The organism is Peribacillus sp. FSL E2-0218 (assembly GCF_037992945.1).
Classification (GTDB): Bacteria; Bacillota; Bacilli; order Bacillales; family DSM-1321; genus Peribacillus; species Peribacillus simplex_B.
In genome coordinates this window covers 2,973,812-3,089,154 of sequence record NZ_CP150304.1, presented here as the reverse complement: position 1 = coordinate 3,089,154, position 115,343 = coordinate 2,973,812, and the positions used below count along the sequence as shown (strand labels likewise).

The window sequence follows — 115,343 nt, the reverse complement described above, 5'->3', positions numbered from 1 at the left end:
GACCAGGCCATTTCGATGGGGTGGCGACAGTCCTAACGAAGTTTTTCAATATCATCCTTCCCGATCGAGCCTACTTCGGCAAGAAGGATGCCCAGCAAGTCGCGGTGATAGATGGTTTGATCAAGGATTTTAATTTCCCGATAGAGCTTGTCGCCGTAGATACCGTTCGTGAAGAAGACGGTTTGGCGAAAAGCTCGAGAAATGTCTATCTTTCAGATGGGGAGCGCATGGAAGCTAAAGAGTTGAATCAAAGCTTATTGAAAGCGGCGGAGGCCATTGATTCAGGTGAAAGGAATGCTGCAGCTGTCACGGCACTGGTAAGGAAGCATATCGAAGCCCACACGCATGGATTGATCGACTATATTGAGATCTATCAATATCCGGCGCTTAAACCGCTTGAAACGCTTTCGGGAAACATCATCCTTGCACTTGCCGTTAAATTCAAGCATGCTCGGCTTATTGATAATATTACGATTAACATTAAATAAATCATGATTTTTCAGGGGGAATTTGAATGTTTCGAACGATGATGAATGGGAAAATCCACCGTGCAAGGGTGACCGAAGCGAATTTGAATTATGTAGGCAGCATTACAATCGATGAAGATATCATTGATGCGGTAGGGATCCTCCCTAATGAAAAGGTTGCCATCGTGAATAATAACAATGGAGCAAGACTTGAAACATACGTAATTGCGGGCGAAAGGGGAAGTGGTGTCGTTTGCTTGAACGGGGCTGCAGCAAGACTTGTCCAGCCGGATGATATCGTGATCATCCTATCTTATGTCCTGGTCGCTGAAGAGAAGCTTAAAGACCACAAGCCAAAGGTAGCGATCATGAATGAAGAAAACAAAATAATCGAATTGATCTCCAACGAACCTGCAGCTACAATCATGTAAGCGAAAGGCTGGTCCATATGTGCATATGGACCGGCCTTTTTCAATGGAAATAAGTCATTCCATAAACGGAATGAACGGCTTGTTTCCTTTATTGTGATTATTATGGTATAAAAAAGATAAGAGAATTCCATCAGGAAGTGGAGAAAGCAAAGTTTGAGGTGTACATTGATGACGCAACGATATGTAGTGGTCGATTTGGAAACAACAGGGAATTCTCCAAAAAAAGGGGATAGAATTATTCAATTTGCTGGGGTGGTCATTGAAAATGACCAAATTGTCGATGAATATTCGACATACATTCACCCTGGACAGGAAATTTCCCTATTCATTGAAGAATTGACCGGGATCAGCAACGAGACGGTAAAACATGCACCTGACTTTGAAGATGTCGCAAATAATATTGCCCAGCTTATAGACGGGGCTTGTTTTGTAGCCCACAATGTTTTATTTGATTTATCTTTTTTACAGGAAGAATTGGTACGCTGCGGCTATGAACCGTTTTACGGGTCCACCCTTGATACGGTCGAATTAGCCAAAATCTTAAAACCAACATCGGATGGATATAAGCTTCACCAGCTGGCTAAAGAAGAAAACCTAGATCATTCGCGGCCGCATCAGGCGGATAGTGATGCATATGCCACTGCCTTACTATTGCTGGAATTGAAGAAAAAGCTGTTGAATCTGCCGGTGATGACGCTGAAACAGTTATATCGATTATCTTATTCCTTACAAAGTGAGATTTCCGAATTGATAGATGCTTGCATTGCAAGCAAATTAGCGAAAGCGGAAGTGCATTCTCCTGACCTTATCACGTATAGGGGCCTTGCCTTTAAAAAGACTGGGGAAGAAAGTGATCGTAACGACAAAGAGTCGGAATTCCCGCTCGACGATGAGGCTAAAATGGCGATGCTCAACCATGCTTTTCCTGCATTTGAAGCAAGGAGCGGCCAGCTTGAAATGATGAATATGATCCACCATTCCTTTGAATCGAACCAAGATGCGATCATTGAAGCGGGGACGGGAATCGGGAAGTCGTTAGGCTACCTGCTTCCAGCCGTTTATTTTGCAAGAAAGCATCAAAAGCCGGTTGTCGTATCGACATATACGCTTCAACTGCAGGATCAGCTTCTGCAAAACGAGGTTCCTAAGCTGAAAAACATCCTGCCGTTTAGTTTTCAAGCAGTCCTGTTAAAAGGGAGAAGCAATTATTTAAGCTTGGCGAAGTTCGAGCGGGCCTTGCGTGAAAAAGAAGACAATTATGAAACGGCCTTAACGAAAATGCAAATATTGGTCTGGCTTACGGAAACGGAAACAGGAGATAAGGATGAATTGAACCTCACCAGCGGCGGTCAGCTATTTTGGAATAGGCTGCAAAGTGACGGTCTTACATATGCGGGCTTAAAACAACCTTGGCAGACGTTGGATTTTTTCGAACGGGCAAAAAAAACGGCGGTCAAAGCAGATATCATCATTACAAACCATTCTTTTTTAATGTCCGATCTTCTGACGGAAGATGCGTTGATTCCAAAGAAAGGCTACCTGATCCTCGATGAAGCACATCATCTGGAGCAGGCGGCTTCTAAACAGCTTGGGAGACGGCTCAATTATATATCAGTGAAAACGATATTGAATCGCTTAGGAACAACGGACCAAAAGCAATTATTGTATAAATTGGACAGATTACTTGTAAATAACGGACTGGCAGATGGAAGGAATGGCCACGAACTAGATCGAAAGCTGAATGATTTCTCATACGAATTCGAGCAGCTTTTCCATTTCCTCTCCAATCAGGCGGAAAAACTTTCACGTTCCATGAGTCCGAAACGGATCTCCTTCAAGGTGGATGATGGAAGATGGGGGAAAGGGATCCTTGTTGCCGAGCGATTGGTTGACTTATTGGGATATATCATCACGGAGCTTTCGCAGAGATTGGCCCATTTATTGAATCATGAATCGCCTTTAGGTAAAAATTCGCTATTTTATTTAAACGATATTGAAGTTCTCCTTGGACATTTGCAGGATACGAGGGAGTCGTTACATGAATTTTTCATGAAGCCGCATGAAGAGAATATTTATTGGCTTGATTATACGAATGCGGCACCGCAGCATGGAGTGACTTTGACGGTCCAGCCAATTGCAGGAAGTAAATGGCTGTGGGATTCCTATTTCGGGCGCCAGAAAAGTGTGGTCATGACATCGGCAACCCTAGTTGTGAAGGATTCCTTTCAATATTTTAAAGAACAACTTGGGCTAGAGAACCAGTCCATGCTAACGGCAAGGTTTCCTTCGCCTTTTCCTTATAAGGAGCTTGTTAAGGTTCTCGTTCCCAATGATATACCCGATATCAATGGATTATCCGTGGAGGAGTTCTCGGAAACGGCAGCAAATCATATCATTGCAGCTGCACAGGCAGCCCAAGGGAGGATGATGGTCTTATTCACTTCACATGAGATGTTGCGTGCCACCTATCATTCCATCAAGGACACCGGGGTTTTGGACGAGTTCACCTTGTTTGCGCAAGGGATTTCGGGCGGAAGCCGAATGAGGCTGCTAAGGAATTTCCAAAACTTCGAGAAAGCCATCCTTTTTGGAACGACCAGCCTTTGGGAGGGCGTCGATATCCCAGGTGAGGATTTATCTTGTTTGGTGATTGTCAGGCTGCCTTTTTCACCACCGGACGAACCGGTAACCGCTGCAAAATGCCAGCTTTTCGAGAAGCAAGGGCGAAATCCCTTTGCTGCGTATTCCTTACCAGAAGCACTGTTAAGATTCCGCCAAGGGTTCGGCAGGCTCATACGTACTCCTAATGATAAAGGCGTTTTGGTCGTTCTGGATCGACGCATCGTCACGGCCAAATACGGTCCCGAATTTCGCAAGGCCATTCCAGCGGTCGAATGGCACCAAGCATCCATCACGGAGATGGCCGAGATGATAGAAGAATGGATATAATGAGTTTTTTGATAATTGCTGGATTCCGCTGAAATTTTACGGAATTATGAAGAAAAAAAACCTTCGAACTGGTATAATGTGAAAGGTGGTAAAGCCTACTAATCCTATTCATATCAGTGGTTGTTGACAATTTTATAATGGAGGGCGTTTTCATGGAAAGCAAAATTGAAGTAATCTCGACAGTCAGGCTGCAGCATTCACCTGATTTGTATAAAATTGTGGATTCTTTGAACCGAACATTGAAAAAGGATGACTTGATGTTCGGGTTGGCATTGGATTCCGAAGATCAAGAAAAAGCGATATTTACAATTTATCGTACATAGAAAGTGGGAAAAGCAGCTTTGAAAAAATGGTTGATTATTGCTTCCATCCTGGTCCTTTGTCTTATCGGTTTTGTCGGCGGAGCATATATTAAAGCATTGCAGCCAAAAAAAGAAGCTGGCAATGCGGCTTTTAAGAAGGCAAGGGAAGAGGCCGGCCTTCGGTCCATGGACGAATTCTACCTTTATAATGGACAGGATTCATATTCCGTCATCATAGGTAAAGGAGAAAAAGGGACTAAAAAAGTAGTCTGGCTTCCCGAGGACAAAAAAAAGAAAATTGTAGTGGAAGATTATAAAGATGGTAAAACGAAAAAAGAAATCTTAAGCATTGCCAAGGAAAAGCTCAATCCAGAAAAAATCATTTCCGTCAAGCTTGGCATGGAAAAGAACGTTCCTCTTTGGGAAGTAACGTATCTTGATGATTACGAGCGGTTTAATTATGATTATTATGATTTTAAAACTGGGGAATGGCTTAAGTACTATCGAAGCATTTAGAATGGGGGATTATTTTTATGAAATTAGCGAACCGAGTTCAGTCATTGACACCATCGACAACATTGGCCATCACGGCAAAAGCAAAAGAACTTAAAGACCAAGGGATTGATATCATTGGTCTGGGGGCCGGTGAACCTGACTACAATACGCCCAAGCATATTATAGAGGCAGCCGTTCAATCGATGAATGAAGGCCAAACCAAATACACGCCTTCTGCTGGCCTGCCGAAGCTTAAAGAAGCGATAGCAGCTAAGTTGAAGCGTGATCAAGGCTTGGATTACAAGACTTCTGAAATCTTGGTAGGCTCCGGGGCCAAGCATGCGCTTTACACATTATTTCAAGCCATCCTGGATGAAGGCGACGAAGTCATCGTCCCGATCCCATATTGGGTAAGTTACCCCGAGCAAATCAAGCTTGCTGACGGAAAGCCGGTTTATATTGTCGGCACCGAGGAAAACCAGTATAAAATAACGAAGGAACAATTAGAACAGGCGATTACCGCGAAAACGAAAGCAGTGATCATTAATTCTCCAAGCAATCCAACGGGCATGCTTTATACGAGGGAAGAACTGGCGGCCATTGGGGAAGTTTGCCTTGCCCATGATATCTTGATCGTTTCCGACGAAATTTATGAAAAATTGGTTTATGGTAATGCAACGCATACATCGATTGCAGAAATCTCACCTGAATTGAAAAAGCAAACGATCATCATCAATGGCGTTTCTAAATCTCATTCAATGACTGGCTGGAGAATCGGGTATGCAGTCGGTGATGAAGCGATCATCAAAGCGATGACGAACCTTGCAAGCCATAGTACCTCCAACCCAACGACGACTGCACAGTATGGAGCGATTGCTGCATACGAAGGGCCGCAGGATGCCGTTGAAGAAATGCGTCAAGCGTTCGAGGGACGTTTGAATAAGATATATGATAAATTAGTCGAAATACCAGGATTTAGCTGCATTAAACCTCAGGGGGCATTTTACCTGTTTCCAAATGTTAAACGCGCCGCAGAATTAACAGGATACAGCAATGTCGAGGCCTTTACGACTGCACTATTGGAAGAAGCGAAAGTCGCAGTCATTCCAGGTTCAGGTTTCGGTGCACCTGATAATATCCGACTTTCATATGCGACTTCTTTGGAATTGCTTGAAACAGCCATTGAAAGAATCCATTCATTTGTTACATCCAAACTGGCATAATACTCCCAAAGCCTGCAGGTGTCCCGCTTAAAGCGGACTGCAGGCTTTTTTTTATGGAAAATATCGAAGCCGTTCTATCGATAAGAAGGAAGAACAGTCATGATGAAACTCCTTTCGCCAGCGAAGCTAAGCGATTGGACAATCGGGGATCTCTCTACCTGTCAAACTCAAGAATTGGAAGGGCTGTGCAAGGCTCTTGGGCGTCATCGGAGTCCGGAACGCCCGATACCGGTGCAGATTACTTAAGAAGATTATCGAGTTAGGGGGGAAAGGCGAAATCGTATATGATTTTCAGTAAAAATCAATTGCAATCATATATGATTTCATATATGATAAAAATATGGAAGAGAAAAACAAAAACACCAATAAAAAGCAAATTGCCTACGAACACCTGCGCCAATTGATTTTGGATGGAACATACGGTTCTGGACAGCGCATCATCATCGATCAAATTGCTAAAGAATTACGTTTAAGTCCAATCCCGGTCAGGGAGGCGATCAGGCAACTCGAATCGGATGGACTTATTCATTACAAGCCCTATAGCGGAGCCGTTGTAACAAGCATCAATGAGAGCGAATACATTGAAACGCTTTCTGTCTTATCGCTGCTTGAAGGCTATGCTGCTGCATTAAGTTCTTTAACGATGAACGATCAGGATTTTGACAATCTAATAAATTTAAACAAAGAAATGGAAAAAGCACTCCATAACTTTGAATTAGAGCTGTTTGGTAAATTAAACGAGTGCTTTCATGCTGAAATTACTGAAAAGTGCGGCAATTCCTTTTTAATGGAGGAAATCAAGCAGTCTCAGCAAAGAATGAATAGAGTCAGAAAGTCGATGTTCACCATGGTACCGCAGCGTGCTGTCCAATCGATCCGTGAACATGAAAGCATTATCAAGCTCCTGCAGGAAAAAGCTTCATTTGAAGATATTGAATCATTGGTAAGAAAGCATAAGCTTAATGCCATCAGTACATTCAAGCAGAGGGCGGATACGAACCACGATCAAGCACTTTAATGACCCAGGCTTCGTTTTTATAATAGTCGACTGATTATCTATTAAAGCAAAGCCTATTTTCTTATGTTCATTATTCGGAATATTAAAAAATGAAAAGGTGGTCAAAAAAAATGTACGAGGAAATCAAACGTCGTTTAAGGGGATCCATTGCGCCAGTCATCACACCGTTTGACAAGAACTTGGAAGTGGACGTAAAGGGAATTGAAAATCTCGTAAACTGGCATATTGAAAGCGGTTCCCATGGCATCTCGGTATGCGGCACGACAGGAGAGCCCAGCTCATTAACGGTGGAAGAACGGGAATTGGTGATGGAGACCGCTATAAAAACGGCAAATGGCCGGGTTCCGGTTGCACCGGGTACAGGGTCTGCCAATCAAAAAGAAACGTTGCATTTGACAAAAAGAGCCCAGGAAATGGGGGCGGATGCTGCAATGGTTATCGTTCCTTATTACAATAAACCAAACCAGCAGGCACTTTATGATCATTTTAAAACGGTTGCGGATTCAGTTGATATTCCGATTGTCGTTTATAACATTCCCGGCAGGACGGCAACAAATTTAGAAGTGAAGACATTGGCGCGACTTGCTGAAGATTGTAAAAATATCATTGGTGTAAAGGAATCCAATAAGGATTTCGAACATGTGAACCGTGTCTTATTGCATTGTGGCAGAGATTTCCTCTTATATTCCGGCATTGAATTATTATGCTACCCGATGCTTGCGATAGGCGGAGCGGGACATATCAGCGCAACAGCCAATATCACCCCTAAAGAAGTGGCCGATCTCTATAACCTTTGGGTGGAAGGGAAGGTAGATAAGGCACTCGAGCTTCATTATAAATTGATGCCTTTGAATGATGTATTGTTTAAAGAAACAAATCCAGGGCCATTGAAAGCGGCAATGGGAATGATGGGGAAAATCAATCCAGCCTTAAGGCCCCCAATGGGTCCGCCTTCTGAACCGTTGGAAAGGGAATTGCGCGAAACCCTCCAATCATACGGATTGGTAGAACAAGTCATCAAATCATGATTACGAGATGGAACGAAAACGGAATCTCATTATCTTCCCCAATTAGATTAAAGGAGGATTCATCATGCCAGCTTTTCCCGTACAGGATATCCAGCACTACATCAATGGGCAATTCATCGATGGTATTTCAGGAAAAACATTCGTCAATCTTAACCCTTTTAATAATCAAGCAATCAACAATGTCGCAGAAGGGTTTAAAGAGGATATCGATCAAGCGGTAGCTTCTGCAAAAGAAGCATTCGATAATGGACCATGGCGATCGATGAAAGTGGAAGAAAGATTGGCATACTTGGTCAGGATTGCTGATTTAATTGAAGAACATGCCGAGGAAATATCCTTTTTGGAATCACTTGATACTGGGCTGCCCATTAGCCAAACAAAAAAACAGGCAGCAAGGGGAGCCGAGAATTTCCGGTTTTATGCGGAGATGGTGAAAAGCAGGCTGATTGGCGAATCGTATCAGGTGGATGACACATTCATTAATTATACGATTCATAAACCAATTGGCGTTGCAGGCTTAATCACGCCGTGGAACGCGCCTTTCATGCTTGAAACCTGGAAGATAGCACCGGCGCTTGCTACAGGTAATACATGTGTACTTAAACCTGCGGAATGGTCCCCCTTGACCGCCAATAAATTAGCTCACATATTTGACCAATCCGGCTTGCCGAAGGGCGTATTGAATATCGTCCATGGTTTTGGGGAAACGGCAGGGGCATCTCTTGTTGCCCATCCTGACGTCCAATTGATTTCCTTTACCGGGGAAACGACGACTGGCGCTCAAATCATAAAAAATGGTGCCGATACCATGAAACGGTTTTCCATGGAGCTCGGAGGGAAGTCACCTGCGATCATTTTTGAAGATGCCGACCTGGAAAAGGCCCTTGATTCGGTTATTTGGGGAATTTATTCTTTCAATGGGGAGCGCTGCACAGCGAATTCGAGGTTATTCGTCCATGAATCGATCATCGGAAAATTCGTCCAAAGATTGAAGCAGCGTGTTCACTCGATCAAAGTTGGCAATCCGATGGATCCGGGAACGGAGATCGGACCGCTTATCCACCGGAACCATTTTGATAATGTCTCCCGTTATCTGGATATAGCCAAAGACGAAGGTGCTGATATTGTAAGCGGCAGCATCCCTGAAGAATTCAAGGAAGGGAATTTCATTGCCCCGACGCTTCTTCTTAATTGTACGAATGATATGACGGTGGCACAGGAGGAAATTTTTGGACCGGTGATGGCCGTCATCCCATTCAAGACGGAAGAAGAAGTCCTGAGAATGGCCAACGATGTAAAGTATGGGCTAGCCGCATATGTATGGACGAATGACATGAGGCGCGGACATAGATTCGCTCAAGCCGTCGATAGCGGGATGGTCTGGGTGAATTCCCAAAATGTCAGGGATTTGCGAATTCCGTTTGGCGGTTCGAAGTACAGCGGGGTTGGTCGTGAGGGAGGCCATTACAGCTTTGAGTTTTATACGGAAACCCAAGTAATCCATGTTGCGATTGGGGAGCATCACATTCCGAAATTCGGAGTGGAAAAACAGAATGCCGTTTCTTCTGCCGAACAATAATCGAGATTAAGAAAGGGAGAACACTATGAACTTTTCCATTATCCGTGTTGCGAGAACGATTCTTAATGTTACCGATTTAGACAAATCGAGGGCATTCTATGTGGACGCCTTAGGTTTTATTGAAACGGAAAGAACGAATGCTCACATTTATTTACGTGGCCTGGAGGAAGCGCACCATCATTCGCTGATCCTGCAAAAGGCAGAAAAGCCTAGCGTGGAAGCGATTGGATACAAGGTTGAAAAAGAAGAAGATCTTATTGAATTGGAAACATTATTCAAATCCAAAGGGATGAAAATGAAGTGGATGGCAGAAGGGACGCAGCATGCACTAGGCAGGGCGCTCCGTGTTCAGGACATTTCAGGCTTGCCAATGGAGTTTTTTTGCAAAATGGATAAAGCGGAGAGACTGCTGCAACGATTCGATTTGCACAAGGGATCAAGGGTCCAGAGAATCGATCATGTGAATTGCAGCGTTGCCAATGTGCAAATGGCCCATGACTTTTATGTGAAAGAATTAGGTTTTGCCTGCTCGGAAGATACAGTAGATGAGGCGGGGCATTTATGGGCCACATGGCTGCATAGGAAACAAACGGTCCATGATCAGGCCTTCATGAATGGTGTTGGTCCTAAGCTTCACCATATCGGCTTTTGGCTGCCGGATCCGCTCGCTCTCATCCATGCCTGTGATGTGCTGGCATCTCTCGGTTATGCCCAATCCATTGAACGCGGACCCGGAAGGCATGGTCTGTCCAACGCATTTTTCCTTTATTTAAGAGATCCGGATGGACATAGAATTGAATTATACAATGGCGATTATTTAACGTCCGATCCAGATAATGAACCGATCCATTGGGATTTGGATGACCCGAGGCGCCAGACCTTCTGGGGTGCCAAGGCTCCTGATTCATGGTTCGATGAGGCTTCCGTTGTCCTTGATATCATCACGCATGAAGAAGTTCCACTTGAAGACCCAATCCTTGAAAAAAAGAAGCCTGAATTCATGATCTAGGGCTGATGCTGTAAGATATCGATTGGTGCGGAAAAGATCTTCAAAAACTTGACGGCAATTTTCAAAGCTGTATTTTGTAAGCGCTTCATTATCACCGGGATAAAAGGAGGATACTAGATGCCAGCGAAAACAGGTGAAGAGTATATTAATAGGGTGGACGAAGCAAAGGCGAATGTTTGGATCAATGGGGAGCAAGTGAAAGGCAAGATCAGTGAACATCCGGCATTCATGGGGGTCATGAAAAGCCAGGCAGAATTATATGACCTTCAGCATGACCCCGATAAACAAGACACCATGACATATATCTCGCCAACCTCGAATGATCGGGTGGGGACATCATTTTTGCAGCCGCGGACGAAGGAAGACCTTGAAACAAGAAGAAATATGATTCAGGAATGGGCCCGTCATAATAATGGCATGATGGGAAGGTCGCCTGATTATATCAATAGCGGGATGATGGCCTATGGCTCGGCTGCTGACATGTTCGGCACACAAGATGCGGCATTTGCAAAAAATATGAAAACGTATTATGAGCTCTGCCGGGAAAAGGATTTGTCCTTGACACATACCCTGATTCAGCCGCAGGTTAATAGGGGTGTAAGTGCGGCAAAGCTTCCCGATCCATACATCGCTGCCAGGATAGCAGGAAAGAATTCAGAAGGGCTTATCATTAAAGGAGCAAGGCTACTCGCTACACAAGGGGGCATAACGGATGAAATCATGGTTTTTCCTTCAACATTGCTTAAGCAATCCGAAGAAGAAAACCCCTATGCATTCGCCTTCTCCATCCCCAATAATACACCGGGTTTAAAGTTCATCTGCCGTGAATCCTTCGATTATGGCAAATCACATTATGACCATCCGCTTGGCTCAAGATTTGAAGAAATGGATACGATCATCGTTTTTGATGATGTGGTCGTTCCTTGGAATCGAGTATTTGCCTACGGAGATGTTGGAATTTGTAACCAGGCATATAATGAAAGTAATGCCGTGGTACATATGACGCATCAAGTGGTAGCGAAAAATATTGCCAAAACGGAGTTCATCCTGGGGATTCTGCAATTGATGGTGGAAACGATCAACATTGGGCAATATCAGCATGTTCAGGAAAAGATTTCGGAAGTCATCATTGCACTGGAAACGGTGAAGGCATTCATTACAGCCTCTGAGGCAAATGCAAAATTGGATAAGTGGGGAATTATGACTCCAGATTTCACCCCGCTGAACATTGCCCGTAATTATTATCCGAAAATTTATCCAAGGTTCAGTGAAATCATGCAGCTTCTTGGAGCGAGCGGCTTAATGGCCATCCCGAATGAGGCCGATTTCAACTCCGAACTCCGGCCTGATTTAGATAAATATCTTCAGGCAGCCAATGGGCCGGCATATGAAAGGGTCAGGTTGTACCGGCTGGCTTGGGATGTGTGCATGAGCTCATTTGGCACAAGACAAACGCTTTATGAACGGTTCTTTTTTGGAGATCCGATCCGGATGGCAAGCGCTTTATATAACGGCTATGATAAACAGGAATATGTGGACCGCGTCAAAGAGTTTTTAAACCGCTCCGAACATCTCGCGGAAATCAACTGATTACATGTCGAGTGAATAATCAAAGGCCTTCCTGATCACCGGGAAGGCCTTTAAGTTTCACTTATATCGATCATGGATATTATTCTTTTTATATGTGCCCGACTCACCGAATTCCACAAGCTCCATGGAAAGGGCGAGATACCTTTTCGAAAAGAGCGGGGCGAAATGGGCTTCCATCATGGCGAAAAGCTTTTCACATACTTTCGTCTTATCAGGCTCATTTCGTCCAGCGCCCATTTTTAACAGGGCGTGAACAAAGGCATCATCCTCAGAGCCATCAGCCACACGATAATGCTTCAATTCAATGGCCCGGGAACGAATGCCCCCAATCGGAAAGATTGTGGGAAAGGAGATCAAAACATCGTTCATTTTCTTTAATAATTCCCCAATCTGGATTTCATCTTTTATATTGTCCGTATATTCTACAATGATATGAGGCATATGATTGATCCTTTCCATCAATTATTGATTTTTATGTGTGACGGTTCCTGTCCTTTCGTAAAGATATCGTCACTGACGATCGTGCTGACGAGCTTTCCGATTCCTTCAATTTCCGTCGTGATTTCGTCGCCTACAGCGGTATTCGCCAAACCTTCGGGTGTTCCTGTCAATATCACATCACCTGGACTCAATGTCATGAAACTGCTGAAGTATTCAATTAACTCGGCAATGCCGAATATCATATCGTTTGTATTGCCTTCCTGGGTCAATTTCCCGTTGATGTATGTCTTAATGGTAAGGTTCATCGGGTCAGGAATATCTCTGGCATCGACGAGCCACGGGCCAATCGGCGTGCAAGTATCACGGTTCTTAACCTTTAAGTTGGGACGGTAGTAGTTCTCGAGGTAATCTCTAATTGCGTAATCATTGGCAATGGTATAACCACATACGTATTCAAACGCTTCTTCCTTTTTCACGGCCTTCGCCGTTTTTCCGATGACGACAGCCAGTTCGCATTCATAATGCATATATGCGGCATCTAGGGGCCGTCTTGTCTGTCCGCGATGGCCGATGAAGGTATTGGGTCCTTTTAAGAAAGCCAGGGGTTCTTCAGGGGCTTTAAACGCAAGTTCCTTTGCATGATCTGCATAATTCAAGCCTAGTGCGAACACAGTACGGGGCTCCAACGGGGGAAGCCAGACAACATCTTGCTCATCAACGATCCGGCCATCTGTTAATTTTAGCCGTCCATTAGATTCGCATGCCTGATGGATGGCACCGGCATAAGCTACACGCGCTTTCTTCATGAAATCCCCTCCATCGCCAGTTTCTCTTCGGTTACAATCGGATTTTCCAAATAACCAATTTCGTCTATTTCGATTCTTACATGATCGTTCGCTTTCGCGAGAGGGGCATTCTCCGGAACTCCGACTAAAAGGACGTCCCCGGCATTCAAGGTCATGAAGTCTGTTACATCTTCAATGAGCCGGGAAATGGGGCGTATTAGATTGGACGTTGTATTTTCTTGCCTTAGCTCTCCGTTAATATACACACGGATCCCTAAACGATCGGGATTTGATATCGAATCTTTGGATACGACCCAAGGGGCGATCGGGCAAAAACCATCACGGGCTTTATATCGGATCGCAGGACGGTAAACGCTTTCGTGAGGGATGCTAATATCATTGACGATCGTAAAACCCTCTATATAATCCATTGCCTGCGCTTTCTTGACTCTTGTGGCTGTCTTGCCGATTACAATTCCAAGTGATGCACCGATTTCCAATTCAGGTTCCCCAGTTGGGAGGGGAACGGGTTTTGCAAAAGCAGAAAACGTGTTTCTAGGTTTAATATAAAGAACTGGCCCTTTAGGCGGTTCATTATAAGGAGGATGGTGGACCTGTTCCATCAGCGCCTCCAATGAACCTTTGTAGTTTAATAGGGTCCCATACAACGTTCCTGTAACCGGAATATCCAGATTCACTTGAGATAACTCCGAGCTTTTTCCGTTCCTTACCATATGATGATCTGAAATCTCCACTTCTTCCGAAAACTCTGAATCCTTAAGCTTCACCTTTGCTTTAATCACGGCACTCACCCCTTGGAAATTTTATAATCATATAGGATATCGTATATGATTTATTGTTTAAGTTCAACATTTTTAGATGATTAAGGATAATTATGAAATAAAAGTAAAATAAGAAATGAAAATGCCCCTGAATATAGGCTGTTGAAACGGTTAGCCGTTCACTGGAATCGATGTGAAAAAGTCAATGATAGGGAAACACAGCTACACCCTGGAATCCTTGCATTCGTAATCACGTAATCTATCAAGCCATACGCGTGCCGGCTTTCTGAAATTTAATGGAGAGAGGGAGATTTTCATTCATGTGATTTATTTGCTTGTAAGGAGGGCTATGGGTATAATAAGTAGAGTAAATTCCTTAGTAAGTTAAGCTATTTTTGGAGGGAAATTCCGTGAAAATTACAATAAAAGATGCTAGCAAGTTCGTCGATCAAGAAGTGACGATTGGAGGCTGGCTTGCCAGCAAGCGTTCCAGTGGGAAAATTGCGTTCCTTCAAATACGTGATGGCTCCGGTTTCATTCAAGGAGTGGTCGTGAAGGCTGACGTGGGTGAAGAGATTTTTGCCCGTGCGAAATCGGTTACACAAGAGACATCCATGTACGTAACAGGTGTCATCCAAAAGGATGAACGCTCGCCGTTCGGCTTCGAATTACAAGTGAAAGATATTGAAATCATCCATGAATCGTTGGATTACCCGATTACGCCTAAAGCGCATGGTCCTGAATTCTTAATGGATAACCGCCATCTGTGGCTGCGTTCAAAGCGCCAGCATGCTGTGATGAAAATCCGCAATGAAATCATCCGTGCTACATATGAATTTTTCAATGAAGAAGGATTCGTCAAGGTCGATCCGCCGATTTTGACTGGAAGCGCACCAGAGGGAACGAGTGAATTGTTTGCGACTAAATATTTTGATGAGGATGCCTATCTTTCACAAAGCGGTCAGCTTTATATGGAAGCGGCAGCCATGGCGTTAGGAAAGGTATTTTCCTTTGGACCTACTTTCCGCGCTGAAAAATCCAAGACAAGACGTCATTTAATCGAGTTTTGGATGATTGAACCAGAAATGGCCTTCATCGAATTTAAAGAAAACCTTGAGGTTCAGGAACAGTTCGTATCTTCCATAGTCCAGTCGGTATTGAAAAATTGCCAGCTTGAACTGAATACCTTAGGTCGTGACACGGCTAAACTTGAACAAATACAAGCTCCTTTCCCGAGGATCACGTATGATGATGCGATCAAATTCCTTCATGAACAAGGATTTGAAGATATCCAATGGGGTGATGATTTTGGAGCGCCGCATGAAACGGCGATTGCTGAAAGTTATGATAAGCCGGTTTTCATCACGCATTATCCAACCAAAATCAAACCATTCTATATGCAGCCAGCCCCTGATAGGGAGGAAGTCGTTCTTTGTGCAGATTTGATCGCCCCAGAAGGATATGGAGAAATAATCGGCGGCTCGGAGCGGATTCATGATCAAAAATTGCTTGAACAGAGAATAAATGAGCATGGCTTGAGCGAAGACGCATACAAATGGTATATGGAATTAAGAAAATACGGCTCCGTACCACATTCAGGCTTCGGCTTGGGATTGGAACGCACCGTTGCCTGGATAAGCGGCGTGGAACATGTCCGTGAGACAATTCCATTCCCGCGTCTACTAAATCGACTATATCCTTGATTTTGTGAAGAAGCGGTTATCTTGTCATTTGTGACAGATAACCGTTTTTTGTTAAAATTATAAACTTATTCGGTGAGCCGTATTCATGTTATACTTAAAATGAGGTGTCCAAAAACATGAATAAAGAACATTTATATGCGTGGTTTAAGGAAGGAACGATAACGATTCCATCCTTTTTGCTGACTAACTATAAGTCAATGGGACTGAATGAACAAGAAATGGTCCTATTAATACAATTGCAAAGCTTCATTGATAAAGGTAACCATTTCCCTGCACCGTCCCAAATATCCGATCGGATGACATTACAGGAAACGGAATGTCTGTACTTGATTCAGCGGTTGGTTCAGAGGGGATTCGTGGAAATGGCGGTTGAAGAGAATCAAGAAATCGGCCAGGAAAAATATTCGCTAGCGCCGCTTTATGAAAAAATGATGGACTGTTTCCTGAAAACGTTGAAGCGGGCAGAGTCTGCTGAAGTGGAAAAAGCGGAGGAGAGCCTATATACGATTTTTGAACAGGAATTTGGCCGTCCTTTATCTCCTTTTGAATGTGAGACATTGGCCATGTGGATGGAGGATGACCACCAACCTGAAATCATCAAATCAGCCCTGAGGGAATCAGTCATTTCCGGAAAGTTGAATTTCCGCTACATTGATCGGATTTTATTCGAGTGGAAAAAGAATGGAATAAAAACCTTGGCACAGGCTAGGGAGCAAGGACAAAAGTTCAGGGCCCATCAAAAGCGGGAACGTAAGACAGAAGCTGCACAACCAATCAAAGATGTGCCCTTTTATAATTGGCTCGAGCAGTAATGCAAAATGAAGGAGAACGAAAATGTTGAACAAAGCTCAAATTCGATTTTGTCTGGATACAATGGGGGAAATGTTTCCGGATGCCCATTGTGAGCTGAATCATTCCAATCCATTTGAATTGGTGATTGCTGTTGCACTGTCAGCTCAATGTACGGATGTATTGGTCAATAAAGTCACGAAGGATTTATTTCAAAAATATAAAACGCCTGAGGATTACATAAGCGTTCCGATAGAAGAGCTGGAAAATGACATCCGCTCGATCGGTTTGTTTCGTAACAAGGCTAAGAATATCCAAAAGCTGTCGCGCATGCTGATCGACGAATACGGCAAGGTGGTACCCCGTGATCGTGATGAGCTAGTTAAGTTACCAGGCGTTGGCAGAAAGACCGCGAATGTGGTCGTTTCCGTTGCTTATGATGTGCCGGCGATAGCTGTAGATACGCATGTAGAGCGTGTTTCCAAGCGCTTGGGAATTTGCCGGTGGAAGGATAACGTCTTGGAGGTTGAAAAAACGTTGATGGCTAAGATTCCCATGGATGAATGGGCCGTTACGCATCACCGCCTGATTTTCTTTGGACGCTATCATTGCAAGGCCCAATCACCACAATGTGAAACCTGTCCGCTGCTTGAATTATGCCGCGAAGGAAAAAAACGAATGAAAAGGAAAGAGGCCATGTGACGCAGATCGTATCGTTAAAAGTGCCCAAGGAATTGGATCATCCTTTCTTTTTCCCTGAAAAGGAAATCACCTTTGATAAAGAACAGTATGCAGGATGGAGCGGGTCAATTCCATTTCAGGACTTTCCATATGAAGTGCTTCATTTTAATGAGGTGGTTTCCTATTCTCCGTGGACAAAAGGGGCTGTGCATGTAAAGGAAGTATTGGAAAAATGGGAGCAACTTGATTCGGAATGCAGGTTGTTATTTTCAGAGCGGAAGGCCGGACAAACCCTAGGACTCATGAAGCGGGGCCTCAGCTTATTTTTAACGGGGGTCTTCTGGTTGCATGGAAGGCCAGTGATGCTGAGTTCCTGGCAGGAGCAAATGAAGTCCTTCCATACAATTCCGGTAAATGTCGCTGAAAGGCTTACTTTCATCCTTTCTCGACCGGCTTTCTTTCCTTCATATAGACAGCTTAGCGAGTTGTTCCAAGAATTCGAAAAACAATATGTCAAATACATGATAAAACAAGCGCATGTCAATAAAAATATCTAAGCGAATTAGACGTTTCATACTGCAGACAAATCCGAAAATAAGGGAGATTTGTCTGCAGTTTTTTTGTTTTGTATTTTGACTGTTTTTATGCACTGCAGGCGCTCTTTTTTAGCGGGGAGGTCCTTTGAGCTTTGCGGGTTTCATGTAGACAGGCATTTCCCGCAGGTGGGTTGCACCTTGCATTCCATTCCACTGTGCGTGAACATGAAGCTGGAATTCCGATCGCCCACAGTTTAGTGGTTGTGTACGTAGAAGGTTGCATGGGTGCCGATATGAAGGGCGAAGGGAGACCGTCATTGTCCACACACTAAAAAACCGCCTAAGCAAAAGCTTAGGCGGTTTTTTTAGTTAACCATTATTATCAGTGTCCTGGTCTTTATCTTTTTCCGGATCAGGATCAGGGGCGGGCGTTTCACCAGGTTTTTCTTCTTCCACCTTACCAGGGTCGGTGCCTGTGTTCCCATCCTCGACATTTTCATCGTCTGTATTGCCTTTTCCATCATCCGGGTTGTTGCCATTTCCATTATTATCAGTGTTGCCATCGCCGTTATTATCGGTGTTTCCATTATCAGTATCGCCATTGTTGTTTTTGTCTTCATCCTGCTTATCTTCATCGCCTTCAGCAGGGGTTTCTTGATCTGGATTTTCACCTTCGGCAGGATCTTCAATCTCCTCATCCGTACCTTCCGGTTCTTCCGCTTCTGCAGGAATTTCAACGGAGGTGCTGGCAGGGTCACTTTGCTGACCATCCGCCAATGCTACCACAGAGAAGGTATATTTACTTCCTGGGGTTGGATTCGGGATCGTCAAACTAGTATCCTTCGATTTCTTCAACACACTCTGAGCACCGCCATCAACGGACATCTTCACCTCGAATTGAGTATCTCCGTCACCTTTAGGATATGCCCATGATAGGTTGATTTGATTACCTTCTTGATCGTATGAAGCACTGATGCTAGGTTTGTCGATTTTTTCATATTCTGTCGTCACTTGTGTCGGCTCATGGCCTTTAACGTAATACTCATAAGTGATTTTACTGCTCGGTGTATACGCATTGGCTTTTACCGCTGGGTTAGAACCTTTTATGACGCCAACCTTCACAACGCTGTCCGGTTGATCAAAGTCCTTCGTTTCCTTGGTCTGTGCCATATGTTCCATCAAATTCTTAAAGATCGCCTTAGGGATCCGCTGGGATGAATCGCCGAGGTATTCCAATTTCTTACCTGAAGCATTATCATAGCCAGCCCAAACCGCGACTGTATAATTGGTTGTATAACCCGCCATCCAGCTATCTTTTACACCGGAAGAGGGGATATTGTTTGCTGCACGCTGTTCAGGCGTGAAATTGGTTGAGCCGGTTTTTCCGGCTACAGGCAGACCAGGTATATTCGCAAGCCTTCCTGTTCCATAAGGTTCATTCAAGACGCTCTTCAGCATATCGGTCACGATGAAAGCAGTGGAGTCTTTCATGACCGGTTTCGATTCGGTCTTGTTTTTGATGGTCGTTTTGTCACGCAAAACAATCTTTTTCACACTATGCGGTTGATTATAGGTCCCGTTGTTTCCGAATGAACTGTAAGCCCCGGCAAGTTCAAGGGTCGATACGTCCTTGCCGCCGCCAAGTGCAGCGGATTCCGTAATTTCCTTGTCGAAGGGAATGCCAAGCTCAACGGCAAAATCACGGCCCCGGTCCAATCCGACTTCCTGAAGTGTTTTCAGGGCTGGGATATTTAATGACCGTGCCAGCGCTTCACGAATCGTTACCGTGCCATAATGGCGTCCTGACGCATTCTTTAGCGGTGTTCCATTGCTATATGAATATTCCTCATCTTTAATCGGTTGGTATGTGGACCAATTCAAATATTCAACTGCCGGACCGTAATCCAAAATCGGCTTGATTGTCGAACCTGGTGAACGCTTGGCATCCGTTGCATAATTCCAGCCACGTTTGACCGTCGTGTTCCTGCCGCCGCCGACTGCTTTGATCTCACCGGATTGCGTATCCAGTAAGGTGATCCCGGCTTGAAGATCTTTGCTTGGATAATTGATGATTTCATCACTGTTCAACATTTTGTATACATATTCCTGGGCATCTTTATCGATCGTCGTTTGGATTTCCAAACCATCGGTGAAGACGTTATAGTCACCCATCTCACCGACTTCTTCAATGACTAAATCGATGAATGCATCGTAAGCGGTCGTATCGATTTGGCTTTTATCGATTTCCTGCAAGCCTTCTTTAATATCGACGCTTTGCGCATCCTTCATTTCCTTTTCGGTGATGTATCCGTGCTTATTCATTAAGTGAAGGACGATATCACGGCGTTCTTTCGCGCGTTCCGGATATTTATATGGATCATAACGGCTAGGGCTTTGCGGTAACCCGACAAGCATCGCCGCTTCGTTCAATTTCAATTCGTCCAGATCTTTGCCATAATAAGTGCGGGAAGCGGTTAGGATCCCATTTGCACGGTTAGCGAAGAAAATTTTATTCACATACATCTCGAAAATTTCTTCTTTTGTGTATTTCCTTTCAAGCTGGATGGATAGCCACATTTCCTGGACTTTCCTCTTTATGGTCTTATCAGGCGTTAAATAAGAACGCTTGATGACCTGCTGGGTCAATGTACTTGCACCCTCAGAGCCGAATCCGTTTTTGACGTTGGCTATTACGGCACTGCCCAATCTCAGGAAGTCCACCCCGTGATGCTTGTAAAAACGGGAATCTTCCGTTGCCAGGAAGGCGTGTTCGACTAGATCGGGTATGTCTTCATAATTGACAAAGTCCCGGTTTTCAGTACCGACTTCAGCTAGTAATTTACCATTCTCATCAAGTATTTTGGATGTAACGGGATCTTTCAATAACTTTTCGTCGAGTTTTGGAGCATCGCTTATGAAATAAGCCAATGCCGCGCCTCCTGTCACCAAGCCGATAATCCCTATCGTAACGAGTATAAGGAAAACGCGCTTAAGCATGTTGGTTGACTTCTGGGGGCCTTTTTTCGGTCCCTTTTTTTGAGACTGCCCCTGCTTTCGGCGCTCTTCCCTAGTATTATATTTTTCAGCCATTACAGCTAACCTGCCTTTCTAAAAAAAACTAAAAATTTTCTGTGATAAGCGAATCTACTACTTTAATATAGTCAATTCTCGGTTGAAAGCCAAGAGTAATCTTCTTTGAACTGTTTTCAACCTCTTTCAGAGTAATGGATTTGCGTCCGCCATCTTTCATTCGCTGCCAGTAAAAACTCAACTGTTCAGAACTCATTAAGTATATGTCATCCATTGAGGAGAATCGGATGATCACAAAGGCAATTCCGTCATGCTGCACGATGTCTTTCATATGTTCAATTTGATGGTCATGAAAGTTCTTGAGGGGGAAGGAACTGCTGTTTTTCGTTTCCTTTGCCTCAAAATCAATGTACCTTCCTTTATAAACTCCATTATAATCAGTGGTCGATGCTTGTTTGAAGTAGGCTTCCTTAATGACTGCCGCGCTTCTCTTCGGGTAGTGGACATCGACGATTTGGATCGGTGTCGGTTTTTTATGAATGACGGCAATGCCGTGTGCCAAGTAATACTGGTTGGTTTCGTTCAAATCGTCTTCCAATGTTTTTCCCCGGTTGCTATAACTGATTTTTTTAAGTGGGCTTTTCTTTTCTTCCATAGCCTGCGGTACAAATCTTCGTCCGTTGGGATAATGAAATGCCACTTTTACCCCTCCTTTTTTTCACTTATCTATATTAGCAAAAAAAGAATCCAAAATGTGAATAAAAAGAATTGTTTCTTAGAACGATAGGGTTTAAGTACAATGAAATGCCACAATTCAAACGATCAGGGAAGGGCTGATTCCATATGATGCATCTGTCAGGGACGGAAAAGCGATTGCTCCATTCGATAAAAGTACGAACAGCAAAGGCGAATAGGGATAATATATCAAGAACCAAGGCATATGAACAATTTTTTAGAGAACACCCTGAAATACAATGGTCTTTTCTGGCAGGGATGGTCTCCAGGAATGCAGGCTGGAATATGTGTGATCTGGAAGGGGTTTGGTTCTCACGGATGCTTGGCCGCAAGTACAGGCGGCATTTGTTCCTGACATATGAAGAAGCGAATTGGAGAATATTTCAAGACGCCTATCCGCAATTACTTCTCTATCATTATTCGACGAGATATCGTCGCCCTTTGTTTCACTTAGGTCGCTTTTTTTTCATCACTCAATTCATGACAAACGCATGGAATGCATTTTGGATAAGCGGAAATCGTGAAAACTTGGTCACGGCACTCATCATAAACGAACAAAATATCATTGAAAAACCGGTCATAAAAAAACAATCATTCGTTTTTCATTCTTTATTATTTTTCCTGCAGGACTGGATGCATTTTAGCACGGTGCTATTTCCCACCTGCACCGGAAAGCTGTATGGTTCATCCGTGTCTCATTTCAGAAATATCGATGAAAGGATCAAATTGGGGAAAAGGTTGGCCGGACTCCTGTTTTCCAAAGAGTTATTTTCGCAATTTCATGAGTTTTCCTGCAGGACTGAGCCGACCGGAGCAAGATATGATTATGAACGATATCGAAAAAAACCTAGGCGCCATGAAACGCCGATGCTGCGGAAGGTATATCCGGTGATTTCCCATCAAATTGAGAAGACAGAGCAGTGGGATATGTATAGAAGGGTGAAAAAAGATTGGTTGATTGAGCCGGAGTGGGAAGAAAATCCGCAATTGAGCGAATGGTATGACCATAAGCAGAAGCAACTTCACACAGCCGTAATGGTGAAGGAGTGGCTAGGCTTTCATTAGAAAGTGAACAGGGAAGGCATCGTTATCAAGCCTTCCCTGTTCGTGGTGCTACTCATCATATGTTACGTAGAGGGGTGGTTTTTCCCGCTTAGTTTCGGATTGCCGGTCCCGGCTTTTTTTGACGGCGGCTTTTGTCGTTTTTCGTACTCTTGCTCTTTGCTGTCATTCGACTGCATGAAATCACCTCCTATCTGTATTTTTGTTTAAAAGTCCAATCTTCATTCTGCCATTGTTGTCGAAGGGCATAATAAATTAAGTGAATTACACTTTCTTTGCCGATTCGCTTCTAGTTTTGTCAGGCATGAAGGGCTTTAAGATAAAAACAAGAATAGTACAGGTAAAGAATGGGAGGGATCAGCATGGTCAATAAAAGTGTAGCAACAGAGGAAATATTGAGGATGATAGCTGAGATCAGTACCAGCCTGGATCGCTTGGAACTTTCATATGGTGAAACGGTAAATACAGTACGGTGCAAATTATGGGCAGAACAATATATATTAGTGAATGACGCCCAGGAGGCCATAGAGAAAGCCGAGGATTATTGGGTGAATACGGCGGAGGACCGCTCCTTTTCTTTCGTTACGGAGAAATCGGTGAATAAACATAATTATTTGGCTGAAGTGCAGGTATGAGTTACAGAATTTCATTTTTTCAGGATCTGGATTATACTTAGGGGAAAATGTACGGAGGAATCCATTGTGGAAAAAGAAAAACTGCAACGATTAACAGATCAATTAATAAAATATACGGAAAATGCGAATGATACCTATGAGGAAGTACGAGAGGCTGGAAAAGAAAAAGATTTTTTTTCGGAAGTTAAGCCATTTGCAGATCAGGTAAGGGAAGCATGCATGGAATGGGAAACTGGAATGAAGGAATGGATGAAGGAAATCGAATTCAGGCACCTGTTCCCCGAGCAAATTGAACAAACGGCCCATAATCTTTCCGATGTAGCCGTCCAGGCATTTTTCCCCAAGACCAGCTATAAGCGCTTCAAAAGCCATGTCCAATCCATCGAATTTATTTTGCATAATGTAAAAGCGGAAATCGCACGGATCTTATCATAAAAAACACCTACACTATATTGCCTCTTTTTTCATATATTATCAGAACCATGTAATGAAAAAAGAGGAGGGCTCATTGAACATGATGAGATCCGGTTTTAACCAAGTCCCCCCCAATCAAGGACAGTACCCCCATTCGCTTCCGGAATATGGGGGTGGATACCAACAGCCCATGCAGTATCCCGTGCAGCATGAACAGAATCATGAAGCCTTCGTTCCTCCATATCCCCAAAATTCGGAGGGATATATGATGCCATATCATGATCCTTATCAACAAGGGGCCTATCATCCGTATCAACAATTGCAGCAGCCGGCAATGCCTGCAAGTGCGCAGCATCCGGGCAACAGTGTCATGCAGCCAATGTCCCCGATGCCGCAAATGCAGCCGACACCGCAAATGCAGCAGCCGACACCGCAAATGCAGCAGCCGACACCGCAAATGCAATACATCCCACAAATGCAATCCAATCAGTTCAATCAGTATCCGCAGCAGCAAACGTTCAGCCCGTTTGCTAACCCGCTATTGCCAGCCAAAAGGCCGCCGCAAGGACAGCAGCAGGCCCATAATCCTTATCCGAAGCAGCAATTCATGCAAAAGCCCCAGCCATCAGGCATCAAATCGGTGATGAACCAATTCAAAACCCAAGACGGCTCCATGGATATAACGAAGATGATGAATACAGCTGGACAAATGATGAATACGGTTTCCCAAGTTTCTTCAATGGTAAAAGGAGTAGGGGGCTTCTTTAAAGTTTAGATGACAAGTAAAGAAAAGGCAGACTTACAAGTGATCCAGCCACTTTCCTAAGTCTGCCTTTAAATTTGCCTAATTGATTTCAATTCGATTTCCTTTAATTTTGGGCAGGTGCAGTGTGAGGATGCCATCACGATGTCGTGCGGTAACCTGTGCATCATCAATCGGTTTTTGAAAGGTAATGGTGCGGGACATGTTTCCTGTGGAGCCTTCCTTTTGAAACAATCCGTGTGTGCCAGGATTTTTATGCTGTTTGTCTGGCTGCCTCGCCGATATGGTGACAGCCTGTGTGAGGACATCAATCGATATATGGCTGCGTGCAATGCCTGGCAGGGTAGCTGTCAGGATATATTCCGAATTCGATTCTTGAATATCAACGGGAAAGCCCCGTTCTTTTGTGGAACCGAAGAATTCATCCAAAGATTGCAGCATGCCTTTGGGAGGTCTTTCGGAAAACAGCCGATCCATTTTATTGATGAAATGAGTGAATGGTTCGATTCGCGTCCTGTTATTATTTTTTTCAGAAGAGGTCATCACGGTGCTCCTTCCTAAAAATTCCTTTGCCTATAGGCTATGTAGGGGCTGAAGTTTTGTGAATGCAAGGATGGGTTTTAGATGGGTAGCTATGGGGAATAACGTTAGGGAATGAATATAATTGGAAATGAGGGATTAATATGGCAGAAAGTAGCAAGCTTTCATACATAGATACGGGGAAGGGAACGAAAACGTTGCTATTTATCCATGGCTTTTGCGGAAGCCGTGAATATTGGAATGATATCGTCTCAAAATTAAAAGATGATTTTCGTATAGTGGCTGTCGATTTACGGGGACATGGTGAAAGTGAGCCGATTGCAGCATCTTTTTCCATAGATGATATGGCGAATGATATCGCATTGGTCTTGGGAAATCTGGAAATCGATCAGGTTTATATGTTTGGACATTCCCTCGGCGGCTATATCACCTTAGCGTTTGCAGAAAGGTTTCCTGGGAAATTGTGTGGGTTTTCATTGGTTCACTCCACAGCTTTGCCAGATGATGCAGCTGGGAAGGAAGGTCGATTAAAATCCATCGAAACCATCGAAGCGAAAGGGGTGCCTGCTTTCATTGATGGTCTTGTGCCGAAGCTGTTCGCCCATTCCGAGGACCCGCGCATTGAACAAACAAAGGAAATCGGATATAAAACCAGTGAAAGCGGAGCGATCGGCTCACTCCATGCGATGAGGAACAGGGTGGACAGGAACCACGTGCTTAAAGAAACGAAGCTGCCTGTCCTTTTGGTTGCAGGCGAGCAGGATAAAGTCATAACTCCAGAAAAAACTTTTTCAGTTAAAGGCAGTCATATTCAGGAAATGACCCTTGAAGGAAGCGGACATATGGGGATGCTTGAAACTCCAAGGAGATTGGCTGAAGAAATCAGGCGGTTTGTGGAATCGAATTAATGTACAATGGACTGAGCAGGAAACGGGATGTTGCCGTTTCCTGCTTTTTTTTTTTGAAAAGGAAATAGTTTCCCTTTTGCATAGAACGTTCATTCGGTAGAATAGGAATATGAGGTGGATATATGAAACTGCGAAAAAATTTACAAGAGATCATCACTGATTTAAAAACAAATGAGGGTTTTAATGAAAATATCGTACATTGGCAAGTGATTGAAGCAAAAGAGGCAAAGCAGGTTCCTTTCCCTGAACGGTTGGACGAGAAAATCAAACAAGCACTGAACAAAAGAGGGATCAATGGGCTGTATACCCACCAGGCAACTGCTTTTGAAAATGCCGTGAACGGCAATAGCCTTGTGGCGGTCACGCCAACGGCATCCGGTAAAACCCTATGCTATAATTTGCCGGTCCTTCAAAAAATACTGGAAGATGAAAAAGCGAGGGCGCTTTATATTTTTCCTACAAAAGCGCTTAGTTACGATCAAAAAAGCGAATTGAACGAAATGATCCACGAAATGGACGCCCACATAAATAGCTATACGTACGATGGGGATACGCCCTCTAATATTAGGCAAAAAATCCGTCAGGCTGGGCATATCGTTATCACCAATCCCGATATGCTTCATTCCGGAATCCTGCCGCACCATACGAAATGGGTCTCCCTTTTTGAAAACCTGAAGTACGTGATCATCGATGAACTTCATATTTACCGGGGTGTTTTCGGGAGTCATACGGCAAATGTCATTCGAAGGCTAAAGAGGATCTGCAGGTTTTATGGAAGCGATCCTGTATTCGTGTGTACGTCCGCAACCATCAATAATCCAAAAGAGTTGGCTGTGGAGCTGACGGAAACACCGATGGTCCTTGTCGATAATAATGGGGCTCCGAGCGGAAAAAAACACTTTGTCTTTTATAATCCGCCAATCGTTAATAAACCGTTGAATATTAGAAGAAGTGCGGTTTTGGAGGTCAGGAGGCTTGCGAATGAGTTTTTGAAGAATAAAATTCAGACGATCGTCTTTGCCCGGAGCAGGGTTCGTGTGGAAATCCTGCTGACGTATTTGCAGGAACTTGTATCGAAGCAGCTTGGGCCGAAAGCAATCAGGGGCTACCGTGGCGGCTACCTTCCCACTCAGCGCAGGGAAATTGAACAAGGCTTGAGGGACGGCTCCATATATGGTGTGATATCAACAAATGCCCTGGAGCTGGGAGTGGATATAGGTCAGCTTCAAGTTTGCATCATGACCGGTTATCCTGGTTCGATATCGAGTGCCTGGCAACAGGCCGGCCGCGCAGGCAGAAGGCATGGTGAAGCGCTGATCATCATGGTCGGAAGCTCCAGTGCCCTTGATCAGTATATCGTACAGCATCCCGATTATTTCTTTAACAGAAATCCGGAAACGGCAAGAATCAATCCGGATAACCTTTTGATCTTGGTGGATCATGTCAAGTGTGCGGCATATGAGCTTCCGTTTAAAAAAGGCGACACGTTCGGAAAGGCAGAAATCATGGAGGTGTTGGAATTTCTTGCCGAAGAAAGGGTATTGCATCAAAATGGAGACAAATGGCATTGGATGAACGATGCATTTCCTGCAAGCAATATCAGCCTTCGTTCCGCTGCCCAGGAAAATGTCGTAATCATCGATCAAACCAATGCCCCGGGCAATAAGGTCATTGGAGAAATGGATACATTCAGTGCAATGACCCTCCTTCACGACGAAGCGATCTATTTGCACCAAGGCACGCAGTTTCAGGTCGAAAAACTGGATTGGGAAGAAAAGAAAGCATTTGTACGAGAAGTCAACGTGGATTATTATACGGATGCTAACCTAGCTGTGCAGCTGTCTGTATTGGAAGTGGATAAACAGCGAACTTTCGCTTCGACCTCTGCGGCCTTTGGTGATGTGGCCATCCGGGCGATGCCGACGATCTTCAAAAAGATCAAATTCGAGACGCATGAAAATATTGGCTCAGGCCCGATCACCCTCCCTGAAATGGAATTACATACCAATTCAGCGATGCTTTCAATGGAGCCGGACATATTTGAATGGGACGAAAACCGGATCGAGCAAGGAATGATAGGTGCTTCCCATGCACTTAATTGCATGATTCCGCTTTATGTTATGTGCGATCCCCATGACATCCATGTGTATCCCCAGGTTAAGGCGGCACACAATGAAAAACCGACGATTTTTATCTATGATAGTTATCCAGGAGGGATTGGCTTGAGTGATAAAGTCTATGAAAATTCTGAGCTCATACTTAAGGAAACGATATCAATGATTGAAAATTGCTCTTGTGATAGCGGCTGTCCTTCCTGTATTGGAACGGAATCTGCAACAAAAACCGCTAAAAGTGATGCCAAAAGGTTATTGGGACAATTTTGTAAGGAAAAACAATCATAGAGTGCTGTGATTGGTGAAAGAAGGTGTTGGTCATGTCTTTAAAAAATAAATTGAACCGGATGAAAAAGCATATGAATATAGAGCCGGTTAAGCATGCTCCCCCTATTGCTGAAAATGCCGAGGCCGTCAAGGACATTCCTTATCTTGAAAAATGGTTGGAGAACGATACCGCTTCCTATCATTTCGATGGGGACTATTGCTTCATTAGGGAGGTCCGCTATCCTTTGGATCATAAACATGGAATATATGCCTTTTCCGAACTGAATAAGATCGTGAGGGAATGGAACCAAGCGCCGCTTTCGCATCCGCTTTCCACCAAGGGAAGAAAAAGTGAAGAGCTCTTCTTCTTCGATACCGAAACGACCGGACTCGGCGGCGGTGCCGGCAATACGATTTTTCTACTCGGTTATGCCTACATTGAAGGGGAAGAGGTAGTCGTGAAGCAACATATCCTGCGGGAGCCAGGCAGTGAAATACCGCTTTATCAAAGCTTCCTTGAGAGCATTAATTATGAAACGCTCGTTACTTATAATGGGAAGTCATTTGACTGGCCTCAGTTAAAAACGAGGCATACCTTGATAAAGGAACATGTTCCGAAACTCCCGGAATTCGGGCATTTCGATTTATACCATGCTTCCAGAAGGCTATGGAAAAATAAATTGGAACGCGTGAAGCTATCTGCAGTGGAAACGGATATTCTAGGTGTGCATCGGCTGGATGATATTCCTGGATACTTGGCCCCGATGATTTATTTTGATTTTGTCGAGAGGAAAGACCCCGAGATCTTATTCGGAATCATGAAGCACAATGAAATGGATGTGCTATCATTGATCACTTTGTATATCCATTTGTCCCGGAAAATTCTCCAAATGGATGGATATACGGAAGAGTCCATGGAAATTGCACGCTGGCTCGATTATCTAGGAAAGAAACAAGAATCGGCGGACGCCTATGAAAAAATCTTGGTCGCAGGAAATGAAGAAGAACGGATTATGGCTGGCCACGCCCTAGCCTTTCAGAAAAAGAAGCAGAAACAATACAATGAAGCGCTGGACATTTGGAAAGAGGTTGCCTTGAAGGGCAATGTCCAATTAAGGGTAGCGGCAAGAATAGAATGTGCAAAACTTTTCGAGCATCAATTCAAGGATATACCTGCCGCACTTGAATGCGCTGTAGCTGCACAACAAGAGATGATGGCGAAAGGGCAGGGCCTCGCTGCCGAAAAAAAACAAATCGAGCTGGAAAAAAGGATCCGCCGCCTGGAACAGAAAGAAAAATCCAAGGATCTTGCCGATGGTGCAAGAAAATCCGCAGTGCCAATTAATGAGTAAAAAAAGAATACAAATATTGTAGCCTTCAACTATTATGTGTAAAATGGGAAGAGCTGAGGGTGGAAGTGCCGAGACATTGATTTCACTCCCTGCATCATTTAAATTTGAAAGCGGAGCGGAGAAATGCATAAAACGACTTTATTCCTATTTTTTGTTGTCCTTTGTTTAACGATTGTTTTGTTTACATCACTAAAAGGCAGTTTCTATTCCTTTTTATAAGAAGAAAAAGCATCACCTTAATGGAAATGATTAAGGGTTAACCATAGTTTAAGATGTGTACGTGGTGTTTGTCACAAAGAGTTTTTTGCCTATTCCCCATAAATAGGTCATTTCATCAGTACACGTCTCCCCTTTTTTTCATAGTCTGTAATGGTAAGACTAAACTTATCAGACGAAAGGGGACGTATTTTAGATGAATTTTCGTAATTGTGGAGGAAATAACTCCAATGTAATGGGCGCATATAACAACAATAACGCCAATGTAATGGGCGCATACAACAACAATAACGCCAATGTAATGGGTGTATCGAACAACAACAACGTCATGGGCGTATCGAACAACAACAACGTCATGGGCGTATCGAACAATAACAACGTCATGGGCGTTTCAAACAATAATAACTCCAACGTAATGGGTGCTTATTCTCAACCGATGCAATATGGCCCAACACAAACACTTCCATCTCAAATGGCTCCGGCCCAAGTCAACCCAACCAAGCAATATGTCAATACGAATGTATCGAACACAGTGATTCCTGTCGTTCATCCATCACATACTACTACGGTCAACAAACATGTGAACACGTATAAGCATTACTTCCCGCATACACAATCCGTGGTGAATGAGTGCTATAACCAGAACTTGATTTGTGGAAAGCCGCACAATCCGTGTTGTCCACCTAGGCATTACGGATACTGATTAATAAGGGCTATTAAGCCCTTATTTTCATACATAATCACTAAAAAGGGAGATTGGCCAAGCAATGAAGGTTTTATATTTAACTGGCTACAAGGCGTTTGAATTCGGAATATTCAAAAATGACCACGAGGCCGTGAAATATATTAAGAAAGCGATTGAACAGCGTCTTTTACCGTTGGTGGAAGATGGACTGGAATGGGTAATCATATCCGGACAGTTAGGAACCGAGCTTTGGGGAGCTGAAGTGGTATTTGACATGCGGAAGCATTATGATCAGCTTAAATTAGGCGTTCTCACTCCCTTCCTGAAACAGGAGGAATCATGGAACGAGACCAATCAAGAGTATTATCGGTCGATATTGGCCCGTGCCGATTTTGTGGAATCGATTTTCAATAAACCATATGAAGGGCCTCAACAATTGAAAATCAAAAATAAATATATGATCCATAAAAGTGATGCGATGCTCATCATTTTTGAAGCCGAAAAAGATGGTTCAGCCAAATACCCATACTATGAGGCGCTGAAAAAAGCGGAAAATCAACCATACCCCATCTATCAGGTGAACTTTGATGACCTGCAAATGGCGGCGGAAGAGGGCAACTGGACCGGAGAATGACGGTGTGAAAATAATTATGGATTAAAAGTTGTTTCTGAAAGCCATTCATATTATGATGAAATTTAGATAGAGATTCATGGGAGTACATAGCGCGCACGCAAACAGCATGCATTTGTTAGTGTGTTTCGTTGACAAACCCAGTCAGATTTGAAAAAATAATAAAAAGTCGATTGTATTGGCGAAAGTATTGAGGTGAGTCTTATGCTATCCGATAAGATAAAATTAACGGCTAAAGATATTCTTGAGAAGGATTTTAAAACAGCCATGCGCGGTTATAAACCTGAAGATGTCGATCAATTCCTGGATCTGATCATTAAAGATTATGAAGTGTTCCATCAGGAAATCGAGGATCTTAAACAAGAAAATCTCAAATTGAAAAAACATGCCGAAGAAAGTACAAAACGTCCGAACCAGCCTGCTCCCAGTGCAACTCCGGGAACCACTAACTTTGACATCCTGAAACGGTTATCCAATCTGGAAAAACACGTTTTTGGAAACAAGCTTTTTGATTAATTCCTTCTACAAAAAGGAAAATGATTTTGGTGTTGTGTTTTGATAAGTAATGGAGTATAATCAATGATGTTATGTTAACGTTTGGGTAATTGCTGCTGCATTCTTTGCAGTAGAGGAAAGTCCATGCTCGCACGGACTGCGATGTCCGTAGTGTTCGTGCCTGGCGAAAAAATAAGCTTGGGCAGCAGTCTTGGACTGTTGACGGCTGGGAAAATGCCTAAGTCCTCTTGGATATGGCATGACTACCTATAAAAGTGCCACAGTGACGGAGCCTTTACAGAAATGTAAAGGGTGGAACGAGGTAAACCCCACGAGCGAGAAACCCAAATTAATGGTAGGGGCGCTTTCTTCCTTGGAATTGAACGAGGAGAAGGACAGGAGCCATGCTTCTGTAGATAGATGATTACCGCCGAAGTACGAGACGCGAGTCGCTTGCAGTACTGAGGAACAAAACATGGCTTACAGAACGTTATCATATTATATCAAAAGCACAACTCTCCTTTTAAAAGGAGAGTTTTTGTTTGTGAAGCACCCCTTTAATAAATTATTTATCGATATCCAAAACTCCTCTGTGTTAAACTAAGTACTTGACGGAAATCACGAATCACGAAGTTCTACCATCATCCATGTAGAAGCAGAAAGACGATGGATTGGTTTCATCCTCTGCCTGTATGCTTAAAAAAAATCTGAGATAGTTACGCTATTCCATGATTCTGGGTATCCTCTATATATAAGGATCCGTCAATCGAGTATAAGGATGGGTGTGAATAGCAGCTGCATGAGTATCGGAATTTCACCAAAAAACGATTGCGGTCATGGCCAGTCGATACATAGAATGTGTGTAAGCTTCAAGCGTTGGATGACTGCATATGGGTAAGCTTTTTAAAAAAGGCAATCTCCGACGAACGCTAAGCGGATTAAAAGGAACGGGAATTTTTGATTAAAATCGACGTCCTGTCAGATACTGCCAAAAGAAGGCAGAGCAGGGCGGTCATGATTTGGATTAATGGGAAGAAGGTGCAATACTAATGAAACAATTCGATATTATCGCGACGTCAGCAATGGGATTGGAATCCATTGTTGCCAAGGAAGTTAGGGATTTAGGTTACGATTGTCAGGTCGAAAATGGAAAGATCATGTACAAAGGTGATCAATCTGCGATTGCCCGCTCCAATTTATGGCTTCGGAGTGCAGATAGAGTCAAAATTAAAGTCGGAGAATTCAAAGCATATTCTTTTGATGAATTGTTTGAAAAAACGAAGGCCTTGAATTGGGAAGATTATTTGTCGGCCGATGTCGAGTTCCCTGTTAGCGGTAAATCCGTTAAATCACAGCTTTACAGCGTGCCTGATTGCCAGGCTATCGTCAAAAAGGCCATCGTTGACAGATTGAAAAGCAAATATAAGCAAGTATCCTGGTTTGCCGAGACTGGCCCTTTGTTTAAAATAGAAGTATCCATCTTGAAGGATGTAGTGACGCTTACGATGGACACCTCAGGTGCAGGCTTGCACAAACGTGGCTATCGGACCGGGCAGGGGGAAGCGCCCCTTAAAGAAACCTTGGCAGCAGCCTTGATCATGCTGACCAATTGGAAACCGGAAAAACCTTTCATCGATCCATTCTGCGGATCCGGGACGATTCCGATCGAGGCAGCCTTGATCGGGCAGAATATAGCTCCTGGCTTCAATCGCGAATTTGTTGCGGAAACGTGGTCGTGGATGGACGGTAAGGTCTGGGATGAAGCGAGGAATGAAGCGGAGGACTTGGCCGATTATGATCAGCATTTGGATATAACCGGCTGTGATATTGACCATCGAATGGTTGATATAGCCAAGGCCAATAGTTTTGAAGCTGGCCTGGGGGATTTGGTTGAATTCAAGCAAATGCAAGTGAGGGATATATCAACGAGGAAAGAGTATGGTGTCATTGTCGGTAACCCTCCGTATGGTGAACGGCTTGGGGAGAAAAAAGCGGTCGAACAAATGTATCGGGAAATGGGACAGGCGTTCAAGAAGCTTGATACCTGGTCCGTATACATGATCACCTCCAACCCTGACTTCGAACAGCATTACGGTAAGCCAGCAACTAAAAAAAGGAAGTTGTTCAACGGCTTCATTCGTGCCGATCTTTATCAATATTGGGGAAAACGCCCGCCGAGACAGCCTCGAGTCGAGGAATAGGTCCAATATAATGGAACATTTTGAATAGTCAGGACGTTTTATTCATAATAGGTTCCAGTCTTGCTTATCATTTCCTTTTCTGTTATTCTAATAATGAATTATTTTTGTTCAGATTTAAGGAATACCTTAATGTGCAATGAGCAAGGATAGTAATATAATGTGTGGAAAACACACTAGGAGGCAACAAAAATGGAACAAGGTAAAGTAAAATGGTTTAACGCAGAAAAAGGTTTTGGCTTCATCGAACGTGAAGGTGGAGACGATGTATTCGTACATTTCTCAGCTATCCAAGGCGAAGGTTTCAAAACACTTGAAGAAGGCCAAGATGTTACATTTGATGTAGAACAAGGTCAACGTGGACCACAAGCATCAAACGTAAACAAAGCTTAATTCAACCCTATATTATTTACAGACAGGCTCTTTTTAGAGCCTGTCTTTTATTTTCCTTGGACCAATTATGAACAGCATGCGCTGAACATTTCATTCCTGGTATATGGCAAATACCTTGACTATTAAAGTGTAATGAAGGATAATATACTTTTGCTTAAGATTATTACGGTGCGGATTTGACTTACTTTATGATAGATAAAAGGGGAGACCAGGATGCTTAAAACACTGCCTTTTTCGGTAACAAAGGAAGATTCTTTTTACGATAAGCTTTCAGAATGGATCGGTGATGTTTTTTACGATATTCTTCCCGAAAAAGGATTTGAGCTGCGTGATGAACAAATCTTCATGGCATTTCAGTTGGAAAAAGCCTTTAAAGAAAAGAATGTAAGTTTTGCTGAAGCTGGTGTAGGGACCGGTAAGACCTTGGTCTATTTACTATATGCGATTTGTTATGCAAGATATACGAACAAGCCGGCAATCATTTCGTGTGCAGATGAAACATTGATTGAACAGCTTGTGAAAGAAGAAGGCGACATTGAAAAAATCAAGAATGCGTTAGGTATTGAAGTGGATGTCCGTCTTGCCAAATACCACGATCAATATGTTTGTCTTAAGAAATTGGAGCATGCGGTCAACCATGAAGATTCTGAAGGCATCGATCAGCTTTATGATGAACTTCCGAAGTTTGTCCATGATAATTCATCCATGAATGCCTATACAGCATACGGGGACCGTAAACAATATCCCTATTTGAATGATGAAGATTGGTCCAAAGTCGGCTGGGATCAGCTTCAAAACTGTTTTACTTGTGATAAACGCCATCGCTGCGGACAAACCCTATCACGGGATCATTATCGAAAATCAAGTGATTTGATCATTTGTTCCCATGACTTTTTCATGGAGCATGTATGGACTAAAGAGAAACGGAAGCGCGAAGGGCAATTACCTTTACTTCCAGAGCATAGCTGCGTCGTCTTTGATGAAGGCCATCTATTGGAATTTGCTGCTCAAAAGGCGTTAACGTACAAAGTCGGCGAACAAACACTCGCTTCTGTTTTGGAATTGCTTACAGGCAATCAGGTTCGTGAAGAAACGCTATACATCATTGAAGACTTAATTGACATCAATGAAGAGTTTTTTGATTTGCTCGATGAAAAAGCGATTCATGTCAGCGGTTCGAATCGCTATGAAATCCCGATGTCCAAACAAATAACGAGCTTCGCCCAAAAGCTTCATAAAAAGGTTGAAGAGTTGGAGGAGAGCCTCGTTTTTGAAGCGGAAATGTACACGATCAATGATTATGACCTAAAGGTTACGGAAGAATATTTAGAACAGCTGGGCTACTCGCTTTCACTATTCGTGAAGGATGAGCAGGCCGTTTCCTGGTTTGAAGAAAATGAAATGACGAAAACATTGGTCATTATGCCAAGGCTGGTACAGGACATCCTGGCTGAACAAGTATTTTCTAAAAAGATCCCGTACATTTTCTCATCGGCGACATTATCGGATAATAAATCTTTCCAATACATTGCTGATAGCTTAGGGATAGAAAAGTATGACAGCTTCTCTGTGGAATCTCCATTCGACTATGATGAAGTTATGAAAATGAACATGCCTGTCTTTGAAAATGGAGACCAAATGGCAAAGCTTCAGTATACATTGAAAACGATTGAGGAAAATGAAGGACGGACGCTGGTGTTATTCCATTCAAAAGAAGAATTGCATTGGTTCAAGGATCATTGTCCTGAATCCGCTTATCCTTTTTATTTTGAAGGGGAAGCGGAAATCAGTGATCTTGTTAAGAAGTTTCAAGAAGATGAGCAATCATCCCTGTTCTCCTATCATTTATGGGAAGGTCTGGATGTTCCGGGGCCATCACTGCAAAATGTCGTGATACACTCCTTGCCATTCCCGCCGCGTGATCCAGTGTTTGAAGCCAAACGGAATTCGGTTGCCGATGCATTCGAGGAAGTGGATCTTCCATATATGCTCCTTCGCCTGCGTCAAGGGATAGGTCGCTTGATCAGGACGAGCGATGACTCTGGAACCGTTCAGATTTTGACGGAAAAGAATCTTTCGGAACAGGTGAAAGATAAGATCGTCTCCGTTCTTCCTGTTACATTGTAAACGCACTTCAGTCTAGAGCCTAAGGGGGCTTGCTCCCTTGGCTCTTTTTTTTTGCCGATAGTTCTGAGGTGAATGATTTTAGTATAATATGGTAAAGTGTAGGTGGAAGGAGCAGTGAAAATGAATAAAAAGGGTATCGAACTGATAGAAAAGGAATTTAAAGAGTATATCAAGAAAATTGCCGCCTATAAGGAGGCACTGGCGCTGATTTTTTGGGATTTGCGCACAGGTGCACCGAAAAAAGGAGTAGAGCAGCGATCAGAAGTTGTTGGGGTTTTATCCTCAGAGGTTTTTAATATGAGCACAAGTAACGAGATGGAGTCGTTCATTACAGAACTTGCAATGGGGGAAGCGAGCCTGAGCCCTACGACCAATAAAATGGTACAAGAATGTAAAAAAGAGTTCGTAAGAAACAAGAAGATCCCTGCAGATGAATTCAAGGAATTCGTAATTCTGCAATCCCGCTCTGAAAGTGCTTGGGAAGAGGCAAGGGAAAAAGCGGATTTTTCGTTATTTCAACCTTACCTAGAGCAAATTGTTGCGTATACGCGTAAGTTCGTAGAGTATTGGGGCTATGAGGGACAGAAATACAACACCCTATTGGATATGTATGAACCAGGGATGACCGTAGACATACTTGACAAGGTATTCAGTGAACTCCGTGCGAGTATCGTGCCTCTTGTAAAGCAAATCGCTGCAAGTGAACATCAACCGGAAACGGCATTCCTTTATAAAAAGTTCCCAAAGGATAAACAGCATCAATTGAACCTTGCCGTTTTAGAACAGCTGGGGTATGATTTCAAGGCTGGCAGGCTGGATGAAACCGTCCATCCTTTTGCGACTGGAATTAATCGGGGGGATGTCCGGGTGACGACCCGCTACGATGAGAATGATTTCAGGGGTGCCATCTTTGGTACGATCCATGAATGCGGACATGCCATTTATGAGCAGAATATCGCGGAGGAGTTAACCGGAACGCTGCTTGATGAAGGGACATCAATGGGGATCCATGAATCGCAATCACTGTTTTTCGAGAATTTCATTGGGCGGAACTATAGCTTCTGGAAGAATAAATATTCCCTTCTAAAAGAATTTGCTCCCGGGCAATTCGATGATGTGACGCTGGATGACTTCTACCGTGGCATTAACGAATCAAAGCCATCTTTGATCCGCATTGAGGCAGATGAACTTACATATCCTTTACACATCATGATCCGGTATGAGCTGGAAAAAGCCCTATTCAACGGAGAACTTGAAGTGAAGGACTTGCCTAAGGTCTGGAATGAAAAATATAAGGAATATTTGGGGATCGTGCCTGAGAATGATGCCATGGGTGTATTGCAAGATGTACATTGGTCAGACGGCAGCTTCGGCTACTTCCCATCTTATGCATTGGGATATATGTATGCAGCCCAAATCAAGCAGTCCATGCTAAAAGACTTGCCTGAATTTGATGCTTTGTTGGAATCCGGCAACATGGAACCAATCAGGAAATGGCTGAATGATCATGTCCATAAATACGGCAAAACAAAAAAACCTCTAGAGATTTTGGAAGAAACGACAGGGGAAGGATTGAATGTCCAGTATTTAATTCAGTATCTTGAAAGTAAATACAAAAAAGTTTATAAAATTCAATAGAATAAAGGGGGACCTTGGTGAAAACGCCAGGGTCTTCCTGTTTTTTGGAGAATTAGGGAAAATAACTGGCTATCAAATTTCATAATATTCCAAATAAACGAATGATCATTATACATTTTAATTGAAAGTTCGGTTTTTATCAAAAATGCCTTTTCAAATTAAAGAAGCGTTGTTATAATTCATATATTAATAAAATTATAAAGTTTCACTCGTATAATCGCAGGGATATGGCCTGCAAGTTTCTACCGAATTGCCGTAAATAATTCGACTATGGGTGAGTAATAGGTTCTGTCGCATACATAATGGGAGGCTTTTGCCGATTCATTATACATAAATGCCCAGGAATATTGCTTCACTCCAACAAAGTGCCGCAATGTTTCCTGGGCTTTTTCATTTTGTCCGGAAACAAGGCACGGTTTATGGGTCAAAAAACATCCAAGACTGGGAGGAACCTTCATGCAACTTTTAAAGGAAAAAATCTTGTCCGAGGGTCAAGCTTTATCTGAAGACATATTAAAAGTGGATTCATTCTTAAATCATCAAATGGATCCTTTGCTGATGAAAGAAATCGGTAAAGAATTCGCCAAGCGTTTTGAACAAAAGGAAATAACGAAAGTGCTGACCATCGAATCTTCAGGCATTGGACCTGGATTGATGGCAGCCTTGGAATTGGAAGTCCCGCTAATCTTTGCACGCAAACGTAAATCGCTTACGTTGACAAAGGATTTAGTGACTGCTTCCGTCCATTCCTTCACAAAGCAAGAAACCAATACAATCACGGTTTCCAATAAATATATTGAAGCGGGCGATAAGGTATTGATCATCGATGACTTCCTTGCGGTCGGTCAAGCAGCTAGAGGCTTGGTGGATATTTGCCGTCAGGTTGGTGCAGAAGTGGCAGGAATCGGCATCGTTATCGAAAAAGCTTTCCAAAGCGGCGGGAAGGACCTTAGGGAACAAGGCTTTCAGGTGGAGTCACTTGCAGAAATCGCGGAATTGAAACTCGGTGAGATAACGTTCGTTGAAGAAAAGGAAGGGGCTCCGATCCATGTCTAATCAATCACCCATTAAAAGTTGCTTCCTTAGGATTACAGCATGTTCTTGCCATGTATGCAGGTGCGATCGTCATCCCATTGATTGTCGGTGGGGCGCTGGGATTGACCGCAGCGCAGTTAACCTATTTAGTATCGATTGATATTTTAATGTGTGGAATAGCAACCTTATTGCAAGTATGGAAAAATAAATTCTTTGGAATTGGGCTTCCTGTGGTACTAGGTTGCACGTTCACAGCAGTTAGCCCGATGATAGCAATTGGTACGCAATATGGAATCAACTCCATTTACGGCTCCATTTTGGTATCGGGATTGATTGTCGTGTTAATCAGTAAATTCTTCGGGAAGTTGGCAAGGTTCTTCCCGCCCATTGTCACTGGATCGGTCGTTTTGATCATTGGCATCACGCTCATTCCTGTCGCGATCAACAATCTCGGCGGAGGTCAGGGGGCTGAAGATTTCGGTGACTTGACGAACGTGGCCCTTGGATTTGGCACTTTATTATTCATCATATTCATGTATAAATTCTCAACGGGATTCGTACGCTCCATTTCCATTTTATTAGGGCTGTTGGTGGGGACCTTGGTTGCATTTTTCCTTGGAAAAGTGGATTTTAGCTCAGTGGTCAATGCCACTTGGCTGCATATGCCACATTTCTTCTACTTCGGCCTTCCGACATTCAACATCACACCGATCATTACCATGACTTTGGTGGCGATCGTCAGCTTGGTGGAGTCGACTGGCGTATATTATGCACTTGGTGAAATTACGGAAAAAGAGATTTCAGAAGACGATCTAGCTCGTGGATACCGTGCCGAGGGGCTAGCCATCATGATTGGCGGTTTGTTCAATGCCTTTCCATATACCGCTTTTTCACAAAATGTCGGATTGATTCAACTGTCAGGCATCAAAACAAGGAATGTCATTTATACTACGGCAGGTATTCTTATTTTCATAGGTTTTGTTCCGAAAATTGGTGCATTCACGACCATTATCCCCTCATCCGTACTTGGCGGCGCAATGGTGGCGATGTTCGGTATGGTGGTAGCTGCCGGGATCAAGATGTTAAGCAAAGTGGACTTTGCCTCCCAAGAAAATTTATTGATCATTGCTTGTTCAGTCGGCATGGGCCTAGGGGTGACGGTCGTTCCTGAGCTATTTGCCCAAATCCCGCAAAGTTTTCAAATCTTGACGGAAAACGGTATTGTTGCCGGTAGTTTGACAGCGATTTTCTTGAATATCGTCTTCAACATCATTCCGACGAAGGGAAAAGTAAAGCAAGCGGGTCTGCAAGGCCAGAAGGCAGCCTAAGTTTTAGTAGATTCAGCCGTTTCATGCCCCGAATTCTCAAATCCGAGAATTCGGGGCAATTTTTTTTCCTGAAAATGCAGCACCATTAAAGATGCATGATGGTTTTATCAGATAAAAGGAAACTATCTTCCGTTATTGAATATATTGATAGTATATGTTCAGGAAAGTAGTGATAGAGATGGAGAAAAAATATTGCATTCATTGTCGGACCATTTTAAGCCAGGAGTTCAGGTGCAGTGTTTGTGGCAAAGAGGAGTTTCAAAGCATAATTATCCAGGTACAAAATCAATCTTCCATAAAAGAGGAAGATTGAAAGCACCCCCTTACTTCATCAGTAAGGGGGCTTTATTGGGTATGGCTATTTTTCGATCATGAGGATGAAATGAATCGTCCCTGCACCATCCAATGAGATGGGGAGATTAATGGCTTCATTAAAGCCATATAATTTCGTCTTGCCGACTATGACGGTGGGAGGTGTTATATCCATCGTTGTATCGGCTGCCAAGGAGGTTGCCATATTTCCTGCGAGCATATTGCCAAGCTCGGCTGCGAAAGATTCAAGCATTTCACCTTCCAATGGCATGCCAAACATGCTTTCACCTATTTTACTCATGCATTCGTTTGTGCCCTCAATGATCAGTCTTCCGCGAATATCGCCTGTCATGCCGATGAGGACGCTGATGGATTCCTGCTCGAAAGGCTGCCTAAAGAAAGAGGGCTTTTGAATATCCAACGAGAAAGGAAGGACCGATTTGACAGCGAGAATGGTTCCATTCAGGACTTTTGTGATAACAGCGTTGCTTTCCATATAATATAATCCTCCGATAGTATGGGTTTATTCTCTATCTTACCAAATAAATAGGTTTTTTTACCTATTTATTTTAATGAATTAAGAAAAAAATATAAGAAATCAACAAAAGCTGTAGTCATTTAGTTAGAAAGCATAAAAATTTTCTTGGTGGGTATATTACCCATATCAAGAATAATAAGGGGTGGGCTCATGCCGTATTTACTATCTGCTTCACATATAAAGCTGCCATATTTACTTTCACAGGATAAAATAATGGAATTTTCACGGGAGATCTTCGGACCTTCCTTTAAAAATATTGAACGGTTACTAAAAGCCTTTAAGAATGGACAAGTAGAGAATCGGTATTTTTCCAATGATCTTGATTGGTTTAAGGAAGAGCATACTTTTGCCGAACGGAATGATTTATATATCAAGCAGGCCATTGAGTTCGGTGTGGAGGCGATTCAAAAATGCTTGGCCAACACGGAATTCTTAAAAGAGGAGCTTCCGGCAAACGAACTGGATGCTTTCTTTTATATTTCGAGCACGGGGATGGCTACTCCGACGATCGATGCCCGGATCATGAATGAACTTCCATTTAATCCGCATGCGAAAAGGATTCCGATTTGGGGGCTAGGCTGTGCTGGGGGGGCGAGCGGCCTATCACGGGCTTTCGAATATTGCAAGGCTTACCCGAAGGCGAAGGTCATTGTCTTAAGCGTGGAATTATGCAGTTTAACATTCCAAAGAAACGATATTTCAAAAAGCAATCTCATTGGAACCTCCTTATTTTCTGATGGAGTAAGCTGTGTATTGGTGTGCGGCGATGAAGTATCTCCTGAACTATCAAGAAAAGAACGTCATTTGTCCTTCCTGGATTCCCAATCCACTCTCATGCCGGATTCCTTGGATGTAATGGGGTGGGATGTTAAGGATCAGGGACTATATGTCGTTTTCTCCAAGGATATTCCCACCATCATCAAGGATTGGCTAAAACCGAATGTACAAGCCTTCTTAGTGGAAAATGAACTGAAGCTCGACGATATTACGGATTTCATTGCTCATCCAGGCGGGAAAAAGGTCATTGATGCCTATCACGAAGCCTTGGGATTCGATGATAGCATGACCAAAGAGTCAATGAATGTATTGAGGGAGTTTGGCAATATGTCATCAGCCACCATTTTGTATGTTTTGGAGAGATTCATGCAGCGCGGCGGAAATAAAGAAGACTTAGGCTTGGCCGCTGCATTGGGGCCGGGATTTTCATCCGAACTGTTATTAATGAGGTGGACATGATGATTTTTGCCATTTTCATTGTCTTGATTGCGACTCAGCGCCTCGCGGAATTATATATTGCCAAACAGAATGAAAAGCAGCTGAAAGGGGCTGGAGCGGTCGAATACGGTGAGTCCCATTACAGATGGATGGTCCTGATGCACGTAAGCTTTTTTATCGTCCTCATTTTTGAAGTAATCGTGTTTGGAAGGGATGTCTCTGCCCTATGGCCTATATGGCTGACTCTTTTCCTGGTTGCTCAGTCAGGAAGGATTTGGGTGATCAGCTCATTAGGGAAGCATTGGAATACAAAAATCATCGTCGTTCCCAATGCCGAAGTAGTCATTAAAGGACCTTATAAATTTTTCAAACATCCAAACTACATTATCGTGGCTACGGAGATTATCGTTATTTCCTTGTTATTCAATGCATATTATACAGCGATCATCTTTACGGTTTTGAACATCTGGATGATGGCGGTTAGAATTCCTCTTGAAGAGAAAGCATTAAAGGAAAATACGGAATACTCGGCGGTTTTCAAAGGAAAATAAAAAACATTTCATTTTCTTATTGAAAATGATTATCGTTCGTGATAATATCTTAATTGAAGATGAAAATTATTCTCAATCAAATAACCAAATGAATTCTTTAAAAAATAAAAAGCAGTTCAATATAAAAGAGGATGGTGTATGTAATGGTCTGGGTATTCATTTTATTGACAATCGCTACATATGGTTTTGTGATGAAATATGTACTGAGTAATATTCAAAAACCGGCAAAGGCGAATAGACCTTATGATGAGTCAACAAAGGAAAACCGGGCATCATTCAACCCCACTCCTACAACCAGGTAAATAGCCTGGTTTTTTTTTGTTTCAAAAAAGGGTTTCGATCAATCAAACTGCGCCTATCCACCAATCGGTGGTTTTTTTTAACATGCCATGTAATGCATCATATAGTAAAACTAAAAGCTGACGGTATGAATAACAATCGAAATCGTTTACAATAAGAGTATTAAAATGACGATAGATTAAGGGGTATGGATTCATGATTCAAGAAACAGTTAAACAACAGTCGAAATTGGGAATTTTGACTGCCATGTATGAGAAATTTCAGTCGGCAGGTGATACAGGCAACGCTGATAAGCTGAAGCAGTTAATCATGAAAGTGAATAATGAGGAATTCATCATCGCTTTTTGCGGGCATTTTTCAGCCGGTAAATCAAGTATGATCAATTTCCTGCTGGATGATCAAGTATTACCCTCTTCACCGATTCCAACGAGTGCCAATACGGTTAAAGTCCAAAAAGGAGAAGACTATGCCAAAGTCTTTTATCATAACCAGCCGCCCGTTTTATTTCCAGCACCATATGACTTTAAAGAAGTTAAGAAATTTGCGAAAGATGGAGATTCTGTATCGGCTATAACCATAAGTTCCAAGCATTTTTCCCTGCCGGATTCATGTGCCATCATGGATACGCCAGGAATCGATTCGACTGATGATGCCCATAGGGTTTCTACGGAATCAGCGCTGCATCTTGCTGATGTCGTTTTCTATGTCATGGACTATAATCACGTTCAATCAGAAGTGAATTTCCTTTTCACCAAAGAATTGCTGGAGGCTGAAAAACCGACCTATTTGATTATCAATATGATCGATAAGCATGATGAGCGTGAGCTTGGCTTTCAAGACTTCAAGCTTTCCGTTTCGGAAGCATTTGCAAATTGGAATGTATACCCTGATGGGATATTTTATACATCCGTTAGAGAACTGAACAATAAAGATAATGAAATCGAAGAGGTTCGCAAGTTTATATATGAAATGGCAGATAGGGGCCAAAATGATGGAAAGGATGCCATCATGCAATCGGCTAAAGCATTAGTCGACAGGCATCTTGCCTGGTTGAAGGAACAGTATGAAGAAGAACACGCGAATCAAATTGAAGTATTATCCGAACTTCCTTTTGAAGAGCGAAAGCACCTGACTCACCAAGTGGACAGCCTAATGAAGGAAAAAAACACATTGGATGGCCGTACAGAGGCTATCAAGGCCCAATATTCCGATGCCCTTGAAACGATTCTGAAGAGCGCATACATCATGCCCGCATCCACACGTGACCTTGGAAAATCCTTTTTGGAGTCGGCACAACCTGATTTTAAAATGGGTCTATTATTTGCCAAGAAAAAAACGGAGGCGGAGCGTGAGGAACGTATCCGGGCATTTTTGGCTGACTTGCAAGAAAAAGTGAAGACCCAGCTCGAATGGCATCTTAAGGAGTTGGCGGTCAAAACGCTGACGAAGGCCGAAGTACATGATTCAGCGCTTGAAAGCAAAGCCCAGACACTGCAAATCGAGGTAACGGAAGCTTACATAAAAGGCTCCCTGAAACCTCAAGTCGATATAACCGGTGAATATGTCTTAAATTATACAAATGACTTGGCCTCTGCCATCAAAAAGAAGGCCCGTGATGTATCGGAAAGCTTTTTGAACCAAATCGCTGCCGTCATGGAAGGAATCGTGGAAGAGCAGTCGCAATCCATCGATAAGGAGCTCGAAGGTTTTGCCGAATTCGCGGAAGCCTTAAAAGCGACGGCGGTTATCAACGCCGAAATCGCTGCCCAATCGGAAAGTTTGAAGGCAATTGCCAATCAAACGGCCACTTTGGCAACGGAGCACGATATCGACAATCTTCTAAGTCAGTGGAATGAAGAGGAAAAAAACATTACCGTCAAAATCATGAAAACCGCTGAAGCAAACCAACCAGAGCATGTCAAAGTGCCAGCTGTGGCAGAGCAAACAGTGCAGGATGCCGAACCTTCCACTGCGGTTCCCATTCAGGGTGCAACGGATCTAAGGGGAAAAGAAAAGTTAATGGAAACGGCCACAAGCCTACAGCAGGCCGCTCAATTGATTCAACCTTTGAGAGGCTTCCAATCACTCTATAAAGAATTGACCGATAAGGCGGTTCGTTTGGAGAAGCAGACCTTTACCGTTGCCCTTTTCGGGGCCTTCAGTGCCGGTAAATCTTCCTTTGCCAATGCGTTAATGGGAGAAAGCGTCCTACCCGTTTCTCCGAACCCGACGACAGCTGCCATCAACAAAATCATGGCTTCCGACGCTGATCATCCTCATGGAACAGCAACGGTCAAATTAAAAACGGAAGCGATGTTGTTGGAAGATGTTAGCCTGGCTTTGGCTGCCTTTGATAAATCGGCAAAGACACTTGATGAAGCCCTTCAACTGGCAGGGCAAATCATCGCCGATGCAGGCGAAGTGGATAAAGGGAAAACACATTTATCATTCCTTCGCGCTTTTCACCAAGGGATGCCCGAGCATAAAGATGATTTAGGCAATGTGGTTACGGTGGATCTGGAAGGGTTCAAACGGTTTGCTGCCGAAGAGTCCAAGTCATGTCTCGTGGATTTGATCGAATTGCGGTATGACTGCGAAATGACAAAGCAAGGGATGGTGCTTGTCGACACTCCTGGAGCGGATTCGATAAATGCCCGACATACAGGAGCTGCTTTCGAATACATCAAGAATTCCGACGCCATTCTTTTCGTGACCTACTATAATCATCCATTTTCCCGGGCAGATAGGGAGTTCCTGATTCAACTTGGCCGTGTGAAAGATTCATTCGCCATGGATAAGATGTTCTTTATCGTCAATGCAGTCGATCTTGCACAAACGTCCGTTGAATTGGACGAAGTGATGGATTATGTCAAGAATCAACTGAATGGATTCGGCATCCGTTTTCCAAAGCTGTTTCCACTCACGAGCAAAGGGGCATTATCGGAAAAGCAAACGCCAGGTTCATTTAAGCACTCGTTCCTGCCGAATAGCGGAATTTCCGAGTTCCAAAAGCAATTCGATTCTTTTATCGAAAATGATCTAACAGGACTTGCCATTGAATCGGCACAAGCAGCTGTAAAAAGGACGGAAGAGCTCCTTCGTGATGTGATTGCAGCTTCAAAGCAGGATGAAAAAACGAAAAGAAAAGCTTTGGAAACCATTTCCAGTGAGGCTCAGGCGATATCTGACATTCTCTCTGTGATGAAAGGCGATGCAGAAAAGCAACGGTTGAAAAAAGAAATAGACGAATTGACTTTTTATAGTAAACAACGGGTCTTTTTCCGGTTTAATGATTTCTTCAAGGAGTCATTCAACCCATCTGTCCTGAAGGATGATGGCGGGGATTTGAAAAGGGTCCTGAAGCAATCACTGAGTAATTTACTGAATGCGTTAGGCTTTGACCTCGCCCAGGAAATGCGGGCAACGGCTTTAAGATCGGAAATGTTCGTCAATAAATTGTTGAACGAAAAACAAAACGGTTTGGTGCAGCAAATGCAGAAAGTAAGAAAAACCCTCTCGGTGCAGCCATATGAACCTAATGAGCGGGAATCGCCAGAATTCACGGGAGCTTTCGTCCAATTGGATACAGCGGAATTCAAGAAGGAATTGGCTTTATTTAAAAACCCTAAGTCTTTCTTTGAAAAAAATGAAAAAGTGAAAATGAGCGAGGGTCTTCAGAAGCGTTTGGATGAACCTGCCCTTACGTATGTAAAAGAGCAGGGGGAGCGGATTTTTGCCATGTATGATCAAGTGCTTGATCAAGAATTGCTTGCCATTCAAAACGAGTTCAAGAAGGAGGTAGCCGATATCTTTGCGGGGCTGCGTGCAGCTTTGGAGGAAAAGGTCGATTTACCATATTATGAAAATGCAGTAACGCAATTGGCAAAAATGCATTCGAAATAAATGTAGTGAGAACCTGGATATCATATGATTGAGAAAAAAATCATAAAACCAAAGAATGGCTGCTGCCGGCAGCCATTCTTTTCATTCATCGAAGGATTTCCAGCTTCCTTTTCATCAGTATATATGATAAGTAATCCGGGAAGTAGTGCTTGAAACCGAAAACAATGAATGGGCAGTTCAATTTTACTGAAAAGCCGAAAAAAATCTTCTCATTAATAGAGGGGAAATCAGCGTACATAAAGAATGAAAGAATGAAGCCTTCTGCATGGAAGTGCACGGGAATGGTCCCAACCATTCTGGACCGTTTTTAATAGGAGGAGATATAGATGAGTTATATAATCGATAAAGAAGAATTGTTGCCGTTGCTGACAACCAATGATATAAGGATCTGTGACTGTCGCTTTCGGCTAGGATCGCCTGACGCAGGGCAAAGGGAATTTGAAGAAGACCATATTCCCGGCGCCGTTTATTTCGATCTTGAAAAAGACTTATCAGGTCAGGTTCAGGAACATGGCGGGAGGCATCCGCTTCCAGACTTAACCGTTTTTAAAGGGAAATTGGAAGCAAACGGAATAACGAATGATACGGTACTCGTGGCTTATGACGGCGGAGAGGGTTCTTATGCGTCCAGATTTGTCTGGCTGCTGAGCTATCTTGGCCATCGGAATGTCCAAGTGCTTGAAGGTGGATATGCTGCCTGGAAGAATGGAGGGTACCCAATAGATGCAGCTCTTTCGTATTATCCATCAACTGAATATCATATGGAATTAAATGAGTCGGTTCATGCCTCTTATCAAGAAGTGAAGCAATTTACAATGAGAAGCGCGGACGATATCGTTTTGGTGGATTCAAGGGAAGCCAAACGGTATCAAGGAATCGAGGAGCCGATCGATAAAAAAGCCGGACATATTCCTGGCGCAGTCAATAAGCTGTGGACGAAGGTGCTCGATAATGGCCATTTCAAAAAGGAGGAAGCACTTCAGGCGAATTTCAGCGACATTGGCAGAGATAAGGAAATCATCGTGTACTGTGGTTCTGGTGTAACGGCAGCTCCCAATTATGTTGCATTGAAAGAAGCTGGTTACAAACATGTTAAGCTATATATTGGCAGCTTTAGTGACTGGATTTCGTATGATGATAATCCGATTGAGTGATTAATTTTCCAAATAAACGCTCCTTAAAAAAGTGCACAGGTATGGTAAAATAAATGTACATCATGATAGAGGTGATAATGTGTTAATGAAAGAAAATGAGCAGCAGCATTCCTTCATGCTTGTTGACGGAATGGCGCTCCTATTCAGGGCTTTTTATGCAACGGCCGTTACGGGGCAGTTCATGATCAATTCAAAAGGAATGCCTACAAATGCCGTTCAAGGCTTTTTGAAGCATATGCTGACAGCCGTGAATCAATTTTCACCCAGTCATGTAGCAGTATGCTGGGATATGGGAAGCAAGACGTTCCGTAATGAAATATTTGATGGGTACAAGGCCAACCGTTCCGAAGCTCCCATCGAAATGATCCCGCAATTCGACTTGGCTAAAAAGGCAGTAGAAGCCTTTGATATTCCAAATATAGGACTTTCTGGTTATGAGGCGGATGACTGTATCGGGACCATTGCAAAAGCATCTGCCCAGCATAGCCAAGTAAGTATATTGACAGGCGACCAGGACATGCTCCAGTTAATAGAAGAAAATATATCCGTTCTATTGCTGAAGAAAGGCTACGGTAATTATGAGGTTCATAATCCCGATAGCTTTTATGAGTGGAAAGGGATCACACCAAGGCAAATGGTTGATTTAAAAGCTTTAATGGGTGATACAGCTGATAACTATCCCGGAGTGAAAGGGATTGGCGAGAAAACAGCGTTAAAATTATTGATACAGTATCAAAGCATCGAAGGCATTCTTGAAAATGTCGCTTCCTTGACTAAAGGGCAGCGGGCTAAGATTGAGTCTGCCGTCGATATGCTCCATTTATCCAGAAAACTTGCTGAAATAAAATGTGACGTTCCGATTTCATGTTCTTTGGATGAAGCCGTGTACCGCTATGACCGTGAGAAAGTGCAAAACCTTGCCAGGGATCATGAATTCAGGGCTTTACTAAGGATGATATAACACAAAACAAAGGGAGCTTCCTAATCGGAGCTCCCTTTTTGAAATTCCCTTCGATTATTACCCTGAATTTCAGAGGTCAGGGGACCAACCAAACGGTTCGATGCACCAGCTGATCTAACGTAATCATATCAGGTTGATTTGGCTGTATAGTATCGTGTTTAGAGAGCATCCTCATCCCCTCAAGTTTTTATTATTCCCTTGTAAAACCATGAAAAGGGTTTTGTCTTTGAGTTAAAACAAAGTTGTTTGGAGCCGGTTCTCGAGGCTCCTGCGGGGGTAGCGCGTCTATGGGACACCAAGTTGGCTCGGGCGAACCGCCTCTGTAGAAGCGATTGCCTGTAGTGGAAAGAAACGGAGAAGTACACCCTTCAGAACCGAGGATAACGGGAAAAACATCCATGAACTCTGTAGATCCATTCGTTTTTAATGGGTTTTATTTATAGGAAAGGGTCTAACCAATAGTAAGCTCTTTTACTTTGTACCGTGAATTTTTTGTCGAAAAATGGATAGTCAAAATCTTTTATTTACGGTAAGATGAAAATAAGGCATGAATTTTGGAGTGGATGAAGAAGTGGCGAAATCGACTGAGGAGTACGTTCGTTTTTTGGAAGGAAAGGGATTCACTTTTGGCAATGATGCCATTGGCTTTATTTATTTTGGCAAGCGCTATACAGACGCCAGTGATATTTTAGTCAATGCTGCAATAGAGCTGACTTTAAAGGTCCAGAAGAATTTTGACGGCAGCTTTTATATCTCATTTTTGGAAAACTTGAAACAAAATGGCATTGAAACCCGTAACGGTGCGATATCGTTCGCAATGGAACAGGGGCTGTTAAAATAAATCGGACTCCCTTTAGGTAGAAGTCCGATTTATTTTATGTAGCGTCAGGAAATTTCCTGCGCGATCTTCGTTTTTTTCCGCCTTGTTGGCAATTCAGCAAGTATCATTCCCAAGAAAATGAGTGCACAGCCGATGAGGGAAGCGGAAGTCAATTTTTCCCCTATCAAAATGTAAGAGGATAACGCTGCAAAAACCGGTTCCATTGAAAAGATCAATGCAACCCTGGTCGGTGTGGTATAAGCCTGGAAGTAAGTTTGGGCAAAAAAAGCGAATGCAGTGGCAAGTGCTGCCGTCACCAATAAAGCAGTCCACACGTCTTTCTGCAGCATGACAGATGGCCTGAACATGACGGAATGATCTTCGTTGAAAATGAAGGCTGACGCAAAGGATAATAATGAAACTGTTGAAAGCTGGATCAGCGTCAACGGTAACGCAGGCATGCTTTTGGCGTACCTGGCTGTAGTGATGATTTGCATCGCAAAACTTATCGCGCATAAAAATACCAGTAAATCACCGATATTCATGGTCGATCGGTCAGCCAAGGTCATGAAGTAAAGCCCGGCAGTAGCGGCACCGACGCCTATAAGGGTACGAAGGGAAAGCTTATGCTTTAAAAGGAGAAGCGAAAAGACGGGGACCATGACGACACTCAATCCCGTTATGAAGCCTGTCTTTGCAGGAGTCGTGTAATTCAGTCCTATCGTTTGGAACCCATACCCTAGAAAAAGCCAAACCCCAATGTGAATTCCTGCTAATAAAAGACCTTTAATGCCTGTTTTTTGCCTTTTGTGAATGGTAAGTAAATAAGGGATGAGCAAGAAACCAACGGCCATCAAAAAACGGACGGCATTAAACGTGAATGGTTCAAGAAACGACAGAGCGTTTTGGACCATGACAAACGTAACTCCCCAGATGAATACAACGAATAATAATGAAAGATCAGCAGTCTTGTTCATGAACTTCCTCATTCTGATTTAAGCGAATGGCCCGTCTAGCCAATTCATCAGCGGATTTATTTTCGATACTAGGTATCCATTTCATGAAAAATAATTCAAGATTGGCCGAGAGCTTAAGCGCCCGTTCAAGCAATATGGCATATTTTTTTTTTGCATATTCCTTTTCAATGGCCTGGTTAATGGCTTGGGAATCCGTTCGAAATGAAACGACATCATATTTATTGGCAACACAAATTTCCAATGCTTTAATTAGTGCATGGTATTCCGCTTCGTGATTCTCCATTACTCCGAGCGGAATGGAATGCCGCTCGATGACACCGTTATTATTTATGAAGACACCAGCGCCGCTTGGCCCAGGATTACCTGCGCTGGCACCATCGATATATACTTCAATCATGATGTACTCCTCCCTCTGTATAAGCTAGCAATGATTTGGTGAATGAAAAATAAGATTGAAACAGAGAATTTCAGGCTAATATGGGGACTATAATAGTAAGGATGCATGAACTCCCTTACATTATAGTATAAATGGTATTCGAAAAACAGGTAGGAAATTGAACGATCGTCCGCATGAATATTGAAATGATAAGGAGCTGGAAACCTTTGAAGGTAATTATGCAATGGACCTATCAAGCCTCCAAAAAGCCATCTGCCGCTTTCGTATCGGATTGGCTTGAAGCCGGTACTGCGCTCGTCATTACGGAAGATCTTGAAAAAGCAGGAAGGCTGAAGGAAGTCGAATTTAAGGATGAATTCGACACAGTATGGACGAAGAAGGAGTTAAAGAGACTTTTGACTGAAGTGGAGGAAGAACCACAAGATGTGTCGGTTTTTTTTGATGGGGGATATCAAAAGCAAGAAGGCCTCGCTGGAATCGGTGTGGCCATTTACTTTCGCCAGGGCAAAAAGTTCTGGCGATTACGCGCCAATTTAAAACTGGAGCAATTGGAATCCAATAATGAAGCGGAATATGCCGCTTTTCATGAAGCCCTCAGGCAACTCGATGAACTAGGGGTCCATCACCAGAGCTGTGTTTTCAAAGGGGATTCGCTTGTTGTCTTGAAGCAACTTTCAGGTGAATGGCCATGTATGGAAGAAAGCCTGAATAAATGGCTGGACCGCATTGAAGCGAAGCTTGATAAGCTAAAGATCATACCGGTTTATAGGCCAATTGCGCGGAAGGACAATCAGGAAGCCGATCGTCTGGCAACCCTTGCTCTTGAGGGAAAAGCCATTTTCAGCAAATCCGAAATTGCAGGGTCAAAGGAGCCATATCCACAATGAATAGGAAAAAAATTTATGAAGAAGTCGAAGATGTTCTGACTTCATTCTGCCAGGATTGCTTTTTGAGAAAACATTTCCGAAAAGAAAAGGGGCGTACTTACGCCCACCAGTTCTGTATTACCGAATGTACCGTTGGAGAAAAGCTAAAGAAGTTAGGCAACGAACTTAAAGGACATTTGTAAAATTAGGCCACATAATATCCTGCAGGATCACCAAGGATATGGTATTATAGGTAAAAAATAGAGAAAAGTGTGAGAGCCTTGAAAAATAGAAAAGGGAAGCTGAATGATAAATCGTTTCCGCCTCTTACCATTCCGGAAATTGACTTCATGATGGCAAAATTGAAAAAAGCCGAAAATTACGGAGCGACCTTGAATGAACATCAAGCACTTTCAAAAGTGGAAATCAATAAAAAAATCAATCAAGCCTCCGTTCAACTGAAAGGTCTTTTTCACGAAATACGCAACAATGGCAATATGCAGCTTGAAACGGTCCAGGCAATTCAAGCGCATATTGCACCTGTCATTTTGGAAGCTGCAAAAAATCCGGATATTCATTACCTTTTCGAACGATTGAAAGCGAGCAGTGAGTACACATACAGCCATAATATCGGTGTTGGGATCATTGCCACTTACATAGGGAGGAAGCTTGGATTTTCCAAAGAAAATCTTTCAACCCTGACTCTGGCCGCCACCTTGCATGATGTTGGAAAAACAAAGATTCCCGAGAGTGTATTGGAAAAACGGGGAAAATTGACTGCTGCAGAGTATGAGGAAATGAAGCGTCATACAATCCATGGGTATGAATTACTTAAAGATATCCCCGGCTTGCCTCCGTCGGTTGCATTATCCGCCCTTCAGCATCATGAACGGGAAGATGGGAATGGCTATCCATTAAGACTGAGGGCAAATGATATTCATCCTCATTCGAAAATCGTGGCGATAGCCGATGTATTCCATGCGATGTCATCCAACCGTGTATATCATCAGGCCATGCCATTCCATAAGGTGATTGAGCAAATGAACCGTGATATGTTCGATAAACTCAACCCGGAATTCCTGCTTGGGTTTATATCTCAACTAATGTCTACCTTGGTAGGAAAAGAAGTGTTGCTGACCAATCAGCAAACCGGGACGATCATCATGATCAATCCATACGACCCACTTAAAGTTTTGTTGAATACGGAAACAGGAATCAAAGACTTGAGAATGGAAGAGGAATGCAGGATCGAACGGATCATTGGTTAGTGAAAAAAGGGACCGATCTTTAAGAATCGGTCCCTTCGTCATGCTGTTTAACAGAATCGAAATAGGCTTTGAGCATCACTTTATTCTCAATGAAGTCTGCAATCGTATATTGATCGAGGACCTGTAGGAAAGCATCCAGAGCATTATTTAGGGCAAATTTCAATGAACAGACAGGAGAAATGATACAGTTGCCGTGATCTTTAAAACATTCCACCAAATAAAAATCCTCTTCGGTTTTCCTTACAATTTCCCCGACGTTTATTTCTGCAGGCGGTTTTGCCAGGCGAAAACCGCCATTTCTACCACGTATCGTCTCGATATAGCCTAATTTACCTAAATTATGGACGATCTTCATCAAATGATTTTTGGATAGTTGATAAACTTCCGAAATCTCTTTTATATTTGATAATTTGCTTTGGTCGTGGGAAGCCAGGTAAATCAACACTCTAAGTGAGTAATCGGAATAACTCGTCAACCTCATGTCTATCGCCTCACATTCTATCCCCATTTGACTATATCATAAATGTGAACAATTTATAAACATCAAACTTTAGCGACTGAAAAGATGTATGAAATATATTGCTTTTCAGTTCGTTCCGTTCTAATATAAACATGTATTCAAAATACTTGTTTATGAGAAGGGGTTTATTTATGCTATCCCAGAAAACCATCGATATTATTAAATCCACAGTGCCGGTATTAGAGGTGCATGGTACAACCATCACAACCGTATTCTACAAAAATCTTTTTGAAGCACATCCGGAATTATTGAATATTTTCAATCATGCCAATCAGAAGAAAGGACGGCAGCAACATGCACTTGCCAACACAGTTTTGGCAGCAGCCAAAAATATCGATCAACTAGAATCGATCTTGCCAGTGGTCAAGCAAATTGCGCAAAAACACAGAAGCCTTGCCGTCAAGCCTGAGCATTATCCCATCGTCGGGGAATATTTATTGGCGGCAATCAAGGAAGTATTACAGGAAGCAGCTACAGAGGAGATCCTCCAAGCCTGGGGGGATGCCTATGGTATCATCGCCGGAGTCTTCACTAGCATCGAAAAGGAAATGTACGATCAAGCTTCGGAACAAGAAGGGGGCTGGGCAGACTTCAAATCATTCACAGTCGTCAAAAAAGTGCCGGAAAGTGATGTAATCACATCCTTTTATTTAAAACCGGCAGATGGTGCTGTAATTCCATCCTTCCTTCCTGGCCAATATGTAACCGTCCGGATCGCGATACCTGGTGAACGCTATCTTTTCAATCGGCAATATAGTTTGTCGAATGCCGCTGGAAAAGACCACTTCCGGATTTCCGTCAAAAAAGAGAGGCAGGGAAGCTCTCCGGATGGCAGAGTCTCGAACTACCTGCACGATTCCATCCAGGTGGGGGACAGTCTTGACTTAACCGTTCCTGCGGGCCATTTCACCATCGACCTGGAAAAAAGGACACCTGTCGTCTTCCTCGCCGGCGGCGTCGGGATAACCCCTTTCATGAGCATGGTGCATGCAGTGGCCGATCAAACACCCGAACGTGATGTACACTTCATTCATGCAGCCGATAACGGAAAAGTGCAGCCGTTTAGAGGCGAACTGACAGACCTAGCACAGAAACTCGTGAGCTATCAATTATCGTTCGTGTATAAAAATCCGGATGAGCAAGATAAGCAGCTGCAAAATTATGTGAAGGATGGGTATATCGATAAGGAATTATTGAGCCTCCATGTAAAGCATGAAGCTGACTATTATATTTGTGGCCCTGTCCCTTTCATGAAAGGGCTCATCACTTGCCTGAAGGAGTTAGGGGTCGAACCTGAAAACATTCACTATGAGTTCTTCGGTCCTGCCATGGCACTATAAGAAGTCTGTAGTGCAAGGAATGTTATTGACATCAAGAAGATAATTTTGCATACTATATTAAAACCATGAACGTTGAGAGAAGATTAGTATGCGAGATATGACTGTGACAGAGAGCGGCGTCGATTGCTGGAAGGCCCGTGACAGGAAAGCGCAGAACCTGCTTCTTGAGTCCTATGCAAAACATAGGCGCAAATCCTGGCGTTATCAGGCAAAGTGGAATGCATGAAACTTGCGTTCAATGAAGGTGGTACCACGGAGAGCAGCCCTTTTCGTCCTTATATCGAGGATGAAAAGGGCTTTTTTTCATGGCTAAGATATTTATTGGAGGACTGAAACGATGGAAAAGAAACGCATCGTAGTTAAGATAGGAAGTAGTTCTTTAACCAACTCACAAGGTGAAATCGATCAAAGCAAATTTTCCGATCACATTCAGGCAGTGGCAGCTTTAAGGAATGCCGGACATGAAGTGGTCCTTGTTTCATCCGGTGCTGTAGCGACCGGATTTCGTAAGCTTGGATATCCGACCAGGCCTGTGACGCTTAAAGGAAAGCAAGCGGCTGCGGCTGTTGGGCAAAGTTTGCTGATTCAGTCATATATGGAACAGTTGGGCCAGTTTGGAATCGTCCCGGCACAGATTCTGTTGACACGGAAGGATTTCTCGAAAAAAGCCAGATATAAGAATGCCTATGCTACTCTGATGGAATTGCTTGAACGCGGCATCCTGCCGATTATCAATGAAAATGATACGGTATCCGTCGAAGAGCTGACCTTTGGTGACAATGATATGCTCTCCGCCTTAGTGAGCGGCCTGGTACACGCCAACCACTTGATCATTTTAACGGATATCAATGGTCTCTATGATTCCAATCCGCATACGAACCCGGAGGCTAAGCGATTTGATAAGCTTTCCGAAGTCACGGAAGATTTATTGCAGATGGCAAAAGGTGCAGTCTCGAATGTAGGTACAGGGGGGATGAAATCGAAGCTGATTGCAGCCCAGACAGCACTTTCACTTGGGGTGAAAGTATTTATAGGGTCTGGAGCGGGACGTGAAAAACTCATCAAGATCCTCGAGGGCGCCGGGGACGGCACATACATCGGCAATGATGTCTTGACAACCGTAACGAAAAACAAACAATGGATATCCCTTCATTCTCAGGTTTCCGGAAGAATATTCGTTGATGAAGGCGCTGAACGGGCATTGGTTTCGAATGGAAGCAGTCTATTGCCCGCTGGAATTTATGAAATAACAGGCGTTTTCAACAAGGGGGACGTCGTCGAAGTCTTTGGCACAAATGGATTGCTGGGCCGCGGTGAGGTTCTTTATTCCGATGAGGAATTGAAACAGGCCATGGGCAAGCGGACAACCGAGCTTGTGATCACTTCCATCGAGGTCATCCACCGTGATAAATGGGTGAAAGCATAACTCAAAATCAATCTAAAGCAGGAAAAGGGGGCATTTGAAATGAGTGAAGTGACGGCGAAAGGTAAGGCAGCGAAAGCGGCCAGTTATCAGCTAATCGGATTGACTACAAAAAAGAAGAACGAGGCACTCGAGAAAATAGCTGAGCAACTTGTAAGCGATAAAGAAGCGCTGATAACGGAAAACCAAATAGATCTTGAAGAAGGCCGCAAAAAAGGCTTGAGTGAATCAATATTGGATCGAATCATGTTAAACGATGCACGCATTGATGATATGGCAGCTGCGATAAAGCTTTTAATGGATTTAAAAGACCCTATCGGCGAAACATTGGAGACGATTGAAAAAGAAAACGGCTTATTGATTAAAAAACTGCGGGTGCCAATCGGTGTTATTGGAATGATTTATGAAGCAAGGCCCAATGTAACCATCGATGCGGCTACATTAGCTTTAAAAACGGGGAATGCCGTCCTGTTAAGGGGAAGCTCATCAGCGAGACATTCCAATATGGCATTGGTCTCCTCCATCCATAAGGCCTTGGCGAAAACGGATATTCCAGTGGAAGCTGTACAGTTAATCGAGGATACAAGCCGTGAAACCGCAAAGGAGCTTTTCCATCTTAATGAGTATTTAGATGTTTTGATTCCCCGAGGTGGTAAGAATTTAATAGAAACGGTCATTAAGGAGTCCACTGTTCCTGTCCTTGAAACAGGAGCAGGCAATTGCCATATCTTTATTGATGAAACGGCAGAAATCGCCATGGTCGAGCGCGTTGTATTAAACGGTAAAACACAGCGCCCATCCGTGTGCAATGCAATCGAGAGCCTTCTTATTCATGAAAACTGGTTTAAAGGAAATGGCGGACGCTTGCTGACGCTCCTCGATGATGCGGGAATAGAAATATTTGGGGATGATGAGGTTTGTCATGCTTTCCCGAAAGCGCAAGCTGCTACGGAGGAAGATTGGTCAAATGAATATTTAGCATTGAAAATCAGCGTGAAAATTGTCGAAGATGTATCGGAAGCCATCGAGCACATTAACCAATACGGTACGAAACATTCCGAAGCGATCCTTACGAAAGCTGAACAAAACGCTTCCATATTTTTAAATAAAGTAGATGCAGCAGCTGTTTATCACAATGCCTCCACCCGCTTTACCGATGGTTTCGAATTTGGTTATGGTGCAGAAATCGGCATTTCCACACAAAAGCTCCATGCGCGTGGACCAATGGGCTTGCCAGCGATGACTTCGAGCAAATACTTCATTTATGGACAGGGGCAAATTCGCGAGTGACATTCATTTTTACTTGGAAGGTTAGAAAAGCTCTAGTAAGGGTATTGTATAGTACATTACTTTTAAAGGAGCAGATACCATGGACAAGAGGTTTATAGCAATATATGAAAATGAAAAAAAAGCGACTGAAGCAGTGGAGAACTTAAAGCAACAAGGTTATACTTCCGATCAAATATCTATCATAGCAAAAAACGTTGACAAATTGCCGAATGAAGCGGAAGAAGTCAGCCCGACAAGGACAGATGGATTGGTTGCTGGTGCAGCAGCAGGCGGAGCTGTCGGATTGACTGGCCTATTGATTGGAATGAGTGCATTGGCCGTACCGGGAATAGGACCGATATTGGCAGCCGGGCCGATATTCGCTACATTTGGGGGAGCGGCAGCCGGGGCAGCCTCAGGAGCAGGCGGCTTGAGGAAACCACTATTGGATATGGGATTGGAGGAAGAAGACGTCGATCAATACGTGGAAGATATCAAGGCAGGAAAGATCCTTGTCATTGCAGACCCCGTATTAAGTGAATGAATTCACGCATAAACATAAAAGCCCCTTGTGAATTCATGAGGGGCTTGCGTTAGTTTTTTCAATCTCTTACTATTGCTTGATAGGATGATGGCCACCGAGTTCCACCTAATGGTGAAGACAAATGTTGATGACTTCCGGACGGCTTCCTTCAAACAGCAATGACCCCTTCTTGATCGTTCAAGAAGGGGCTTTTTTTTTGCCTTTATCATTCATTATGGAAGGACTGATCCTTCCTTTGCTGTTCTTCTGCAAGAAACTCAAAAAAAACATTCATGGCATATAGGGGCTGCTCATTCATCTTCTTATAATAATTACTTTTCCGCGCATCCGTTACATAGCGGCTTTTTTTGATTCTCTCCAACATATAATTCCGGCTCATTCTCGCAATTTCTTTTTGGTTGTGTTTATTTTCTTTTAATAGAGCGAACCCGACTGCCCCAATCAATGCATAGATACCTAGCGCAATATTCGAGGTCGATAATGATTCGTTCTTAAATAAAAGGAAAAAAAGATTGATGACGGAAAACCCGATCATCACAGTCGATAAAAAGCCATATTTCATATTTTTCTTCAACAAAGGAGATAACTTTGCTTGAAGCTGTTCGATTTCGGCCTGCATGAAACGCGGTATATTCGTTAGTTTAATATTCATAGTTTCCTCCTTATAATCTTGCATGCATCCGATAAAAGAATGACATGGGATAATTTTTACCTATTTTATGAAACAGGAAAAGGAACCTTATATCTATATCTTATCGTTTTGAACTGTATTTGTCATGTTTATCTACTTTTCGAAGGATTGCCTGGATGAAGGCAAGACATGATCGTCTTGAAAAGCGAAAAAATCAGCAAGGGTCGGTAAGGTTTCTAAACATGCATCAAAAATTGCTCACAAGTAGCGCCAACATTAGACCTGGCCTCCCTAGCTATCAAAAAGTATGGACATGTGGTAAAATAGTCCTTAACTGGAAGGTGAATTTTCCATTTGATCAATAGGAATCGGGAGTGATGGACATATTGCGCCTTTTTTTTACATAAAAATGTGACTATTGTGGTATTTTGTTCTTTTAAATCGAGTTTTGAGACAAATCAATATATAATTAGAAAGCGAGACAATAGATACAAAGATTAAGGAGGGACATAGAATGATGGAATGGGCTCTTGTCATTTTGTTTGGTGCAGCAGTTTTACTGTTCATTTTATCGTTTAGTAAAAAGGATTCCGTAAAAGTGGACGAACAAATGGAGCAGCTTGCCAGCTCATTTGGAGATGAAATGAGTGTATTACAAGAAAAAATCAGGAACATCGAGATAGATGCAGAAATTACGGCACAAGAGGCAGGCGTTCTTGCTCTGTCTTCGGAAAAACGGAGCTTATTGCGTGAAGTCCTTGATTTACATAAGCGGGGCTATTCAACTGAAAGCATTGCATTGAAAACAAAACATCCAGAGAATGAGATTGAAAACTTGCTTACTCCTTACATAAAAGCGAAGAATGAAAGGAGGACCGTTGCCAATGACATCTAAATCATTGCGCAGTTTTGCAGGTGGCCTCATTGTTGCTGCCGGTCTGTGCGGAGCAGTATACTTCTTTGGCCCAGGGGAAGTTACGGGCACTTCGGAGAAACTTTCTGAAGATGAAATGAAAGATTCCCTCACGAGCAAAGGGTATGTCATTCATTCAGAAAAAGAATGGGAAGATCAGATTGCTGAAGCGGAATCCATTAAAAAACAGATGGATGAGGCAAAAGCGGCAGAAACAGAAAAAGAACCGAAGGAAAAAATCGTTTACCGCACAGTCCTGCGTGTGTCTAAAGGTTCGACAAGCATCGATGTCGGGAAAGACCTTCAAAAAGCAAAAGTCATTAAAAATGCTAATGCATTTTCTAAAGAGGTTGAAAAGAAAGGCAAGGCCAACGGTTTACGCCCTGGAACATATGAGGTGGACAGTGAGATGAAGACAGAAAAAATCATATCCATCATATTTAAATAACAAGGATTAACGACCATTTTTAAATGGTCGTTTCAGTTTGTAGGCAAAAGGGGTTCGGAATTATAAATTCCGAACCCCTTTTAAATTATCTTGGAATGTTCGCCTGAATTTTAGAGATCAGGGCTCGTCCCCTTTGTAAGGCCAGTATTGGACCTTTCCATGTCCAATTGGCCATCTTCTTTACATTCATGGCAGCGAAAGTAAGCATCGCCTGCATCGACAATTTTTTAAGTCCCCTTAAAGTAGTCCAACGCATACCATTTCTTTTGCCTCTGCGAATACACGCTCAATCGTTTCTTTACGTTTCGGATAGATAGGGTTTCCATCTTGTTGATGACGCAGATGATCTGACCTTCCACATGTGTTTGCCAGATATGCTGTGTCACCACTTTCTGATGAATTTCGTTGTCTGTACATCGTGATAAAGATGAGCAGGTTGCACAGGTGTATTGGGGAGATTTGTACTCACGATAGCCCTCTTTATTCGTTGGTTGTCGAGTACGTTAAAAGCTAACAATCAAAATGTTCATCGTATACCTAGTCATGTTTGCGAAAGAACCCCTCTTCTGTTCGAGGACGTGTACAGGGTAAAGCCGGTATGATTCTTTGTTAAATAGATAGTTTGTAATTGCCGGTGTTTTATAAGCGGCATTTGCGGCAACAGCTTGTGGGTTTCCAACTTTCTCAATCACTTGATCAATAAGAGGCTCTAAAACCTGTCATGTGTATTTCCAGGTGTTACAATCGTTCCTAATACAAACCCGTTGCGGTCTGCAGCGCGTGGAATGAATAGGCAAACTGTTTTGTTCGTTCATCTTTTACCTAGTAGCCACTCTCAGAATCCGTTGTCCTTTCTTTTATTCCTTTGATTTCGTTCTTATCAAATTTATCCGGTGGAAAAGGCTTCTACCTATGAATTTAAACAAAGTTGATTGGAACGTAAGGTACGAGACTCCTGCGGGAAAAGCGCGTCTAGGGGAGACACCGTAGGCGCAAAGCGCCAAGGAGGCTCCCCGACCGCCTCTGGATAAGCGAGTGCCTGGAGTGGAAATCCACGGCTACATAGTACAACTCATAAAAATAGACAAACTCGATTATCATCGAGTTTGTCTATAGTCTGTAACGACCATTAAAAAATGGTCGTTTTTTTATATCGCGACACTTTTATGATTGAGCAAACATGACAGGATAGACCTGTGAGTCGAGTTATATCGGTACCCGTTTTTGAATCAAGGGTGAAATGATTAACAAAGACATCCATGCGCAATGAATATCAGCCTTTCGCTGACTTGTTTAAATTCACCCTTCATTGACCTGAAATTCAGGATCCCTTCCCTTGCTTCGTAAGTAAGATTTCTTCGATGCTGTTGGTAACACAAATATTATTGATCGTTTTATCTTTAGTGTATTGCATTGCACCCGCTCCTCCTAAATAAAACTCGATTTCTTTATTTTCAGCAGCGAATAAATCCAGGGTGCTAAGCAAATCAGGATCCTTTTCAAATGGAAGCGTCGTCGATGCAGACAGCAGGACTTTAACGGGCTGTAACCGTGTTATTAGTGATTGGATCGACCCAGGAGCCGGTGAAGCTCCGATCAGTGTCGTTTTCCACCCTCTTAACATGAACCGTAACAAAATATAGTGTACAGGAATTTCATGGTATTCATGTGGAAGACAAGCACCTAAAACTAATTCCGCTTTATCCGAGTATTGAAAGTTACGGCGGATTTGCACAAGGAAGTCCTTGACTACCATACTCGAAACAGATTCCTGATATTCATCCCATTCGCCGCTTTCCCACATATCTCCGACTTCTTGTAAAAAAGGTGAGACGACAGAAGTCAAAAATTTTTCCAAACCGTAAAAGTGATAAGCCTGCTTTAGAACGATCAGTAAATCCAATTCGTTACACGTATACCCTATTTCCATCAACTGAATCACATAATAATTCAGTTCTGTGTCAAGAGCGGTCTTCGCCTGAACCGTTGCGTTTTCCATCGTATCGAGCTTTTCTTTTGCCAGGTTAGATGCTTGTTTAATAGAAAATCCCTTTTTTTGAAGCGATTTAATAGTTAAAAGAGTGTTGATATCTTCCTCGCTGTAAAGTCGGTATCCATTCTCATGGCGAACAGGCTGTATGATATCATATCTTTCTTCCCATTTTCGAATCACTTGTTTGGAAAGTCCTGTAAGAGCAGAAACCTCTTTTATATAAAACTTGCCACCACAGGAATGGTTCATAGTTTTCATCCCTTATATCAAAATATTTTAGGTATTATCTGTCGGTTCAAACATATAATGAAAATCCTATAACATTGTACAAGGCGACGAGCCGAATGTACATAGAAAAAACCTTATTTCCGCTAGTGAACGTGTCAGCTTTTAGAAAAACAATAAGTTTGTATAACGTTTGTATAAAAACATTATACAAAACGGTTGACAACTAAACAACTTCCTAGCAATAATTAACTCAATAACATTACAGGAGTTCTTAAGCTTATTAAAATATTTGGCAATATTACATGAGTGATATGGAAAAAGACATTGGGGGAAACCATGGTTAATAAAAAGAAGGTAATTGTTGTTGGAGCGGGAGTAGCAGGGTTGGCAAGTGCGATTAGATTGCAGCATGCGGGGTATCAGGTGGAACTTTTTGAAAAAGAAGCAATACCCGGTGGAAAAATGCACAAAATTGAAAAGGATGGTTACAAATTCGACTTAGGACCAAGTATAGTCATGATGCCAGAGCTTTATCAGGAAATTTTCGAATTGGCAGGCCGTAATCCGGATGATTATATCCCAATGGAGAAATTAGATCCGATGTATTCCGTTTTCTTTGGAAGCAAAGCGGAAGATACTTACGAAATTTCTTCAGACTTAGTCGATTTAATGAAAACCTTGGAGGACATTAGTGACAAAGATGCAGAAGGTTTCTTGAAATATCTTCAAAAAATCTATGAACGTTTCATTGTTGCAAAAAATCATTTTATTCAACGTCCATTCCGGCACGCATCCGATTTCTATAATCCTTTCATGATTCGTCAAGCGTTGAAATTGAAGACATTCGATAATGCCGATCATTTTATTGGAAAATATGTGAAAAATGAACGCCTTAAGCAGATGATTAGTTTTCAAACTTTATACATAGGTGTTTCACCATATAATGGACCTTCCTTATATACCATTATCCCGATGATTGAATTACTCTATGGCGTGTGGTTCATCAAGGGTGGCATGTATACGATGGCCCAATCAATGGAACGGCTGTTTATGGAGTTGGGCGGCATGGTTCACTATAACGCGAGTGTTCAAGAAATAATCATTGAAAATCAGCAGGCCCTTGGTATTAAAGTGGATGATAAAGAAATTCATTCTGATTATGTCCTTTGTAATGCCGACTTTCCCTATGCGATGAAAAATCTGGTCAAAGACAAGAAATCGAAAGGCAAGTATACAGATAAAAAAATTGACAGCATGAAGTACTCTTGTTCGTGTTTTATTATGTACTTGGGAATGGATCGAAAATATGAATCCTTAAAAACGATCCATAATTTCGTATTTAGTGAAGGTTTGGAGAAGAACTTAAACGACATTTTTGATGGACGGCTTCTAGATGACCCATCCTTTTATGTCTATCTCGGCTCTAAAATGGATCCATCATTGGCTCCTGAAGGAAAAGATGGGATATATATTCTAGTTCCTGTATCTGATCTATCAACCTCCGAATACGAATGGAATGATGAAACGATAAGCCATTACCGTTCAAAAGTGTTCGAAGCTCTTAAAAAAATAGAAGGTCTTGAAAATATTGAAAATGAAATTGTTTCGGAATCCTATATGACACCGCCCGATTTTGAATCGAAATTCAATGCCTATAACGGTGCATGCTTCGGCTTACGTCCTAACCTAGCACAAAGTAATCATCTTCGCCCGCAGAGTAAAGCTAAAAAATGCGAAAATCTGTATTTTACTGGAAGCAGCACGCACCCTGGTGCCGGAGTGCCCATCGTATTACTTTCAGCTAAAATCGCTACAGAAGAACTGATTTTGGATGATCGTGGCAGTAAGCAGGCAGTACATGCAGGGAATAACTAGGAGGTCGGCCGATGAGATTGACTGATCAAACACTATTGGATGAAGATTATCGGTATTGCGAGGACATCATCAAGCAGAACTCTAAAAGTTTCTATTTTGCTTTTTTAGGCTTACCGAAGGAGAAAGCAAACGCCGTTTATGCCATCTATGCTTTTTGCAGAATTGCCGATGATAGTGTGGATCTGGGAGGGACCAGGTCAGAAAAAATCAACGCGTTGAACCGCATTAATCAGGAGTTAAGCTTATTCCAGGACGAAAAGGAACTGGACCACCCGCTTTGGAGGGCTTTAAGAGATGTGTTCACCCGTTATAAAATGGATATTCAGCCTTTCTTTGATCAGCTGAAAGGCCAGAGAAGGGATATTGATTTCACCATTCCCCAAACAATGAGCCAGGTAGAGGAATATAGCTATTACGTAGCGGGAACGGTTGGTTTAATGCTCTTGCCCATCATCGCTTCCGAATCGGAACAAGATCTTACCCAACAAGCGATATCTCTTGGAGTCGCTATGCAAATTACTAATATATTGAGAGATGTTGGGGAGGACTATAGAAAAAACAACCGAATATATTTGCCGTTATACGAGATGGAATCGGAGTCGTACACTGAGGAAGATATTAAACAAGCCAGGATCAATATGGGCTTTATCAGGATTTGGGAGAAGATGGCCAGCCGTGCAGAAGCGTTGTTTGATGACTTTCAAGAAGAGATCCAATATTTTGATAAAGACAGCCAATTTCAGGTTTTGCTATCGGCACGTCTTTATCGTGGAATCTTAAACGCCGTAAGAGATAATGAATATGACTGTTTTTTTAAGAGGAATTTCATTTCTCCAATGAAGATGCAGCAAATTCAACAAGAAATTAAGGTTTTCGCTTCCGCTTCGACTTAGAAAAGGATAGTGAATGAAGATAATCCTTTATTGTTTATCGTTTAATTTTTGAATGGAAAAAGGGAGTGAAGGATATGACCAAAACCGCTAAAACGGTCGTCGTTATCGGAGGCGGGCTGGGAGGACTTTCAGCCGCCATATCGATGGCGCAAAGTGGATATAAGGTTTCACTTTATGAAAAGAACGACCATCTTGGTGGTAAATTGAATCGATTGGAACAGGATGGCTTTGGTTTCGACCTTGGTCCATCCATATTGACCATGCCTCAAATATTTGAACGATTGTTTGTAAAAAGCGGCCGCGATATGGCTGACTATATTCCTACGCTTCGCTTAAAGCATGAATGGCGATCCTTCTTTCCAGACGATTCGGTCATAGATCTATATGGAGACTTGAATTTGATGTTACAGGAAAATACTTGCTTGTCTGAAAAGGACATGGAGGAGTATGGACATTTTTTAGAATATGCAAGGCGAATATATGAAGTGACTGAAGAAGGGTACTTTGCCAAGGGCTTGGATTCGACGATGGAAATCTTTAAACAACACGGGCTGATCGCATCGGTTAAAGGTTTTGATCTATTTTCAACCATGTATGATGCCATCCAGAAACGGATCAGCCATCCAAAGCTTCGGAATATGCTTGCTTATTTTATTAAATATGTAGGGTCTTCTCCATACGACGCTCCTGCCGTTCTTAATATGATGATCTATATGCAACATGCTCAAGGTGTTTGGTACGTACCTGGCGGGATGAATCGAATTGCTCAAGGTATGGTCAAACTTGCAACTGAATTAGGTGTTGAATTACATACTGGAATGGCAGTCAGAAAACTCATCACCAAGGAAGGTTCAAAGGGAATCTTGGCAGCGGAGCTGGATGATGGGACGAGGAGAACGGCGGAACATTTTATCTCCAATATGGAAGTCATCCCAGCCTATGAAAAATTATTGGATGAAGGAAAGCACTTTATCAAGAAGCTTGAAAAACGGTTTGAGCCTTCCAGTTCCGGTCTAATCCTGCACTTGGGTGTGCGTAAAACATACCCTCAGCTTGCCCATCATAACTTCTTTTTCTCTAATAATCTACAAAAACAAATGAATAAGGTTTTCCGTGACCATGAATTGCCAGACGATCCTACCATTTATTTAGTCAATGTTAATAAAACCGATCCATCTCAAGCACTTCCAGGACATGAGAATATTAAAATTCTTCCACATATCCCATATATTCAAGATAAACCATTCACACAGAATGATTACATAGCCCTACGGGAAAAAGTATTGATGAAATTGGAGAAAATGGGCTTGACTGATTTGCGGCAAAATATTGTAACGGAAGACATGTGGACGCCGCATGATATTGAAAGAAGGTATGGATCACATCGCGGATCCATTTATGGTACAGTCTCCCACCGTAAAAAGAACCGAGGATTCAAACATGCAAAGCAAAGTGAGCGATACGATAATCTTTATTTCGTGGGCGGTACCGTTAATCCTGGCGGGGGGATGCCGATGGTTACATTAAGCGGCCAACAAGTTCGGGATAAAATAGTACAAAAGGATTCCAATCATGGCTAAAATTCGACTGCAAATCTATCTCAACTAGAGCAATGGAGAAGGGTTTCAAAAAGCCAGAAAGTGCATAGCATGACGGAACAATCCGTGAACCTGAAGTGCAGGCGCCAGCTTTTATCCCGATAAAAGAGCAGGCTTGGAGATCATGAAGAAGCTTGGTTGGAGGCGTTGAATGCAAATTTGGGTAAACCAAGCGCCGAGCTTATGCTTCGGAAGGGCTTTATTGTATAACGAGATTGATTATGTAGACTGGCATTTGTCTAAGTGGATGAATGAAGAATAACAAGGAATAAAATTATGAATGAATCATGCTTTCAGGAAAAATGATTGAACCAACGAAATGGATGCCCCGTATACTTTCCTCTAAAATATCTTCTCCTCTGCGATTCTTGCCTTCGTTGTTTAGGGATTTTTCATACCTGCTTTAGAAAATTTTAAGATTTGTATGGTATGGTTTCTTTAGTGTCTTCATCGGTAAAGTGGCTTGTTCACATCAAGGAGAAATCCAAAACAAATTGTCAGGATTAGAGTTACATATTTCTTATTGAATTTATAAAGCTAAAGAGAGATAAGTAGTTGTGGAGGTGATTGACATATCGATAAAAACGAGGTTTCTGTTATCTTACGTCGGAGTAATCCTTTTTTCCATCGCCTTGCTATTGGTCGCTGGGTTTTTAATTATTTTTGCGATAACAGGCGATGCAAACTCGATTGAAAATTTTTACAAAAAATCTTATGTCCAGAAACCATTGACGAATGTGGAAGAAACCGCATTTCTTGATTTAAAGCTTTTGGCCAAACATAAACCTGAACAGCTTCTTAAAGTAGAACAATTGAAGGAAATTAAACAAAAGGACATCGACATCGTCGTCAGAAAAGATTCGAAGATCGAGTTTACTTCGCTTTCCTTTAACTATCAGGTACTGGGCAGGTCTCTCCCGGGATTCGAAGAAACGAACATCAATACGAGGGATACGATTAAAATCGATGATTTTTTTTACACATATGTCAAATTTGATTTTTATTTCTCGGATAAAAGCCAAGGAAGTATTTTTGTGTTGAGAAAGGTGAGTTCCTCTGCCGAGCTGGCTCGGGAGTTATTCCCTATTTTATTCGGGCTATTATTATTTCTATTCATCATGATTATCGGGCTGTTAAACTATTTAGTTTCCAGAAGCATCATCAAACCCATTTCACTTCTTAAGGAAGGGGCCAGTCGGATCAAATCAGGAGATTTGAACTTCGAAATAAAAGCTGCCTCCAATGATGAAATCGGACAATTAAATCGGACATTCGATGAAATGAGGATAAAATTAAAAGAATCGGTTAAGATTCAGCTTCAATATGAAGAAAACAGGAAAGAACTTCTATCCAATATTTCGCATGATTTGAAAACGCCGATTACTTCGATTATCGGATATGTTGAGGGAATACAAGATGGTGTCGCCAATACCCCGCAAAAAATGGAAAAGTATTTATCGACTATCCATTTAAAGGCGAAAGACTTGGATTCATTGATCGATGAATTATTCCTATTCTCCAAGCTGGATTTAAATAAAGAACCATTCACGTTTGAAACTGTGGAAATGAATCAATTTATCGGAGACTACGTGGAAGAATTTCATTTGGATTTCCTTCAAGCTGGGACTCGAATTGAATGGAATCAAGTGTATGAACCAATATTTGTGACAGCGGATAGGGAGAAACTAAGACGAGTATTGGCTAACTTAATCAGTAATTGCGTGAAGTATGCGGAGAGGGATAAAGTGAACATTTCCATTGCTTTACATGAGGGGCAAGAGGATGTAGCTGTACAGGTTACGGATAATGGCCAAGGAATAGAACCTTCAGCCCTGCCTTTCATTTTTGATCGCTTTTACCGTGCTGAACAATCCAGGAATTCAGAGACTGGTGGCAGCGGCTTAGGGCTGGCGATTGCCAAACAAATCATACGAGAGCATGAAGGGGATATTTGGGCTACAAGCAAGATGGGAAAGGGCACAAGTGTCTTCTTTACCTTAAAGAAAGGTGAGGAGCATGAAAAAAATATTACTTATTGAAGATGATGTCAGCATTGCTGAACTGCAGCGGGATTATTTGGAGATTGATGATTTTAAAGTCAACATTCAACATACAGGTGATGCAGGACTTCAGCAGGCCCTTCAAAAAAACTACGATTTAATCATTCTCGATATCATGCTTCCCGGCGTGAACGGGTTTGAGATTTGCAAACAAATACGAGCTGCCAAGGATATACCGATATTGATCGTTTCCGCCAAAAAGGAGGATATCGATAAAATTCGAGGGCTTGGATTAGGCGCTGACGATTATATCACAAAGCCTTTTAGTCCAAGTGAACTGGTTGCTAGAGTGAAAGCGCATTTAGCCCGGTATGATCGATTGGCAGGGAATCATTCCAAAATAAATACGGTTTTCGTTCACGGTATATCGATAGATAAGTCATCGCGTAAAGTTCATATCAATGGCGGGGAAGTGCCTTTCACGACAAAGGAATTCGATTTGTTGCTGTTTCTTGTGATGCACCCGAACCAAGTATTAAGCAAGGAGCAACTATATGAGAGCAATTGGGGAATGGAGTCGGCGGCGGATGTCTCGACTGTCACCGTCCATATTAGAAAATTACGTGAAAAAATTGAAAGAGACCCGGCACATCCTAAATACCTGGAAACGGTTTGGGGTGCCGGGTATCGATTCAATGTATAAATGGTCTTTGCATTACCTGTCACAAAAGTGGCGGTTTTTGGGATGATAAATAAAATTTAAAAAGACGTTAAGATTTTTTAAAAAAATTGCATAGCGGGAGTTAATGATTGGGCGTTAACATCATATGAAACGGATAACAAAGCTCACTAAGTTTATGGGATGCGATCGAACAGGGCTGCGTTTTAAACTTGAGTCAGTTAAGTTACAGCCGAATAGGAGGCACATGCAACGAGTGTTGGAAACGAATGGTGAAAGGGGCGTGTCATGGATGTGGAAGCGGATGGTTGTAATGGCGGGATGTCTTCTCTTGCTTCAAGCATGTGCCCCAGATTCCAAGAAGGATTTAAAAAATCTTGGAAATGAGGAGATGGAAATGAATGAACAGCTTTTTCAAGCTGCAGAAAAGGAAGACACGGAAACGGTAAGCAGGTTGATTGAGGAAGGTGCCGATATCGATTCACAGGATTCAAAAGGGCGGACAGCCACTATGATCGCTACTTATCATAATGATGCTGGGACGGCAAAGGTCCTAATCGCAGCAGGTGCAGACGTCAACATCCAGGATGATTTGAAAAACAATCCTTTCCTTTATGCCGGTGCAGAAGGATATCTTGAAATCCTCAAGGCTGCGATCGATGCAGGCGCTGACCCTGCGCTGACCAACCGATATGGCGGAACTGCACTCATACCTGCTTCGGAACATGGATATGACCATGTGATCAAGGAACTTTTGACCCAAACTGATATTGATGTAAATCATGTCAATAACCTTGGTTGGACGGCATTATTGGAGGCGATCGTATTGAATGATGGAGGTGAGCAACAACAGCAAACCGTGCAATTGCTGATAAATCATGGTGCTGATGTGAATATAGCCGATCATGATAAGGTGACCCCATTACAGCACGCCCGAATGAAAGGCTTTAAAGACATTGAACGAATGTTGATGAAAAAAGGAGCGCAATAACCACATCAAACGGATCATGATAGATGCAGTCAGTTAGGCCATGACCTGTTCTCGAAATCAAATAATATGAACAAAAGCGTAATGACGCACTGATACTCAAGCAGAATTCACCGGTTCGGCAATCGGGCGTGTTCGAGGCGTGTGAAGGGTCCGGATTGTACAACCGAAAAAAACTGTAGACAAACTCGATTTTCATAGAGTTTGTCTACAGTTTGGAAGGGTCATTTTTATTAAATGGCTCTTTTTGTCTGTCTGTGGGTTAATCGCGACCGCTTGTTGTCCTAGTTTTTTTGACTATTTTCGACTGGCATTTCTTGTTCTGCCCTCAATTTCAATGCTACTAAACTGGCAAAGTCGTGAATGATGGTGGCTGCCAATAGGGAAGTGATTTGGGTTGGGTCATAGGGTGGGAGAACTTCCACCAAGTCGAAACCGATGAAGTTGAATCCGTGCAGGGAGCGAATCAACTCCAATGTTTCAAAACTATTCAATCCTCCAACTTCCAAGGTGCCCGTACCAGGTGCGCACGATGGATCTACGAAATCGATATCAAAGCTCAAGAAACATGGTGTATCCCCAATCGTCTTTTTGACTTCCTTCACGACATCCGCGATTCCCCTTTCCTTCAGTTGAGGCGTTGTTATCACGGTATAGCCCAAATCTGTACTGGAATCAATATCGCCTGGATGATTGAGTGTTCCTCTAATTCCAATTTGGAAAACTTTATCCGACTGCAGCAGCCCTTCCTCATAAGCACGGATGAACGGTGAACCATGCCAATATTTCTCTTCATAATAAGTATCCCACGTGTCAGTATGTGAATCGAAATGGAGAAGCGCCACTGGTCCATGGATTTTTGCGGCAGCTCTTAAATTGGCCAATGTTACGGAGTGATCTCCTCCAATTCCGATTGGGATGATGCCCGCTTTCATCAAGTCTGCCATTGCCGATTCAATTAATTCATAGCTTCGGTGGATATTATGGGGAATCACTGAAACATCCCCAATATCAATCGCATTACACTCGTCAAATGGAAAAACTTTCTGAATGGGATGATAAGGAAACAACGTCATGGATGCCTGACGGACCGCCTGTGGAGCGAACCTTGCTCCTACCCTGAATGAAGCGGCTGTATCAAAGGGCAGGCCAACCACGGCCAATTTGGCATTTTCTCTTGAAGAAGGTAAGCGCATAAATGTTCCAGTGGTACAAAACTCTGGTTTTACATCGGGAGTTAAAGGATATTTCATTTTTTTATTCCTCCATTTTCTAATCATGTTAAGGTCTGAATACTCGCCATTATCAAATGCAATTAACATGCCAAGTCACCTAAAGCGATTTTCTGCAGATACGTAAACGTTTTTTTATTAGGGAATTATGCATGGGCGAATAATCTATCGGAAAATGAATCGAGATGCAGTAAAAAAACGGAGCCGCGTTTCCCCATGAACGATTGAAATGACACGAATGCTGCTGGAATGCCAGCTATTTACGTTAAATGGCACGATATTTGCATTTAGGTATTCAGGTTGTATTTTTAAAAAAAGGAGGTTTTACCATTTATTTAGGACATGTCAAATCGAATAGTTGAAAGCGGTTTCAAGGAGGAATGATAAGTGGAAAATGATGCGAAACTGAAACGAACGCTAAAATTATGGCAAATTGTTATGATGGGATTGGCTTATATGACTCCTATGGTCGTATTCGATACATTCGGTATCGTATCCGGAATCACCGGGGGACATGTACCGACTGCTTATATCGTTGCATTGGTCGGTATGCTCTTTACAGCCGCAAGCTATGGTAAACTCGTAAAGGTTTTTCCAGCAGCAGGATCGGCGTATACGTATACGCAAAAGGCGATCAATCGGCATTTGGGGTTCCTGGTAGGATGGTCCTCGTTGTTGGACTACCTATTTTTACCGATGGTAAATGCATTATTGACCAAAATTTATCTTACTGCATTATTTCCAGAGGTGCCAACATGGTTATGGGTAGTACTGTTCGTTGCGGTTGTCACGATTCTCAATCTCTGGAGTGTCAATGTATTAGCTAACTTCAATGCCCTTTTTGTTTTGATTCAGATTGCCATCATGACGGTGTTCATCATTCTTGTAATCAGGGGCCTGCATAGTGGAGAAGGGACAGGGGAAGTGTTCACGATCCAGCCCTTCGTCCAGGATGGGATGGACTATTCTGCCATCATCACGGGGGCCACCATTCTTTGTTTTTCCTTTTTGGGGTTTGACGCCGTAACGACACTATCGGAGGAAACGCCGGATCCGAAAAAAACGATTCCCAAAGCGATCTTTTTAACGGCACTATGGGGAGGGGTGATATTCATTATCTCCTCTTTCTTTATCCAGCTTTTTTTTCCTGATATCTCCCGTTTCAAGGAACCGGATGCTGCGTTGCCGGAAATTGCCTTATATGTAGGGGGGAAGCTGTTTCAATCGATTTTCTTATGCACCACCCTTGTCAATACGCTAGCATCGGGACTAGCATCGCATGCCAGCGTATCCCGCCTATTGTATGTTATGGGCCGTGATAAGGTGTTTCCGGAAAAATGGTTTGGCTATATTCATCCTAAGTGGAAAACACCTGCCATCAATGTCCTCATCGTGGGGGGCATTGCCTTGTCGGCCGTGTTCTTTGATTTGGTGACGGCTGCATCACTGATTAATTTTGGTGCATTGATGGCCTTCACTTTTGTAAATCTGTCAGTGATCAGCCATTTTATCATCAAGGAAAAAAAGCATCGAACGATAAAGGGATATTTCCATTACTTAATCATGCCCCTAATCGGGGCCATAGCCATTGGCATTCTTTGGATCAATCTTGAGACAAGCTCACTAATCATGGGGGTTGGCTGGTTTTTGGTTGGATTTTGTTATCTGCTGTACATTACCAAGGCATTTCGCACTGCACCGCCCCAATATCAAGTGGAAGAAATTCAGCTATAGACTCTTCGCAAGGAAAATGTCACATGCAGGACCGGTCAGTTTGCAGAGAAAAGGGGTACGGGATTCTTCCAATTCCGTACCCCTTTTGATATGGTCGCCTCGAGTGAAGGGACGGGCTGTATTTGGATAATGTTGTCCACTATTCTACCTTTACAGGGAACACCTACTACACCATGAAAACTAGCAAAAGGCTGTGTATTCATTTCAAGACGGATTTACGGTTCGCTGCAGATGTATCGAAGGCGCTTCACCTATCGAGCCTTGCATTAATGATCTTTTACCTTCTTAGTCGGAGGATTTCTTCACGTGCTTTTTGATAATTATCGATGGTTTGTTTGTCGATGCGGTGAAAAACGCTTAAGTAAAGGGCGTCGACCATGTTAAGCTGCATGATCCTCGATGCAATGCTGCCGATTCGCTGATCATGTTCAATGTCAGGAAAGCAAAGCTGTATCGTAGCCAATTTTAATAGAGGAGACTTCGAATAGGCGGTAATGGCAACAATGGGAACGGCGATCTTTTTTGCATAGGAAGCCATTTCCAAAACATCCTTCGTTTTTCCGGATGTTGAAAAAAGGACTAAAGCATCTTCGGAAGAGAAATTGGAAACATAGGAGATCACGGTATGAAAATCCGTGTTCATCCCTGTCGCGACGCCAAGTTTAGCGAATTTATGGCTGGCATCCAATGCAGCTGTAGCGGAGCCGCCGACACCGAAAAAAGCAATCCGTTTTGCCCTGCCCAAGCATTCGACTGCTTTATCAAATTCTTTTTTGTTCAATGTTTGTTCAAGCGAATCCAAGGCAATTTTATTGCTCATCGTTACTTTTTGAAAAAGCTGGTAAGGGGTATCATTTTCACGCAATAAAGAAAGGTCATTAATATTGGCATGGTTCGAACTCAGTTCTTTCACTAGAGTATGTTGAAACGTTTTAAAGCTTTCTATGCCCATCCGTTTACAAAAACGGACAACGCTGGCCTGGGAAACATTGGCGTTACTCGATATTTCGGAAATCGTGTACGTTTGCACCAAATCGGCATGATCCAATATATAGTGGGCTACTTGCCGTTCTGCACGTGACAGGGAATCGGCTTTTTCTTTGATTTTTCGTAATAAAGATGTGCTCATAATTGTCCCCCTTATAAGAGATATCCTATTACATTTATATCACAAATGAAATTTTATTGTGAGTAAATGCAGAGGAAAATGCCATTTATGAAATTTTATTTCTTGATTTTATTGTTAAATTATTGATATTTTATTTCTTTTTATTTATGATTGTAAAAGATAGAATATTTTAAAAATTAAATATAAGGAGGTGGTAAGTTGAATAGGGCCATTATACTTGTAAGTCATGGCAACTTAGCCTCGGCAATGAAGGAATGTGTGGAGCTGATTACAGGAAAACAAAAACGCCTTTATGCATTGAACATGGGTGCCGACGAAGCATTCGACTCATTTTCAAGCCGTCTGGGAATTTCAGTCGATCAATTGCGGGTCCGCTACAAAGAGATTATCCTACTGGCTGATATTAAAGGCGGTTCCCCTTGCAACGCATCTACACTTCAAGTGTTGAAAGATGAAGCTGTACAGGTAATCGCCGGTTTCCATTTAGGTTTAGTGATTGAATGCTGTCTATCACCTGCAAGTCCGAGAGAGTTAATCGCCAATGCCTCCCAAAGCATTAGCCATATAAACTCCGCAATCATTCGAGAATCGTGAAGGAGGTTTGTCATGAGCATTGTTGTTACCCGTATCGATGAAAGGCTTATACATGGACAAGTCGCTTATTCATGGAGCGTTGCTTATCAAGTCACCGAATACCTTGTAGTTGATGATGAAGCGGCGAACGACCCGACCCAAATCCTGCTGCTAAGCATGGCGGTTCCTTCTGGGAAAAAACTTGCCATTCTTTCTGTCGAAGATGCAGTGAGCCATCTCGATGCGCAGCCGGATTCCATGAAAACGTTCATCGTCGTGAAAAGTCCCCATGTTCTCTTATCCCTGATTGAAAAAGGGATTATGCTGCCTTCGATTAATGTAGGCGGCATGTACTATAAAGCTGGTAAACAGGAAATATGTAAAACAGTCTATTTGGACGAAGAAGATAAGGCCGTTTTCCGAAAAATAAAAGATCACGGGATTGCCTGTGAAATCCGAACATCTCCAAGTGACAAATCCATTGATTTATATACGAAAATATAGAGACGGGAAAGGCCGTCAGAACGTAAAGGGGGAGAAAAAGTGGATATAGGCTTCCTGCCAGCCGTTTTGCTGAGCGCTTTTGTTGCGGGTCTTATGACTGAAAACTATGGGTACGGATATTGGATGATCAGCCGTCCGATTTTTGCGGGCCCGTTACTAGGTTTAATGATGGGGGACCTCCAAACAGGTTTGATTGTAGGGGCGAGCGTCGAATTGATGTTCATGGGGGTCCTGCCGATTGGAGGGAGCATCCCTCCAAATGCACAAATTGCAGGACTGATTGGTACCATTTTTGCAGTCAGTGCTGGCGGTAAACCAGAAGTTGGAATTGCCCTGGCCTTGCCAATTGGCATTCTGGCACAGCTTTTGATCATGCTTGCTTGGAACTTCAATATTTTTCTCGTGCATCGTGCTGAAAATGCTCTAAAAGCGCTTAATCTAAAGAAGGCAGGACGTCTGCACTTGTCCGGTTTGATCGTTTTTTTCACAGTCATGTTCATCCCGACGTTTTTGGCTATTCAGTTTGGAAGCGACTTTGTAAAGAACCTTGTGGATTCCATGCCTGCGTGGTTTCTGGATGGTTTAAAGGTTTCTGCAGGAATTCTGCCTGCCATAGGAATGGCGATGCTCCTGAAAATGATGAACTTCAAGAAGTTTTGGTCATTTTTCCTGATTGGATTCGTACTGGCGGTTTATTTGGAACTCCCTGTACTATCGATTGCCTTGTTGGGTCTTGGAATCGCCATCAGCATTTCGGTGGTGATGAATAAGGCGGATAACAGTGATATCTCCCTTCCTTCGTCCCAGCGAGGTGAAGCGGAAACGGCGATCCTGACAAAGAAGGATTTAATCAGCACCTTTTTCCGTTCCTTCTTCAGCATGACGTCGATAAATTATGAGCGCTATGGGAGTTTAGGTTTTTGTTTTGCGGTAATTCCGGCACTCAAAAGACTTTATGGAGACGATGAGGAATTAAAAGAAGCGATTGTCCGCCATAATGAGTTTTTTAACTGTCACCCATATACTACCAATGCCATCATCGGTGTGACACTTGCCTTGGAAGAGCAACGGGCACAAGGAAAACCGATCACCTCTGAGACTATTTCTTCAACCAAAGCGGCATTGATGGGACCACTTTCTGGAATTGGTGACTCTGTGTTTAAAGCGACCTTCATGACCATTTTTGCGGCAATTGGCGCTGGCTTGGCGTTGGAGGGAAACCCGATAGGTCCGATCCTATTCATCGTGCCAAACGTATTGCTGAACATTATCTCCCGCTATTATGGATTGATTTATGGGTACAGGTTTGGAATGAACCTTATCTTGAAAATGAAAGATTCGGATATCCTCAATAAGTTTGTACAGGGGGCAACCATTGTAGGATTAATGGTCACAGGTTCGATGATTGTCCATTTTGTTCAGGTGGGAGTGGCCGCTAAATGGAACTACGCTGGCAAAGAAATCATCTTGCAAGAACTTCTCGATTCGATCTTGCCCGGGCTTTTGCCCCTTCTCTTGACGCTTGGCTTCTTATGGGTTCTGCATAAATATAAGAAGGCAATCTACTGGCTCATCCTTTTTTGCTTTGCTGTCGGTCTAGTTGGAAAATCATTTGGAGTCTTGTAGGTGATAAAGATGGGTAAAAAAAACGTATTGAACAAGATCAAAAATGGATTGATTGTGTCGTGCCAGGCAAGGGTAGGCTGGCCCATGTATGGGGCGAATATCATGGGCGCGTTAAGCAAGGCTGCTGAAAAAGGAGGCGCCGTTGGAATAAGGGCAACCGCGCCTGAAAATATCGAAGCGATCAGGAAGGTAACGACCTTGCCTATCATGGGGATTCACAAACAATGGTTTGATGAAAGCGAGGTTTATATCACTCCGACCTATGAAAGTGCTAAAAGCATCATTGAGGCTGGTGCCAGCATTGTAGCCCTTGATGGCACCCAACGAAGGCGACCTGGGGGTGAAACGCTTGAAAGCATCATAAAAAAAATCAATAGTGACCATCCCAATATTTTAGTGATGGCAGATTGTGCGACTTTTGAAGATGGGCAGATCGCAGAAGAACTGGGAGCGGATATCGTATCAACGACATTGTGTGGATATACGGAGGAAACGAAAAACGTGAAGGAAGTCGATTATGTTCTTATTCATAAACTCTCTTCTGCATGTAATATCCCCATCATTGCTGAAGGTCATATTCACACGAAGGATCATGCTCGAAAAGCCATTGAAAGCGGTGCCTTCGCTGTCGTGGTTGGAACGGCCATTACTCGTCCGGAAATTATCACGAAATGGTTCGTGGATGAATTGAAGCTGCTGGCTGAGAAATAGAAGCTTCCAAAACCGATCTATATGGCGGTGTAGGTCTTCTTCGCACAAATGCAAAGAAAGTTCTCTTAGGTCAAGTGAAAAGGGCATGCATGCGTGCCCTTTTTTTTGTTTTTTGCATACATCAGCTGCCAACTAGTCCAATATTTCTACTAAAGTAATCATCCAGATATGGAGTTTGTAATGTAGCCTATGGATGTCCTGTTCCTTGCAGTTTCATAATATGCAGACCTGAATGGTTTATGAATTCATACATACCCCAGAAAAAGTTACGTTCACCGGCGAGAAGGCAACTTCACGATCTATGGCCGTTTACACAAGTTTTTAAAGCTGGCATGAAAGTTGCTTACTAGTTTTATAAGAATAAAAGTGAGGTGCTAAAATGACAGGCAAAACAAAGCTGATGGAAACCCGGCAAAGTGACAATCCGCTGCAAGAGTTCCAGGATATTTTAAAAGAAGCGGTTCATGTTTTAGGGTATCCAGATTCTGTATATCAATTTTTGAAAACGCCGATGCGCTTTTTGGAAGTCAGCATTTCCATACAAATGGATAATGGTGAAACGCGGATGTTCCAAGGATACCGTGCCCAGCATAATGATGCGACCGGACCGACGAAAGGCGGGATTCGGTTTCATCCGGAAGTCACACCTGACGAAGTTAAGGCATTGGCGGGATGGATGAGCTTGAAATGTGGAATTACGGATCTTCCATATGGAGGGGCTAAGGGCGGTATTGTCTGTGATACCAGAATGATGAGTTCGTCTGAGCTAGAACGATTAAGCAGAGGGTACGTCAGGGCAGTCAGCCAGATAGTGGGACCGACGAAGGATATTCCTGCACCGGATATGTATACGAATTCCCAAATCATGGCGTGGATGCTCGATGAGTACGATCATATCAGGGAATTCGATTCTCCCGGCTTCATTACCGGTAAGCCGCTGACATTAGGCGGATCAAAGGGACGGGAAACAGCTACCTCCAAGGGCGTGTTATATACGCTTCAAATGGTCTGTGAATTAGAGGGAATTCCCATTGAAGGCTTGCGCGTGATCATCCAGGGATTCGGGAATGTTGGCAGCCATTTGGCGATGTATTTGCATGAATTGGGGGCAAAGGTGGTTGGGATAGCGGATGAGCTTGGGGGAATATATGACCCAAACGGGTTGGATATTCCGTACCTTTTGGATAACAGGGACTCTTTTGGTGTCGTCTCCAATTTATTCAACGATTCATTATCGAATTCCGACATATTGGAGAAGGAATGCGATGTGCTGATTCCTGCGGCAATTAGCGGGGTGGTCCATAAAGGAAATGCCGAACGAGTGCAATGTAAAATCTTGATCGAAGCAGCGAACGGGCCGACAACAAAAGAAGCAATCAAAATTCTTGATGAAAAAGAGATTGTTTTGGTACCCGATATTCTGGCCAATTCAGGGGGAGTGATCGTTTCATATTTTGAATGGTGCCAAAACAATCAAGGATATTACTGGACGGAAGAACTTGTGGATGAACGATTGAAGGAAAAGATGGCAGAGAGCTTTTTGAATGTCCATCATACCTCACAAAAATTTTCGGTGAATATGAAAGTTGCTGCTTATATTGAAGGGATACGCAAGATCGCGGAAGCTTCCCGGCTTCGTGGCTGGGTCAGGTACTAAAATGATGAAATAAGATAGGGGGCTATCCATTGAACTTTGACATTCTTTCCGAAAATAAAGAAAATCAAGCGATCCATCATTATTGCCTATTGTCCAAAAATTATCGTTATGATGTGACCATTGTATATTCGGCGCAGTTCTTCGGTAAAGCGATGGTAACCTCCTTGCAAAACGGAAGAATGATCCTGATGTGTGCCGGCGATATTCCTTTGGATCAAAATTGGGTCCAGACGCTTGGCATCGAACAAGAAGATATTCCTGAATTCCAGGATTTTCTTAAGTTAGTCCTGCAATCCCCATTTAATTTGGAACAATACTAAAAGGAGGAATAGTGCCATGTACATTGATGTGATTCTTAGCCCGTGTGAAGGTACGCTTGAAAAAATTTCACTATCCGAAAATTCCAGATTTTACGAATGGGAACAACTATTTCAAATCAAGAAAGCGGATGGGAGTGTGGAGATCATTGAAATTGGCATCAGCGGGGAAATACAATCATTGGAGGTAATGGAGGGGGAAGAAGTGGTGACAGGGGAGGTCCTTGCTTATTTTAAAGAAGACTTATTCGTGACCGGCAGCGATTAATGATAAGCGAAAGAAGATGAAATGACTCATCTTCTTTTTTTGTTTTTCCGAAATCCTTCCCAGCTCTCTGGTTAGGGACAGCGATCGATGGGGTGGAATGGTCATGGTCCCCTATATCCTAATTTGGAAGAAATCCGACTGCCTGTTTCCATCACATGTTGAATGAGGAAATCCAGTCTGTCCTCTGTCAGATTAAAGCTGACAAATCCGATACTCACTGCCCCATGCACTTCCCCGAAATGGTTTAAGATCGGAACGGCCACAGAAGAGGTTCCTTCCGTTCTTTCATTGTGGCTGATGCCATATCCTCTCACTTTCGTTTCTTTCAAGATATCCAATAATGCGGCTCTTTCATTTTCAGGAACAAGAGCATCTATGATTTCGTTCGCTTGAATATATGGCATGTAGGCTAGCATTGCCTTATTGGCGGCACCGATATGCATCGGGATCCGTGAGCCGAGCTGATCATATACGCGAATTTGGCTTTTTTCACTATCGATACGTTCGATGAGGAGGGACTCCATTTCCATTGGCTGGCTAAGGTAGACACTTTCTTTCACCCTATTCATCAGCCTTTCCAGCTCTGGCCTGATTTGACTGATATAATCCATTTTGTCATACATCCTCAGGCCATATTCGAGCCAAATATTCCCCAAACCATAGTGTTTGGATTGCTCATCTTGTTGAATGAGGCCGTGCTTGGACATGGCTTTTAACAAGCGGTGCATGGAACTTACCGGAAGCTCACATTCTTGGGAGAGATCCGTAATGGCAAGCCCATTTACCGATGAATTGGAAACTAATACGTTAATGACATTCATCGCACGGTCAATCGATTGCATAAACATTCCACCTATCTTTCCATACAGAAGTCATGAAGATTTTATTATTTGAATATTTAAAACATATTGACATTATACCATAAAAAATTTTATAATTTAATAAAAATTCCTATTAACGGAAATGTTTTCCGCATAGTGGAAAAGGAGGAGAGGAAGTGTCATATTGTTCATCAATGTACAAATCTTTGCAACGTGTCATTGTAAAACATCCGAATGATGCGTTCATTAGTCAGGCGCATTTAAGTGATGAATGGCAAAGATTCAATTTTTCCGAAGAGCCGGATTTAAAAGAAGCCGCAAGAGAGTTTGCTGATTTCATTTCCATTTTGGAGGAGTATGTTCCCGACATCAGTTACTTGCCAGCATCGAAGGAAGTGGGCATTGACTCCCTGTACGCGCATGACCCTGTCAAGTTCACAAGCGAAGGAGCGATCCTTTTAAAGTCGGGGAAAAAACTCAGGCAGCCAGAGGCCGCTGTATACAAGCATTTTTGCATGGAAAATAACATCCCGATCATAGGCGAACTAACGGGTGATGCGGTCGCGGATGGCGGTGATTTGGTTTGGCTTGATGATAGGACTCTAGTTGTAGGACATGGTTACCGGACAAACGCCGAGGCAATTAGGCAATTAAAAGAAATGACGGCCCATTTAGTGGATGAATTCATCGTAGTCCAGCTTCCCCATGATCAAGGGGAGGCAGAGTGTCTTCACCTCATGTCTTTCATTAGCATGATTGACCATGATTTGGCTGTCGTTCATTCACGGCTCATGCCAGTCTACTTCAGAAAACTCCTCATTGAACGGGGAGTTCAGCTAATAGAGGTACCGGAAGAAGAGTACATGAATCTTGGCTGCAATGTGCTTGCATTAGCTCCGCGGGTTTGTGTAATGACTGCCGGGAATGAATATACGAAGCAAAAGCTTCTCGATGCGAAAGCCACGGTATATGAATATAAAGGAACTGAAATCAGTTATAAGGGCACGGGCGGGCCTACCTGTTTAACTTGCCCGGTAGTTCGAAAAAAATAGTGAATAATGGGGGAATGAGCTTTGTATAAACATGTCATCGTAAAAACACCAGGTAGAAGTTATGTAAATGGATTAACAACATCGGACCTGGGTACGCCCGACTATGATATAGCATTGGAACAGCATGCCGCTTATGTGGAAGCATTGGAAAAATGCGGGGTCGAGGTGACGCACCTCCCGGCAAATGAGGAGTTTCCAGATTCGACATTCGTAGAAGATACGGCTGTCATTACCCCTGAATTTGCGGTCATAACGAATCCGGGGGATGCTACCAGAAACAAGGAAATAGTGGAAATGGAACCCGTCTTGAAGGAGTTTCATGAAACCATTCACCATATACATGCTCCGGGAACTTTAGATGGGGGAGATGTGCTTCAAGTCGATGACCATTTTTATATTGGCATTTCCGAGCGTACAAATGAGGAAGGTGCACAGCAGTTAAAGAGAATCGTAGAATCCGAAGGCTATAAAGGGACGATTGTTCCGTTAAAAGAGTTCTTCCATTTAAAAACGGGAATTGCCTACCTAGGAGATGATTTGATCGTTGCGGCTGGGGAGTTCATCGAACATCCAGACTTTGCCCAATATAAGAAAATCATCGTTTCAGCTGAAGATGAATACTCGGCGAACTGCATTCTCGTCAATGATTATGTCATTATCCCTAGCGGATATGATCAGACGAAAAGTAAATTGAATGAAGCTGGATATAAAACGATCGAGCTGGAAATGTCAGAGTTCCGGAAGCAGGATGGCGGATTGAGCTGTTTATCGCTTCGCTTCTAATAAAGGTGAATGAAGGAAGCATGCCTCCATGCTTCCTTGCATTTGATGACAAACGGAAAGAGGGATTTCAATGGTCCAATTAAGATGGGGAACTCCGGAAAAACTGCGTGCATTACTATGTGAGCTTGTGAGCTGGGAAAGCAGGACGCTTACAGAAGGTGAAATCACGTTTCCTTATAAAGTCCAGGAGAAATTAGGCGATCTTGATTTTTTTAAGAAGAATCCTGCCAATTTATCACTTCATGAAGTGGATATGGGAAGGCATTTCGTCCATGCTTTTTATAAGCATCCTGAAGCGGACGAGACAATCGTTTTGATAAGTCATTTCGATACGGTACAGACGGAGGAATATGGTGATCTCGAGATGCTGGCCTTTCAGCCGGAACAGCTCACGAAAAAACTCCTTGATCGAAAAGATGATCTGCCGGAAGAGGCGCGCATCGACCTCGAATCGGGTAACTACCTGTTTGGGCGTGGAACGATGGATATGAAAATGGGGCTAGCCCTACACATGGCCCTCATCGAAAAAGCAAGCATCGAAAAGTGGCCGGTCAATCTTTTGCTGCTGACCGTTCCAGACGAAGAAGTCAATTCTGCTGGCATGAGGGCGGCAGTCAAGGAGCTTGTTGCACTGCGTGATAAGTATCGTCTTTCATATAAGATGTTTCTCAATAGTGAACCATCTTTTTCACAGAAACCTGGAGACGAGAGCCATTATATTTACTCGGGAACGATGGGGAAAATCATGCCGGCAGCGCTTTTTTATGGAAAGGAAACACATGTGGGAGAGCCATTGAAGGGGATGACAGCTAACTATATGGCCTCGTTCCTTACACAGCTCATGGAGTGGAACACTTCTTTTTTGGAAAGTGATTTCTCGGAAAAAACACCTTTGCCAGTATCGCTTCAGCAAAAAGATCTCAAATTGCAGTATTCAACACAAACGCCTTACCGCGCAGCAGCGCTTTATAATGTTTTCATCATGAAGAGAAGCGCTGGGGAAATCATGGATATTTTCGAGAAGGTTGCAGAGGAAGCGGCGATCAGGTGCAATGAGTCCTATAAGGCCTTATGCATTCGTGAACGGATTGAAGGGGTAGGTGAAGTTCAGGTGCTTCGCTACGAAAAACTGCTATCCTATGCCGTGGGGAAATTCGGGGCGAATCTTGTTGAGCAAATTAAAGGAGAGGTCCAGGCAAATGGGGATTGGGATGAGCGGGAAAAATCACTGCGGATCGTAGAAAAACTGATGATACAATGCCAGGAGCTTGCACCTGCCATTGTATTGCTGTTTGCGCCGCCGTATTATCCTGCCGTCAATACATCAAGTGATCCGCTTGTCATCGAATCCGTTAAACTATTAAAGGAAACGGCGCAATTGTTTAATGAAGAAATCAGCCAGGTTCATTATTTCAATGGTCTTTGTGACCTGAGCTATGTCCAATATAAAGATGAATCGGATGGCTGGACCGCTTTTGAGAAGAACACGCCAGTTTGGGGGGATAGTTACAGCATTCCTTTTGCCGATATGCTAAAACTTCAGGCGCCGGTGCTCAATGTAGGTCCGTTCGGAAAGGATGCACACCAGCGAACTGAGCGGCTTCATATCGATAGTGCCTTCATTCATACGCCTCTCATGCTGGAAAAGTTAATAAAGAGCATGATCAAAGTCAAGGATGCGCATTGATCCCCAGCAGAAAAAGCAAGGGTTACTTTGATAAAAGGTCCAAGTTGCAGCTCATAAAGGAGAAAATATATGGGAGGGTCAAATATGGATAACCTACCAAACGAGCAAATCACATCCGAGCCGCTTAATCCTAAAAATAATGTGCCGAACCAACTATCCGAGTTACCGGAAAAAGGAATCAACCCTTTTGTGTTAATGTTCATCGTCATCGTAATTGTGACGATATTAACCTACATATTGCCTGCTGGCCAATATGAGAGGATTGAACAAGATGGTCGAAGTGTCGTCGATCCAACGTCCTTTGAATTTATCGATTCAACACCAGTAGGGCTATTGCAAATGTTCAGCAGCATTCACGCTGGAATGATCGAAGGGTCATCGATCATCTTGTTTGTCTTTTTATTTGGAGGGGCACTTGGAATCATGCAGGCAACAGGGGCACTTGATTCATTCATCAAATTCGTGGCGGTCCGATTCGGGACAAAAGAAAAATTGCTTATTCCGTTGATGGTATTGATTTTCGCATCATTAGGGACATTGATAGGTTCAGCTGAAGATGCGCTCGTCTATATCGCGATCATCGTTCCGATGACGATTGCCTTGGGCTTCGACGCCCTCACGGGGTTTGCGATCGTCATCCTAGGAACCTTGGCAACGGGATTTATTTCCGGAATCACCAATCCATTCAATGTTGGGGTCGCCCAAAGCATTGCGGAACTGCCCATGTATTCGGGAATGGGGTTGAGAATTGCAATCCTTGCTGTGTTTTACGTCATCACCGTTTTATATATATATTTTCATGCCATGAAAGTGAAACGAAATCCTGAATTAGGTGAATACGGTAAATTCAGGCGTGAAGATCATACGATGGTTGATGAAGACTTCAAGATGAGTATACGACATTCCATGGCTTTATTCGTCTTATTGCTGAATTTCATACTATTAATCTATGGTGTCATTAAACTAGGCTGGTATATAAGCGAAATTGGCGGGTTGTTCTTATTGAGCGCGATCATCATGGGAATGATCGGGGGCTTATCAGCATCCAAGATGGCCAATGGCTTTATCTCAGGAGCGGGCGATATGGTTTCGGGGGCATTGATTATAGGGGTTGCGCAGACGATCTTGGTCATCATTACAAGCGGCGGCCTGCTGGATACGATTTTATATTATGCGGCAGGAATGGTCGAGCATCTACCGCCCGCCATCAATGCACTTGGAATGTTCATTGTGCAAATGTTCCTTAACTTCATCGTTCCGTCCGGTAGCGGCCAAGCAGCATTGACGATGCCGATTATGGCGCCGTTGGCGGATATAATGGGAGTGACAAGACAAACTGCCGTATTGGCTTTCCAATTGGGGGACGGGATATCGAATATGATATTCCCAACGTCTGGAGTGCTTTTGGCCGGTCTTGCCGTAGCGGGAATCTCATTTACGAAATGGGTGAAATGGGTGCTTCCTTTCCTTATCATCCAGATTGCCGTGGCGATAATTTTTTTAATCATTGCCCAAAGCATTCAATATGGTCCTTTTTAAATAATATCAGAATTTTCCAAATTAATAATCAAGGAGGCCTTTTATGTTGAAGCATGTACAGGAGACGATGGTTGATGAGGTGATTTCGTGGAGACGCCATTTTCACGAAAACCCTGAACTCTCGTACGAGGAGCACGAGACTTCAGAATATATCTACACGATATTGAGCGCCCTTTCAGGATTAGAAGTGACTAGGCCGACCAAGACAAGCGTCATGGCGGTTCTCAAAGGAGACAAGGCTGCGGCGCAAAAACAGAATATCATCGCATTTCGTGCAGATATTGATGCTCTTCCGATCGAAGAGGAAACAGAATTGGAATGTAAATCAAGAAATCCTGGCGTCATGCATGCATGCGGACATGATGCGCATGCAGCGATGTTATTGGGTGCGGCCAAAATCCTTTCTGAAAAAAAAGCAGCCATCAATGGGGAAATCAGGTTCATTTTCCAGCACGCCGAAGAGGTTTTGCCAGGGGGAGCTCAAGAGTTGGTGAAAAAAGGGGTCATGGAAGGAGTCGATTTTGCATTTGCCCTTCATGTTACTCCTTATGAAAGAACAGGGACGATATGTTTAAGGGACGGAGTGTTCTGTGCAGCAGCAGATGACTTTGAAATCAAGATCATTGGTCAGGGCGGACATGCTTCGACCCCTGAATTGACGATCGACCCGCTAATGATCGGTGCAGAAATGACAACCAATATTCAAAACATCGTCTCCAGAAAGATTTCCGCCCTTAGGGCACCCGTCATTTCAATCACTCAGTTTCATGCTGGAAGTGCGCTCAATGTCATTCCGGAATATGCTGAAATCGGCGGTACGATTCGCTCCTTACACTCCGATAGCCGAGTGAAGGCTAGGGAGTACTTGGAGCAAATCGTCAAAGGTGTTACCGAGGCTCATGGAGCAAGATACGAATTAACTTGGCATTTAGGTTATCCAGCCGTAGTGAATGATAAGGCTGCCGTTGATATTTCGCGAACGGTCATGGGAGAGATTTTTGAAGAAAAACAGATCATTGTGGTCGATGATCCGATGTTTGGAACGGAAGATTTTTCGGCGTTTTCAGAAATCGTTCCAGCTTCCATGCAGTTCCTTGGGGTTCATAGTGATGAGTTGGGAAAAGCTTACCCTTTACACCATCCTAAATTTAAAATCGACGAAAGGGCCTTGGAGTATGGTGTAAGATATTTTGTCGGGATTGCCGATAAATTGTGCGGTCAGCAGCCATCCATTAAAGGAAGCATGGCGGGTGAGCCAAAAACGGGTAACATGGCCGAATGAATCGCGGCTGTCCGGAATTCACTCCGGATTAAAATTTTAGATAGCCGGGAGAAGATAGTTAATTGATAAGATAAGGACGTGGAAATTATGGGGAATGGACTGGAGAAAGATGATCAACTGCAGCGCTCAATGAAGCGGCGCCATTTATTCATGCTTTCGCTTGGCGGCGTAATCGGTACGGGCCTTTTTCTGAATGCAGGCTATACCATTAATCAAGCAGGTGCAGGAGGGGCTTTGATTGGTTATTTAGCGGGCGGTATCATTTTATATATGGTCATGGTCTGTCTTGGAGAACTGGCGGTTCATATGCCGGTTACTGGTTCCTTCCAAAAATACGCGGCTGAATATATTGGGCCATCCGCCGGATTTTCACTTGGTTGGATGTATTTCGTCGGCTCGGCTGCAACTGCGGGTGTTGAATTTACAGCAGCAGGAATCTTAATGAAGCACTGGTTTCCCCACGTTCCCACCTGGATATGGTGTGCGGTGTTCATTCTGCTTTTATTCTCCTTGAATGCCTTGACGACCAGAGGGTTCGCAGAGGCTGAATATTGGTTCTCCGGAATAAAAATCATTGCCGTAATCTTGTTCATCTTAATAGGAATCGCTGGCATCTTTGGTTTCGTCTCTTTATCGGATCGTCCGACCCCATTCTTTGAGAATCTTGCTCCTTCCGGTCTTTTTCCAGCAGGGGGGATAACGATTATCTTTGTTACCATGATGAATGTCATATTCTCATATCAAGGCTCGGAACTGATCGGAATCGCAGCGGGGGAGAGTGAAAAACCGGAAGAGAACATCCCTAAGGCAATTCGCAATGTCCTTTTTAGAATCATCGTCTTTTACCTTGCATCCATCATCATCCTTTCAGCGATATTCCCTTCGTCGGAATTGGGCTTATTGGAAAGTCCATTTGTTACCTTGATGAAGATAGCGGGGGTACCTTATGCAGCAGGCATCATGAACTTCATCATTTTGACAGCGATACTTTCCGTCGGGAATTCGTGTCTATATGCCTCAACACGATTGCTTTGGGCGATGGCCCATGATGGAATGGCACCAAAGGTTTTCGGTTTATTATCCAAAAGGAAAGTGCCTTTGAATGCCCTTTTATTCACCATAATCTTTTCACTATTATCGTTATTGACCAGTTTCATGGCTGCTGATACGGTGTTCGTTTTGCTCATGTCGATTGCGGGCATTTCCGTTACGATCTCCTGGATGGGGATTGCCTTATCACAATATATGTTCCGCAGGAAATTTATAAAAGCCGGCGGGAAAACGGAGGAGTTACAATACAAAGTGCCTTTTTATCCTTTTGTCCCTTTGTTTTGCTTAGGCTTTTGTTTAATGGTATTAGTATTCCTTGCTTTTGATCCGACTCAACGGGTTGGCTTGTTCTACGGAATCGGATTTTTGGCAGCCTGCCTTTTATTCTATAAGTTCAAATTGGCCAAGAAGATTCCGTCAACGATGCAAATGGAAAATGGTAATGAGAAATTGATGTAGTCATGAGAAATGACTCGTTCGCAGAAATGGCGAACGGGTCATTTTTTCATATTAAAGGTTCTTTTGCCGTACTCACAGGGTACTGTCAGAACAAAATAAAATAGATTGACAATTATATAGAAGCCCTTTAAGATTAAATAAATACTACTTATTAGAATAAACAGATAAATAGTATTTATTTTCTCCCTATAAATTCAAAGGAGGCTGGTAATGGGTAAGTTGATTCTTTCGTCATAAAGAAAAGGCAAACGATTACTGGATTTTCGTGAGATATGACTCCCATTCTCATTTAAGACCCGTTACCATGTATACTGTTGGTAAAGGTATAAGAAAGGGAGGCAATGCAGGCAATGCAAAATAGAAGTGAAGAATTGGTCCATGAGCTTGGACGGAAAATCGTGAACGGAGAATACCTTCCTGGCGAAATATTGCCAAAGGCTGAAGTATTGAGTGAAATGCATGGAGTCAGTCGAACTGTGGTCCGTGAAGCCCTTAAGGGGTTGGCTACCCGTAAACTTATAAGGTCCAATCAAAGGTCAGGAACGAGTGTATTGCCAAGGGCCATGTGGCAGTGGTGGGATATTGATGTATTGACCTGGATCATTGAAGATGAAAACAATAGTGACTTTATCCTTCATTTGACCGATGTTCGGCTGGGGCTTGAACCAATGGCAGCAGCCTTGGCAGCTAAAAGGGCAACGGACCAAGATCATGTCAAGATCAAGGCATGCTTCGAAAAGCTTGAGCAATCTGTCGGGGACGAGAGAGCCTGGGCAAAGGCTGATTTTGAATTCCATCAAAGCATATTACACGCGTCTTATAACGACTTAATGATCGGCACCATCCAGTCCCTGCATAAAGCGCTCATAATAAGCCGTGAAAAAACGTTTCATGCGGTGAAGGAATATGCAGATCCGACCTTCGATTCTCCAACAAAGGAAGTGTTGGATCGGCATCGGGCAATATATGAGGCCGTGCTTGCACGTGATGAAGACCTGGCACGTCAAAAAATGACAGACCTGATCTTACGTGTCAAGCGGTTGCTGGAAGAGATATATGTATCATGAAGTTCTCCATGATACATGCTAATCATCATTTTTCTAAAAGAGAGGAGTAATGGAGTTGGGTATACAAGTTGTTAGATTCGAAAAAGAAAATAAAGCAAGCTGGGGGGTTGTTGCTGGGGACAAAATCCTCGTCCTTAATGAAGCATATGGCACCCTGGCCGAATTTCTCGAGAAAGGGGCCGAGAAGGCTCGTGGGATAATGAAGCAAGGAACAGCCGATTCTGTTTCATTAAAGGAAGTGAATATCTTGAGTCCGGTTACGAAACCGGCGAGGATCGTTTGCCAAGGGGCGAACTATTCCACACATCGTGCCGAGGCAGGGCTTGAAACGGGACGTCCGCCCTTTAATATGATTTTTAGTAAAGCGGACAGTTCCCTTTGTGGGGCCTACACAGAAATCGTTCGTCCTGCGCACGTGAAATTGCTGGATTATGAAATAGAGCTTGGTCTTGTGATCGGTACGGATATTACAGCGCCAGCCCATGTTACCGATAAGAACCTTCATCGATATGTGGCAGGTTTAGTCATTGTGGATGATGTCTCAGCAAGGGATATCCAGCTTCCCGAAGGTCAATGGTTAAAAGGGAAAAGCTATCGGACATTTGGCCCCACAGGTCCTTACCTTTACCTGCTTGATGAAGAAGAAATCCCGTTAATCCATGATTTAGAGGTGAATCTTTGGGTGAATGACGAATTACGTCAGTCTGCTAATACGAATCAATTATTATTTAAGCCAGCAGAAACATTAACGGAGCTAAGTGAAATCATGGACTTATCAAAAGGAGACTTGATCATTACTGGAACAACAGGCGGGGTCGCTCTAAATCTTTCAGCAGAAATCATGGGTAAAGTATCCAGTCTGGCGGTCCCTGGGCAAGAGAAACTGGATTTGCTCGTTGAGAATCAAAAAACAAGCGCAAAATACCTTCGGGATGGCGATGTAATTCGTTGTACAATCAAAAGCCAGGATGGGAAGATAGACCTTGGCGAACAGATTAATACAGTCATTCCAAGTCAAGTTGCTAGTCTCCTAAATTCTTAAGTGGATGTAAAAGGTTGGGATCGTGCATGTACCTTGTTTTGAGGTCAATCCCAGCTTTATTCCTCGCTTAAGTTATACAGCTCGATTTATTTGTATGCGCTTACAATCCGGATTTACGATATTGGTATGAATGATGGAAGGGGATGTTTTATGAAAAATGAGATTTTCGATGTAGCGATCGTCGGTTATGGTCCAGCAGGGAAATTGTTAGCAGCCTTGCTTGGCCAAAAAGGCTGGAAAGTGGGTGTGTATGAACGATTTCCAGAGGCCTTTTCATTACCTAGAGCCGTACATTATGATCATGAAGTAGCGAGGATCCTTCAAACGGTAATCCCTACGATTGATATCGAAACGATTTCCGAAAGAGTTCAAGATATGTACGAGTGGTGTAATGCGGATCATCAAGCCCTTTTGAAATTGGATTGGTCGGAGTTTGGCATCTCTGGATGGCCGCGGGATATGTTTTTCAATCAACCTGAACTGGAACGAAAAATGGATATATCGTGCAAAAGCCTATCTACAGTAAGCATCAATCTTGGATATGAGGCAGTCGGACTTTCTGAATATCAGGATAGGGTGGATTTGATCGTCAAAGATTTTCAGGGTGTACAAACAAAAGTAACAGCTCGGTATGTTGTAGGATGTGATGGATCCAATAGTTTCGTTCGTAAACAGATGGACCATACGTTCACCGATCTGGGATTTCAATCCGACTGGCTCGTGGTGGATATCATCCCAAAAGAAGAACGGGAGTGGAAACCTAGCAATCTGCAATTATGTGACCCAGCACGACCAACAACCGTGGTTTCTGGAGGACCAGGAAGGAGGCGTTGGGAATTCATGGTTCTTCCTGATGAAACAAAGGAAGAGCTTAATCATGAAGAAGTCGCTTGGCGTTTACTGGAACCGTGGAATATTTCAGCTGATAATGCGATTTTGGAGCGGCATGCCGTTTATACATTTCGGGCAATGTGGGTGGACGACTGGCGAAAAGGAAGGCTTATGTTAGCAGGCGATGCTGCTCACTTGACTCCACCGTTCATGGGGCAGGGACTATGCTCAGGGCTTCGTGATTCGAAGAATTTGGCTTGGAAGCTAGATCTTGTTTTACGCGGCGTAGCTGATGAAGCCATCCTGGATACGTATACCACAGAAAGAAAACCTCATACACAAGCGGTTATTGAAGCCGCTCTATTTTTAGGCAGAATGATTTGTGTAACCGATCCAGAAGCTGCGAAGGAAAGGGACGAAGCCTTTTTAACTGGAAAGGCACCGGAATTTCCAGAATTCCCGAACATGACGGACGGAATTCTTTATAAAAACGATGAAGCAGTCAGTGAATCGCATGCAGGTCGGTTGTCGTTGCAAAGTGAAGTGACCTACAAAGGCGTGACAAGCCTGTTGGACGATGCAGTTGGACAGGGATGGAAGATTTTAAGTTTCCTTGACGATGCAAGCAGGTTTTTAGGGAGTGGGCAGATAGAGTTTATGGAGCAACTGGGAACAAGATTCATAACCATTATTCCGAATCAAGAAATAAGCAGGGATGCTGTAGTGGATATAAAGGGGAAGTACGCACAGTTTTTTGATGAAACCGGATTCAAAGCGGTCATTGTCCGTCCGGACTTTTATATATTTGGTGCTGTTTCGTCATTCGATCGGCTGCCTATTTTGATCGATGATCTTTCGAGACAAATAAAGCTGAATAGGAAGACAGACAACACTAGATACATCACTCAATAAGAGAGTAAAGGGTGTGTCATCACCCCGCATGTATCTAGTCAAGATTTGTTGATTGGTTATTGCCTGTGGGAGGCAGGACCAATCATATCCGTGAATTAAGTATAGCATAACTATCGATCTATTATTAATGAATTAGCTGAATATTGGAAATGCGACTTATAAGTTTATTCATATAGCAAATGATAATGGAGGAATGAATGATGACCAAAATAAAAGTTTTTCGGTTAGCATATGCAGATTTCATGACGAAAAATCCAGAAGATATGATTAATTATTATACAAATGTAATGGGTTACCGGGTCACGGAAAAGACAGCAGGCATTACATATTTAAGTAACGGTCTCGATCATCATAATATTATCATCACACCAGCTGAAAAAACGGCCATTCGCAGCTATGGATATCAATTGGATGGCAAGCTGAGCTTGGAGGAAGTACAGGAACAATTACAATTACAGGGCATCGCATCAAAACTGAGAAAAGGAAAGCCTGGAATTGCCACGCTCATTGAATTAAATGATCCTGCTGGAAATATCATTGAATTATTTACGGACATGGAACACTCAGCTGTTGGCTATGGGTCTTCGGGTATCGTTCCCCTGAAACTTGGACATATCGCTTTTTATGCGGACAATCACAAGGAAGTGGTTCAATTTTACCAAGAATCATTAGGCTTCTGGTTTACAGATCAAATTGGTGAAGACTTTTGCAACTTCTTAACATGCAATTCGGATCATCATGTATTGAATATTGTTGCATCCAACGAGACCAGAATGCATCATATTGCCTTCCAGCTGAAAGATGCTAGTCATCAATGCAACAGTTCAGATGTATTGGCGAAACATGGCCGCCCGATACTTTGGGGACCTTCGCGCCATACGGCTGGCCATAACATTGCTTCATACCACCATGATCCAGATGGGAATATCATCGAGCTTTACACGGATCTTGATGTATTCATCCCTGAACTTGGTATGTTTGAGCCGCGTCCATGGCATAAATATTTACCGCTTAAGCCGAGAGTTTGGGAAGGTTTGAGTTCATGGGGAACTGAATTCGAAGTGGATTTGGCAAAAGTTTAAGAGTATAGGGCGAGCGGTGATCGATCGTTAAAGCGGCAACAGAATGGGGCAGTCTTTTTCTCTACCTCTGATCATGAATTGGGCTTTTCATTTTCCAGATGCTTCTTCTCAGTGATCTAATGGATTAGGAGGGGCAGGAGGAGAAATCCATGAATACCTGAAGTTCAATTTAAAGTATGTTATGTAGGAGCCAATTGGAGGGTTGGCTCCTCTTGTTTTCAAGCATCAGGTAATGAACACAAGCTGCAGACATCCGGAAAGCTGAGACTGATATGGTGTAGGCGGTTATCACCTGGCCTATTTCAAATGCAACAGTAGCGGATTCGCATTAAAAATTCCCCTAAGATTCAGTTCCAAGGGGAATTTTTAAGAATGTAAGCTTCTTAATCAATATCCTGTTAAAGGGGGGAAGGTGATGTTCCCCAGGATGACATCCTTTTTTGCACCTGTAGCGCAGGGGACATTACTTGGTTTGCCATGAAACGTCTCGTTTGCAAGCAAAGCAAATGCTACGGCTTCTTTTGCTTCAGATGAGTATCCGAGTTCTTCCTGCGTGAGGACGGTTATGGAATCTCCAAGCAATGAGCGGATCATTTCAATTAACGTGTTATTGTAGCTGCCGCCCCCGCCGATGATCACTTCTTCTATGTCGGTTTTCGGCAGGATGAATGCTCGATAGTTGTCGACGATGGACTTGGCGGTAAACATCGTTACCGTCGCTAAGATGTCTTCGCCCGGAAGCGTGTTGAATTTCCTTAATAGGGTTTCAACATATTGTTTGCCGAACAACTCCCTGCCTGTCGACTTTGGTGGCTGGCTCATAATATAGGGGTGGCTAAGGCAATAAGCTAATAGCTCTTCATTCATTTGCCCCTGCTTCGCCATTTTCCCGCCTTCATCATATTTCCTATGAAATAACTGGCGGCATACCTCATCAATGATCATATTGCCTGGACCGGTATCGAAGGCATACATGTCTTCGAGGGTGGCTTGCTTGGGCAGCACCGTCACATTTCCGATTCCCCCGATATTTTGAAGCAATCTCCCCTTCGTTTCACTTCTGTAAAGAACATATTCGGTATAAGGTACGAGCGGGGCACCCTGACCGCCAGCGGCCATGTCCATGGTGCGGAAATTGGATATGACTGGTGTATTCGTATCGTAAGCTATCACGGCTGGTTCCCCAATTTGAAGGGTTGACGGAACCAGGTTCTTTTCCTGCAAAGGCTGATGATAGATCGTTTGTCCATGGCTTCCTATTAGATCCAGGTGCTCCGGGGGAAGTCCGGCTTTCTTGCAAACTTCCTTGGTTGCCTCTGAAAATAATTTTCCTAACTTGAAATTCAAACTGCAAATCAATTGCACATTGGATGTATCAACGGATAAAGACTGAACGATTTCTTCTTCCACGGCTTTCGGAAAGGGGTAGGTGATGAATTCGATCATTTCAATTTCCGTCTTCAGGCCGCTATCATTCACACGAACAAGTGCCGCATCGATGCCATCCAATGAGGTTCCGGACATTAATCCTACTATGTACATTTTCATGCCACCCATCTTTGCTAGTTTTATCATAACAAGGAATGTTATCTTACCTTTATTTTAATCTGCTTGGTTTGTTTGCTTTCATTGTGGGTACGGTCCAAGGCAGTCACTACATAAGTGTAAGTATTTCCTTTTTCGACGGTACGGTCGTGGAACGATTGATCATCCTTTTCTTTGTGGACTGTAGCCAGTAAGTTCGTTGAATCCTCAAGATTTCCTTCATGCTTCCCATCAAAACGATAAATGGCATAATAAGATGCATCTGAATGCTTGTGGTCGCGAATCTTGAATTGGATTTCGGCCCCCTTCTGCTTTGCCTTGCCAACCTGAGGAGCTTTTGGCGCTTCATTATCTATCCAAGGCATCGATGGAACCAAGGCAGGATGGCGGTAAATGTCTTCACGTAAACGGTCTGCTATCCCGAGGGGGTTATTCCGTAAATCTTTTGCACTGAAATGCATGCTGCCATCGAACTCTTTAAAAGATCGATTTAATTTTATCTGGTTTGGCAGTTCTTCCGGATCAAACCAGTTTTGCACGCCGTTGGACTCCGTATTGATTTTGTAATCTGCCTGTCCAATATAGAGCTGGACATTTTTACCTTTGACTTCTTTTGTCCACCAATCAAGAAGCTTCGCATAGTCGGCTACGGGCAATCCTATGTTCCAATATAATTGAGGCGCAATGTAATCGATGTAGCCATTATTGATCCATGTTCGTGTATCCGCATATAAATCATCATAATTGGTTTGTCCGGCAGCGGTGTCCGAGCCTGTTGGATCAACCGCTTTGTTACGCCAGACGCCAAATGGACTGATACCAAACTTCACATAAGATTTTTCCGCCTTGATTTGTTCATTGATATGTTTAACTAGATTGTTAACATTGTCCCTGCGCCAATCTTCTACATTCGAAAATTCAGCTGCGCCATACCTTTGATAGGAGTCATCATCTGGAAAAGGTATGCCGGCAATCTTATAAGGGTAGAAATAATCATCCATGTGAACCGCGTCGATATCATACTTCTTAACAACTTCCATAATACCGTCAATCACGAACTGCTGTACTTCAGGGATGCCTGGATCAAAGTACAATTGCTGTCCGTAGGGGATGACCCAATTTGAATGCTTTCTGGCAGGATGGGATTCCGGTAGTTTATCAAGGTCAGAGAGTTCTGCCGTTTTTCCTAAAGGCATGGTGATTCGATAAGGATTGAACCAAGCGTGAAATTCCATATTCCGTTTGTGGGCTTCCTCAATCATGAATGCAAGGGGATCGTACCCTGGATCCTTTCCTTGAACACCTGTTAAATATTGTGACCAAAGTCCATAGCGGGAAGGATAAAAAGCATCGGCTGTCGGTTTGATCTGCATGACGACAGCATTCATCCCCATCGCTTTTTGCTCATCCAAATACTTGATGAATTCTTCTTTCTGAGCCGTAACTGTCAATCCGGGCTTCGATGGCCAGTCGATGTTTAGCACGCTTGCAATCCAGGTCGCACGCAGTTCCTGCTTAACATGGGCCGTTTTGGGAGATGGCGAGTGAGCATCTGCACCTGCCATCAAGTCAGCGGGAAGGAGAAGCGATCCCCCCACTAAAGCAGTCAGTGCCAATGAACCTAGTTTTCTTTTTGTCATTCTTCCATTCATCAATCGTACAACCTCTTTTCAGCTAGTAATTTTTATATGATTATTTGTAAGCGTTAACAAATAATGAATATACCTATTCACTTAAAAAATGAAAGGGAATGCCTGAAAATATTAAAAGTATGCAGAAATTCATAAAAATATAGAGGTATTATGCTTATTTTAAAATTAATTTTCAAAAATGTATATACGATATTGAAATTAATTTTTAGTAATGTTATATTCTTTTTAGAGATTCAACAGCATCACTACAGAAATAAAAAGGATGATAGGCATGCTAGAGCATTTAACGACAGAACGTCGTAACGAAAAGACCATGAGTTTGGATGAAATGAAAACGATTGAATTTTTAGAAGTGATGAACGAGGAAGACATGAAAGTTGCACAATGCGTTAAGAAGGAATTGCCGCAAATTTCAAAAGCCGTGGATATGATCGTTGCAGCAATGAATGCGAAGGGCAGATTGATCTATATGGGTGCCGGAACGAGTGGACGCATCGGTTTATTGGACGCCGTGGAATGTCCCCCTACCTTCAACACTGACCCCGGGGAAGTGGTGGGTCTTATAGCAGGAGGAGAAAAGGCTTTCATCAAAGCGGTTGAAGGTGCTGAAGACAGCTTTGATTTGGGACCCGAGGATTTAAAGAAAATCGATTTAACAAGCAAAGACGTTGTTGTCGGCATTGCCGCAAGCGGGCGAACGCCATATGTCATTGCCGGCCTTGAATATGCCAATCAAGTTGGCGCAGGCACGGTATCGATAAGCTGTAATAAAGGTTCAGAGATAGGGAAAATCGCCAAAGTTGCCATCGAAGTCGTGAACGGGCCTGAAGTTCTGACTGGTTCTACACGATTGAAAGCGGGCACATCCCAGAAACTAGTGTGCAACATGCTTTCCACAGCTTCAATGGTGGGCATCGGGAAAGTCTATGGGAATTTAATGGTGGATTTACAGTTGACTAACGAAAAGCTGGTCGAACGGGCAAAACGGATCATCATGGATGCCACCGACTGCAGTTATGATGTGGCAGATGAATATTTAGCAAAGGCACATTCACAGCCTAAAATTGCCATCGTGATGATTTTAACGAATGTTTCATATGAAGAAGCGACAAACCGTTTGGAAATCGGAAAAGGTTTCATAAGAAAAACGATTTAAGCTTTTTATAAAAAAAAATGGGAGGAATTAATAATGAAGGTATTATTCGTATGTTCAGGTGGAATGTCAAGCGCAATCGTTGTAAGCGCTTTAAAAAAGGAAGGCGAAAAACAAGGTATGAACATTGAAGTGTTAGCAGTGGGCTCTCAAGAATTCGATTCAGAGGTCCGGAACGGCTGGGATGTTGCCATGGTGGCACCTCAGGTCAAGCATCGTTTTGACGGCTTCAAGGCATCCGCCGATGATGCGGGAGTGCCATGTGAAGCGATACCTGCCCAAGCTTACAGCCCGCTTGGCGGTCCTAAGCTTTTAAAGCTAGTAACAGAACTAGTAAAATAATGAATCACCAAAAAGCTTCTTATCTATCATAAGTAAAAGGGGAAAACAACCATGGACAAGTTTGTAGCGTTTTTAGAAAATAATCTTTCAACACCGATGGCTAAACTGTCTGAGCAAAAACATTTACGGGCAATTCGGGATGGAGTGGTTTCTGCATTGCCATTCATCATCTTTGGGAGTTTGTTTTTAATCATCGCTTTCCCGCCTGTCGCAGCAGACTCGGCAATAGGTGAATGGTCTGCAAAGCACATAGCAGAAATTTTAATTCCATATCGGTTAACGATGTTCATCATGACGCTTTATATTACATTTGGTATAGGCTACAGTTTATCCCAAAGCTATAAACTTGATCCGCTATCAGGAGGCCTGCTCTCATTGGCTGCCTTCTTGTTCACAATCGGTGTAAAAACGATGGATGACGTGGGGTTTGTGCTGCCCATGACAAATCTCGGTGGCCATGGTCTATTTGTGGGAATGCTTGTATCCATTTTCGCAGTTGAAGTTTTACGGCTATGCAAGACGAAAAACATCACCATTAAAATGCCGGATTCGGTTCCAACATCCGTGGCCCGTTCCTTTGAAGCGTTAATACCGGTTTCGATCGTACTGCTAGTGATGACGTTCATTACCGTCGTGTTTGCAGTCGATTTACATTCCCTTGTCGATAAAGCGGTTGCACCGCTAATCAGTGCAGGTGACACTTTACCAGGTGTATTGATTCCAGTGTTTTTGATTACTTTCTTCTGGTCGTTTGGCATTCATGGCGTGTCTGTTGTGGGCGCCGTTGCTCGCCCGGTTTGGGAAGTGTATTTAGCGAATAACTCGGCAGCGGTTGCAGCGGGATCGACAATACCGCATGTAGCGCCTGAAACATTCTTCCAATGGTTTATTTGGATTGGTGGCTCTGGTGCAACACTCGGCCTGGTCATTGCAATGCTGTTAACGGCAAAATCGACCTATAGCAAAGCGATGGGGAAAGCAACGATCGTTCCAAGCATCTTTAACATCAATGAACCAGTCATATTTGGGATGCCGATTGTACTAAATCCGATCTTGATCATCCCATTCATCATAACTCCATTGATTGGTGCGACACTTGCCTATATAGCAACGTCCATAGGGCTGGTCAACCCTACATATGTAATGGTGCCTTGGACATTGCCTGCTCCGATAGGCGCCTATCTTTCAACAGGCGGTGATTGGAGAGCGATCATTCTTGTCCTGGTCAATCTATCAATCTCTGTAATTGTTTATCTGCCATTCTTTAAAATGTACGATAAAAAACTCTTGGCTCAAGAAAATACGGTAGAAACAACAGATAGCAAAAATATCGCTTTATAAGTGAGAGCAAAAAAGGGAGTTTGGAACGGAATGCTCCAAACTCCCTTTAATTAGGATGGAGAAGGTGGAGTACGATGAATACGACAACAAAAATTCACTTTTTCAGTTACAAAAGTGCATTTATCTTTTTCAGTTTCATTCTTGTTTTTAATTTTATCTTTAACGCATTGATGGATGCCCTCGGAATGGATAAGCAATTATCACTGTACTTAGGAAATACATGTGCGATCAGTGCAGGATTGACGATTGTCATATGTTTGGTTGAAGGTAAGTTTAAAAACAAGAAACAGGCGTCACTCTTATTTTTGTCTTTATTGGCAGTCAGCGCCGTTGTATGTCATGCAATCATCTATGCATAAAAGTAGAAAGTGGTGAGGGGTAAATGAAAGTGTCAAAAGGGTTGAAGGTAGCCACGATTGGAGGCGGATCCAGTTATACACCTGAATTAATAGAAGGTTTCATTAAACGTTTTGATGAGCTGCCGATTAAAGAACTTTGGTTAGTGGACATCGAAGCTGGAAAGGAAAAGCTGGAGATCGTTGGGACGTTGGCTAGGAGGATGGTCAAAAAGGCGGGCGTACCCATGGAGATCCATTTAACATTGGACAGGCGTCAAGCATTGAAAAATGCGGATTTTGTCACTACGCAGATGAGAGTCGGTTTATTGGATGCACGAGTCAAAGATGAGCGCATCCCATTGGAACTGGGATTGATAGGGCAGGAAACGAATGGAGCTGGCGGTTTGTTTAAGGGTTTGCGAACGATACCCGTTCTCCTTGAAATCGCCGAAGAAATGCAGGAGCTGTGTCCGGATGCATGGCTAATTAACTTCACGAACCCTGCCGGAATGGTGACGGAAGCACTTCTCCGCTACAGCAGCCATAAAAAAGTCATCGGGGTATGCAATGTGCCATTTAATATGCATATGTCGATTTCAAAAATGATGGGTGTTGATAGGGAGAGCGTACATATAGACTTCGCGGGACTGAACCATATGGTATTTGGGATTCATGTATACATTGATGATCGGGAAGTGACCGATGAGGTGCTCGAAATGCTCGCTAATCCGGAAATTCAGCTGACGATGAAGAATATTGCCCCGCTTCCTTGGAACAGGAGGTTCTTGAAATCATTAGGCGTAGTTCCTTGCCCATACCATCGCTATTATTACAAAACAAAAACGATTTTAGAAGAAGAGTTGGCAGCGTTCAAATCAGGGCAAACCCGGGCTGAAATTGTGAAAACATTGGAAGAGGGACTGTTTGATCTATACAAGGATGAAACCCTTGCCGTCAAGCCTCCGCAGTTGGAGCAACGTGGCGGGGCTTACTATAGCGATGCTGCGTGTAATGTCATTTCGTCCATTTATAATGATAAAAAGGACATTCAAGTTTTGAATGTCCAAAACAAAGGGGCGCTCGCCGAAGTTGATTTCGATTCAGCTGTCGAGGTTAGCTGTATCGTCACCAAAAATGGCCCAATCCCCCTGACTATGGGAAAACTGCCTGTCCCAATACTCGGCTTGATTCAGCAAATTAAATCATTCGAAAGAATAGGAGCGGAAGCAGCCGTTACAGGCTCCTATGACAAAGCGTTGCTCGCATTGACCATTAATCCGCTGATTCCCAGTGATGACCTGGCTGAAGAGGTTTTGCAAAAACTGTTGAAAGCACATGAGGAATACTTACCACAATTCTTCCATGAAAAGGCTTTGGCGGACATACAGGGATAAATCCAATCAACTGAATTTTTTTCATGAAAACATACCGATCATACTTTAACATAAATAGGAGTGTAGAAATATGTCAACTGAACTGAACAATAACGAAATGGAAATCTTTGAAATCATCTCACATAGTGGAAATGCCAGAGGACTGGCCTTTGATGCATTGACGGAAGCGGAAGAATTCAATTTTGAAAAGGCGGAAGAGCTAATAAAACAAGGTCAGGAAGAATTGAATTTGGCTCATAAGACACAAACCAAATTAATTCAAGCCGAATTGAATGGTGTTCCCAGTGAAAAGACTTTGTTGATGATCCACGCACAGGATCATTTAATGACGGCGATGAGTGAGCAAAAACTGATTGAACATATGATTCGGATCATCAAAAAATTAGCCCCGCAACAGTAATAAAGAAAGAGGTGAGACAAATGGGCAAACTAGGTATTTCCATCTATCCAGAACATTCAACCGTTGCAAAAGATATCGAGTACATTGCTATTGCACATAAGTACGGTTTCAAAAAGATCTTTACATGCCTGCTTTCAGTCGAAGGTGATAAAGAGAAGGTCATGAACGAATTCAAAGAAACGATTGTATATGCCAATCAATTGAATATGGAAGTGATGGTCGATATTGCGCCGCGGGTCTTCGGTACTCTAGGGATTTCTTATGACGATCTTTCATTTTTTGCTGAGCTGGGTGCATATGGAATTAGGCTGGATATGGGCTTTACAGGTAATGAAGAGTCGATCATGACACATAATCCATATGGTTTGAAAATTGAAATAAACATGAGCAATGCAACGAATTATTTAGAAAATATCATGAATTATAAACCGAAAAAAGAAAATTTGATCGGATCACACAACTTCTATCCTCATCGCTATGCAGGATTGAGCTACCCTCATTTTGTAAAATGCTGTGAATCTTTCAAAAAGCATAATATCCGCACGGCAGCCTTCATAAGCTCAAAGGCGGCGACTTACGGACCGTGGCCCATAACAGAGGGATTGTGTACATTGGAAATGCACCGGGAATTAGCCATTACCACTCAAGCGAAGCACTTGTTTGCAACCGGATTGATAGATGACGTGATCATTGCAAATGCCTATGCATCGGAAGCGGAATTGAAACAGCTTAGCATGCTCGATCGTGGATTGTTGACATTCAATGTAAATCTCCATGAAACCATAACGGATTTAGAGAAAAAAATCGTCCTGGAAGAATTTCATTTTTACCGTGGAGATGTGTCCGATTATCTTATCCGTTCGACTCAATCACGCGTCAAGTATAAGAATGAAGAGTTTAAGCCAACCTACACGCCTGATATTAAACGCGGTGACCTTTTAATTGAAAATGAGCTCTACGGACAATATAAAGGTGAATTGCAAATTGCGTTGAAAGATATGAAGAACTCAGGCAAAACGAACGTAGTGGGCCGTATCGCAGACGAGGAAGTGTTCCTGCTTGATCATTTGGAGCCATGGGGTAAATTCCAATTCAGTTCAAATTAATGGTTTAAAGGTGAAAAGGGAAGGAACAGTATACATTCCTCCCTTTTTTTAATGAATAGGAGAATGATATGAACTATATTATCGGTGTTGATGGCGGCGGCACTAAAACAGAAGCAGTTGCCTATGGAGTAGCGGGGAATATAATTAGTGAAAGCAAAGCCGGCTATGGTAATTTGCTCATAAATGAAGAACATGCGATAACGAACATCATCCAGGCCATTGAACAATGCAAGGCACCGATTGAAAATGGAAAATGCCTTTACATCTGTTTAGGATTAGCTGGATATGGCGGGGTGAAAAACCCACAAGGAATAAAAAGTGCATTAACGAAGGCGTTCAATATCCCTTTTACGATCGTTAATGATGGAATTATCGCCCATGCTGCCTTATTGAAAGGAAAAGATGGTGTTTTGACGATTTCAGGAACAGGAGCTGTAAGTATCGGAACCCATGATGGTGCCGTGGAGCAGGCTGGGGGCTGGGGACATCTCCTTGGGGACGAAGGCAGTGGCTATTGGATTGCGATGAAGGCATTCATCAATATGACAAAAGAAGATGACGAAGGCCTGGAGCAGAGCCAATTAACGGGAGCGCTTTTGTCAAAACTGGGCTTTCAACGTGTAGGGGATTTGAAAAAATTCATCTATTCCGCGACGAAGGCAGATATTGCCGCATTTGTTCCATTGATTGTCGAACAAGCAGAGGCAAGCGATGAGATTTCAGAGAAAATACTTATTCAGGCAGGATATCACCTTGCAAAAAATGCCCTCGATGTTTGCAGGAAGTTAAATGTTGGAGAGAATGTTACAATTGCAATGAAAGGCAGCATCCTGACCCAAGTCCGATTGGTTCAAAGCTCCTTTATCGAACATATCCAACTTGAAAAACCAGATGTGAATTTTATCGTGGATGAAGTATCATCAACGTTGGGGTGTTATTACATAGCGGTGAAGCATATAAGTTAAGACAAGGTCGAGGGAGCAATGATATGCACGTTGAAAATATTTTACTGAGAATTGAAAGTCTACTGAATCTATTGCCTAAATCAGAAAGAAAAATCGCCCAATATATTTTAGATAACCCTGCGGAAACCATAAGGATGACCATACATGAATTAGCTGCACATGCCGAGGCCAGCAGTTCGGCTGTGACAAGATTTTGCCGTTCCATAAAAGTGAATAGTTTTTCGGAATTGAAGGTATCTTTATCATCTCTTATTTCGCAACCGGAAAAAAAAGGCTTTCATGACATAGAACCTGACGAAACGATCGCCTCCATCAAGGACAAGATCGTTTCCAACTCTGTCCAGGCCATTCAAGAAACCGCACATTATTTGGATGAAGACGTCCTTGATCAAATCGTCGAAACCATGAAGGTGGCCGATGTCATTTATGTATATGGCCTGGGGGCTTCATGGCTGATAGCGGAGGACATCAGCCAGAAATGGTTGCGGCTCGGAAAAATCGTAAGTGCTAATCAAGATCCTCACATTACGGCAACAGCACTTGCTGCGGCATCCAAAAATACCGTTTTTTTCTGTATTTCCAATAGCGGTGAAACGGAAGAAATCCTCCAGCTTGTTGATATCGCTAAAGCATATGGTATCAAAACGATCGGCTTATCACGATTGGGCAACAATGGGTTGACCAAAAAAGTCGATATGCCATTACACCACGTACGGGCACCGGAAGCTAAATTTCGAAGTGCTGCAACAAGCTCGCTGTTCGCACAATTGTTAACGGTGAGTATTATTTTCTATGCGTACGTTTCAAAATATTATAATGAAAATAAAAACGGGATTGAGCGTTCGAGGGAATCTGTATTGAAATTCACCAAAAGAAATCAGGAAACGCCAGAAAAGTGAAGATTAACCTGCAAGAAAGATGTATCGTATGCTCGGGATTTGATAGGAAGAAACTGATTTCTTCGATAGTACAGAAGATTCCAGGTAGGATATTTTGGAAAACCTACATCACCTTGAAAGGATGTTGTATCCTATATGATCGATAAGAATTCGCCGCTTCCAATATACTATCAACTTGAAGAAGTGATTAAAAATGCAATTCAAACCCAACGATTACTGCCTGGCGAGATGATTCCTTCTGAACGGGAATACACGGAAAAATATGAAATAAGCAGGATGACGGTAAGACAAGCCGTAACCAATCTTGTGAACGAAGGATATTTATATAGGAAGCGGGGAGTAGGCACATTCGTTGCCCACCAAAAAATCGAGCAGCCCCTGAAAGGATTAACAAGCTTTTCCGAAGATATGCAGTCTAGGGGGCATGAGCCGAGTACACGTGTTATCCGGTTATCGGAGGTCCATGCTGATCGGGATCTTGCTGCCAAACTTGAGGTGGAGGCGGGAACGCCAATTCTTGAGCTGAAACGGGTAAGGCTGGCTGACCAATTGCCGATGGCTTATGAAACGGTTTATCTTTCAAAGGCGCTTTCACGGGGATTGACGGAGGAAATGGCCCTTACCTCCATTTATGGCTATGCAGAAAAAACGTTTGGCCTGAAAATTCAGTATGGAAGGCAATCCATCTCGGCCTCCATCGCACAAAAGATCGAGGCCGAGATGCTTGGGGTAGCCGTAGGGGACCCGGTATTGCGAATTGAACGAATTAGCAGGCTGGATACGAACAAACCGTTTGAAGTTGCCCATTCTGTTTACCGCGCAGATCGCTATAAGCTGACGATTGATATGGAGAGGTCATCGTAAGGGGACATTCCTTATTCAAGGATAATCGCTTTACCGTCCGCAACTATTCAATCACCCTAAATCCAATCAATGAAGGTGATTGATAGGAGAAGACCTTGCCTCACGTACTGTTCGACTCGTTTTCGATCAAAGCGCTACTTTACATTCATTCTTTTACTTTTTACATATTGTGAATAGTTCGCATCCGCCTTTTTTTGAAAGAGAGCAATATTCTTGCCGGACCATGTATCCGCCCGCGGATTTTCCGATCGTGTTTGGTAATAGGCTTTCATTTTTTGGTCATAGCTTTCTGTAAATTCTCGCTGCTCTTCTGCATCGCTGTTGTATTGATTTTCAAAATAAACCGCCTGTATCGGTAAACGAGGCTTAATTTCCGGTTTCTGGTCCGGGATGCCGATTGCCATTCCAAACAAAGGAATGACGTGGGAAGGTAGGTTCAATAGCTTGTCTATTTCCGGTAAATTCTTCGCGATGGCTCCGATATAGACGACTCCCAGTCCCATTGATTCTGCTGCGAGAGCGGCATTTTGAGCGGCTAACGATGCATCTATCGTCGCTATCTGATAGAACTGTGTACTTTCGAGCATGTCTTGCATGTTTTGTTTTTCCTCTTCAGAGGCCATGATCGTCAATCTATGTAAATCGGCACAAAATATTAGGAAGTGGCCATTGTTTTCAACATAGGTTAAGCCAGTGATCGTTCCGAGGTCTTTTTTTAATAGTGGGTTGGTTATCCCGATAATCGAATATGTTTGCATGAATCTGGAAGAAGGGGCCATTTGTGCTGCTTCTATGATGGTCTTCATTTGTTCTTTTGTCATGGCTTCATCCTTGAACTGGCGAATGGAGCGATGGCTCATTATCGTGTCAATGACTGGATTCATTAAGGCTACATCTCCTAATGGGCATTGGTATTTTTGTTTCCTGGAAACTATAATACCAATGCTTTAAATGGTTGTCAATATTGTTTCTTGGAAACAATACAGTTAGCTATGTCTTGATATATCGGTTAAATAAAATTATGATAAGTATTCAAAGGAGGTCTTTTTTTTATGAATGATTCTTCACAGAAAAAAATTATGGATTCTTTTATTAAATTAATGGAAAGAGAATCAGAGAATGACGAAGAAAAACAATGGTTAATGCAAAAAAGCAGTCATGATACCATCACCGACATGATAAAAGGAATGACGACCTTGATGCTGCATGTCCTCGATGGCATCGGTCGTTTTGAGCCCGTCAATGGGATCACGATTTCAAGACAGCTGAATATCCCTAAAGGCAGTGTATCAAAAATCACCCGGAAGCTAATGGCTAAAAAATTGATCAGGGCAGAATTTCTCCCCAACAATAAAAAAGAAGTGCTTTACCATACAACACTGTTGGGCCAAGAGCTTTTCAATCTTCATCAAGAATTACATAAGGAAATGGAAAAGAACTTTGGCCAATTTTTACAAAAGTACAGCGAAAGCGAGCTGCTAGTAATCTCCGCTTTTCTTCAGGATCTTGCCGGTACAACATTCGTAACCTTAGAGAAATAACCCTGTAAAACGGGAGGATTTAATCCCCAGCCTTTGTAATGGATACGAAGGCTTTTTTGCGTTTTCATCGATTATGAATATAACAACTTAGTAGCCATTGTTTTCAATTCCTGGATATGGTATATTGGTCCAGAACTTATTAAAGTTATTTAATAAGTGTGTAAAAGGGGGTGATGAACCAAATGGATGAGTTAGTATTTAAGCCAAAATCGATGAAAAAATCGATCCTTCATGGCATTCGTGCTGCTCTATTAGAACATGGAAGTGCTACAAAGGTTGAGCTCAGCGAAAAATTGGGAATCAGTTTCCCGACCATAAGTAAATTTCTGCGGCAGATGGAGAAGGATGGAGAACTGATTTTGACAGGTCTCGATGACTCCAGTGGCGGACGAAGAGCAAAAAGATATACATACAATCCGGAGTATAAGTTGGGTTTGGCCTTGTTTATGGAGGAACATGAAACGAATTATGTGGTCTTTAATTGTTTCGGGGAAGTGAAGGAGCAGGGGAGAACGGCACCTGCCTTAATGGATGGTGCATTTCGCTTCTTAACCAAAGACATAGAAGACCTCATGGATCACTATCCGCAGGTCAGCTCCATGGCAATCGGTGTGCCCGGTTCCGTAGAGAATGGAAGGATTTTTTTCATTCCAGGCTACGAGCATATTCAGGATTTTGATTTAAAAGGGTATTTTGAAGCTCATTTTTCCATACCGGTAGTCGTGGAGAACGATATGAATGCTGCAGTACTTGGCTATCACAATAATCGGAAAATCAAGCACGATCATTCTCTTATTTATGTATATTCCGGTCAAAATGGTCCAGGCGCAGGAATCATGATCAACGGGGGCGTGGTTCGAGGGAGCACTTATTTTTCGGGAGAGGTTTCCTTTGTCCCTCAGTATGATGACCGAAACTTTCTGCAAGCTTTGGCAAAAGGAAAGCAGACACAGAAGAAGGCCATTCGTGAGGAATATGAAATCGATGCGATCAGCAGGCTGGTGGCTTCTTTTACAGCCATCATCAATCCGAAAACCATCATTTTTTGCAATGATGAGGTGGACGAATCAATATTGGAACAGATTGCAGGAAGAAGCTCGACGTATATCCCGGAAAAACATCTTCCTGAGCTTGTCGCAAGTAATTGGAAACAAGACTATTTATACGGCTTACAAGTCCTTGGCCTTGATTTGATGATTACTGAAAAAAGTAGTTAAAAAGAGAAACAAATGTACGTGAATAAATGAACGGGAGGCGAATTCTACTATGGCTACATTTTTTTTGGTCATCATCTATTTGGCTTTTATCAGCCTAGGTTTACCTGATTCATTGTTAGGAGTCGCTTGGCCTGTGATGAGTGCGGAATATGGTGCACCGCTTGAGACGGCTGGATGGCTTTTTATGACGATTGCAGCCGGTACCATCGTTTCCAGTTTAGTCAGTGGAATCGTCCTTAAGCGGTTTGGAACCGGCCAAGTCACATTTGTCAGCTGCTTACTGACTGCGGGGAGCCTGCTAGGTTTTCATTTTGCTCCATCGGTTGTCTGGCTGGTCATATTCGCCATACCATTGGGGATAGGCGCAGGGTCTGTTGATGCTGGATTGAACAATTACGTGGCTACGCATTACAAAGCGCACCACATGAGTTGGCTGCATTGCTTTTGGGGAGTCGGGGCCACTCTTGGTCCCATCATTATGGCCCAGTCCATTTCAGGGGGGAATTCTTGGAGAAGCGGGTATCTTGCAATTGCCGGCATTCAGTTCGCATTGGTCATCATCCTTTTCTTCACCTTGCCTTTATGGAATAAAATCGCAAAAAACAGCGCTGCCGCGTCTTCGGAAAAGAAGGACGAACCGGCTGCTGCCTTGCTTGAAGAAGATGCTATACAAACAAAACCTTTGCGAATTAAAGGCGTGAAGCTTGCTCTGGTTTCCTTTTTGTTTTATTGCGGGGCCGAAGCAACAATAGGTCTTTGGGGAAGCAGCTTCCTTGTGAATGTAAAGGAATTGCCTGTTGATGTAGCGGCAAAATGGGTTTCGTTATATTATGCAGGAATAACGATTGGACGGTTCATTACAGGCTTCATTACATTAAAAGTCAGAAATCGCACGCTGATTCGAGTCGGTCAAGTGACAGCCTTGTTAGGAACAGCACTTTTATTATTACCCTTGCCGTCAGGCTTCTTGCTAGCAGGGTTCATCATGGTCGGATTAGGCTTTGCTCCGATATTCCCATGCATGCTGCATGAAACGCCAGCGCGATTTGGAAAGGAACATTCCCAGACCATCATGGGCTTTCAAATGGCCATGGCCTATACTGGCAGCATGTCCATGCCTCCTCTTCTTGGATTCTTCGCATCTCACACATCAATCGGGATTTTTCCGTTTTTCATTGCCTTTTTTGTGGCAGCGATGTTCTTGGGATCGGAAAAATTAAATGGTTTATTAAAAAAAAGGCGATCCGTACAGGGTGAACATTCGAATTCCATGACCCTGTAAACATGAAGGGGGTTGTTAAGGAGATTAAACAGAGGAGTCTTGAAATGGGAATAATATGGTGACTGGATAACGATTCATATACAGGCGATCCTTACTAAACACTGAACCTAATGGAATTTTTCATTCCCCTTCGCAAAACTGATGCCAAAGACAACTGTGCGTGCTCGTTTGACACAATTAGTGTCGATGATATAATTTGGTAATAAGAATGCAAGTTTGGATGGAAGGTAGGCTTACGATAATGAAACCACTGGAGCATGGAAGTGTAATACCTCTTTATCACCAATTAATGGAGAGGTTAAAGGGGTCAATTGAAAAGGGTCATTGGGCGCTCGGTGATAAAATCCCATCTGAAAATCAATTAATGGACCAATTTGGTGTGAGTCGGAACACTGCAAAAAAAGCTATTGAAGAGTTAGTACAGGAAGGAATTCTTTACCGAATTCAAGGAAAAGGTACCTTCGTGGCAAAACCAAAATTGCAACAATCATTGATGGGGTTTTACAGCTTTAGTAAGGTATTGAAGGAAAAAGGAATGAATCCCAAAGATATCATTCTAAAAATAGAGGAAGTCCATCCCACTTCAAAAATCAGGGAAGCGTTGCTGGTTGGGGAAGATGAGAAGGTAATTGAAATGAAACGCCTCCGTTGTGCCAACGATGAACCGTATATTTTGGAATCATCTTTCATACCGAAAAACGTGGTTTCCGATACGGAGCAACTTAAAAAAGTTGGTGAAGTTTCACTATATGATTTATTTTCACAACAATTCAATATCGTAGTAACCAGAGCAAAAGAATCATTTGAACCAGTTCTTATTCGTGCCGAAGAAAGTGAGCACCTCCAAACGGAAGAAGGTCTTCCTGCTCTGTTGCTTGAACGGACTGCTTATGATATCAATGGAAAGCCTGTGGAATTTTGTATTTCTATTGTTCGGGGCGATCGCTGCCGTTTTTATACAGAACTTACATAAAGATTCCATCACTCATAGCATTGTGTCTATGAGTTTTCTTATAAGCTAATAACTCCTAAACATACAAGAAGGACGAAATAGTAAATTACAAGGATTAAAGAATCATATTATGGTTTAAATTATTTAAGTTGTTGGGTTGACAGGTTAACTTACAGCGTATATATTTGTATTAGTTAAAATTTTCTGTCAATAAAGGAAGGTAAAGAAGACGATTTTTGCTGGAATCTTTTTTTTAATTTGACTTGTACCTACAACCCATTAACTTCGAATCCATAGTAAAAAGTAAAACTTCTCTTAAAACATTTTTAAGATGCAAAAGTATTTCTTAAAAGGATACAAAATTTGTTATCCTATTTAAGAAGGCTGAAAAGTACATAATTAAGAGGTGTTTTATTCGTGATAAGACTAAAGGATATTGCTGAACGGGTAGGAGTTTCTATCTCTACTGTTTCGAGAGTAATTCAAAATGATCAAACCAGAAATGTTAACCAGGAAACAAAAGCGAGAATTTGGGAAGCAGTTAAGGAGTTAGGGTATATACCAAATCAGCATGCCCGAAATTTAGTTGCTAATAAGCAAGAGAAGCGGAACATAAGAACAATGAAAATTGGATGGGTAGCCAATCCCAAACAAGCGGAAATTAACCCTTACTTTGCAAATATTTATACAGGCATTCGTGATGAATTAACAAATAATGAGTACAACTTGATTAGTATTACCAAGGATGAACTTGAAAATGAGGCCCTGCTTCTTAAGACCATTCATGATTCAGGAATTGAAGGACTGCTTCTAATCGATAAGATTAATGATCGTATTATCGAATATATTCAACAATATATACCACTAGTAGGGTTGGACTTTTTTTATGCAGATAAAAATATAGCGATTGTCGATTACGATCGCGAGGCTTCTATCAAAATGGTTGTTAAGTATTTAGTTAAGCAAGGTCACCACGATATAGGCTTTATTGGCGGAGGTGTTAATGAAAACTTTGAAGATTTGTATGCTGAACAACGGTTTAAAGGCTTTCAACGTGCCATGGAAGAAACCGGGCTGAAAATCCAACCTGATTGGGTAATGAATACCCGATGGAAAATGGATAATAGCTATGTGGAAATGAAAAAATTGATTAAAAAGGATCCGTTGCACCTGCCAACAGCTATGGTCTGTGCGAGTGATTTGATGGCGATCGCTGCCATGAGAGCTGCCAGGGAAAATAACATTAGAATTCCAGAGGACATCGCATTCTTTGGAGTAGATAATATTGAGATGGGCAAATATTCGTCACCCCAGCTGTCAACGGTAGATATCCCTAAATATGAAATGGGGAGAATGGCAGCTAAAACGATTATAGAAATGGTAGAAGAGAAAATTAAACTCCCGGTGAAAATCATCCTGCCATTTGAATTAGTCCTTCGAGAATCTTCTAACATAAAACGAACCTAAGCGGTTCTTTTTTTAAAACTCATTGGAAAACGTTTGGCGTAAATCGGGAAAATGAACGGAAAATTAAAGATAGGGGAATATGCCATGAAACAAATGAAAGCAATAATTATCGGAGCAGGTGACAGAGGGGGAAGAGCTTATGCACCATATGCCTTAAAGAACCCTAATGAATTAAAGATCACAGGTGTGGCAGAGCCGTTTAAAGAAAGAAGGATCAAATTTCAAAAAGAACATGATATTTCCAATGAAAATTGCTTTGAGTCGTGGGAGGAGGTATTCAATTTAAAAAGAAAAATAGCGGATATTGCCATAATATGTACACTAGATCGCCATCACTTTAAACCTACCATGAGAGCATTGGAACTAGGTTATCATGTTCTTTTGGAAAAACCGATGTCCCCAGATCCGATGGAATGCATAGAAATGGAACAAGCAGCGCAAAAATATAATCGAAATCTTACAATATGTCATGTATTAAGGTACACAGAATTTTGGTCAGCGATAAAAAAGGTTATTTCCACTGGGGAAATTGGAGAGGTAGTATCGCTGCAATTGAATGAAAATGTAGAAGTGATGCATATGTCTCATAGTTTTGTACGTGGAAATTGGAATAACAAAGAAAGAACGAGCCCCATGATTCTGCAAAAGTCCTGTCATGACATGGATATCATTTCTTTTGTAATAGGCAAGGATTGTAAACGTGTAAGTTCATATGGTTCGCTTATGCATTTTAAAGAAGATCATGCACCTAATGGAGCCCCAAAAAGATGTTTGGACGGTTGTCCAGTTGAATATGAATGTCCATATCATGCTGGCAGGTATTATCTTGGTGAAGGTAAAGGGTGGGCAAGGAAATTTACAGAAGATTATACGAATGAAGGAATCATAAAAGCATTACATGAAACTCCATATGGAAAATGTGTTTATCGTTCAGATAATAATGTCGTCGATCATCAAGTAGTAAACATGGAATTCGAAGGTGGGGCAACAGCGACATTTAGTATGTGCGGGTTTACAAGGGAACAAACACGTATCGTTCAAATAATGGGAACAAAAGGGGAAATACGTGGAAATATGGAGGAAAATAGTATTTCGATTTTTGATTTTCTCACCAAGCATGAAACGGTAATAAAATTTGACAATCCTATTGGTGGACATGGTGGTGGAGATAATAGCATCATGAGGACTTTTTTGAGAGAAATCCAGTTTGGAAATAAACAAGATAGCGTTTCATCTGCCTTAGCTTCAGTAAGAAGTCACCTTATGGCATTTGCTGCTGAAGAGTCGAGGTTAAATAATGGACAATCCATTAATATAGACCATTATTACCGTAGTTTAGAAGAAAATACTAAAAGTTAAGAACTTGGAGATTATAAAGGAAGTTTGTTCTCATCCAGGTTTTTAAACAAGATATCATCTGATGACTGAAGCTTTAAAAATAAAGAAATTACATCATGAGACTATTTTATTTAGTGGGGTGGTAAGCTATCAGCATTTGGAGGGGTTTCACAGTTATTTAATGGGAAATGTTTCAAGAGATGAAGAAAATGTAAGGGCTACCAAGGGGGAACTAAGCATAAAACCATCATGTCCTGGGAGTTTTTAGAATACTACTAACTTTATTTGAAGGAAGGGAAATATGATGAAAAAATGGCTAATGATAGTTTTTACCGCGATTTTAGGATTAATGGTGCTAGTTGGATGCAGTAATGACGACGCTGCATCAGGGGACGGGAATGTAGAAATCACTTATGGATTTTGGGATAAAAAGCAAGTCTCTGCCATAGATGAAGTTATCAAATTATTTAACGAAAAATATCCGAACATTAAAGTCAAAACGGAGATCACTCCTTACGGTCAATATTTCCAAAAACTTGAAACTGCTGCCACTGGTGCGGCGCTACCTGATGTTATGTGGATGAATGGGGCACATGTTCAACAATATGCTGAGGGAAAGGTAATCCTGCCACTTACTGATCTTGCAAAAAAAGAAAACTATAGCTTAGATAATTATCCGGAATCTTTAATTGATCTTTATACTGTTAAAGGAGATATATATGGTATACCAAAAGATTTTGATACAACAGGCTTATGGTATAACAAAAAAATCTTTGATGAAGCAGGTGTGCCATATCCAGATGACACCTGGGACTGGAATAAGTTAAAGGAAAACGCCAAAAAACTGACAGATAAAAATAAAGGTATTTGGGGCTATGCTGCTTTAATGGGGAACCAAGGTGGTTATTATGATTTCATTTGGCAAAATGGGGGTTATATCATTTCTGACGATGAAAAGTCTGTAGGATTCGATCAACCGGAAGCGATTGAGGCACTTCATTATAATACTAGTTTCATAAAGGAAGGATTATCTCCGACACAGGCTCAAATGACAGAAACAGCCGCTTCTGAATTATTCTCTTCAGGAAAAGTAGCTATGATGTTCGATGGACCTTGGATGTTACAAGAGTATAAGAATAATCCGGATATAAATGTTGCTGTAGTACCAAAAGGAAAACAGCGTGCAGTGGCCATTCATGGGCTAGCCAATG

Annotated in this window: 107 protein-coding genes, 1 other RNA gene, 1 pseudogene and 1 riboswitch (2 of these 110 running past the window's edge); of the genes and pseudogenes, 90 read left to right on the top strand and 19 right to left on the bottom strand. The window is 42.7% G+C overall.

Annotated elements, in window-relative coordinates:
- The 12 genes from panC to hpaB form a co-directional block, all read left to right on the top strand.
- Nucleotides 1-488 carry the 3' portion of a pantoate--beta-alanine ligase gene (panC, locus tag MHI53_RS14790; RefSeq protein ID WP_340371644.1) on the top strand. It extends 361 nt beyond the left edge of the window, so 488 of the gene's 849 nt are visible here — the last part of the coding sequence; its start codon lies off the left edge, out of view; its stop codon occupies nt 486-488.
- Nucleotides 489-514: 26 nt separating this feature from the next.
- Entirely contained in the window at nt 515-898 is a 384-nt protein-coding gene (panD, locus tag MHI53_RS14785) for an aspartate 1-decarboxylase (protein WP_061144260.1), read from the top strand.
- 168 nt (nt 899-1,066) lie between these two features.
- Nucleotides 1,067-3,847: an ATP-dependent DNA helicase DinG gene (gene dinG / locus MHI53_RS14780; RefSeq protein ID WP_340371643.1), complete on the top strand. Its 2,781-nt coding sequence runs from the start codon at nt 1,067-1,069 to the stop codon at nt 3,845-3,847.
- A gap of 152 nt (nt 3,848-3,999) precedes the next feature.
- Nucleotides 4,000-4,170, top strand: a complete 171-nt coding sequence (locus tag MHI53_RS14775) for a YpmA family protein (RefSeq protein ID WP_064505144.1) — start codon at nt 4,000-4,002, stop codon at nt 4,168-4,170.
- 18 nt (nt 4,171-4,188) lie between these two features.
- Complete coding sequence (locus tag MHI53_RS14770; protein ID WP_340371642.1) at nt 4,189-4,665, top strand: DUF5590 domain-containing protein; 477 nt, start codon at nt 4,189-4,191, stop codon at nt 4,663-4,665.
- A gap of 17 nt (nt 4,666-4,682) precedes the next feature.
- Nucleotides 4,683-5,867 carry a pyridoxal phosphate-dependent aminotransferase gene (locus MHI53_RS14765; protein ID WP_340371641.1) on the top strand — a complete coding sequence of 395 codons (1,185 nt, stop codon included), beginning with the start codon at nt 4,683-4,685 and terminating at the stop codon, nt 5,865-5,867.
- A gap of 99 nt (nt 5,868-5,966) precedes the next feature.
- Complete coding sequence (locus tag MHI53_RS14760) at nt 5,967-6,113, top strand: hypothetical protein (RefSeq protein ID WP_340371640.1); 147 nt, start codon at nt 5,967-5,969, stop codon at nt 6,111-6,113.
- A 94-nt stretch (nt 6,114-6,207) separates the two neighbouring features.
- Complete coding sequence (locus MHI53_RS14755) at nt 6,208-6,885, top strand: GntR family transcriptional regulator (RefSeq protein ID WP_061144256.1); 678 nt, start codon at nt 6,208-6,210, stop codon at nt 6,883-6,885.
- 110 nt (nt 6,886-6,995) lie between these two features.
- Nucleotides 6,996-7,913, top strand: coding sequence for a 2,4-dihydroxyhept-2-ene-1,7-dioic acid aldolase (gene hpaI / locus MHI53_RS14750; RefSeq protein WP_340371639.1), 918 nt, complete (start codon nt 6,996-6,998; stop codon nt 7,911-7,913).
- A 64-nt stretch (nt 7,914-7,977) separates the two neighbouring features.
- A complete protein-coding gene (gene hpaE, locus MHI53_RS14745) occupies nt 7,978-9,492 on the top strand; it encodes a 5-carboxymethyl-2-hydroxymuconate semialdehyde dehydrogenase (protein WP_340371638.1) in 1,515 nt (504 codons plus the stop codon).
- A 25-nt stretch (nt 9,493-9,517) separates the two neighbouring features.
- Nucleotides 9,518-10,501, top strand: a complete 984-nt coding sequence (gene hpaD, locus MHI53_RS14740; RefSeq protein ID WP_340371637.1) for a 3,4-dihydroxyphenylacetate 2,3-dioxygenase — start codon at nt 9,518-9,520, stop codon at nt 10,499-10,501.
- A gap of 117 nt (nt 10,502-10,618) precedes the next feature.
- Nucleotides 10,619-12,091, top strand: coding sequence for a 4-hydroxyphenylacetate 3-monooxygenase, oxygenase component (hpaB, locus tag MHI53_RS14735; protein WP_340371636.1), 1,473 nt, complete (start codon nt 10,619-10,621; stop codon nt 12,089-12,091).
- A 57-nt stretch (nt 12,092-12,148) separates the two neighbouring features.
- Here hpaB and MHI53_RS14730 read toward each other — a convergent pair whose 3' ends face one another.
- From MHI53_RS14730 to MHI53_RS14720, 3 genes are read right to left on the bottom strand one after another with little or no spacing between them, the layout of a single operon-like run.
- A complete protein-coding gene (locus tag MHI53_RS14730; RefSeq protein WP_061144429.1) occupies nt 12,149-12,532 on the bottom strand; it encodes a 5-carboxymethyl-2-hydroxymuconate Delta-isomerase in 384 nt (127 codons plus the stop codon).
- A 17-nt stretch (nt 12,533-12,549) separates the two neighbouring features.
- Complete coding sequence (locus MHI53_RS14725; protein ID WP_061144251.1) at nt 12,550-13,338, bottom strand: fumarylacetoacetate hydrolase family protein; 789 nt, start codon at nt 13,336-13,338, stop codon at nt 12,550-12,552.
- Nucleotides 13,335-14,120, bottom strand: a complete 786-nt coding sequence (locus MHI53_RS14720) for a fumarylacetoacetate hydrolase family protein (RefSeq protein ID WP_340371635.1) — start codon at nt 14,118-14,120, stop codon at nt 13,335-13,337. The genes MHI53_RS14725 and MHI53_RS14720 overlap by 4 nt, the downstream gene beginning before the upstream one ends.
- A 389-nt stretch (nt 14,121-14,509) precedes the next feature.
- Between MHI53_RS14720 and asnS the strand changes: the two genes are divergently transcribed.
- From asnS to MHI53_RS14700, 4 genes are all read left to right on the top strand, one after another.
- The gene (gene asnS, locus MHI53_RS14715) at nt 14,510-15,802 is read left to right on the top strand and encodes an asparagine--tRNA ligase (protein WP_061144249.1); all 1,293 of its coding nucleotides are present in this window, start codon (nt 14,510-14,512) and stop codon (nt 15,800-15,802) included.
- Between the two features lie 116 nt (nt 15,803-15,918).
- Nucleotides 15,919-16,614 (top strand): DnaD domain-containing protein, encoded by a 696-nt coding sequence (locus MHI53_RS14710; protein ID WP_340371634.1) that lies wholly within the window; start codon nt 15,919-15,921, stop codon nt 16,612-16,614.
- 22 nt (nt 16,615-16,636) lie between these two features.
- On the top strand, nt 16,637-17,293 hold the full coding sequence (gene nth / locus MHI53_RS14705; protein ID WP_340371633.1) for an endonuclease III: 657 nt from the start codon (nt 16,637-16,639) through the stop codon (nt 17,291-17,293).
- Entirely contained in the window at nt 17,290-17,829 is a 540-nt protein-coding gene (locus MHI53_RS14700) for a YpoC family protein (protein ID WP_340371632.1), read from the top strand. The genes nth and MHI53_RS14700 overlap by 4 nt, the downstream gene beginning before the upstream one ends.
- Nucleotides 17,830-18,177: 348 nt before the next feature.
- Here MHI53_RS14700 and MHI53_RS14695 read toward each other — a convergent pair whose 3' ends face one another.
- Both MHI53_RS14695 and recU read right to left on the bottom strand, forming a co-directional pair.
- On the bottom strand, nt 18,178-20,805 hold the full coding sequence (locus MHI53_RS14695; RefSeq protein WP_340371631.1) for a PBP1A family penicillin-binding protein: 2,628 nt from the start codon (nt 20,803-20,805) through the stop codon (nt 18,178-18,180).
- A 121-nt stretch (nt 20,806-20,926) separates the two neighbouring features.
- Nucleotides 20,927-21,538, bottom strand: a complete 612-nt coding sequence (recU, locus tag MHI53_RS14690) for a Holliday junction resolvase RecU (protein ID WP_081092569.1) — start codon at nt 21,536-21,538, stop codon at nt 20,927-20,929.
- Nucleotides 21,539-21,681: 143 nt separating this feature from the next.
- Here recU and MHI53_RS14685 point away from each other — a divergent pair, with 143 nt between their 5' ends.
- From MHI53_RS14685 to MHI53_RS14670, 4 genes are all read left to right on the top strand, one after another.
- On the top strand, nt 21,682-22,638 hold the full coding sequence (locus MHI53_RS14685) for a DUF2515 family protein (RefSeq protein ID WP_061144244.1): 957 nt from the start codon (nt 21,682-21,684) through the stop codon (nt 22,636-22,638).
- Between the two features lie 359 nt (nt 22,639-22,997).
- Complete coding sequence (locus MHI53_RS14680; RefSeq protein ID WP_061144243.1) at nt 22,998-23,270, top strand: hypothetical protein; 273 nt, start codon at nt 22,998-23,000, stop codon at nt 23,268-23,270.
- Nucleotides 23,271-23,336: 66 nt separating this feature from the next.
- On the top strand, nt 23,337-23,705 hold the full coding sequence (locus MHI53_RS14675; RefSeq protein WP_061144242.1) for a YppE family protein: 369 nt from the start codon (nt 23,337-23,339) through the stop codon (nt 23,703-23,705).
- Between the two features lie 79 nt (nt 23,706-23,784).
- Nucleotides 23,785-24,459 carry a YppG family protein gene (locus MHI53_RS14670; protein ID WP_061144241.1) on the top strand — a complete coding sequence of 225 codons (675 nt, stop codon included), beginning with the start codon at nt 23,785-23,787 and terminating at the stop codon, nt 24,457-24,459.
- Between the two features lie 69 nt (nt 24,460-24,528).
- Here MHI53_RS14670 and MHI53_RS14665 read toward each other — a convergent pair whose 3' ends face one another.
- On the bottom strand, nt 24,529-24,990 hold the full coding sequence (locus MHI53_RS14665) for an Hsp20/alpha crystallin family protein (RefSeq protein ID WP_061144240.1): 462 nt from the start codon (nt 24,988-24,990) through the stop codon (nt 24,529-24,531).
- A 140-nt stretch (nt 24,991-25,130) separates the two neighbouring features.
- On the opposite strand from MHI53_RS14665, the gene MHI53_RS14660 reads away from it, so the two are divergent.
- From MHI53_RS14660 to MHI53_RS14600, 13 genes are all read left to right on the top strand, one after another.
- Nucleotides 25,131-25,895 carry an alpha/beta hydrolase gene (locus tag MHI53_RS14660; RefSeq protein ID WP_340371630.1) on the top strand — a complete coding sequence of 255 codons (765 nt, stop codon included), beginning with the start codon at nt 25,131-25,133 and terminating at the stop codon, nt 25,893-25,895.
- A gap of 122 nt (nt 25,896-26,017) precedes the next feature.
- Nucleotides 26,018-28,297, top strand: coding sequence for a DEAD/DEAH box helicase (locus tag MHI53_RS14655; RefSeq protein WP_061144238.1), 2,280 nt, complete (start codon nt 26,018-26,020; stop codon nt 28,295-28,297).
- A gap of 32 nt (nt 28,298-28,329) precedes the next feature.
- The gene (locus tag MHI53_RS14650) at nt 28,330-29,628 is read left to right on the top strand and encodes a ribonuclease H-like domain-containing protein (protein ID WP_340371629.1); all 1,299 of its coding nucleotides are present in this window, start codon (nt 28,330-28,332) and stop codon (nt 29,626-29,628) included.
- A gap of 412 nt (nt 29,629-30,040) precedes the next feature.
- Nucleotides 30,041-30,547: a spore coat protein gene (locus MHI53_RS14645; protein WP_260320336.1), complete on the top strand. Its 507-nt coding sequence runs from the start codon at nt 30,041-30,043 to the stop codon at nt 30,545-30,547.
- Nucleotides 30,548-30,611: 64 nt separating this feature from the next.
- Nucleotides 30,612-31,163, top strand: coding sequence for a DUF1273 domain-containing protein (locus MHI53_RS14640; RefSeq protein WP_340371628.1), 552 nt, complete (start codon nt 30,612-30,614; stop codon nt 31,161-31,163).
- A gap of 201 nt (nt 31,164-31,364) precedes the next feature.
- Nucleotides 31,365-31,676, top strand: coding sequence for a cell division regulator GpsB (gene gpsB, locus MHI53_RS14635; RefSeq protein WP_057915139.1), 312 nt, complete (start codon nt 31,365-31,367; stop codon nt 31,674-31,676).
- Between the two features lie 77 nt (nt 31,677-31,753).
- Nucleotides 31,754-32,143, top strand: an RNA gene (gene rnpB, locus MHI53_RS14630) — RNase P RNA component class B.
- Between the two features lie 561 nt (nt 32,144-32,704).
- On the top strand, nt 32,705-33,856 hold the full coding sequence (locus MHI53_RS14625; RefSeq protein ID WP_061144235.1) for a class I SAM-dependent RNA methyltransferase: 1,152 nt from the start codon (nt 32,705-32,707) through the stop codon (nt 33,854-33,856).
- A 189-nt stretch (nt 33,857-34,045) separates the two neighbouring features.
- Nucleotides 34,046-34,246 carry a cold-shock protein gene (locus MHI53_RS14620; RefSeq protein WP_034307871.1) on the top strand — a complete coding sequence of 67 codons (201 nt, stop codon included), beginning with the start codon at nt 34,046-34,048 and terminating at the stop codon, nt 34,244-34,246.
- A 213-nt stretch (nt 34,247-34,459) separates the two neighbouring features.
- Nucleotides 34,460-36,373 carry an ATP-dependent DNA helicase gene (locus MHI53_RS14615; protein ID WP_061144234.1) on the top strand — a complete coding sequence of 638 codons (1,914 nt, stop codon included), beginning with the start codon at nt 34,460-34,462 and terminating at the stop codon, nt 36,371-36,373.
- A 120-nt stretch (nt 36,374-36,493) separates the two neighbouring features.
- A complete protein-coding gene (locus MHI53_RS14610) occupies nt 36,494-38,011 on the top strand; it encodes a carboxypeptidase M32 (protein WP_340371627.1) in 1,518 nt (505 codons plus the stop codon).
- A gap of 189 nt (nt 38,012-38,200) precedes the next feature.
- Nucleotides 38,201-38,302: riboswitch (purine riboswitch) on the top strand.
- A gap of 165 nt (nt 38,303-38,467) precedes the next feature.
- The gene (locus MHI53_RS14605; protein ID WP_340371626.1) at nt 38,468-39,067 is read left to right on the top strand and encodes a xanthine phosphoribosyltransferase; all 600 of its coding nucleotides are present in this window, start codon (nt 38,468-38,470) and stop codon (nt 39,065-39,067) included.
- Nucleotides 39,067-40,374, top strand: coding sequence for a nucleobase:cation symporter-2 family protein (locus MHI53_RS14600; RefSeq protein WP_340373694.1), 1,308 nt, complete (start codon nt 39,067-39,069; stop codon nt 40,372-40,374). Before MHI53_RS14605 ends, MHI53_RS14600 begins: the two co-directional genes overlap by 1 nt.
- Before the next feature lie 358 nt (nt 40,375-40,732).
- Here MHI53_RS14600 and MHI53_RS14595 read toward each other — a convergent pair whose 3' ends face one another.
- A complete protein-coding gene (locus tag MHI53_RS14595) occupies nt 40,733-41,182 on the bottom strand; it encodes a chemotaxis protein CheX (protein WP_340371625.1) in 450 nt (149 codons plus the stop codon).
- A 192-nt stretch (nt 41,183-41,374) separates the two neighbouring features.
- Here MHI53_RS14595 and MHI53_RS14590 point away from each other — a divergent pair, with 192 nt between their 5' ends.
- The 7 genes from MHI53_RS14590 (at nt 41,375) to MHI53_RS14560 (ending at nt 50,149) form a co-directional block, all read left to right on the top strand.
- Nucleotides 41,375-42,460, top strand: coding sequence for a 3-oxoacyl-[acyl-carrier-protein] synthase III C-terminal domain-containing protein (locus MHI53_RS14590; RefSeq protein WP_340371624.1), 1,086 nt, complete (start codon nt 41,375-41,377; stop codon nt 42,458-42,460).
- A complete protein-coding gene (locus MHI53_RS14585) occupies nt 42,460-42,990 on the top strand; it encodes an isoprenylcysteine carboxylmethyltransferase family protein (protein WP_340371623.1) in 531 nt (176 codons plus the stop codon). Before MHI53_RS14590 ends, MHI53_RS14585 begins: the two co-directional genes overlap by 1 nt.
- A gap of 143 nt (nt 42,991-43,133) precedes the next feature.
- Nucleotides 43,134-43,292: a hypothetical protein gene (locus MHI53_RS14580; RefSeq protein WP_185113151.1), complete on the top strand. Its 159-nt coding sequence runs from the start codon at nt 43,134-43,136 to the stop codon at nt 43,290-43,292.
- A 193-nt stretch (nt 43,293-43,485) separates the two neighbouring features.
- The gene (locus MHI53_RS14575) at nt 43,486-47,193 is read left to right on the top strand and encodes a dynamin family protein (protein WP_340371622.1); all 3,708 of its coding nucleotides are present in this window, start codon (nt 43,486-43,488) and stop codon (nt 47,191-47,193) included.
- Between the two features lie 326 nt (nt 47,194-47,519).
- Nucleotides 47,520-48,347, top strand: a complete 828-nt coding sequence (locus tag MHI53_RS14570) for a sulfurtransferase (protein WP_340371621.1) — start codon at nt 47,520-47,522, stop codon at nt 48,345-48,347.
- Between the two features lie 85 nt (nt 48,348-48,432).
- Nucleotides 48,433-49,308 (top strand): 5'-3' exonuclease H3TH domain-containing protein, encoded by an 876-nt coding sequence (locus MHI53_RS14565; RefSeq protein WP_061144226.1) that lies wholly within the window; start codon nt 48,433-48,435, stop codon nt 49,306-49,308.
- 547 nt (nt 49,309-49,855) lie between these two features.
- On the top strand, nt 49,856-50,149 hold the full coding sequence (locus MHI53_RS14560) for a DUF6123 family protein (RefSeq protein WP_061144225.1): 294 nt from the start codon (nt 49,856-49,858) through the stop codon (nt 50,147-50,149).
- Between the two features lie 44 nt (nt 50,150-50,193).
- Here the strand turns inward: MHI53_RS14560 and MHI53_RS14555 are convergent, their stop codons facing one another.
- Together MHI53_RS14555 and MHI53_RS14550 are read right to left on the bottom strand one after the other, a co-directional pair.
- Nucleotides 50,194-51,105, bottom strand: a complete 912-nt coding sequence (locus MHI53_RS14555; RefSeq protein WP_340371620.1) for a DMT family transporter — start codon at nt 51,103-51,105, stop codon at nt 50,194-50,196.
- Nucleotides 51,089-51,502, bottom strand: coding sequence for a reverse transcriptase-like protein (locus MHI53_RS14550; protein WP_061144223.1), 414 nt, complete (start codon nt 51,500-51,502; stop codon nt 51,089-51,091). Before MHI53_RS14550 ends, MHI53_RS14555 begins: the two co-directional genes overlap by 17 nt.
- 206 nt (nt 51,503-51,708) lie before the next feature.
- On the opposite strand from MHI53_RS14550, the gene MHI53_RS14545 reads away from it, so the two are divergent.
- From MHI53_RS14545 to MHI53_RS14535, 3 genes are all read left to right on the top strand, one after another.
- Nucleotides 51,709-52,389 (top strand): ribonuclease H family protein, encoded by a 681-nt coding sequence (locus MHI53_RS14545; protein ID WP_260320335.1) that lies wholly within the window; start codon nt 51,709-51,711, stop codon nt 52,387-52,389.
- Nucleotides 52,386-52,571: a zinc-finger domain-containing protein gene (locus MHI53_RS14540; RefSeq protein ID WP_061144222.1), complete on the top strand. Its 186-nt coding sequence runs from the start codon at nt 52,386-52,388 to the stop codon at nt 52,569-52,571. The genes MHI53_RS14545 and MHI53_RS14540 overlap by 4 nt, the downstream gene beginning before the upstream one ends.
- Nucleotides 52,572-52,649: 78 nt before the next feature.
- On the top strand, nt 52,650-53,636 hold the full coding sequence (locus MHI53_RS14535; protein WP_155645581.1) for an HD-GYP domain-containing protein: 987 nt from the start codon (nt 52,650-52,652) through the stop codon (nt 53,634-53,636).
- Nucleotides 53,637-53,655: 19 nt separating this feature from the next.
- Here MHI53_RS14535 and MHI53_RS14530 read toward each other — a convergent pair whose 3' ends face one another.
- Entirely contained in the window at nt 53,656-54,117 is a 462-nt protein-coding gene (locus MHI53_RS14530) for an Rrf2 family transcriptional regulator (protein ID WP_061144220.1), read from the bottom strand.
- A 170-nt stretch (nt 54,118-54,287) separates the two neighbouring features.
- Here MHI53_RS14530 and hmpA point away from each other — a divergent pair, with 170 nt between their 5' ends.
- The 4 genes from hmpA to MHI53_RS14510 all read left to right on the top strand — a co-directional run bounded on the left by hmpA (nt 54,288) and on the right by MHI53_RS14510 (nt 58,732).
- Nucleotides 54,288-55,496: an NO-inducible flavohemoprotein gene (gene hmpA / locus MHI53_RS14525; protein ID WP_340371619.1), complete on the top strand. Its 1,209-nt coding sequence runs from the start codon at nt 54,288-54,290 to the stop codon at nt 55,494-55,496.
- A 337-nt stretch (nt 55,497-55,833) separates the two neighbouring features.
- On the top strand, nt 55,834-56,922 hold the full coding sequence (proB, locus tag MHI53_RS14520; RefSeq protein ID WP_340371618.1) for a glutamate 5-kinase: 1,089 nt from the start codon (nt 55,834-55,836) through the stop codon (nt 56,920-56,922).
- A gap of 39 nt (nt 56,923-56,961) precedes the next feature.
- Nucleotides 56,962-58,209 carry a glutamate-5-semialdehyde dehydrogenase gene (locus MHI53_RS14515; RefSeq protein ID WP_340371617.1) on the top strand — a complete coding sequence of 416 codons (1,248 nt, stop codon included), beginning with the start codon at nt 56,962-56,964 and terminating at the stop codon, nt 58,207-58,209.
- A gap of 79 nt (nt 58,210-58,288) precedes the next feature.
- Complete coding sequence (locus MHI53_RS14510) at nt 58,289-58,732, top strand: general stress protein (RefSeq protein ID WP_061144216.1); 444 nt, start codon at nt 58,289-58,291, stop codon at nt 58,730-58,732.
- A gap of 205 nt (nt 58,733-58,937) precedes the next feature.
- Here the strand turns inward: MHI53_RS14510 and MHI53_RS14505 are convergent, their stop codons facing one another.
- The gene (locus tag MHI53_RS14505; RefSeq protein ID WP_340371616.1) at nt 58,938-59,384 is read right to left on the bottom strand and encodes a DUF5392 family protein; all 447 of its coding nucleotides are present in this window, start codon (nt 59,382-59,384) and stop codon (nt 58,938-58,940) included.
- Between the two features lie 493 nt (nt 59,385-59,877).
- On the opposite strand from MHI53_RS14505, the gene MHI53_RS14500 reads away from it, so the two are divergent.
- Both MHI53_RS14500 and MHI53_RS14495 read left to right on the top strand, forming a co-directional pair.
- Nucleotides 59,878-60,258, top strand: a complete 381-nt coding sequence (locus MHI53_RS14500; protein ID WP_340371615.1) for a hypothetical protein — start codon at nt 59,878-59,880, stop codon at nt 60,256-60,258.
- Nucleotides 60,248-60,724: an endolytic transglycosylase MltG gene (locus tag MHI53_RS14495; RefSeq protein WP_340371614.1), complete on the top strand. Its 477-nt coding sequence runs from the start codon at nt 60,248-60,250 to the stop codon at nt 60,722-60,724. The genes MHI53_RS14500 and MHI53_RS14495 overlap by 11 nt, the downstream gene beginning before the upstream one ends.
- 85 nt (nt 60,725-60,809) lie before the next feature.
- Here the strand turns inward: MHI53_RS14495 and MHI53_RS14490 are convergent.
- Nucleotides 60,810-61,630: pseudogene (locus tag MHI53_RS14490) on the bottom strand (transposase); the annotation flags it as partial.
- Between the two features lie 415 nt (nt 61,631-62,045).
- Nucleotides 62,046-62,966 (bottom strand): MerR family transcriptional regulator, encoded by a 921-nt coding sequence (locus MHI53_RS14485; RefSeq protein WP_340371613.1) that lies wholly within the window; start codon nt 62,964-62,966, stop codon nt 62,046-62,048.
- Nucleotides 62,967-63,281: 315 nt separating this feature from the next.
- On the opposite strand from MHI53_RS14485, the gene crtI (MHI53_RS14480) reads away from it, so the two are divergent.
- The 6 genes from crtI (MHI53_RS14480) to MHI53_RS14455 all read left to right on the top strand — a co-directional run bounded on the left by crtI (MHI53_RS14480) (nt 63,282) and on the right by MHI53_RS14455 (nt 70,981).
- Nucleotides 63,282-64,820: a phytoene desaturase family protein gene (gene crtI / locus MHI53_RS14480; protein ID WP_340371612.1), complete on the top strand. Its 1,539-nt coding sequence runs from the start codon at nt 63,282-63,284 to the stop codon at nt 64,818-64,820.
- 11 nt (nt 64,821-64,831) lie between these two features.
- On the top strand, nt 64,832-65,713 hold the full coding sequence (locus MHI53_RS14475; protein ID WP_340371611.1) for a phytoene/squalene synthase family protein: 882 nt from the start codon (nt 64,832-64,834) through the stop codon (nt 65,711-65,713).
- A gap of 74 nt (nt 65,714-65,787) precedes the next feature.
- The gene (gene crtI / locus MHI53_RS14470; RefSeq protein ID WP_340371610.1) at nt 65,788-67,293 is read left to right on the top strand and encodes a phytoene desaturase family protein; all 1,506 of its coding nucleotides are present in this window, start codon (nt 65,788-65,790) and stop codon (nt 67,291-67,293) included.
- Nucleotides 67,294-67,883: 590 nt separating this feature from the next.
- Nucleotides 67,884-69,350, top strand: coding sequence for a HAMP domain-containing sensor histidine kinase (locus MHI53_RS14465; protein WP_340373693.1), 1,467 nt, complete (start codon nt 67,884-67,886; stop codon nt 69,348-69,350).
- On the top strand, nt 69,328-70,014 hold the full coding sequence (locus tag MHI53_RS14460; protein ID WP_100531475.1) for a response regulator transcription factor: 687 nt from the start codon (nt 69,328-69,330) through the stop codon (nt 70,012-70,014). The genes MHI53_RS14465 and MHI53_RS14460 overlap by 23 nt, the downstream gene beginning before the upstream one ends.
- 268 nt (nt 70,015-70,282) lie before the next feature.
- A complete protein-coding gene (locus MHI53_RS14455) occupies nt 70,283-70,981 on the top strand; it encodes an ankyrin repeat domain-containing protein (RefSeq protein ID WP_340373692.1) in 699 nt (232 codons plus the stop codon).
- Nucleotides 70,982-71,262: 281 nt separating this feature from the next.
- Here the strand turns inward: MHI53_RS14455 and speB are convergent, their stop codons facing one another.
- Entirely contained in the window at nt 71,263-72,231 is a 969-nt protein-coding gene (gene speB / locus MHI53_RS14450) for an agmatinase (protein WP_061144206.1), read from the bottom strand.
- Nucleotides 72,232-72,648: 417 nt separating this feature from the next.
- Here speB and MHI53_RS14445 point away from each other — a divergent pair, with 417 nt between their 5' ends.
- A complete protein-coding gene (locus tag MHI53_RS14445; protein WP_340373691.1) occupies nt 72,649-73,944 on the top strand; it encodes an APC family permease in 1,296 nt (431 codons plus the stop codon).
- A 277-nt stretch (nt 73,945-74,221) separates the two neighbouring features.
- Here MHI53_RS14445 and MHI53_RS14440 read toward each other — a convergent pair whose 3' ends face one another.
- On the bottom strand, nt 74,222-75,073 hold the full coding sequence (locus MHI53_RS14440) for a MurR/RpiR family transcriptional regulator (RefSeq protein ID WP_340371609.1): 852 nt from the start codon (nt 75,071-75,073) through the stop codon (nt 74,222-74,224).
- A gap of 198 nt (nt 75,074-75,271) precedes the next feature.
- On the opposite strand from MHI53_RS14440, the gene MHI53_RS14435 reads away from it, so the two are divergent.
- The 7 genes from MHI53_RS14435 (at nt 75,272) to MHI53_RS14405 (ending at nt 80,729) form a co-directional block, all read left to right on the top strand.
- Nucleotides 75,272-75,667 (top strand): hypothetical protein, encoded by a 396-nt coding sequence (locus MHI53_RS14435; protein WP_061144203.1) that lies wholly within the window; start codon nt 75,272-75,274, stop codon nt 75,665-75,667.
- A gap of 12 nt (nt 75,668-75,679) precedes the next feature.
- Nucleotides 75,680-76,150, top strand: coding sequence for a PTS sugar transporter subunit IIB (locus MHI53_RS14430; RefSeq protein ID WP_061144202.1), 471 nt, complete (start codon nt 75,680-75,682; stop codon nt 76,148-76,150).
- A gap of 39 nt (nt 76,151-76,189) precedes the next feature.
- Entirely contained in the window at nt 76,190-77,776 is a 1,587-nt protein-coding gene (locus tag MHI53_RS14425; RefSeq protein WP_340371608.1) for a PTS system mannose/fructose/sorbose family transporter subunit IID, read from the top strand.
- A 9-nt stretch (nt 77,777-77,785) separates the two neighbouring features.
- Nucleotides 77,786-78,487, top strand: a complete 702-nt coding sequence (locus MHI53_RS14420) for an N-acetylmannosamine-6-phosphate 2-epimerase (RefSeq protein ID WP_340371607.1) — start codon at nt 77,786-77,788, stop codon at nt 78,485-78,487.
- A gap of 379 nt (nt 78,488-78,866) precedes the next feature.
- A complete protein-coding gene (locus MHI53_RS14415) occupies nt 78,867-80,144 on the top strand; it encodes a Glu/Leu/Phe/Val dehydrogenase (RefSeq protein ID WP_340371606.1) in 1,278 nt (425 codons plus the stop codon).
- A gap of 29 nt (nt 80,145-80,173) precedes the next feature.
- Complete coding sequence (locus tag MHI53_RS14410; RefSeq protein WP_061144200.1) at nt 80,174-80,464, top strand: SAV0927 family protein; 291 nt, start codon at nt 80,174-80,176, stop codon at nt 80,462-80,464.
- A gap of 16 nt (nt 80,465-80,480) precedes the next feature.
- Entirely contained in the window at nt 80,481-80,729 is a 249-nt protein-coding gene (locus tag MHI53_RS14405; RefSeq protein WP_340371605.1) for a hypothetical protein, read from the top strand.
- 101 nt (nt 80,730-80,830) lie between these two features.
- Here MHI53_RS14405 and MHI53_RS14400 read toward each other — a convergent pair whose 3' ends face one another.
- Nucleotides 80,831-81,571, bottom strand: a complete 741-nt coding sequence (locus MHI53_RS14400) for an IclR family transcriptional regulator (protein ID WP_340371604.1) — start codon at nt 81,569-81,571, stop codon at nt 80,831-80,833.
- Nucleotides 81,572-81,744: 173 nt separating this feature from the next.
- On the opposite strand from MHI53_RS14400, the gene MHI53_RS14395 reads away from it, so the two are divergent.
- The 10 genes from MHI53_RS14395 (at nt 81,745) to MHI53_RS14350 (ending at nt 94,336) form a co-directional block, all read left to right on the top strand.
- Nucleotides 81,745-82,602, top strand: a complete 858-nt coding sequence (locus MHI53_RS14395; RefSeq protein WP_340373690.1) for an arginine deiminase family protein — start codon at nt 81,745-81,747, stop codon at nt 82,600-82,602.
- Between the two features lie 21 nt (nt 82,603-82,623).
- The gene (locus MHI53_RS14390) at nt 82,624-83,385 is read left to right on the top strand and encodes an arginine deiminase family protein (RefSeq protein WP_340371603.1); all 762 of its coding nucleotides are present in this window, start codon (nt 82,624-82,626) and stop codon (nt 83,383-83,385) included.
- Between the two features lie 70 nt (nt 83,386-83,455).
- Entirely contained in the window at nt 83,456-85,072 is a 1,617-nt protein-coding gene (locus tag MHI53_RS14385) for a M20/M25/M40 family metallo-hydrolase (RefSeq protein WP_340371602.1), read from the top strand.
- Nucleotides 85,073-85,156: 84 nt separating this feature from the next.
- Entirely contained in the window at nt 85,157-86,611 is a 1,455-nt protein-coding gene (locus MHI53_RS14380) for a C4-dicarboxylate ABC transporter permease (RefSeq protein ID WP_340371601.1), read from the top strand.
- A gap of 43 nt (nt 86,612-86,654) precedes the next feature.
- Nucleotides 86,655-87,893, top strand: a complete 1,239-nt coding sequence (locus tag MHI53_RS14375; protein WP_061144194.1) for an amidohydrolase — start codon at nt 86,655-86,657, stop codon at nt 87,891-87,893.
- An 87-nt stretch (nt 87,894-87,980) separates the two neighbouring features.
- Entirely contained in the window at nt 87,981-89,402 is a 1,422-nt protein-coding gene (locus tag MHI53_RS14370; RefSeq protein ID WP_061144193.1) for an amino acid permease, read from the top strand.
- Nucleotides 89,403-89,752: 350 nt separating this feature from the next.
- Nucleotides 89,753-90,469 (top strand): FadR/GntR family transcriptional regulator, encoded by a 717-nt coding sequence (locus MHI53_RS14365; RefSeq protein WP_061144192.1) that lies wholly within the window; start codon nt 89,753-89,755, stop codon nt 90,467-90,469.
- A 55-nt stretch (nt 90,470-90,524) separates the two neighbouring features.
- Nucleotides 90,525-91,511 carry a fumarylacetoacetate hydrolase family protein gene (locus MHI53_RS14360; protein ID WP_340371600.1) on the top strand — a complete coding sequence of 329 codons (987 nt, stop codon included), beginning with the start codon at nt 90,525-90,527 and terminating at the stop codon, nt 91,509-91,511.
- A gap of 150 nt (nt 91,512-91,661) precedes the next feature.
- Nucleotides 91,662-93,254, top strand: a complete 1,593-nt coding sequence (locus MHI53_RS14355; RefSeq protein WP_340371599.1) for a bifunctional 3-(3-hydroxy-phenyl)propionate/3-hydroxycinnamic acid hydroxylase — start codon at nt 91,662-91,664, stop codon at nt 93,252-93,254.
- A 200-nt stretch (nt 93,255-93,454) separates the two neighbouring features.
- Nucleotides 93,455-94,336 carry a VOC family protein gene (locus tag MHI53_RS14350; RefSeq protein ID WP_061144189.1) on the top strand — a complete coding sequence of 294 codons (882 nt, stop codon included), beginning with the start codon at nt 93,455-93,457 and terminating at the stop codon, nt 94,334-94,336.
- 387 nt (nt 94,337-94,723) lie between these two features.
- Here the strand turns inward: MHI53_RS14350 and anmK are convergent, their stop codons facing one another.
- Nucleotides 94,724-95,878 (bottom strand): anhydro-N-acetylmuramic acid kinase AnmK, encoded by a 1,155-nt coding sequence (gene anmK, locus MHI53_RS14345; protein ID WP_340371598.1) that lies wholly within the window; start codon nt 95,876-95,878, stop codon nt 94,724-94,726.
- A gap of 44 nt (nt 95,879-95,922) precedes the next feature.
- Entirely contained in the window at nt 95,923-97,446 is a 1,524-nt protein-coding gene (locus MHI53_RS14340; protein WP_340373689.1) for a family 10 glycosylhydrolase, read from the bottom strand.
- Between the two features lie 349 nt (nt 97,447-97,795).
- On the opposite strand from MHI53_RS14340, the gene murQ reads away from it, so the two are divergent.
- The 10 genes from murQ to MHI53_RS14290 all read left to right on the top strand — a co-directional run bounded on the left by murQ (nt 97,796) and on the right by MHI53_RS14290 (nt 106,335).
- Complete coding sequence (gene murQ, locus MHI53_RS14335) at nt 97,796-98,689, top strand: N-acetylmuramic acid 6-phosphate etherase (protein ID WP_269800034.1); 894 nt, start codon at nt 97,796-97,798, stop codon at nt 98,687-98,689.
- Between the two features lie 33 nt (nt 98,690-98,722).
- Entirely contained in the window at nt 98,723-99,028 is a 306-nt protein-coding gene (locus MHI53_RS14330) for a PTS sugar transporter subunit IIB (RefSeq protein WP_061144186.1), read from the top strand.
- A gap of 51 nt (nt 99,029-99,079) precedes the next feature.
- Nucleotides 99,080-100,369, top strand: a complete 1,290-nt coding sequence (locus tag MHI53_RS14325) for a PTS sugar transporter subunit IIC (RefSeq protein ID WP_061144185.1) — start codon at nt 99,080-99,082, stop codon at nt 100,367-100,369.
- Between the two features lie 74 nt (nt 100,370-100,443).
- Entirely contained in the window at nt 100,444-100,728 is a 285-nt protein-coding gene (locus MHI53_RS14320) for a hypothetical protein (protein ID WP_061144184.1), read from the top strand.
- A 23-nt stretch (nt 100,729-100,751) separates the two neighbouring features.
- Nucleotides 100,752-102,101 (top strand): 6-phospho-beta-glucosidase, encoded by a 1,350-nt coding sequence (locus MHI53_RS14315; RefSeq protein WP_061144183.1) that lies wholly within the window; start codon nt 100,752-100,754, stop codon nt 102,099-102,101.
- 70 nt (nt 102,102-102,171) lie between these two features.
- Complete coding sequence (locus MHI53_RS14310) at nt 102,172-102,501, top strand: PTS lactose/cellobiose transporter subunit IIA (protein ID WP_061144182.1); 330 nt, start codon at nt 102,172-102,174, stop codon at nt 102,499-102,501.
- Nucleotides 102,502-102,521: 20 nt separating this feature from the next.
- Nucleotides 102,522-103,607, top strand: a complete 1,086-nt coding sequence (locus MHI53_RS14305; protein ID WP_061144181.1) for a MupG family TIM beta-alpha barrel fold protein — start codon at nt 102,522-102,524, stop codon at nt 103,605-103,607.
- A gap of 68 nt (nt 103,608-103,675) precedes the next feature.
- The gene (locus tag MHI53_RS14300; protein WP_061144180.1) at nt 103,676-104,572 is read left to right on the top strand and encodes a BadF/BadG/BcrA/BcrD ATPase family protein; all 897 of its coding nucleotides are present in this window, start codon (nt 103,676-103,678) and stop codon (nt 104,570-104,572) included.
- 23 nt (nt 104,573-104,595) lie between these two features.
- A complete protein-coding gene (locus MHI53_RS14295) occupies nt 104,596-105,471 on the top strand; it encodes a MurR/RpiR family transcriptional regulator (protein ID WP_100531498.1) in 876 nt (291 codons plus the stop codon).
- A gap of 135 nt (nt 105,472-105,606) precedes the next feature.
- On the top strand, nt 105,607-106,335 hold the full coding sequence (locus tag MHI53_RS14290; protein WP_340371597.1) for a GntR family transcriptional regulator: 729 nt from the start codon (nt 105,607-105,609) through the stop codon (nt 106,333-106,335).
- 134 nt (nt 106,336-106,469) lie between these two features.
- On the opposite strand, the gene nfsA is transcribed toward MHI53_RS14290, so the two are convergent.
- On the bottom strand, nt 106,470-107,219 hold the full coding sequence (gene nfsA / locus MHI53_RS14285; protein ID WP_061144177.1) for an oxygen-insensitive NADPH nitroreductase: 750 nt from the start codon (nt 107,217-107,219) through the stop codon (nt 106,470-106,472).
- A 168-nt stretch (nt 107,220-107,387) separates the two neighbouring features.
- On the opposite strand from nfsA, the gene MHI53_RS14280 reads away from it, so the two are divergent.
- The 7 genes from MHI53_RS14280 to MHI53_RS14250 all read left to right on the top strand — a co-directional run.
- A complete protein-coding gene (locus MHI53_RS14280; RefSeq protein WP_061144176.1) occupies nt 107,388-107,876 on the top strand; it encodes a MarR family transcriptional regulator in 489 nt (162 codons plus the stop codon).
- Between the two features lie 182 nt (nt 107,877-108,058).
- Complete coding sequence (locus MHI53_RS14275) at nt 108,059-109,093, top strand: ROK family transcriptional regulator (protein ID WP_061144175.1); 1,035 nt, start codon at nt 108,059-108,061, stop codon at nt 109,091-109,093.
- 49 nt (nt 109,094-109,142) lie between these two features.
- On the top strand, nt 109,143-110,375 hold the full coding sequence (locus tag MHI53_RS14270) for an MFS transporter (RefSeq protein ID WP_340371596.1): 1,233 nt from the start codon (nt 109,143-109,145) through the stop codon (nt 110,373-110,375).
- Nucleotides 110,376-110,616: 241 nt separating this feature from the next.
- Nucleotides 110,617-111,348 (top strand): GntR family transcriptional regulator, encoded by a 732-nt coding sequence (locus MHI53_RS14265; RefSeq protein WP_340371595.1) that lies wholly within the window; start codon nt 110,617-110,619, stop codon nt 111,346-111,348.
- A gap of 396 nt (nt 111,349-111,744) precedes the next feature.
- Nucleotides 111,745-112,794, top strand: a complete 1,050-nt coding sequence (locus tag MHI53_RS14260) for a LacI family DNA-binding transcriptional regulator (protein WP_340371594.1) — start codon at nt 111,745-111,747, stop codon at nt 112,792-112,794.
- An 84-nt stretch (nt 112,795-112,878) separates the two neighbouring features.
- Nucleotides 112,879-114,153, top strand: a complete 1,275-nt coding sequence (locus MHI53_RS14255) for a Gfo/Idh/MocA family oxidoreductase (RefSeq protein WP_340371593.1) — start codon at nt 112,879-112,881, stop codon at nt 114,151-114,153.
- A 283-nt stretch (nt 114,154-114,436) separates the two neighbouring features.
- Nucleotides 114,437-115,343, top strand: partial view of a sugar ABC transporter substrate-binding protein gene (locus MHI53_RS14250; protein ID WP_340373688.1) — the 5' portion only. Its footprint extends 338 nt past the window's final position; 907 of the gene's 1,245 nt are visible here — the first part of the coding sequence; it begins with the start codon at nt 114,437-114,439; the stop codon falls past the right edge of the window.

What these genes read in the sequence shown, in the direction of transcription:
- MHI53_RS14460 (WP_100531475.1), top strand. Translation starts at nt 69,328, where the DNA reads ATGAAAAAAATATTACTTATTGAAGATGATGTCAGCATTGCTGAACTG.
- MHI53_RS14540 (WP_061144222.1), top strand. Translation starts at nt 52,386, where the DNA reads ATGAATAGGAAAAAAATTTATGAAGAAGTCGAAGATGTTCTGACTTCA.
- MHI53_RS14585 (WP_340371623.1), top strand. Translation starts at nt 42,460, where the DNA reads ATGATTTTTGCCATTTTCATTGTCTTGATTGCGACTCAGCGCCTCGCG.
- MHI53_RS14485 (WP_340371613.1), bottom strand. Translation starts at nt 62,966, where the DNA reads ATGAACCATTCCTGTGGTGGCAAGTTTTATATAAAAGAGGTTTCTGCT.
- MHI53_RS14640 (WP_340371628.1), top strand. Translation starts at nt 30,612, where the DNA reads ATGAAGGTTTTATATTTAACTGGCTACAAGGCGTTTGAATTCGGAATA.
- hpaD (WP_340371637.1), top strand. Translation starts at nt 9,518, where the DNA reads ATGAACTTTTCCATTATCCGTGTTGCGAGAACGATTCTTAATGTTACC.
- MHI53_RS14270 (WP_340371596.1), top strand. Translation starts at nt 109,143, where the DNA reads ATGGCTACATTTTTTTTGGTCATCATCTATTTGGCTTTTATCAGCCTA.
- MHI53_RS14550 (WP_061144223.1), bottom strand. Translation starts at nt 51,502, where the DNA reads ATGATTGAAGTATATATCGATGGTGCCAGCGCAGGTAATCCTGGGCCA.
- MHI53_RS14685 (WP_061144244.1), top strand. Translation starts at nt 21,682, where the DNA reads ATGATGCATCTGTCAGGGACGGAAAAGCGATTGCTCCATTCGATAAAA.
- MHI53_RS14290 (WP_340371597.1), top strand. Translation starts at nt 105,607, where the DNA reads ATGATCGATAAGAATTCGCCGCTTCCAATATACTATCAACTTGAAGAA.
- MHI53_RS14475 (WP_340371611.1), top strand. Translation starts at nt 64,832, where the DNA reads ATGAGATTGACTGATCAAACACTATTGGATGAAGATTATCGGTATTGC.
- MHI53_RS14505 (WP_340371616.1), bottom strand. Translation starts at nt 59,384, where the DNA reads ATGAATATTAAACTAACGAATATACCGCGTTTCATGCAGGCCGAAATC.
- MHI53_RS14695 (WP_340371631.1), bottom strand. Translation starts at nt 20,805, where the DNA reads ATGCTTAAGCGCGTTTTCCTTATACTCGTTACGATAGGGATTATCGGC.
- MHI53_RS14280 (WP_061144176.1), top strand. Translation starts at nt 107,388, where the DNA reads ATGAATGATTCTTCACAGAAAAAAATTATGGATTCTTTTATTAAATTA.
- MHI53_RS14565 (WP_061144226.1), top strand. Translation starts at nt 48,433, where the DNA reads ATGAAAGAAAATGAGCAGCAGCATTCCTTCATGCTTGTTGACGGAATG.
- MHI53_RS14645 (WP_260320336.1), top strand. Translation starts at nt 30,041, where the DNA reads ATGAATTTTCGTAATTGTGGAGGAAATAACTCCAATGTAATGGGCGCA.
- MHI53_RS14765 (WP_340371641.1), top strand. Translation starts at nt 4,683, where the DNA reads ATGAAATTAGCGAACCGAGTTCAGTCATTGACACCATCGACAACATTG.
- MHI53_RS14310 (WP_061144182.1), top strand. Translation starts at nt 102,172, where the DNA reads ATGTCAACTGAACTGAACAATAACGAAATGGAAATCTTTGAAATCATC.
- MHI53_RS14365 (WP_061144192.1), top strand. Translation starts at nt 89,753, where the DNA reads ATGCAAAATAGAAGTGAAGAATTGGTCCATGAGCTTGGACGGAAAATC.
- MHI53_RS14710 (WP_340371634.1), top strand. Translation starts at nt 15,919, where the DNA reads ATGAATAAAGAACATTTATATGCGTGGTTTAAGGAAGGAACGATAACG.
- MHI53_RS14595 (WP_340371625.1), bottom strand. Translation starts at nt 41,182, where the DNA reads ATGGAAAGCAACGCTGTTATCACAAAAGTCCTGAATGGAACCATTCTC.
- MHI53_RS14445 (WP_340373691.1), top strand. Translation starts at nt 72,649, where the DNA reads ATGATGGGATTGGCTTATATGACTCCTATGGTCGTATTCGATACATTC.
- MHI53_RS14555 (WP_340371620.1), bottom strand. Translation starts at nt 51,105, where the DNA reads ATGAACAAGACTGCTGATCTTTCATTATTATTCGTTGTATTCATCTGG.
- MHI53_RS14300 (WP_061144180.1), top strand. Translation starts at nt 103,676, where the DNA reads ATGAACTATATTATCGGTGTTGATGGCGGCGGCACTAAAACAGAAGCA.
- MHI53_RS14275 (WP_061144175.1), top strand. Translation starts at nt 108,059, where the DNA reads ATGGATGAGTTAGTATTTAAGCCAAAATCGATGAAAAAATCGATCCTT.
- MHI53_RS14510 (WP_061144216.1), top strand. Translation starts at nt 58,289, where the DNA reads ATGGACAAGAGGTTTATAGCAATATATGAAAATGAAAAAAAAGCGACT.
- MHI53_RS14755 (WP_061144256.1), top strand. Translation starts at nt 6,208, where the DNA reads ATGGAAGAGAAAAACAAAAACACCAATAAAAAGCAAATTGCCTACGAA.
- MHI53_RS14580 (WP_185113151.1), top strand. Translation starts at nt 43,134, where the DNA reads ATGGTCTGGGTATTCATTTTATTGACAATCGCTACATATGGTTTTGTG.
- MHI53_RS14405 (WP_340371605.1), top strand. Translation starts at nt 80,481, where the DNA reads ATGTACATTGATGTGATTCTTAGCCCGTGTGAAGGTACGCTTGAAAAA.
- MHI53_RS14495 (WP_340371614.1), top strand. Translation starts at nt 60,248, where the DNA reads ATGACATCTAAATCATTGCGCAGTTTTGCAGGTGGCCTCATTGTTGCT.
- MHI53_RS14400 (WP_340371604.1), bottom strand. Translation starts at nt 81,571, where the DNA reads ATGCAATCGATTGACCGTGCGATGAATGTCATTAACGTATTAGTTTCC.
- MHI53_RS14515 (WP_340371617.1), top strand. Translation starts at nt 56,962, where the DNA reads ATGAGTGAAGTGACGGCGAAAGGTAAGGCAGCGAAAGCGGCCAGTTAT.
- proB (WP_340371618.1), top strand. Translation starts at nt 55,834, where the DNA reads ATGGAAAAGAAACGCATCGTAGTTAAGATAGGAAGTAGTTCTTTAACC.
- MHI53_RS14430 (WP_061144202.1), top strand. Translation starts at nt 75,680, where the DNA reads ATGAGCATTGTTGTTACCCGTATCGATGAAAGGCTTATACATGGACAA.
- crtI (WP_340371610.1), top strand. Translation starts at nt 65,788, where the DNA reads ATGACCAAAACCGCTAAAACGGTCGTCGTTATCGGAGGCGGGCTGGGA.
- MHI53_RS14320 (WP_061144184.1), top strand. Translation starts at nt 100,444, where the DNA reads ATGAATACGACAACAAAAATTCACTTTTTCAGTTACAAAAGTGCATTT.
- MHI53_RS14760 (WP_340371640.1), top strand. Translation starts at nt 5,967, where the DNA reads ATGATGAAACTCCTTTCGCCAGCGAAGCTAAGCGATTGGACAATCGGG.
- MHI53_RS14500 (WP_340371615.1), top strand. Translation starts at nt 59,878, where the DNA reads ATGATGGAATGGGCTCTTGTCATTTTGTTTGGTGCAGCAGTTTTACTG.
- MHI53_RS14775 (WP_064505144.1), top strand. Translation starts at nt 4,000, where the DNA reads ATGGAAAGCAAAATTGAAGTAATCTCGACAGTCAGGCTGCAGCATTCA.
- MHI53_RS14625 (WP_061144235.1), top strand. Translation starts at nt 32,705, where the DNA reads ATGAAACAATTCGATATTATCGCGACGTCAGCAATGGGATTGGAATCC.
- hmpA (WP_340371619.1), top strand. Translation starts at nt 54,288, where the DNA reads ATGCTATCCCAGAAAACCATCGATATTATTAAATCCACAGTGCCGGTA.
- MHI53_RS14330 (WP_061144186.1), top strand. Translation starts at nt 98,723, where the DNA reads ATGAAGGTATTATTCGTATGTTCAGGTGGAATGTCAAGCGCAATCGTT.
- hpaI (WP_340371639.1), top strand. Translation starts at nt 6,996, where the DNA reads ATGTACGAGGAAATCAAACGTCGTTTAAGGGGATCCATTGCGCCAGTC.
- MHI53_RS14385 (WP_340371602.1), top strand. Translation starts at nt 83,456, where the DNA reads ATGGTCCAATTAAGATGGGGAACTCCGGAAAAACTGCGTGCATTACTA.
- MHI53_RS14380 (WP_340371601.1), top strand. Translation starts at nt 85,157, where the DNA reads ATGGATAACCTACCAAACGAGCAAATCACATCCGAGCCGCTTAATCCT.
- murQ (WP_269800034.1), top strand. Translation starts at nt 97,796, where the DNA reads ATGATAGGCATGCTAGAGCATTTAACGACAGAACGTCGTAACGAAAAG.
- MHI53_RS14375 (WP_061144194.1), top strand. Translation starts at nt 86,655, where the DNA reads ATGTTGAAGCATGTACAGGAGACGATGGTTGATGAGGTGATTTCGTGG.
- MHI53_RS14315 (WP_061144183.1), top strand. Translation starts at nt 100,752, where the DNA reads ATGAAAGTGTCAAAAGGGTTGAAGGTAGCCACGATTGGAGGCGGATCC.
- MHI53_RS14370 (WP_061144193.1), top strand. Translation starts at nt 87,981, where the DNA reads ATGGGGAATGGACTGGAGAAAGATGATCAACTGCAGCGCTCAATGAAG.
- MHI53_RS14665 (WP_061144240.1), bottom strand. Translation starts at nt 24,990, where the DNA reads ATGACCTCTTCTGAAAAAAATAATAACAGGACGCGAATCGAACCATTC.
- speB (WP_061144206.1), bottom strand. Translation starts at nt 72,231, where the DNA reads ATGAAATATCCTTTAACTCCCGATGTAAAACCAGAGTTTTGTACCACT.
- MHI53_RS14570 (WP_340371621.1), top strand. Translation starts at nt 47,520, where the DNA reads ATGAGTTATATAATCGATAAAGAAGAATTGTTGCCGTTGCTGACAACC.
- MHI53_RS14325 (WP_061144185.1), top strand. Translation starts at nt 99,080, where the DNA reads ATGGACAAGTTTGTAGCGTTTTTAGAAAATAATCTTTCAACACCGATG.
- hpaE (WP_340371638.1), top strand. Translation starts at nt 7,978, where the DNA reads ATGCCAGCTTTTCCCGTACAGGATATCCAGCACTACATCAATGGGCAA.
- MHI53_RS14530 (WP_061144220.1), bottom strand. Translation starts at nt 54,117, where the DNA reads ATGAGGTTGACGAGTTATTCCGATTACTCACTTAGAGTGTTGATTTAC.
- MHI53_RS14395 (WP_340373690.1), top strand. Translation starts at nt 81,745, where the DNA reads ATGTACAAATCTTTGCAACGTGTCATTGTAAAACATCCGAATGATGCG.
- MHI53_RS14255 (WP_340371593.1), top strand. Translation starts at nt 112,879, where the DNA reads ATGAAACAAATGAAAGCAATAATTATCGGAGCAGGTGACAGAGGGGGA.
- MHI53_RS14610 (WP_340371627.1), top strand. Translation starts at nt 36,494, where the DNA reads ATGAATAAAAAGGGTATCGAACTGATAGAAAAGGAATTTAAAGAGTAT.
- MHI53_RS14455 (WP_340373692.1), top strand. Translation starts at nt 70,283, where the DNA reads ATGTGGAAGCGGATGGTTGTAATGGCGGGATGTCTTCTCTTGCTTCAA.
- MHI53_RS14440 (WP_340371609.1), bottom strand. Translation starts at nt 75,073, where the DNA reads ATGAGCACATCTTTATTACGAAAAATCAAAGAAAAAGCCGATTCCCTG.
- MHI53_RS14680 (WP_061144243.1), top strand. Translation starts at nt 22,998, where the DNA reads ATGGTCAATAAAAGTGTAGCAACAGAGGAAATATTGAGGATGATAGCT.
- MHI53_RS14730 (WP_061144429.1), bottom strand. Translation starts at nt 12,532, where the DNA reads ATGCCTCATATCATTGTAGAATATACGGACAATATAAAAGATGAAATC.
- MHI53_RS14660 (WP_340371630.1), top strand. Translation starts at nt 25,131, where the DNA reads ATGGCAGAAAGTAGCAAGCTTTCATACATAGATACGGGGAAGGGAACG.
- MHI53_RS14670 (WP_061144241.1), top strand. Translation starts at nt 23,785, where the DNA reads ATGATGAGATCCGGTTTTAACCAAGTCCCCCCCAATCAAGGACAGTAC.
- MHI53_RS14620 (WP_034307871.1), top strand. Translation starts at nt 34,046, where the DNA reads ATGGAACAAGGTAAAGTAAAATGGTTTAACGCAGAAAAAGGTTTTGGC.
- MHI53_RS14590 (WP_340371624.1), top strand. Translation starts at nt 41,375, where the DNA reads ATGCCGTATTTACTATCTGCTTCACATATAAAGCTGCCATATTTACTT.
- MHI53_RS14615 (WP_061144234.1), top strand. Translation starts at nt 34,460, where the DNA reads ATGCTTAAAACACTGCCTTTTTCGGTAACAAAGGAAGATTCTTTTTAC.
- MHI53_RS14655 (WP_061144238.1), top strand. Translation starts at nt 26,018, where the DNA reads ATGAAACTGCGAAAAAATTTACAAGAGATCATCACTGATTTAAAAACA.
- MHI53_RS14650 (WP_340371629.1), top strand. Translation starts at nt 28,330, where the DNA reads ATGTCTTTAAAAAATAAATTGAACCGGATGAAAAAGCATATGAATATA.
- MHI53_RS14295 (WP_100531498.1), top strand. Translation starts at nt 104,596, where the DNA reads ATGCACGTTGAAAATATTTTACTGAGAATTGAAAGTCTACTGAATCTA.
- nfsA (WP_061144177.1), bottom strand. Translation starts at nt 107,219, where the DNA reads ATGAATCCAGTCATTGACACGATAATGAGCCATCGCTCCATTCGCCAG.
- MHI53_RS14350 (WP_061144189.1), top strand. Translation starts at nt 93,455, where the DNA reads ATGACCAAAATAAAAGTTTTTCGGTTAGCATATGCAGATTTCATGACG.
- MHI53_RS14305 (WP_061144181.1), top strand. Translation starts at nt 102,522, where the DNA reads ATGGGCAAACTAGGTATTTCCATCTATCCAGAACATTCAACCGTTGCA.
- panD (WP_061144260.1), top strand. Translation starts at nt 515, where the DNA reads ATGTTTCGAACGATGATGAATGGGAAAATCCACCGTGCAAGGGTGACC.
- MHI53_RS14725 (WP_061144251.1), bottom strand. Translation starts at nt 13,338, where the DNA reads ATGAAGAAAGCGCGTGTAGCTTATGCCGGTGCCATCCATCAGGCATGC.
- MHI53_RS14575 (WP_340371622.1), top strand. Translation starts at nt 43,486, where the DNA reads ATGATTCAAGAAACAGTTAAACAACAGTCGAAATTGGGAATTTTGACT.
- MHI53_RS14415 (WP_340371606.1), top strand. Translation starts at nt 78,867, where the DNA reads ATGACAGGCAAAACAAAGCTGATGGAAACCCGGCAAAGTGACAATCCG.
- MHI53_RS14355 (WP_340371599.1), top strand. Translation starts at nt 91,662, where the DNA reads ATGAAAAATGAGATTTTCGATGTAGCGATCGTCGGTTATGGTCCAGCA.
- gpsB (WP_057915139.1), top strand. Translation starts at nt 31,365, where the DNA reads ATGCTATCCGATAAGATAAAATTAACGGCTAAAGATATTCTTGAGAAG.
- hpaB (WP_340371636.1), top strand. Translation starts at nt 10,619, where the DNA reads ATGCCAGCGAAAACAGGTGAAGAGTATATTAATAGGGTGGACGAAGCA.
- nth (WP_340371633.1), top strand. Translation starts at nt 16,637, where the DNA reads ATGTTGAACAAAGCTCAAATTCGATTTTGTCTGGATACAATGGGGGAA.
- crtI (WP_340371612.1), top strand. Translation starts at nt 63,282, where the DNA reads ATGGTTAATAAAAAGAAGGTAATTGTTGTTGGAGCGGGAGTAGCAGGG.
- dinG (WP_340371643.1), top strand. Translation starts at nt 1,067, where the DNA reads ATGACGCAACGATATGTAGTGGTCGATTTGGAAACAACAGGGAATTCT.
- anmK (WP_340371598.1), bottom strand. Translation starts at nt 95,878, where the DNA reads ATGTACATAGTAGGATTAATGTCCGGAACCTCATTGGATGGCATCGAT.
- MHI53_RS14605 (WP_340371626.1), top strand. Translation starts at nt 38,468, where the DNA reads ATGCAACTTTTAAAGGAAAAAATCTTGTCCGAGGGTCAAGCTTTATCT.
- MHI53_RS14340 (WP_340373689.1), bottom strand. Translation starts at nt 97,446, where the DNA reads ATGGCAGGTGCAGATGCTCACTCGCCATCTCCCAAAACGGCCCATGTT.
- MHI53_RS14420 (WP_340371607.1), top strand. Translation starts at nt 77,786, where the DNA reads ATGGGTAAAAAAAACGTATTGAACAAGATCAAAAATGGATTGATTGTG.
- MHI53_RS14265 (WP_340371595.1), top strand. Translation starts at nt 110,617, where the DNA reads ATGAAACCACTGGAGCATGGAAGTGTAATACCTCTTTATCACCAATTA.
- MHI53_RS14560 (WP_061144225.1), top strand. Translation starts at nt 49,856, where the DNA reads ATGAATTTTGGAGTGGATGAAGAAGTGGCGAAATCGACTGAGGAGTAC.